Annotated in this window: 96 protein-coding genes, 2 tRNA genes and 1 pseudogene; 55 read left to right on the forward strand and 44 right to left on the reverse strand. The window is 62.6% G+C overall.

Annotated elements, in window-relative coordinates; all coding sequences use genetic code 11:
* The first annotated feature begins 437 nt into the window (after positions 1–437).
* From CKO35_RS10225 to CKO35_RS10250, 6 genes are all read left to right on the forward strand, one after another.
* A complete protein-coding gene (locus tag CKO35_RS10225) occupies positions 438–767 on the forward strand; it encodes a DUF3325 domain-containing protein (protein WP_200175573.1) in 330 nt (109 codons plus the stop codon).
* Positions 768–933: 166 nt separating this feature from the next.
* The gene (locus CKO35_RS10230; protein ID WP_200175575.1) at positions 934–1,200 is read left to right on the forward strand and encodes a hypothetical protein; all 267 of its coding nucleotides are present in this window, start codon (positions 934–936) and stop codon (positions 1,198–1,200) included.
* A 562-nt stretch (positions 1,201–1,762) separates the two neighbouring features.
* Positions 1,763–2,422, forward strand: a complete 660-nt coding sequence (locus CKO35_RS10235; protein ID WP_200175584.1) for an anthranilate synthase component II — start codon at positions 1,763–1,765, stop codon at positions 2,420–2,422.
* Positions 2,419–3,441, forward strand: a complete 1,023-nt coding sequence (gene trpD / locus CKO35_RS10240; RefSeq protein WP_200175586.1) for an anthranilate phosphoribosyltransferase — start codon at positions 2,419–2,421, stop codon at positions 3,439–3,441. Before CKO35_RS10235 ends, trpD begins: the two co-directional genes overlap by 4 nt.
* Before the next feature lie 5 nt (positions 3,442–3,446).
* Positions 3,447–4,247, forward strand: a complete 801-nt coding sequence (trpC, locus tag CKO35_RS10245) for an indole-3-glycerol phosphate synthase TrpC (RefSeq protein ID WP_200175588.1) — start codon at positions 3,447–3,449, stop codon at positions 4,245–4,247.
* 82 nt (positions 4,248–4,329) lie between these two features.
* The gene (locus CKO35_RS10250) at positions 4,330–4,917 is read left to right on the forward strand and encodes a CBS domain-containing protein (protein ID WP_200175596.1); all 588 of its coding nucleotides are present in this window, start codon (positions 4,330–4,332) and stop codon (positions 4,915–4,917) included.
* 154 nt (positions 4,918–5,071) lie between these two features.
* On the opposite strand, the gene CKO35_RS10255 is transcribed toward CKO35_RS10250, so the two are convergent.
* Complete coding sequence (locus tag CKO35_RS10255) at positions 5,072–5,275, reverse strand: cold shock domain-containing protein (protein WP_200175598.1); 204 nt, start codon at positions 5,273–5,275, stop codon at positions 5,072–5,074.
* A 267-nt stretch (positions 5,276–5,542) separates the two neighbouring features.
* On the opposite strand from CKO35_RS10255, the gene CKO35_RS10260 reads away from it, so the two are divergent.
* From CKO35_RS10260 to CKO35_RS10270, 3 genes are all read left to right on the forward strand, one after another.
* On the forward strand, positions 5,543–7,609 hold the full coding sequence (locus tag CKO35_RS10260) for a tRNA(Met) cytidine acetyltransferase TmcA (RefSeq protein WP_200175600.1): 2,067 nt from the start codon (positions 5,543–5,545) through the stop codon (positions 7,607–7,609).
* A gap of 269 nt (positions 7,610–7,878) precedes the next feature.
* The gene (gene ilvG, locus CKO35_RS10265; protein ID WP_200175602.1) at positions 7,879–9,606 is read left to right on the forward strand and encodes an acetolactate synthase 2 catalytic subunit; all 1,728 of its coding nucleotides are present in this window, start codon (positions 7,879–7,881) and stop codon (positions 9,604–9,606) included.
* Positions 9,603–9,872 carry an ACT domain-containing protein gene (locus tag CKO35_RS10270; protein WP_200175604.1) on the forward strand — a complete coding sequence of 90 codons (270 nt, stop codon included), beginning with the start codon at positions 9,603–9,605 and terminating at the stop codon, positions 9,870–9,872. Before ilvG ends, CKO35_RS10270 begins: the two co-directional genes overlap by 4 nt.
* Before the next feature lie 17 nt (positions 9,873–9,889).
* On the opposite strand, the gene metA is transcribed toward CKO35_RS10270, so the two are convergent.
* Positions 9,890–10,963: a homoserine O-succinyltransferase MetA gene (gene metA / locus CKO35_RS10275; RefSeq protein ID WP_200175606.1), complete on the reverse strand. Its 1,074-nt coding sequence runs from the start codon at positions 10,961–10,963 to the stop codon at positions 9,890–9,892.
* 50 nt (positions 10,964–11,013) lie between these two features.
* On the reverse strand, positions 11,014–11,868 hold the full coding sequence (locus tag CKO35_RS10280) for an ATPase (protein ID WP_200175608.1): 855 nt from the start codon (positions 11,866–11,868) through the stop codon (positions 11,014–11,016).
* Positions 11,869–12,001: 133 nt separating this feature from the next.
* Between CKO35_RS10280 and CKO35_RS10285 the strand changes: the two genes are divergently transcribed.
* Positions 12,002–13,906 carry an ATP-binding cassette domain-containing protein gene (locus tag CKO35_RS10285; RefSeq protein WP_200175614.1) on the forward strand — a complete coding sequence of 635 codons (1,905 nt, stop codon included), beginning with the start codon at positions 12,002–12,004 and terminating at the stop codon, positions 13,904–13,906.
* A gap of 7 nt (positions 13,907–13,913) precedes the next feature.
* Here CKO35_RS10285 and CKO35_RS10290 read toward each other — a convergent pair whose 3' ends face one another.
* On the reverse strand, positions 13,914–14,465 hold the full coding sequence (locus CKO35_RS10290) for a SprT family zinc-dependent metalloprotease (RefSeq protein WP_200175616.1): 552 nt from the start codon (positions 14,463–14,465) through the stop codon (positions 13,914–13,916).
* Positions 14,466–14,766: 301 nt separating this feature from the next.
* Here CKO35_RS10290 and CKO35_RS10295 point away from each other — a divergent pair, with 301 nt between their 5' ends.
* The 3 genes from CKO35_RS10295 (at position 14,767) to cspE (ending at position 15,981) form a co-directional block, all read left to right on the forward strand.
* Positions 14,767–15,027, forward strand: coding sequence for a hypothetical protein (locus tag CKO35_RS10295; RefSeq protein WP_200175618.1), 261 nt, complete (start codon positions 14,767–14,769; stop codon positions 15,025–15,027).
* Positions 14,984–15,424 carry a hypothetical protein gene (locus CKO35_RS10300; protein ID WP_200175620.1) on the forward strand — a complete coding sequence of 147 codons (441 nt, stop codon included), beginning with the start codon at positions 14,984–14,986 and terminating at the stop codon, positions 15,422–15,424. Before CKO35_RS10295 ends, CKO35_RS10300 begins: the two co-directional genes overlap by 44 nt.
* 350 nt (positions 15,425–15,774) lie before the next feature.
* Entirely contained in the window at positions 15,775–15,981 is a 207-nt protein-coding gene (cspE, locus tag CKO35_RS10305) for a transcription antiterminator/RNA stability regulator CspE (protein WP_008932428.1), read from the forward strand.
* A 187-nt stretch (positions 15,982–16,168) separates the two neighbouring features.
* Here cspE and CKO35_RS10310 read toward each other — a convergent pair whose 3' ends face one another.
* Together CKO35_RS10310 and rnd are read right to left on the reverse strand one after the other, a co-directional pair.
* Complete coding sequence (locus CKO35_RS10310) at positions 16,169–16,657, reverse strand: FKBP-type peptidyl-prolyl cis-trans isomerase (protein ID WP_200175622.1); 489 nt, start codon at positions 16,655–16,657, stop codon at positions 16,169–16,171.
* A gap of 84 nt (positions 16,658–16,741) precedes the next feature.
* A complete protein-coding gene (rnd, locus tag CKO35_RS10315; RefSeq protein ID WP_200175624.1) occupies positions 16,742–17,887 on the reverse strand; it encodes a ribonuclease D in 1,146 nt (381 codons plus the stop codon).
* Between the two features lie 130 nt (positions 17,888–18,017).
* Between rnd and CKO35_RS10320 the strand changes: the two genes are divergently transcribed.
* On the forward strand, positions 18,018–18,977 hold the full coding sequence (locus CKO35_RS10320) for a ChaN family lipoprotein (protein ID WP_200175626.1): 960 nt from the start codon (positions 18,018–18,020) through the stop codon (positions 18,975–18,977).
* A gap of 10 nt (positions 18,978–18,987) precedes the next feature.
* Here the strand turns inward: CKO35_RS10320 and mreD are convergent, their stop codons facing one another.
* Genes mreD through CKO35_RS10335 form a run of 3 tightly spaced genes read right to left on the reverse strand, consistent with a single transcriptional unit; the run spans position 18,988 to position 21,499 of the window.
* Positions 18,988–19,479 carry a rod shape-determining protein MreD gene (gene mreD, locus CKO35_RS10325; protein WP_200175628.1) on the reverse strand — a complete coding sequence of 164 codons (492 nt, stop codon included), beginning with the start codon at positions 19,477–19,479 and terminating at the stop codon, positions 18,988–18,990.
* On the reverse strand, positions 19,479–20,399 hold the full coding sequence (gene mreC / locus CKO35_RS10330) for a rod shape-determining protein MreC (protein ID WP_207143654.1): 921 nt from the start codon (positions 20,397–20,399) through the stop codon (positions 19,479–19,481). Before mreC ends, mreD begins: the two co-directional genes overlap by 1 nt.
* A gap of 53 nt (positions 20,400–20,452) precedes the next feature.
* Positions 20,453–21,499, reverse strand: coding sequence for a rod shape-determining protein (locus CKO35_RS10335; protein ID WP_200175630.1), 1,047 nt, complete (start codon positions 21,497–21,499; stop codon positions 20,453–20,455).
* A 126-nt stretch (positions 21,500–21,625) separates the two neighbouring features.
* Here CKO35_RS10335 and gatC point away from each other — a divergent pair, with 126 nt between their 5' ends.
* The 3 genes from gatC (at position 21,626) to gatB (ending at position 24,896) form a co-directional block, all read left to right on the forward strand.
* Positions 21,626–21,913 (forward strand): Asp-tRNA(Asn)/Glu-tRNA(Gln) amidotransferase subunit GatC, encoded by a 288-nt coding sequence (gene gatC / locus CKO35_RS10340; RefSeq protein WP_200175632.1) that lies wholly within the window; start codon positions 21,626–21,628, stop codon positions 21,911–21,913.
* 65 nt (positions 21,914–21,978) lie between these two features.
* On the forward strand, positions 21,979–23,433 hold the full coding sequence (gene gatA / locus CKO35_RS10345) for an Asp-tRNA(Asn)/Glu-tRNA(Gln) amidotransferase subunit GatA (protein ID WP_200175633.1): 1,455 nt from the start codon (positions 21,979–21,981) through the stop codon (positions 23,431–23,433).
* 29 nt (positions 23,434–23,462) lie between these two features.
* Positions 23,463–24,896, forward strand: a complete 1,434-nt coding sequence (gatB, locus tag CKO35_RS10350) for an Asp-tRNA(Asn)/Glu-tRNA(Gln) amidotransferase subunit GatB (RefSeq protein WP_200175635.1) — start codon at positions 23,463–23,465, stop codon at positions 24,894–24,896.
* 63 nt (positions 24,897–24,959) lie between these two features.
* Here the strand turns inward: gatB and CKO35_RS10355 are convergent, their stop codons facing one another.
* The 8 genes from CKO35_RS10355 to CKO35_RS10390 form a co-directional block, all read right to left on the reverse strand.
* Complete coding sequence (locus CKO35_RS10355) at positions 24,960–25,706, reverse strand: HesA/MoeB/ThiF family protein (RefSeq protein ID WP_200175637.1); 747 nt, start codon at positions 25,704–25,706, stop codon at positions 24,960–24,962.
* Positions 25,699–26,688: a lipoyl synthase gene (lipA, locus tag CKO35_RS10360; protein ID WP_200175644.1), complete on the reverse strand. Its 990-nt coding sequence runs from the start codon at positions 26,686–26,688 to the stop codon at positions 25,699–25,701. The genes CKO35_RS10355 and lipA overlap by 8 nt, the downstream gene beginning before the upstream one ends.
* Positions 26,689–26,735: 47 nt before the next feature.
* Complete coding sequence (locus CKO35_RS10365) at positions 26,736–27,971, reverse strand: HDOD domain-containing protein (RefSeq protein WP_200175647.1); 1,236 nt, start codon at positions 27,969–27,971, stop codon at positions 26,736–26,738.
* A complete protein-coding gene (locus CKO35_RS10370) occupies positions 27,964–29,190 on the reverse strand; it encodes an HDOD domain-containing protein (protein ID WP_200175649.1) in 1,227 nt (408 codons plus the stop codon). Before CKO35_RS10370 ends, CKO35_RS10365 begins: the two co-directional genes overlap by 8 nt.
* Positions 29,191–29,237: 47 nt before the next feature.
* Positions 29,238–30,512: a bifunctional O-acetylhomoserine aminocarboxypropyltransferase/cysteine synthase gene (locus tag CKO35_RS10375; protein WP_200175651.1), complete on the reverse strand. Its 1,275-nt coding sequence runs from the start codon at positions 30,510–30,512 to the stop codon at positions 29,238–29,240.
* A 36-nt stretch (positions 30,513–30,548) separates the two neighbouring features.
* On the reverse strand, positions 30,549–30,797 hold the full coding sequence (locus tag CKO35_RS10380) for a BolA family protein (RefSeq protein ID WP_200175659.1): 249 nt from the start codon (positions 30,795–30,797) through the stop codon (positions 30,549–30,551).
* A 103-nt stretch (positions 30,798–30,900) separates the two neighbouring features.
* Positions 30,901–31,743 (reverse strand): hypothetical protein, encoded by an 843-nt coding sequence (locus tag CKO35_RS10385; protein ID WP_200175661.1) that lies wholly within the window; start codon positions 31,741–31,743, stop codon positions 30,901–30,903.
* A 115-nt stretch (positions 31,744–31,858) separates the two neighbouring features.
* The gene (locus tag CKO35_RS10390; protein WP_200175663.1) at positions 31,859–32,809 is read right to left on the reverse strand and encodes a patatin-like phospholipase family protein; all 951 of its coding nucleotides are present in this window, start codon (positions 32,807–32,809) and stop codon (positions 31,859–31,861) included.
* A gap of 119 nt (positions 32,810–32,928) precedes the next feature.
* On the opposite strand from CKO35_RS10390, the gene CKO35_RS10395 reads away from it, so the two are divergent.
* On the forward strand, positions 32,929–33,675 hold the full coding sequence (locus tag CKO35_RS10395; protein WP_200175665.1) for a YdcF family protein: 747 nt from the start codon (positions 32,929–32,931) through the stop codon (positions 33,673–33,675).
* 9 nt (positions 33,676–33,684) lie between these two features.
* Here CKO35_RS10395 and CKO35_RS10400 read toward each other — a convergent pair whose 3' ends face one another.
* Together CKO35_RS10400 and trhP are read right to left on the reverse strand one after the other, a co-directional pair.
* Positions 33,685–35,760, reverse strand: coding sequence for a hypothetical protein (locus CKO35_RS10400; protein WP_200175666.1), 2,076 nt, complete (start codon positions 35,758–35,760; stop codon positions 33,685–33,687).
* On the reverse strand, positions 35,733–37,088 hold the full coding sequence (gene trhP, locus CKO35_RS10405; protein WP_200175668.1) for a prephenate-dependent tRNA uridine(34) hydroxylase TrhP: 1,356 nt from the start codon (positions 37,086–37,088) through the stop codon (positions 35,733–35,735). The genes CKO35_RS10400 and trhP overlap by 28 nt, the downstream gene beginning before the upstream one ends.
* 152 nt (positions 37,089–37,240) lie before the next feature.
* On the opposite strand from trhP, the gene apbC reads away from it, so the two are divergent.
* From apbC to CKO35_RS10440, 7 genes are all read left to right on the forward strand, one after another.
* Positions 37,241–38,326, forward strand: a complete 1,086-nt coding sequence (apbC, locus tag CKO35_RS10410; RefSeq protein WP_200175670.1) for an iron-sulfur cluster carrier protein ApbC — start codon at positions 37,241–37,243, stop codon at positions 38,324–38,326.
* A gap of 14 nt (positions 38,327–38,340) precedes the next feature.
* Entirely contained in the window at positions 38,341–38,904 is a 564-nt protein-coding gene (gene dcd, locus CKO35_RS10415; RefSeq protein WP_200175672.1) for a dCTP deaminase, read from the forward strand.
* A gap of 178 nt (positions 38,905–39,082) precedes the next feature.
* A complete protein-coding gene (locus CKO35_RS10420; protein WP_200175680.1) occupies positions 39,083–39,712 on the forward strand; it encodes a TatD family nuclease-associated radical SAM protein in 630 nt (209 codons plus the stop codon).
* A 2-nt stretch (positions 39,713–39,714) separates the two neighbouring features.
* Positions 39,715–40,674, forward strand: a complete 960-nt coding sequence (gene mnmL / locus CKO35_RS10425) for a tRNA modification radical SAM protein MnmL/YtqA (RefSeq protein ID WP_200175682.1) — start codon at positions 39,715–39,717, stop codon at positions 40,672–40,674.
* Positions 40,675–40,688: 14 nt separating this feature from the next.
* Complete coding sequence (gene ubiU / locus CKO35_RS10430) at positions 40,689–41,690, forward strand: ubiquinone anaerobic biosynthesis protein UbiU (protein ID WP_200175826.1); 1,002 nt, start codon at positions 40,689–40,691, stop codon at positions 41,688–41,690.
* Positions 41,687–42,580: a ubiquinone anaerobic biosynthesis protein UbiV gene (ubiV, locus tag CKO35_RS10435; protein WP_200175684.1), complete on the forward strand. Its 894-nt coding sequence runs from the start codon at positions 41,687–41,689 to the stop codon at positions 42,578–42,580. The genes ubiU and ubiV overlap by 4 nt, the downstream gene beginning before the upstream one ends.
* Positions 42,577–44,145, forward strand: a complete 1,569-nt coding sequence (locus CKO35_RS10440) for a lipoyl protein ligase domain-containing protein (RefSeq protein WP_200175686.1) — start codon at positions 42,577–42,579, stop codon at positions 44,143–44,145. The genes ubiV and CKO35_RS10440 overlap by 4 nt, the downstream gene beginning before the upstream one ends.
* A gap of 29 nt (positions 44,146–44,174) precedes the next feature.
* Here the strand turns inward: CKO35_RS10440 and hemW are convergent, their stop codons facing one another.
* Together hemW and CKO35_RS10450 are read right to left on the reverse strand one after the other, a co-directional pair.
* Complete coding sequence (gene hemW, locus CKO35_RS10445; RefSeq protein ID WP_200175687.1) at positions 44,175–45,353, reverse strand: radical SAM family heme chaperone HemW; 1,179 nt, start codon at positions 45,351–45,353, stop codon at positions 44,175–44,177.
* 103 nt (positions 45,354–45,456) lie between these two features.
* Positions 45,457–46,545, reverse strand: coding sequence for an RNA-guided endonuclease TnpB family protein (locus CKO35_RS10450; protein ID WP_200175690.1), 1,089 nt, complete (start codon positions 46,543–46,545; stop codon positions 45,457–45,459).
* A 225-nt stretch (positions 46,546–46,770) separates the two neighbouring features.
* Between CKO35_RS10450 and CKO35_RS10455 the strand changes: the two genes are divergently transcribed.
* Entirely contained in the window at positions 46,771–47,670 is a 900-nt protein-coding gene (locus CKO35_RS10455; protein ID WP_207143657.1) for a hypothetical protein, read from the forward strand.
* 73 nt (positions 47,671–47,743) lie between these two features.
* Here the strand turns inward: CKO35_RS10455 and rdgB are convergent, their stop codons facing one another.
* From rdgB to CKO35_RS10485, 6 genes are all read right to left on the reverse strand, one after another.
* Positions 47,744–48,337: an RdgB/HAM1 family non-canonical purine NTP pyrophosphatase gene (gene rdgB / locus CKO35_RS10460; RefSeq protein WP_200175696.1), complete on the reverse strand. Its 594-nt coding sequence runs from the start codon at positions 48,335–48,337 to the stop codon at positions 47,744–47,746.
* A gap of 112 nt (positions 48,338–48,449) precedes the next feature.
* The gene (gene rph / locus CKO35_RS10465; protein ID WP_200175698.1) at positions 48,450–49,166 is read right to left on the reverse strand and encodes a ribonuclease PH; all 717 of its coding nucleotides are present in this window, start codon (positions 49,164–49,166) and stop codon (positions 48,450–48,452) included.
* A gap of 33 nt (positions 49,167–49,199) precedes the next feature.
* Positions 49,200–50,834, reverse strand: a complete 1,635-nt coding sequence (locus CKO35_RS10470) for a PepSY domain-containing protein (protein ID WP_200175700.1) — start codon at positions 50,832–50,834, stop codon at positions 49,200–49,202.
* Positions 50,835–50,851: 17 nt separating this feature from the next.
* Positions 50,852–51,136: a hypothetical protein gene (locus CKO35_RS10475; protein ID WP_200175707.1), complete on the reverse strand. Its 285-nt coding sequence runs from the start codon at positions 51,134–51,136 to the stop codon at positions 50,852–50,854.
* Position 51,137: 1 nt separating this feature from the next.
* Positions 51,138–51,410 carry a hypothetical protein gene (locus CKO35_RS10480; protein ID WP_200175709.1) on the reverse strand — a complete coding sequence of 91 codons (273 nt, stop codon included), beginning with the start codon at positions 51,408–51,410 and terminating at the stop codon, positions 51,138–51,140.
* Between the two features lie 236 nt (positions 51,411–51,646).
* Complete coding sequence (locus tag CKO35_RS10485) at positions 51,647–51,856, reverse strand: hypothetical protein (protein WP_200175711.1); 210 nt, start codon at positions 51,854–51,856, stop codon at positions 51,647–51,649.
* Between the two features lie 280 nt (positions 51,857–52,136).
* Here CKO35_RS10485 and CKO35_RS10490 point away from each other — a divergent pair, with 280 nt between their 5' ends.
* The 7 genes from CKO35_RS10490 to CKO35_RS10520 all read left to right on the forward strand — a co-directional run bounded on the left by CKO35_RS10490 (position 52,137) and on the right by CKO35_RS10520 (position 59,649).
* Positions 52,137–53,966, forward strand: coding sequence for a TonB-dependent receptor plug domain-containing protein (locus CKO35_RS10490; RefSeq protein ID WP_200175712.1), 1,830 nt, complete (start codon positions 52,137–52,139; stop codon positions 53,964–53,966).
* Between the two features lie 27 nt (positions 53,967–53,993).
* Positions 53,994–55,241 (forward strand): protoporphyrinogen/coproporphyrinogen oxidase, encoded by a 1,248-nt coding sequence (locus CKO35_RS10495; RefSeq protein WP_200175719.1) that lies wholly within the window; start codon positions 53,994–53,996, stop codon positions 55,239–55,241.
* A 73-nt stretch (positions 55,242–55,314) separates the two neighbouring features.
* Positions 55,315–56,181, forward strand: a complete 867-nt coding sequence (locus CKO35_RS10500) for a YicC/YloC family endoribonuclease (RefSeq protein ID WP_200175721.1) — start codon at positions 55,315–55,317, stop codon at positions 56,179–56,181.
* 45 nt (positions 56,182–56,226) lie between these two features.
* A complete protein-coding gene (locus CKO35_RS10505; RefSeq protein WP_200175723.1) occupies positions 56,227–56,445 on the forward strand; it encodes a DUF2835 family protein in 219 nt (72 codons plus the stop codon).
* 97 nt (positions 56,446–56,542) lie between these two features.
* A complete protein-coding gene (locus CKO35_RS10510; RefSeq protein ID WP_200175828.1) occupies positions 56,543–56,977 on the forward strand; it encodes an Hsp20 family protein in 435 nt (144 codons plus the stop codon).
* 86 nt (positions 56,978–57,063) lie between these two features.
* Complete coding sequence (locus CKO35_RS10515) at positions 57,064–58,005, forward strand: DnaJ C-terminal domain-containing protein (RefSeq protein ID WP_200175731.1); 942 nt, start codon at positions 57,064–57,066, stop codon at positions 58,003–58,005.
* Between the two features lie 252 nt (positions 58,006–58,257).
* A complete protein-coding gene (locus tag CKO35_RS10520; protein ID WP_200175732.1) occupies positions 58,258–59,649 on the forward strand; it encodes a DegQ family serine endoprotease in 1,392 nt (463 codons plus the stop codon).
* Positions 59,650–59,658: 9 nt separating this feature from the next.
* Here CKO35_RS10520 and CKO35_RS10525 read toward each other — a convergent pair whose 3' ends face one another.
* Positions 59,659–60,096 (reverse strand): molybdenum cofactor biosynthesis protein MoaE, encoded by a 438-nt coding sequence (locus CKO35_RS10525; RefSeq protein WP_200175734.1) that lies wholly within the window; start codon positions 60,094–60,096, stop codon positions 59,659–59,661.
* A gap of 4 nt (positions 60,097–60,100) precedes the next feature.
* Positions 60,101–60,334 (reverse strand): MoaD/ThiS family protein, encoded by a 234-nt coding sequence (locus CKO35_RS10530; RefSeq protein WP_200175736.1) that lies wholly within the window; start codon positions 60,332–60,334, stop codon positions 60,101–60,103.
* A 96-nt stretch (positions 60,335–60,430) separates the two neighbouring features.
* Here CKO35_RS10530 and moaC point away from each other — a divergent pair, with 96 nt between their 5' ends.
* Positions 60,431–60,919: a cyclic pyranopterin monophosphate synthase MoaC gene (gene moaC, locus CKO35_RS10535; protein WP_200175738.1), complete on the forward strand. Its 489-nt coding sequence runs from the start codon at positions 60,431–60,433 to the stop codon at positions 60,917–60,919.
* 12 nt (positions 60,920–60,931) lie between these two features.
* Here moaC and CKO35_RS10540 read toward each other — a convergent pair whose 3' ends face one another.
* Positions 60,932–61,381, reverse strand: coding sequence for an arsenate-mycothiol transferase ArsC (locus CKO35_RS10540; RefSeq protein WP_200175740.1), 450 nt, complete (start codon positions 61,379–61,381; stop codon positions 60,932–60,934).
* A 212-nt stretch (positions 61,382–61,593) separates the two neighbouring features.
* Here CKO35_RS10540 and CKO35_RS10545 point away from each other — a divergent pair, with 212 nt between their 5' ends.
* The 6 genes from CKO35_RS10545 to pgeF all read left to right on the forward strand — a co-directional run bounded on the left by CKO35_RS10545 (position 61,594) and on the right by pgeF (position 67,519).
* Positions 61,594–63,786 (forward strand): AsmA family protein, encoded by a 2,193-nt coding sequence (locus CKO35_RS10545; protein WP_200175747.1) that lies wholly within the window; start codon positions 61,594–61,596, stop codon positions 63,784–63,786.
* Positions 63,783–64,880 carry an A/G-specific adenine glycosylase gene (gene mutY, locus CKO35_RS10550; protein WP_200175749.1) on the forward strand — a complete coding sequence of 366 codons (1,098 nt, stop codon included), beginning with the start codon at positions 63,783–63,785 and terminating at the stop codon, positions 64,878–64,880. The genes CKO35_RS10545 and mutY overlap by 4 nt, the downstream gene beginning before the upstream one ends.
* Positions 64,846–65,118: an oxidative damage protection protein gene (locus CKO35_RS10555; protein ID WP_200175751.1), complete on the forward strand. Its 273-nt coding sequence runs from the start codon at positions 64,846–64,848 to the stop codon at positions 65,116–65,118. Before mutY ends, CKO35_RS10555 begins: the two co-directional genes overlap by 35 nt.
* A gap of 106 nt (positions 65,119–65,224) precedes the next feature.
* Positions 65,225–65,300, forward strand: a tRNA-Phe gene (locus CKO35_RS10560).
* A gap of 131 nt (positions 65,301–65,431) precedes the next feature.
* Positions 65,432–66,727, forward strand: coding sequence for a sensor domain-containing diguanylate cyclase (locus CKO35_RS10565; protein ID WP_200175759.1), 1,296 nt, complete (start codon positions 65,432–65,434; stop codon positions 66,725–66,727).
* A 45-nt stretch (positions 66,728–66,772) separates the two neighbouring features.
* Positions 66,773–67,519: a peptidoglycan editing factor PgeF gene (pgeF, locus tag CKO35_RS10570; RefSeq protein WP_200175761.1), complete on the forward strand. Its 747-nt coding sequence runs from the start codon at positions 66,773–66,775 to the stop codon at positions 67,517–67,519.
* On the opposite strand, the gene CKO35_RS10575 is transcribed toward pgeF, so the two are convergent.
* The gene (locus tag CKO35_RS10575; protein WP_200175763.1) at positions 67,500–68,150 is read right to left on the reverse strand and encodes a lytic transglycosylase domain-containing protein; all 651 of its coding nucleotides are present in this window, start codon (positions 68,148–68,150) and stop codon (positions 67,500–67,502) included. The genes pgeF and CKO35_RS10575 overlap by 20 nt on opposite strands.
* A 56-nt stretch (positions 68,151–68,206) precedes the next feature.
* On the opposite strand from CKO35_RS10575, the gene CKO35_RS10580 reads away from it, so the two are divergent.
* The 6 genes from CKO35_RS10580 (at position 68,207) to CKO35_RS10605 (ending at position 71,951) form a co-directional block, all read left to right on the forward strand.
* Entirely contained in the window at positions 68,207–69,199 is a 993-nt protein-coding gene (locus CKO35_RS10580) for a biotin--[acetyl-CoA-carboxylase] ligase (protein ID WP_200175765.1), read from the forward strand.
* On the forward strand, positions 69,196–69,951 hold the full coding sequence (locus tag CKO35_RS10585; RefSeq protein WP_200175767.1) for a type III pantothenate kinase: 756 nt from the start codon (positions 69,196–69,198) through the stop codon (positions 69,949–69,951). The genes CKO35_RS10580 and CKO35_RS10585 overlap by 4 nt, the downstream gene beginning before the upstream one ends.
* On the forward strand, positions 69,951–70,646 hold the full coding sequence (locus CKO35_RS10590; protein WP_200175769.1) for a hypothetical protein: 696 nt from the start codon (positions 69,951–69,953) through the stop codon (positions 70,644–70,646). The genes CKO35_RS10585 and CKO35_RS10590 overlap by 1 nt, the downstream gene beginning before the upstream one ends.
* Before the next feature lie 60 nt (positions 70,647–70,706).
* Positions 70,707–70,782: transfer RNA gene (locus CKO35_RS10595), tRNA-Thr, on the forward strand.
* Between the two features lie 576 nt (positions 70,783–71,358).
* Positions 71,359–71,604, forward strand: coding sequence for an AbrB/MazE/SpoVT family DNA-binding domain-containing protein (locus CKO35_RS10600; RefSeq protein ID WP_200175775.1), 246 nt, complete (start codon positions 71,359–71,361; stop codon positions 71,602–71,604).
* Complete coding sequence (locus CKO35_RS10605) at positions 71,604–71,951, forward strand: type II toxin-antitoxin system PemK/MazF family toxin (protein ID WP_200175777.1); 348 nt, start codon at positions 71,604–71,606, stop codon at positions 71,949–71,951. The genes CKO35_RS10600 and CKO35_RS10605 overlap by 1 nt, the downstream gene beginning before the upstream one ends.
* Positions 71,952–71,985: 34 nt before the next feature.
* Here the strand turns inward: CKO35_RS10605 and CKO35_RS18225 are convergent, their stop codons facing one another.
* The 8 genes from CKO35_RS18225 to CKO35_RS10645 form a co-directional block, all read right to left on the reverse strand.
* Positions 71,986–72,141 (reverse strand): type II toxin-antitoxin system RelE family toxin, encoded by a 156-nt coding sequence (locus CKO35_RS18225; RefSeq protein ID WP_338031783.1) that lies wholly within the window; start codon positions 72,139–72,141, stop codon positions 71,986–71,988.
* A gap of 25 nt (positions 72,142–72,166) precedes the next feature.
* A complete protein-coding gene (gene vapC, locus CKO35_RS10615) occupies positions 72,167–72,568 on the reverse strand; it encodes a type II toxin-antitoxin system tRNA(fMet)-specific endonuclease VapC (RefSeq protein ID WP_200175779.1) in 402 nt (133 codons plus the stop codon).
* Positions 72,568–72,798, reverse strand: a complete 231-nt coding sequence (gene vapB / locus CKO35_RS10620) for a type II toxin-antitoxin system VapB family antitoxin (protein ID WP_200175781.1) — start codon at positions 72,796–72,798, stop codon at positions 72,568–72,570. The genes vapC and vapB overlap by 1 nt, the downstream gene beginning before the upstream one ends.
* Positions 72,799–72,890: 92 nt before the next feature.
* Complete coding sequence (locus tag CKO35_RS10625) at positions 72,891–74,174, reverse strand: AAA family ATPase (protein WP_200175787.1); 1,284 nt, start codon at positions 74,172–74,174, stop codon at positions 72,891–72,893.
* Positions 74,175–74,642: 468 nt separating this feature from the next.
* Positions 74,643–75,620, reverse strand: a complete 978-nt coding sequence (locus CKO35_RS10630) for a tyrosine-type recombinase/integrase (RefSeq protein WP_200175789.1) — start codon at positions 75,618–75,620, stop codon at positions 74,643–74,645.
* 90 nt (positions 75,621–75,710) lie between these two features.
* Positions 75,711–77,615, reverse strand: a complete 1,905-nt coding sequence (gene mobH, locus CKO35_RS10635; RefSeq protein WP_200175796.1) for a MobH family relaxase — start codon at positions 77,613–77,615, stop codon at positions 75,711–75,713.
* Between the two features lie 39 nt (positions 77,616–77,654).
* Positions 77,655–78,191 carry a hypothetical protein gene (locus tag CKO35_RS10640; protein WP_200175798.1) on the reverse strand — a complete coding sequence of 179 codons (537 nt, stop codon included), beginning with the start codon at positions 78,189–78,191 and terminating at the stop codon, positions 77,655–77,657.
* Positions 78,191–78,505, reverse strand: a complete 315-nt coding sequence (locus CKO35_RS10645) for a type II toxin-antitoxin system TacA family antitoxin (protein ID WP_200175799.1) — start codon at positions 78,503–78,505, stop codon at positions 78,191–78,193. The genes CKO35_RS10640 and CKO35_RS10645 overlap by 1 nt, the downstream gene beginning before the upstream one ends.
* Before the next feature lie 176 nt (positions 78,506–78,681).
* Between CKO35_RS10645 and relB the strand changes: the two genes are divergently transcribed.
* The 3 genes from relB (at position 78,682) to CKO35_RS10660 (ending at position 80,140) form a co-directional block, all read left to right on the forward strand.
* On the forward strand, positions 78,682–78,909 hold the full coding sequence (gene relB / locus CKO35_RS17975) for a type II toxin-antitoxin system RelB family antitoxin (protein WP_242467138.1): 228 nt from the start codon (positions 78,682–78,684) through the stop codon (positions 78,907–78,909).
* Complete coding sequence (locus CKO35_RS10655; protein ID WP_200175804.1) at positions 78,893–79,165, forward strand: type II toxin-antitoxin system mRNA interferase toxin, RelE/StbE family; 273 nt, start codon at positions 78,893–78,895, stop codon at positions 79,163–79,165. The genes relB and CKO35_RS10655 overlap by 17 nt, the downstream gene beginning before the upstream one ends.
* A 489-nt stretch (positions 79,166–79,654) precedes the next feature.
* Complete coding sequence (locus tag CKO35_RS10660) at positions 79,655–80,140, forward strand: hypothetical protein (RefSeq protein WP_200175805.1); 486 nt, start codon at positions 79,655–79,657, stop codon at positions 80,138–80,140.
* A gap of 208 nt (positions 80,141–80,348) precedes the next feature.
* Here the strand turns inward: CKO35_RS10660 and CKO35_RS10665 are convergent, their stop codons facing one another.
* Together CKO35_RS10665 and CKO35_RS10670 are read right to left on the reverse strand one after the other, a co-directional pair.
* Entirely contained in the window at positions 80,349–80,603 is a 255-nt protein-coding gene (locus CKO35_RS10665; RefSeq protein ID WP_207143682.1) for a type II toxin-antitoxin system RelE/ParE family toxin, read from the reverse strand.
* A gap of 26 nt (positions 80,604–80,629) precedes the next feature.
* A complete protein-coding gene (locus CKO35_RS10670; RefSeq protein WP_200175809.1) occupies positions 80,630–80,902 on the reverse strand; it encodes a CopG family ribbon-helix-helix protein in 273 nt (90 codons plus the stop codon).
* Positions 80,903–81,071: 169 nt separating this feature from the next.
* Between CKO35_RS10670 and CKO35_RS10675 the strand changes: the two genes are divergently transcribed.
* Positions 81,072–81,659 carry a recombinase family protein gene (locus tag CKO35_RS10675; protein WP_200175811.1) on the forward strand — a complete coding sequence of 196 codons (588 nt, stop codon included), beginning with the start codon at positions 81,072–81,074 and terminating at the stop codon, positions 81,657–81,659.
* A gap of 186 nt (positions 81,660–81,845) precedes the next feature.
* The gene (locus tag CKO35_RS10680) at positions 81,846–82,067 is read left to right on the forward strand and encodes a hypothetical protein (protein WP_200175813.1); all 222 of its coding nucleotides are present in this window, start codon (positions 81,846–81,848) and stop codon (positions 82,065–82,067) included.
* Between the two features lie 66 nt (positions 82,068–82,133).
* On the opposite strand, the gene CKO35_RS10685 is transcribed toward CKO35_RS10680, so the two are convergent.
* From CKO35_RS10685 to CKO35_RS10695, 3 genes are read right to left on the reverse strand one after another with little or no spacing between them, the layout of a single operon-like run.
* Positions 82,134–82,301, reverse strand: a complete 168-nt coding sequence (locus tag CKO35_RS10685; protein WP_242467139.1) for a DUF4158 domain-containing protein — start codon at positions 82,299–82,301, stop codon at positions 82,134–82,136.
* Positions 82,302–82,304: 3 nt separating this feature from the next.
* On the reverse strand, positions 82,305–82,715 hold the full coding sequence (locus tag CKO35_RS10690) for a putative toxin-antitoxin system toxin component, PIN family (RefSeq protein ID WP_200175815.1): 411 nt from the start codon (positions 82,713–82,715) through the stop codon (positions 82,305–82,307).
* Positions 82,715–82,954: a ribbon-helix-helix domain-containing protein gene (locus CKO35_RS10695; RefSeq protein ID WP_200175817.1), complete on the reverse strand. Its 240-nt coding sequence runs from the start codon at positions 82,952–82,954 to the stop codon at positions 82,715–82,717. Before CKO35_RS10695 ends, CKO35_RS10690 begins: the two co-directional genes overlap by 1 nt.
* A 597-nt stretch (positions 82,955–83,551) precedes the next feature.
* Here CKO35_RS10695 and CKO35_RS10700 point away from each other — a divergent pair.
* The 4 genes and pseudogenes from CKO35_RS10700 (at position 83,552) to brnA (ending at position 85,222) form a co-directional block, all read left to right on the forward strand.
* Positions 83,552–84,469: an Rpn family recombination-promoting nuclease/putative transposase gene (locus CKO35_RS10700; protein WP_200175819.1), complete on the forward strand. Its 918-nt coding sequence runs from the start codon at positions 83,552–83,554 to the stop codon at positions 84,467–84,469.
* A gap of 17 nt (positions 84,470–84,486) precedes the next feature.
* Positions 84,487–84,654, forward strand: a pseudogene (locus CKO35_RS10705) (HepT-like ribonuclease domain-containing protein); the annotation flags it as partial.
* A gap of 57 nt (positions 84,655–84,711) precedes the next feature.
* Positions 84,712–84,975 (forward strand): BrnT family toxin, encoded by a 264-nt coding sequence (locus tag CKO35_RS10710; protein ID WP_200175821.1) that lies wholly within the window; start codon positions 84,712–84,714, stop codon positions 84,973–84,975.
* Entirely contained in the window at positions 84,965–85,222 is a 258-nt protein-coding gene (brnA, locus tag CKO35_RS10715; RefSeq protein WP_200175823.1) for a type II toxin-antitoxin system BrnA family antitoxin, read from the forward strand. Before CKO35_RS10710 ends, brnA begins: the two co-directional genes overlap by 11 nt.
* Positions 85,223–85,442 lie beyond the last annotated feature (220 nt).

The following is an 85,442-nucleotide window of genomic DNA, read 5'->3' on the forward strand; positions in this document are numbered from 1 at the left end:
GTCCGCTACAATTGGACCACTTCATTCCGCCGTGTATCGACGTCGTGCCTTCTTGCTCATGAACACCTCCAATGCATAGCCTACGAGGGCTTAACGGGGTGTCCGCTACAATTGGACCACTTCATAGCGATGCTTGCGCATGCAACAGTGCGACCGAGGGCGCGGGCTTGGGTTGAGCAGTGCTGGCTCGCAGCGGCGGCATTCGCGCTATTGCCTGTGCTGAATGCGCTGACGACCGATCGTCATCTCGGCCAGTCCCTGCCAGAGGGCGACTGGGTGATGGCGGGCTTCGATCTTGCGATGCTGGGGTTGGGGGGAACCTTCGCGGCCATAGCCTGGATGTTGGGGCGCAGGATGCGTTCCGGGCTGTCACACAAGCGCGACGCGAGGTCTTCCCTGATGGTCACGAACACTACGGTTCCCGCGAGGTTAAGTGAATGATGCCGGCCTTTGCATTGTTTTTTTCCTACTCCGGCCTCGTCGCACTTGCGCTGGCCATGGACCGCCATCATCGCCAGATCTGGCAACGCCCCCCATCGCCCCGCGCGCGCCGATTGCTGAATATGGTTGGCATGACCGGCCTCGGCGTGTCGTTCGCACTCAGTGTCGCCCATGCTGGCTGGTCAGTCGGCCCGGCGCTGTGGTTGGGTCTGTTAAGCCTGACTGCACTGGTGATCGTGCTTTTGCTGTCTTACCGACCGCGCTATTTAGTGCCGTCTTCCCTGCTGGCGTGCATCAGGGAAGCGACTGGTGAGTCAGAAGGGTAGGGCCAGCCATGTCCCCTCCTCGGGCTGAGGGCGTGATATCGACTTGCGCGGCTCCTGCGTTATCACGTTGCCGTCGCCAAGGAACTGTACTTCGCCCGTGCGGATGAACGTATGGGTATTGAGCAGTCCCCGCGTCGCGCGCGCTGTGCATGCCCAGGAAGATCTGTTGGAAGTGCAACTGCTTGATCGTAGCGTCCAGAAAAACCGCTTGGCCTGGCCAAGGCATGCGTTGCTCGACGAGTTCAGGCGTGTCCTCGCTATCGCCTCGCAGGTGCAGACGTTGCAATGTTCCGACATCGCCATCCGCCCTCTGGCGGGTACATCACCGACGCTGACGACCTATCTGCTGCGTCGCCAGGGCGATTCTTCCTCGGGGGAGCAAGTTATCAATGCCGCAGGTGGCTGTAGACGGCAAACAGGTGGTGCGTGTTAGAATGGCGCGAACATTGAGTTGCTGTGGAAAACCTTGCTTCCACAAGCACCTTCCCGGTTAATTGAACTGCGGTCTGCCATGACCCGTACCACTTCGATCAACGTTGCTCAGTGGTGGCGCTTCCAGTAGGAAGCGGCACGTTGTTGCGGCCTCGAACCGCACCTTGCCGCCGTATCGGTGGACAAGGTCCAGCAGATGGCCCTCCGGCACGGCGGCTCCAAGACCAAAGGAGATTGCTTGATGCCCTTAACACACGTTGATTCGCTACGCATGCCCCAACCTGGTGGCTGTGTACCCCCGCGCCCTTTGCCGCCACACAGTCTTGTTTCACGATACCCGCTCCCGAGTTCCCGATGGCGCCAATATGTCGTGCGCGTTTGTGACGTGGTTCGACTATCGCCGATTTTTCGCCAGTGATGATCTGTTTTACCTGCGGAACGCCGAGGATGCGCGCCATATGCCCAGCCGGGAGCTGATGGGGGTATTCCACTGCAATCGCTGACCAATTTGCATATCAATTTTGCTATAACTATTTGAATTTAATTAAGATTGAGGGAGTGGAATGAATGAAATCCTGATGATCGACAACTACGACTCCTTCACCTACAACCTGGTCCAGTATCTGGGTGAGCTGGGGGCCGATGTGGAGGTGCGGCGCAACGACGCCATCACCCTGGACGAGATCGAGGCCATGGCGCCGGAGCGGATCTTCATCTCCCCCGGTCCCTGCGCCCCGGATCAGGCGGGCATTTCCCTGGCCGCCATCCGTCATTTTGCCGGCAGGATCCCGATCCTTGGGGTCTGTCTGGGGCATCAGTCCATCGGCCAGGCCTTCGGCGGCCGCATTGTCCATGCCCGCGAGATCATGCACGGCAAGACCTCCCTGATTCACCACAAGGACATGGGGGTGTTCCGGGGCCTGACCGATCCCTTCGAGGCCACCCGTTACCACTCCCTGGTGATCGAGAAGACCTCTTTGCCGGACTGTCTGGAGGTTACTGCCTGGACCGAGACCCCGGACGGGGCCCTGGACGAGATCATGGGGGTGCGTCATCGCACCCTGGACGTGGAAGGCGTCCAGTTCCACCCGGAATCCATCCTCACCCAACATGGCCACGACCTGCTGAGGAATTTCCTGGAGTCCCCGCTGAGGGTTGACCCCTCCCCGGGTGGCCGCAACAATCCGATCACACACGACGACAGGGGGCGGGCCATATCATGAACATGCAGGAAGCCATTCGCGCAGTCACCGAACAGCGTGATCTCAGCGGACCCGAGATGGTCCACGTGATGCGCCAGATCATGACCGGCGAGGCCACCCCGGCCCAGATCGGTGGTTTCCTGGTGGGTCTGCGCATGAAGGGGGAGACGGTGGATGAAGTGGCCGCCGCCGCCTCGGTGATGCGGGAACTGGCCACCCGGGTGGAGGTGGAGGCCGGGCATCTGGTGGATACCTGCGGCACCGGGGGGGATGCCTCCGGCAGCTTCAACATCTCCACCGCCTCCGCCTTCGTGGTGGCGGCCGCTGGCGGGCGGGTGGCCAAGCACGGCAACCGCTCCGTGTCCAGCAAGTCCGGCAGTGCCGACGTGCTGGAGGCCGCCGGGGTCAATCTGGATCTGGGGCCGGAGCAGGTGGCCCAGTGCATCAACCAGGTGGGCGTGGGTTTCCTGTTTGCCCCCAGGCACCATGGTGCCATGAAGCATGCGGTGGGTCCCCGCCGGGAGATGGGGGTGCGCACCCTGTTCAATGTGCTGGGGCCGCTGACCAACCCCGCCGGTGCCCCCAATCAGGTGCTGGGGGTGTTCAGCACCCACTGGCTGGAGCCCCTGGCCCAGGTGCTCAAGCTGCTGGGCAGTCGGCATGTGATGGTGGTGCACGCGGAGGACGGCCTGGACGAGATCAGCATCGGCGCACCCACCCGGGTGGCGGAGCTGCGTGACGGCGAGGTGACCAGCCGTATCATCGCCCCCGAGCAGTTCGGCATGCAGCGTACCCCCCTGGACGCCATCCGGGTGGATGGTGCCGAGGAGAGCCTGGCCCTGATCCGTCGGGTCTTTGCCGGCGAGCCGGGGCCGGCCCGTGACATCGTCATGCTCAATGCCGGGGCCGCCATCCACGTGGCGGGCCTGTCGGACTCCATGGAGGCGGGAATCCGCCATGCCGGCGAGGTAATCGACAGCGGGGCCGCCGCGGCCCGCATGGATGAGCTGGCCCGTGTCTCCCAATCCCTGAAGGCGTGAACCCCATGACCGATACCCCCGATATTCTCAGGAAGATCCTGGCCCGCAAGCGTGAGGAGGTGGCAGAGCGCAGCGCCCGGACCTCCCTGGAGGATCTGGTCCGTTTCGTGGACGCCGCGCCGGCGGTGCGTCCCTTCCTGCAGGCCCTGGAGGACCGCGTGAACGCCGGGCGTCCCGCGGTGATCGCCGAGATCAAGAAGGCCAGTCCCAGCAAGGGCTTGCTGCGGGAGGACTTCGACCCGGTGGCTATCGCCCGTACTTATGAGCAGCACGGTGCCGCCTGTCTGTCGGTGCTGACGGACCATGACTTTTTCCAGGGCCATGAGGCCTATCTGGAAGCCGCCCGCGCCGCCTGTGCCCTGCCGGTGCTGCGCAAGGACTTCATCATCGACCCCTATCAGGTCTACGAAGCCCGGGCGATGGGGGCTGACTGCGTGCTCCTGATCGTGTCCGCCCTGGACGATACCCAATTGTCTGAATTGCTCAAGCTCTCCCATGACCTGGGCATGAACGTCCTGGTGGAGGTCCATGATGCTCCCGAGCTGGAACGTGCCCTGGCCCTGGATGCCTGCATCATCGGCATCAACAATCGCAGCCTGCGGACCTTCGAAACCCGCCTGGACACCACGCTGGATCTGCTGGCAATGATGCCGAAGAACCGACTGGTAGTGACGGAGAGCGGCATTCACACCCCGGAGGATGTGGCCCGCATGCGCCGGGCCGGAGTGCACGCCTTCCTGGTGGGAGAAGCCCTGATGAAGGCGCCGGACCCAGGCCTGCAGTTGCGCGCCCTGTTCGATGCCTGATCCCTGAGCCGTGCTAGACTCGCTGTTAACGAAGGCGACATAACAACAAGGCCGGGTTTCCCGCCATGATCAGGAGGTTTTGATGGCTCGATACACTCTCGTTCCTTCCCACGCCCTCACTGACGATGCGGTGGTACATCGCTTCCGTCAGGGGTTGCCGCAGCGGGTCACCATGGAAGACCCGGCCGTGGATGTGATGACGGACTTTCGTCGGGTGGAGGCCGTCACCGTCTCTCCCGAAGCCGCCATGGACGCTGCGCTGCAGAAGATGATCCACTCCGGTGTGCGTCTGCTGATCGTGGTTTCCGACGACGACCAGATCCAGGGCGTGGTCACTGCCCGAGACATCCTGGGCGAGCGCCCGGTGAAGGTGGTGTCCGACGAGCGCATCGCCCACAATGAACTGGCGGTCAAGCATGTGATGACTCACCGCAACGACATCAGCGCCATTGATCATTATGACGTGGTGCTGGCACGGGTCGGGGATATCGTTGCCACCCTGCGGGAGGCCGGGCGTCAGCATGGTCTGGTGGTGGAGTTTGAAAATGGCCGCGAAGTGGTGCGTGGCGTGTTCTCGCTGACCCAGATCGGGCGTCAGCTGGGGGTGGAGATCTCCGCCGAGGGGCCAGTGCAGAGCTTTGCCCAGATCGAGAAGCTGCTGAACCGATAAGGTGCATTGCAACTGTAGGTATAAAGCCGGTACATGTAAATCATGTAAATAAAGAACCCCGCCACTGGCGGGGTTCCTGTCTGCGGATTCGGTGCATGCCAACCCGACGGATCAAATGGGATCCGTGCGGATCAGGATCCAGCCATCCCTGACGTCAGGCAGGCTTGACGTTGGAAGCCGCCAGGCCTTTCGGGGTCTTCTGGGTTTCAAAGGTCACCTTCTGGCCTTCGGCCAGGGTCTTGAAACCGCTCCCCTCGATTGCGGAGAAGTGGACAAAGATATCCTTGCCACCGTCGTCGGGCGTGATGAAACCAAAGCCCTTGCCTTCGTTGAACCACTTCACGGTACCGGTCAGCACTGCGTATTACCTCATGGAAAAAAATACACTCGCAGCGTTCCTGCCGGACCCGTCGTCGGTAGATTGCCTTGAAAATACAGGCTGACTTCCGTGCATGGTAATTAACAGGGCAACTGCGCTTCTCATCATACGCCCGACCTTGACGGGGCGCCATCACTAATTTGCCCTGATTGTTTTTCAATTTCGTGATGTATGTGCGGAAATTGCAAACTTCGTCACAAACAGGACGGTTGCCCCGTTGCTTCCTGCTTCACCGGAAATGTACCCATGCCGCCAGCTTTCATTCTTCATCGCCGCTTGATCTGTCTGGAGGCCCTTGAGGCTTCACTGGATGTCAAAGTGGCGCAGTGGTGCGCTGCCCTGCCTGCCGACAGCCGGGTGGCCTGGGTCGGGGGGGCGCCTCCGGTGGCTGTCGAGCATGTGCCGTTGCCCCAGGCCGACAGCCTGCTGGGCAGGGATCTGGATGCCCTGGTCTTCGATGCCTCTGCCGGGCTGTCCGCCGATGCCCTGGGCGCCGCCTCCGGGGCGTTGCGGGGAGGGGGTGTCCTGCTGCTGATCCTGCCTGCCGCCAAGAACCCTCCAGCCTCCCTGTTCCTGCAGCGTTTCCGGCAACAACTGCATCGTGCCGCCGTGCCGTTCCCTGGACCGGGCGCGGCCGTGTCATCATGGCCCGTACCCCAGGAGCGGCCACCTCAAGATCCGGCTGGGGACCCCTGCCGGACCGAAGATCAGCGCGATGCCGTGCAGGCCGTCAGGGATCTTGCCGAAGGACGGGCCGCGTCGGTACTGGTGATCACGGCCGATCGCGGCCGCGGCAAGACCGCGGCCCTGGGCATTGCCTCGGCACGACTCATGATGGCCTCCCGGCCCGATGGTGATGGCATTCATATCGGTGTGACGGCACCCCGGCTCTCGGCCTTGGGACCACTGTTTGAGCAGGCGAAGGGGCTGCTCCCCGCCACCGCAGTACACGAGCCGGGGCGGCTGCGCCTGGGAGGCTCGACATTGCAATATGTCCCGCCCGATGGTGTCCCCGACCCGGTCCCGGATCTGATGCTGGTGGACGAGGCCGCGGGCATCCCCGTGCAGTGGCTGGATCAGTGGCTCACCGTCTGTCTGGCGGCTCGCCGTCCCATCGCCTTCACGGGAACCATTCACGGCTACGAGGGGGGAGGGCGGGGATTTGCCGTGCGCTTTCGCCGCACCCTGGCGCGGCGCGTGCCCGATACCCGTTACCTGCATCTGGAAACCCCTGTGCGCTGGGCCGTGGATGATCCGCTGGAGGCCCTCATGGCCCGCTGTCTGCTGCTGGACGCGGAGGCGGCGGAGGATGGGGCCATGACCGATGCCCGGCCCGGGACCTGTGAGCACAAAGCCTTTTCCCGCGAGCAACTGGCTGCGGACGAGGCCCTGCTTGGAGATATTTTCGGTCTGTTGACCCTGGCCCATTACCGCACCCGTCCGTCGGATCTGCAGCGGATGCTGGATGACCCGGCCCTGAAGGTGGTTGGCCTGGTGCATCGGGGGCGGGTGGCCGCCGTGGCCCTGCTGGCGGATGAAGGTGAACTGGGGGCGGGGCTGTGCCGGTCCGTCTGGGCGGGAGAGCGACGTCCCCAGGGGCATTTTCTGCCCGTGAGTCTGATGCTTTACGGCGACATGCCGCCCTCGGGGGGGCTGCTGCGCTATCGCCGCGTGGTGCGCATTGCCGTCCATCCCGCCGCCCAGGGGCGGGGATTGGGCACTGCCCTGTTGCAGGGCCTGGTCGAGGAGGCACGGGAGGCGGGCATCGACCTGATCGGGGCGGGTTTCGGCGGGACGGCCCCGTTGCTGCGTTTCTGGATCGGGCAGGGTTTTTGTCCGGTGCGGGTGGGGGTGAAGCCGGAAGTGAGCAGCGGGGGCTGGGCGGTGACCGTGCTGCAGGCCCTGACCGCGGAAGGGCAGGGGGTGCTGGACCCGGTGCATGCCGGATTTGGCCGCACCCTGCCGATGCTGCTGTCCGATCCCCTGCGGGGGATGGCGCCGGATCTGGCGGCCGGCCTGTTCCACGGCCTGAAGCTTCCGCCCCTGTCCGCTGAAGATCGCCGGGTAATTGCCGCCTTTGCCCGGGGACGACGGGTCTATGAGGCCTGCCTGCCCGCTCTCCATGCCGGCGTGATTCGCGGCCTGGCGGCGTCCTCCGCACCCCTGGCGGAGGACCACGGGGATGTCCTGGTGATGCGGGTGATCCAGCAGCGTCCCTGGGAAGTGGTGGCCGGGCATCTGGGGGTGTCCGGGCGCAAGCCGGTGATCGCTGCGCTGCGCCGTGCCGTTGCCGGCCTGCCGGATGATGGCTGAGCGACGGATTTTTTCTTGCGCTCATCGTCGTGTCTGCCTAATATCGAACTCAAGCTCTCACCAAACCCCGAGCACTCCAGACACATGATTCACAGTGTAGTCAGCTTCCTGGTACTGGTAGTCGTGGACACACCACGGCCCGGGGGCTTATTGCGCTGACGATCCAGCAACACTGATCAGAATCCAAAAAACCCCGGGCCTTGAAACCCGGGGTTTTTTATTGCCCATGACTTTTTCGTCAACCGACATCACCGCAGGAGATATCGCCCATGCCCGCCGACGCCGACACCGCTTCACCCCACCCAATGTCGGACAGCCCCACCCGAAATGGTGCCTGGGTGGTTCTGGAGGTGCTCAAGCGCCATCGGGTGGAGACGGTGTTCGGCTATCCCGGCGGCGCCATCATGCCCCTCTACGATGCCATGGCCCAGGATGCCGCCCCCATCCGCCATATTCTCACCCGCCATGAGCAGGGGGCGGCATTTGCCGCCAATGGCCATGCCCGCGCCAGCGGTCGTCTGGGTGTCTGCATCGCCACCTCCGGACCCGGCGCCACCAACCTCATCACCGCCGTGGCCGACGCCCACATGGACTCCATTCCCCTGCTGGTGATTACCGGCCAGGTACCCACCGGCCTGCTGGGCACCGATGCCTTCCAGGAGACCGATGTCCTGGGGCTGACCTTGCCCATCACCAAGCACAGCTATCTGGTGCGTCATGTGGACGATCTGGAAGCCGTCCTGGAAGAGGCCATTCATCTGGCTCAGGAAGGGCGCCCCGGTCCGGTATGGGTGGATATCCCCAAGGACGTGCAGCTGGCCCCCGCCCAACTGTCCTCCGGTTCGGCTCTCGGGCACCGGACATCCGGCGAGGCCGAGACACCGGACGAGGCGGCACTGGCCCGCGCCCTCGACCTGCTGGGGGCCGCCCGGCGACCGGTGATCTATGCCGGTGGCGGTGTCGCCCTGGGCCATGGGGTGGCGGCGTTTCGTGATTTCGTCGCCCGTACCGGCGCGCCGGTGGTGACCACCTTGAAGGGGGTCGGTCTGCTGCCGCCCGATGATCCCCTCAATCTGGGCATGCTGGGCATGCATGGCGCCCCCTGTGCCAACCGGGCGGTGCAGGCCTCGGACCTGTTGCTGGTGGTGGGTGCCCGTTTCGATGACCGTGCCACCGGCCGCCTGGCGGCCTTCGCCCCCGACGCCCGGGTGATCCACCTGGATGTGGATGCGGCGGAAATGGCCAAGCTGCGGGCACCTGAAGTGGCCCTGGTGGGGGATCTCAATCAGTGGCTGCCGCGCCTGGCCCTGCCGCTGTCCATTGATGACTGGCGCGAGCGGTGTGCCCGTTCCCGCCGGACGGAGGGGTTCAGGTTGCCGCCGGAGCGGCCCGAGGGCGGTTTCCCGGCCCTGCGGTTCCTGGATGCCCTGTCCCGCCGGGCCGGGGATCAGACCTATGTGGCCTGTGACGTGGGGCAGCACCAGATGTGGGTGGCCCAGTATTACGGTTTCCATCATCCCCGTCGGCACCTGACCAGTGGTGGCCTGGGTGCCATGGGCTTCGGCCTGCCGGCGGCCATCGGTGCCCAGCTGGCCCACCCCGACGCCCGGGTGATCAACGTCAGCGGTGACGGCTCCTTCATGATGAACGTGCAGGAGTTGGCCACCCTGGGTCGCTACGGACTGCCGGTGAAGATCGTGCTGTTCGACAACCAGTACCTGGGCATGGTGCGTCAGCAGCAGGAACTGTTCTACGAGGGCCGCCTGTCCTCGGTGGATCTGTCCGACAACCCGGATTTCGTCCAGGTGGCCCGGGCCTTCGGCATTCCGGCCCGCCGCTTCGAGGGCGCGGATGCCATGGAGGCGGCCATCCGGGCCTGTCTGGAAACCCCCGGGCCGTTGCTGCTGCACCTGCCCATTGAACGTGAACAGAACGTCTGGCCCATCGTCGGGCCGGGCATGTCCAATGACCAGATGATTCAGGAGGATGTGGCATGAGCCATCAGTTCCAGTTGTTCGCCCGCCCGGCCGAGGGCAGCCTTGAGCGGATCCTGCGCACCGTGCGTGCCCGCGGGTTCGAGGTGCAGGACATGAACGTGCGCCTGGAGGGCGGGCGTTACCACGTGCGCCTGCGGGTGGCCGGTCGGCGGGACCCGGGGATGTTGGCCCGGCAGCTGGAAAAGCTGTGGGATGTGGAACACCTGGCGGCCCTGCAGGCGGCGCCGGAGGCCCGCGAGTCCCTGGGCCGGGTGAGCGCGGCGTAGCCGGGAGCGGCTACGGCTCAGGCCTTCACACGCCCCAGCGGATCATCCGGGTCCACCTCGTCGCGAAACGGTTTCTTGCGGTCGATGTGGGTGTACTGGTAGACGTTGCCCATCCAGTTGTTGATGACGGCCTCGGCGGTGTCGTGCCAGGTGTTGTCCAGGTGCTCGCAGATGAGCTGTTCCGGAAAGTCGGGGGGTGTGGTGCCCCGTTTCAGGGCCAGGTCCAGGCGGTCCCGGTATTCTTCCAGGATCGCCTGACTGCGGGGACAGAAATAATTGTCCACGAAGGGCGGGTAGTCCTTGCGCTCGCCCCGGGCATAGCGGGCCACCTCCCGCTTGTATTCCTTGAGCAGGCTGATGATGTCGTACTCCGGATGCCCCTGGAAGAAGACGATGCGGAACTCGTCCTCGCTCACCGCCAGATGCACCCCGGCCTCCTCGCTTTCCACCAGCACCTTGAGTCCGGCGGCCTCGAACTGCTGCCGTGAGATGTGGTTGAAACGGGAGTGGGGCACGTCGAAGCGGGTATTGACCCCGGCCACCAGGGGGTGGGTGCGATCCACCACCCGGTGGGGGTAGACCCCCCAGCGCTTGAAACCCAGCGGACTGCGGGTCTGGCCGTAGCGGAACTGCATCACCGCGTGGGTGGCCAGGCAGGAGCACAGGGTGGAGGTGACATTGGCATGGGCCCAGTCGATGACCTGGGCCAGCGGTTCCCAGAAGGGCTCCAGGGACAGGTCCGGCTGGGTGACGTTGGCGCCGGTGATGATGAGGGCGTCCAGCCCCTGTTCCTGGATCTTTTCCAGCGGTTCATAGTACCGGGCCACATGCGCCCGCCCCTGGGGACCCCGTTCCAGGGCGTCCAGGGTGAAGGGATGGATGTAGAACTGGGCAATCTGGTTACTTTCCCCCACCAGACGGCAGAACTGGCGCTCCGTGGCCGCCAGGGCGGCATCGGGCATCATGTTCAGCAGCCCGATGTGCATGGCGCGGATGTCCTGCTTGAGGGCATAGTCCGAAGGCAGCACCGTCTGACCTTCCTGCTTCAGGCGCGAGAAGGTGGGCAGTTCCGAATGGGCAACGAGCGGCATGGCGGGTGTCCTGACTGCGGGTTTGACGGGAGGGGTCGAAGGCCGTGGCGTCAGCGCTCCGGGCGCTGGCTGTCCAGGGCCTGTTCGATCAGACTGTTGAAATCCGCTTCGGTGCGGACCTGGGCGATGGCATCGGAATTGATGGTGTAGCCATAGCGCCTGGCCAGGGTCTCGTAGCGGGGCAGACGATCCCGGAACAGGCGCGGGAAGGTCCAGCGCACAAAATCGTCCGGATCCATTTGGGCCACGTATTCCAGCTGCTTCTCTTCCAGATAGCGGGCCAGCTCCCGATCCAGGAAGTCTTCCCGGTAATACAGGGGCTTGGGGCTTTCCTCGGCGCGGCGGATCAGTTCCTGCTCGTTGGCCTCGGTGGCCTTGATGTAGATGATCAGGGTGTGTTCCGCCAGCAGTTCCATGACGCCGGGGTCATCCAGTTCGCAGACGCTGCCGCCGGCGTCGTTGATGACGTGATCGAAACCATAGATATCCTGGGCCTTGAGGATGAACTCGGGCACATCGCGCATGGCGGCCACTTCGGCGTCATGGTGCAGGCGTTGGCGGCGCTTGAACTCCCCCAGGGAGAGGCCGCCCCGTTCGGGATTGCCCAGCTTGCCGAGAAAGCTGGAGACCGGCTGCAGGTTGTCCACCGACAGGTTATTGACGATGCTGATGGAGTCGGAGCGCAGCAGTTCCTTGAGAAAGGGAATGTGCATCACCTGGCGCTTGATGTTGTCCAGGATCGGCTCATCCAGATAGCGGCTGCCGATACGGTAGTCCCCGGAGAAGTGAAACCAGTGGGCGCGGCGGAGCTGGTGGGCGAGGCGGGTCTTGCCCACGCCGGACATGCCCAGCAGGGTGATGGACTTGTTCTTCCAGTGCCGGTATTCGGAGGCCGTGAGTCTCAAGGGGGGATTCCGTCATTGATGAATGGATCAGGCCGCATTTTACGGGATACGCCTGAAAAGTGGCGATCCTCGCCGCCCCGATCCCCGTATCTGCCCTGCGTTACAATGGGGTTTTACTTTCCGGATACTCTCCATGCCTCTGCTCGTCTTTCGCAATATCAAGCTCGGTTTCGGTCAGCATCACTTGCTGGACGGCGTGGATCTGTCCATCGAGCCGGGGGAGCGCCTGTGCCTGGTGGGGCGCAACGGGGTGGGCAAATCCACCTTCATGCGCCTGATCACCGGCGACATGCAGGCCGATGACGGCGAGATCGTGCGTCGGGACGGTCTCAGGGTGGCCATGCTGGAGCAGGCGGTGCCGGAGGGGCTCGGCGGTAGTGTCTTCGATGTGGTGGCCGACGGGCTGGGCAATGTGGGCGAACTGGTGCGTCGCTATCACCGGCTGGTGCATGACCTGGGCGAGCGGCCCGACGACACCCAGGCGCTGCAGGCCCTGGAGCGCTGCCAGCATGAACTGGAGGCGGTGAGCGGCTGGACCCTGGAGCAGCGGGTGGAGACGGTGCTGTCACGCCTGGAACTCCAGGGGGAGGTGCCCTTCGACAGTCTTTCCGGTGGGCTCAAGCGCCGCGTGTTGCTGGCCCGCGCCCTGGTGACGGCGCCGGACCTTCTGCTGTTGGACGAACCCACCAACCATCTCGACGTGGATGCGATCCAGTGGCTGGAAGGTTTTTTGCTGGGATTCGAGGGCAGCCTGCTGTTCATCACCCATGACCGGGCTTTTCTGCGCCGTCTGGCGACCCGCATCATCGAGCTGGATCGGGGCCGGCTCACCAGTTGGCCCGGTGACTATGACACTTACCTGCAGCGCAAGGCCGAGGCCCTGGAGGCGGAGGAACGCCAGAACGCCCTGTTCGACAAGAAACTGGCCCAGGAAGAGGTCTGGATTCGCCAAGGGATCAAGGCCCGGCGGACCCGCAACGAGGGCCGGGTGCGCGCCCTCAAGGCCCTGCGGGCCGAACGATCCGAGCGTCGGGAGCGTCTGGGCACCGCCCGCCTGCAGACCCAGTCGGCGGCCCCTTCCGGACGCATCGTGGTGGAAGCCGAGAACCTGTGCTTCAGCTACGCCGGGAAACCGGTGATCCGTGACTTCTCCAGCCTGATTCTGCGGGGTGACAAGGTGGGCATCATCGGTCCCAACGGGGTGGGGAAGACCACATTGCTGCGGTTGTTGCTGGGCCAGTTGCAGCCCGAAGGGGGGCGGGTCCGCCAGGGGACGCACCTGGAAGTGGCCTATTTCGATCAGCACCGGGCCGCCCTGGACGAGGAGGTCAGCGTGGTGGACAACGTGGGCGAGGGTCGTGACCGGGTCACCGTGGGCGGCGAGAGTCGCCATGTGCTGTCCTGGTTGCAGGACTTCCTGTTCGAGCCGGCCCGTGCCCGCCAGCCGGTGAAGGCCCTTTCCGGAGGTGAGCGCAACCGCCTGCTGCTGGCCAAGCTGTTCACCCGGCCCGCCAACGTGCTGGTGCTGGACGAACCCACCAATGATCTGGATGCGGATACCCTGGAGATGCTGGAGTCCCGTCTGGTGGAGTTTGACGGCACGGTGCTGGTGGTGAGCCATGACCGGGACTTTCTGGATAATGTGGCCACCAGCGTCATCGCCTGGGAAGGGGATGGGCGTTTCCAGGAATATGTGGGCGGTTACAGTGACTGGCTGCGTCAGTGCCCGGCTCCCAGGGCGGTGCCCGCCGAGCCGGCGCGGCCGGCGGCTGCGCCCGTGCCGGCACCGAAACCGGCGGCACCAAGGGCGGTGAAACTCAGTTACAAGGAGCAGCGGGAACTGGAGGCGTTGCCCCAGCGGATCGAGACCCTGGAAGAGGCGCTGGCGGGGATTCAGGCCACCCTGGGCGATCCCACTTTCTATCAGCGCGGCGGTGACGAGATTGCCGCCATGCAGTCGGCCCTGGCGGACAAGGAAGCGGAACTCAATGCCGCCTATGCCCGTTGGGAAGACCTGGAAGGGCGTTCCAGGGGATAGTTTTGCATCAGGCCGACTTTTTCTTCGGTGCGCCCCCATCCGCGTCGGGATCGAACCGGAGCTTGTCTCCACAACTGCGGCAGTAGTAGATCCGTTCTCCCCGCTGGGCGTTGCCATGTCGTCGCACCCCCAGGGCATAAACCCGGCAGGTACAACGGTAGGGGTAGGTCCTGACCTGCCGGGTGGGGATCAGGCTGAGATCGGTGTCATGGGTGACGCGAGGCTCGAATCCCAGTCTCGTCATCACTTCCCGCCATTCCGGGCCATGGGGGCGGCGGCGTCCGGAACCCAGGCCGAAACGGCGGTAGATCACGCTGTGGGCCACTTCATGGGCGATGGTGTCCGGAAAATGATTGTGCCAGTCCAGGGCAAAGATGTGCGGATTGAAACGCAGGGATTCCCGGCCCGCCGTGACCCGCCATTGCCCCGCCGCCCGTCCACGTAGATCCAGGCGTACCTCGGGAGGTGTTTCCTGAAGCCGGTAGAGTCGTGCCGCCCGTGCGTACAGTTCCAGGGCCTTGTCCTGAATATGTTGTTGTTGTTCGGGATTGAGGGGCATGGGCGGTCAGCATTCGGATGATTCGAAGGCCGATTGTGAAGCGGGGTTGGCAGGATCGCAACGGCTGGTTTCGACATCGGCTTGTTGTCCGTGCTCGGGAATGCTTGCTGTAGCTGTTATGGAGTCATCAATGTCAGTGAACACCGGGGAAGTCTCCCGCTGTCAGTCTGTGATCGGGTTCCCGCCTTCGCGGGAATGACGGGAATGACTTGTTCAGGTTCGGGAATGATCCGTTCAGATTGTGGCATGACTTGTTCGGGCACTTATCCTGAACAATCCTTAGTTTTGAAGGTGTGCCGTCATGCTGGCGGTTGCCGGATTTTCTGAACTGGTGAATGGGGCTGTCGGTGGTTTTGACATTTGTAATGGGGTCGCGGAAAATGCTGGCCACTCAAGGAAGAGTCTATTCCGGCTGTATCAATCAAACATGCAAAAGCGCATCGGGGGTTTGGAGTCCGGTGCTTTTTTTGTTTTCGAATTCTCGAAGCAGAAGATCTCTGTTGCAGGAGTTGTAAGAAATGAACAAGACTTTGGACAGCATGTCTGCCGAAGAACTCTTTGAGCTGGCCCGCCAGCGGGAAGAGCAGGAAAAAGAGCTTGCGGCACAGGAGCGCCGTGAACAGTTGGAAGCCCTTCAGACACGGCGCAAGGAGGTGCTGGCACGTCAGGCGGCCGAACTGGCTGCTATCGACAAGGAGATCAAGTCTCTGGGCGGGCGTACGACGTCACGTCGCAAGCGTGCGGTGAAGGCAGGGGCGAGCCGCAGTATCGGTGCCTCCAATCTGAGTCGCATGGTGGTGGAGCTTATCAATGAGCAGGGCGAGATGACCACCAAGGAACTGAAGAGCAAGCTTGAGTCCCAGGGCGTGGAGCCTCGCAATATCAGCCAGACCCTGGCTTACCTCAAGCGTAATGGTCGTGTACGCAACACGGGGCGGGGAGTCTACGCCGCCGCTTGAGGCCGGCACAATGGATGGCTTCGGGAGAGGGAGCAAGGTCTCCCGGGGCCACCCCTGGATCGGTTTCAGGGCATGTGGCAGGGTGGCGAGGGATTTTTTTAGCATTTATGCGAGCTGCTTCCGTTTGGGTTCTGTCTCGGCAACGACTTGATGCTAGAGAAAAAATCCTGATTTTAACTGGGGATTTTGCCTGGGCGGGGTGGTTTGGAGCGCATAACGCTATGGCATGTGGGCCACTAAGCGGATAGACTGGCTCCTGTGTGGTGGTGCAGGTTGTCCGTTTTACGTCGGCACGGGGACCGCTGCATGGAGCTGTAGTTAACTTGAAAGATCAGATTGAGGTTTAGTCAATGTCTACCGGTACTGTTAAGTGGTTCAATGAAACGAAGGGTTTTGGCTTTATCGCCCCTGCGGACGGCGGTGCCGACGTGTTCGTGCATTATTCGGCCATCAACTCCGATGGCTTCAAGACCCTGGCCGAAGGCCAGAAGGTCAACTACCAGGTTCAGCAGGGTCCCAAGGGCCTGCAGGCCGTCAATGTGACCATCGACGCCTGAGTTCTGTCCTTGCCTGAGCTGGGGCCTGCGTCTTGCGGGTCCCAGCTTTTTTTATGCCCTTTTCATGCCGGGGCAGTGACAGTCCACACCGAGCCTCTCTGATCCCGGCTGGACAGAGGCGTGTTCATTCCCTCCCTCCCCGGCCGCAAGGGCGCTTCCCTGCACCCTCCGCTTCCGTATCGCCTTATTAATGGTCGTTGGCTGCGCCGGCTCCGTGGGCATGGCCATGGTCCAGTTCTTCCGGAGTGGCGTCCCGTACCTCATGGATTTTCACCTGGAAGTTCAGGGTGACACCCGCCAGAGGATGATTGGCGTCGATCACCACATCGTCCCCGTCGATGGCGGTGATGGTGACCACCTGCATGCCGCCGTTGTCACCGCCGGCATGAAACTGCATCCCCACCTCCAGTTCATCCACCCCCTGGAACTGACTGCGATTGAGGGTGTGAACAAGGCTGTCGTCCCGCTCTCCATAGGCCTGTTCGGGAGTTACTTTCACTTCCAGTTCATCGCCGGCCTGCTTCCCCTCCAGGGCCTTTTCCAGCCCCGGAATGATGTTGCTGGCGCCGTGGAGATAGGCGAAGGGGGCCTGTTCGGATGACTGGTCGATCACGCGGCCTTCTTCGTCGGTAAGCGTGTACGCAATGCTGACTACCTTGTTGCTGCCGATCTGCATGAGGCCGATCCTCTGATTTTGAATGAACCGCCAGTCTAACGCGCCTGGCATGTATAGATCACCTGCGGGACCATAATAACCCTGTCAGTCCAGGTGCAATTGTCCCGACTTCACCCGCATGGCGCGTTCTCCCTGCAACCATTGCTGCAGGGTCTTGCCCGCCAGGCGGGCGCGCCAGCCCTTGAGCAGGGGGCAGTCTGCATTGCCGGCGACCAGGCTTTCCACATCTTTGCGGGTGGCAATGGCCGCCGGGCTGATATCGTTCTGCTGGGCCTGATGACGCAGCAGTCCCATGGCCACGTCCGCCAGGGCCTCCTGGGCCGGTGAGAGCTGGATTCTGGGCGGCAGTACGGGCCATGCCTCTTGCGGGCAGGACAGACCCGTGCGCACCAGATCCAGCAGGGTCTGGCCGTGTCGGCGCAGGGTCTGTTCCTGCAGTCCCCGGATACGCTCCAGGTTTGCCGGGGTGGACGGCTTGCGGCGAGCCAGATCCAGGATCACCTCGTCCTGCAGTAACCAGCGGCGGGGACGATCTGCCCGCATGGCCTCCTGCTCGCGCCAGCGTGCCAGTTCCCGTGCGATCGCCAGCTGGATGCCGCGCAGGGTGTTGATGCCCTTCAGGCGGCGCCACATGGTGTCCGGGGCCGGCTCGTAGCTGGCCGGGTCGGCGAGGCGCGCGAAGTCTTCTTCCAGCCAGGGCAGGCGGCCGCTGCGTTCCAGTCCGTCGTGGATCAGGGGGTAGGCCTGGGCCAGATAGCGGACATCATCCGCCGCATAGGCCAGTTGCTCGGGGTCCAGTGGACGACGGGCCCAGTCGGTGCGGGAATGGCCCTTTTCCAGTTCCACCTGCAGTACGGCCTGGATCAGCTTGCCGTAACCGATCTGATCGCCGTGACCCAGCAGGGAGGCGGCCACCTGAGTATCGAATATCGGCGCGGGCACGGTACCGTCCCGGTGGTAGAAGATCTCCAGGTCCTGTCCCGCGGCGTGCAGGACCTTGAGCAGATCGGGACGCCGGAGCAGCCGGTCGAGCGGGGCCAGGTCTTCCAGGGCCAGCGGGTCGATGCAGGCCACCAGGTCAGGGGTGGCAACCTGGATCAGGCAGAGCTGGGGATAGTAGGTCTTTTCGCGGATGAACTCCGTGTCCAGGGCAAGCCAAGAGCAGGCTTCCAGCTCGCGGCAAAGGGCTTCGAGGGCCTCGGGGGTGTCGATGAAACGTGCATGGTCCATGGATGGGTCACGGTCTCCTGCCGGAGGCAAGTGTTGGCTCCGGTCTGTGGGCTTGGCCTGGCGGGCCTTCGGGGCAATAGTATACCGTTGACATCACCACCTTCCCTTCGGTTGCACAAGGATCCTGCCCATGTCTTTGCATCGATGGTCGTTCCATTGCCTGCTGTTGATCGCCCTGTTTCTGCCGGTGCCGGTCTGGTCCGGAGAGTCGTGGCTGGCGCCTCATCTTCAGGACCACCCGCTGGTGGGGCAGCGCTGGTCCCACCATGATCCGCTCGGGGATGTCGGCACGGACCTGATCGCCGACCTGCGACGGGCGGATTTTCTGCTGCTGGGGGAGGTCCACGGCAATCCGGATCATCATCGTCTGCAGCTGGCCCTGGTGGAGGCGATGACGGATCTCAAGCCGGCCCTGGTGTTCGAGATCTTCGATCTGGAGGATCAGCCGGCCATTGATGCCTATCGGGCCGAGGAGGGGCATGATGCGGATGAGTTGGCGGAGCGGGCCGGGGTGATGGGGCGGCAGTGGCCTTGGGACGAGTACCGGGCGCTGGTGCAGCATGCCCTGGACCATGGGTTGCCGATCATCGCCGGGAATCTCTCCAGCAGTGACGCCCTGGCGGTGGCCCGCGAAGGCTTCCAGGCGCTGGATCAGGCCCCGGCGGAACTGGGGCTGGACGCGCCGTTGCCCGAGACGGCCCTGTCGACCCTGACCCGGCGCATCCTGGATGCGCACTGCGGTTATCTGCCCGAGGCCCGGGCGTCAGGCATGGTCGACGCCCAGCGCGCCCGGGATGCCTACATGGCCCGGCGCATGGCGGCGGTGACAGGGCGGCCGGTCATCCTCATTGCAGGCAGTGGTCATGTCCGGCTGGATCATGGGGTACCCCTCTATCTGCATCGGCAGGTCCCGGAGCGGACGGTGCTGAGTCTTGCCTTTGTGGAGGTGAGGGAAGAGGCGGCGTCGATGGCCGACTATGCCTCCGCCACACCCCAGGCCCATCACTGGGTCTGGTTCACGCCGAGGTTGCGCATCACCGATCCCTGTGATGACTTTCGTGAACAGCTGGAACGGATGCGGTCGGGTTGATCCGGGGCACTCAGGCCAGGCTCAGGCACCAGCGGCGGCGTATCCGCCGCAGGAGTACGAAGATCAGCGGCCAGAGCAGGGTGCTGGCGGCCAGCGGGGCCCAGTACAGCCAGGTACCCGGCGCATGCCCGGTGATGCCGTAGACCCACAGTACCATCAGCTTGAACAGGGCGAGCAGGGCGCCGACGGTGATGGCCTGTTGCCACAGGGGGTAGACCCGGATTCGCTGATGCAGGCGGATGCTGATCCAGGCGATCAGCGCCATGGCCAGGGCGTGCTGGCCCAGCAGGGCGCCCTTGGTCACATCCAGCAGCAGGCCGAGGATCCAGGCGGTACCCACGCCCACCCGCCGGGGCAGGGCCATGTTCCAGTAGATGATCGTCATGGCGACCCATTCCGGGCGCCAGGGGGTGGCCCAGTCAGGCAGAGGGATGATTGTCAGTACGAAGGCCACAAGAATGGTCAGAGGGATGACCAGCAGCAGGCCCCGGATCTTGTCCATCAGTCGTCCTCCGCGGGCGCTGTGGTGTCTGGATCCGTTGCATGGGTTTCCCCCTCTGCCGGCCACAGCAGCAATACTTCCCTGGAGCGATCCAGCCGGGCCAGCGGTCTTGCCTCCACGAGTGCAAAGGCCTCTCCGGAGGGGCGGTCGACCCGGGTGATTTTTGCCACCGGATAATCGGCAGGGAATCGTCCGCCCAGGCCTGATGTGCTGATGATGTCACCGGGTTCTATGTCCTCGCTGGGTGGGATGAACCTGAGTGACAGGCGTTCAGGATGACCGGTGCCCACAGCCAGCGTACGCAGACCGGTACGGTTGACCTGTACCGGCAGTGCGTGACTGGGATCGGAGATCAGCAGGGCGACACTGTGCATGGCGTTGACTTCCAGGATCTGCCCCACCACCCCGGCGGCATTGATCAGGGGTTGTCCGGCGTAGACACCGTGAAAATGTCCCTTGTTGACCAGAATCTGTTGCCGGAAAGGGTCCAGATCCACGGATAGCAGTTCCGCGATCACCACTTGTTCCCGCAATCGAGAGGATGTGTCCAGAAGTTCCCGCAGACGGGCGTTCTCTGTTTCCAGAGCCTCAAAGCGCAGCAGCAGGCTGCGCATCCTGAACTGCTCTTCACGCAGCGCCCGATTTTCCGCGATCAAGGTCTGATGGGTGGAAAACTGTTCCATCATCCAGTCACCGGCCCTCACCGGCAGGTCCGCCAGATATTGCACGGGATATACCAGCAGGGCGAGGGTGGTTCTGGCCTGCTGCAGGTGATGATGGCGGTGATCAAGGGTCATGATCACCAGGGACAGAATCACGCACAGCGCCAGCCGGAAAGCGGGAGAAGGTCCCAGATTGAAGAGCGGCTGTTTGATGGCAGGCCCTCCTGCGGGAACGTATCTCTGGTGGCTTGGGGACAACAGTCATGCCCCGCCGGCTGTAATGGGCTGGAGGATGTCAGGTTGTCGGGTGTTTATTCGATGGAAAGGAAGTCCGCGCCGTGTTCGTCCAGCATCTCCAGCACCTTGCCGCCGCCGCGGGCGACACAGGTGAGGGGATCATCTGCCACCACCACGGGGATGCCGGTTTCCTCCATCAGCAGGCGGTCCAGATCCCGCAGCAGGGCGCCGCCGCCGGTGAGCACGATACCTCTTTCCGCCACATCGGAGCCCAGCTCGGGGGGCGTCTGTTCCAGTGCGGTGCGTACGGCACTGACGATACCGTGCAGGGGTTCCTGCAGGGATTCCAGGATTTCGTTGCTGTTGAGGGTGAATGCGCGGGGCACGCCCTCGGCCAGGTTGCGGCCCTTGACCTCGATCTCCAGCAGTTCCTTGCCCGGGTAGGCGGAGCCGATTTCGTGCTTGATGCGTTCGGCCGTGGCCTCGCCGATGAGGATGCCGTAATTCCGGCGTACATAGGAGATGATGGAGTCATCAAAGGTGTCCCCACCGATGCGCACGGAGGCGGAATAGACGATGCCGTTGAGGGAAAGCACCGCCACTTCGGAGGTGCCGCCGCCGATGTCCAGCACCATGGCACCACGGGCCTCGTCCACCGGGATGCCCGCGCCCACGGCGGCGGCCATGGGTTCTTCCATCAGGTAGACCTTGCGGGCGCCGGCGCCGGCGGCGGATTCACGGATGGCACGTCGCTCCACCTGGGTGGCGCCGCAGGGCACACAGACCAGCACGCGGGGGCTGGGCCGGAACAGATGGTTGCTGTGGACCTTGCGGATGAAGTGCTGCAGCATCTTCTCGGTGGTGGTGAAGTCGGCGATGACGCCGTCCTTCATCGGGCGGATGGCCTGGATGTTCTCCGGCGTCCGGCCGATCATCTTCTTGGCGGACGAGCCCACCGCCTCGATGGAGCGGGGGCCGCCGGGACCACGGTCCTGGCGGATGGCCACGACGGAGGGTTCGTTGAGCACGATACCCTTGCCACGCATGTAGATCAGCGTGTTGGCGGTGCCAAGATCAATGGAGATGTCGTTGGAGAGGAGACCGAGTATGCGGCTGAGCATGATGGTTTTGGGGCGTCGCCTGCGAAAGGCGCTACTCTAGCAACCGGGGGATACTTTGGGCAAGGCATGGACTGTGCTACTTTAATCGGCTTAACAACGAATATCGGACACATTCCGGAGCGCGCCATGTCCCTGTCACAAGAACAGGTCAAGAAGATCGCCCACCTGGCACGATTAAACGTGCGGGAAGAGGACCTGGATACCTACGCCCGCACCCTGTCGGACATCCTTGACTTCGTGGAGCAGATGGAGGGCGTGGATACCGAAGGCGTGGAGCCGATGGCCCATCCCCTGGCACTGTCCCAGCGCCTGCGCGCCGATGCCCCCACCGAGCCGGACCGACGGGCGCATTTCCAGCGCATCGCCCCGGCGGTGGAGGACGGCCTCTACCTGGTACCCAGGGTCATAGAATGATCAGGGATGGTGGCCTGCTGCAGCCGGCCTGACCTGCCCAACGGCCTTCAAACACGGAATTTCCCATGCACGACAAGACCATCGCTGAACTTGCCGCCGACCTCAGGGACGGCAAAGTGTCCAGTGTTGAACTCACCGGGCACTATCTGCGGCGCATTGAATCCCTGGACAATCGCCTCAACAGCCTGATCACCGTCACCGCGGAGCAGGCCCTGGAGACGGCCCGGGCCGCCGACGCCGCCCGGGCCAGGGGCGAGGCCGGGCCGCTGACCGGCGTGCCCATCGTCCACAAGGACATCTTCTGTACCGATGGCGTGCGGACCTCCTGTGGTTCCCGCATGCTGGACAACTTCATTTCCCCCTACGATGCCGGTGTGGTGGAGCGCTTCAAGGCCGCCGGCTGCCCGGTGCTGGGCAAGACCAACATGGACGAGTTCGCCATGGGGTCTTCCAACGAAACCAGTTACTACGGTCCGGTGAACAATCCCTGGGACACCCAGAGGGTACCCGGTGGCTCCTCCGGGGGTTCCGCCGCCGCGGTGGCGGCCCGCCTCGCCCCGGGAGCGACGGGGACCGATACCGGCGGCTCCATCCGCCAGCCGGCGGCCCTGACCGGCATCACCGGCCTCAAGCCCACCTACGGACGGGTCTCCCGCTGGGGCATGATCGCCTTTGCCTCCAGTCTGGACCAGGGCGGCCCCATGGCCCGTACCGCCGAGGACTGCGGCCTGATGCTCAACGTCATGGCCGGTTTCGACGAGCGGGATTCCACCAGCCTGGAGCGCCCGGCTGAAGACTTCAATGCCCGCCTTAATACCACCCTCAAGGGCCTGAGGATCGGCCTGCCGCGGGAGTTCTTCGGCGAGGGCATGGATCCGGGCGTGGCCCGGGTGATCGATGAGGCCATTGATTTCTACAAGAAGCTGGGGGCTGAGTTCGTCGAGGTGGCGTTGCCCCATTCCGGTCTGTCGGTGCCGGTCTACTATGTGGTGGCGCCGGCGGAGTGTTCCTCCAACCTGGCGCGTTTTGACGGCGTTCGCTACGGTTACCGCTGCGAGGACCCCAAGGACCTGATGGACCTCTACATGCGCTCCCGGGGGGAAGGCTTCGGACCCGAGGTGCAGCGCCGCATCATGGTGGGCACCTATGCCCTCTCGGCCGGGTATTTCGATGCCTATTACCTCAAGGCTCAGAAGATCCGTCGCCTGATCGCCGACGATTTTCGCCAGGCCTTCGAGCAGGTGGATGTGATCCTGGCGCCCACCACCCCGACCACCGCCTTCCGCCTGGGTGAGAAGACCGCCGACCCGGTGACCATGTACCTGTCGGACGTCTACACCATCGCGGTCAATCTGGCCGGACTGCCGGCCATGTCCCTGCCCGCCGGTTTTTCACAGGGACTGCCCGTGGGCATGCAGCTGATCGGCAACTATTTCGACGAGGCTCGCCTGCTGGGAGTGGCCCACCAGTACCAGCTGGGCACCGAGTGGCATCAGATGGCCCCCGCGGGCTTTGAATAACTGTTTAGCAGACCTGGGGTCTCATAATTATGGAATGGGAAACGGTCATCGGGCTGGAAATCCACGCCCAGCTGTCCACGAAATCCAAGATCTTTTCCGGCGCTTCCACCGCCTACGGTGCCGAGCCCAACACCCAGGCCTGCGCGGTGGATCTGGGGTTGCCTGGAGTGCTGCCGGTGCTGAACCGGGAGGCGGTGGGCATGGCCGTCAGGTTCGGTCTGGCCATCGGTGCGCCCATTGCGCCCCGTTCGATCTTCGCCCGCAAGAACTACTTCTATCCGGACCTGCCCAAGGGGTATCAGATCTCCCAGTATGAGTTGCCCGTGGTGGGGCGCGGTCAGGTGGAAATCGAGCTGGAAGACGGCGAGAGCCGCACCATCGGTGTCACCCGGGCTCACCTGGAAGAAGATGCGGGCAAGAGTCTGCACGAGGATTACCACGGCATGACCGGGGTGGATCTGAACCGTGCCGGCACCCCCTTGCTGGAGATCGTCTCCGAGCCAGACATGCGTTCCGCCCGCGAGGCGGTGGCCTACATGAAGAAGATCCATGCCCTGGTGCGCTATCTGGAGATCTGCGACGGCAACATGCAGGAAGGCTCCTTCCGTTGTGATGCCAATGTGTCCGTGCGCCGCAAGGGCACCGAGAAGTTCGGCACCCGGGCCGAGATCAAGAACCTCAATTCCTTCCGGTTTCTGGAGCGGGCCATCAACTTCGAGGTGGAGCGTCAGATCGACATCCTGGAAGGCGGCGGCGCGGTGGTGCAGGAGACCCGCCTGTTCGATCCGGACAAGGGCGAGACCCGCTCCATGCGTTCCAAGGAGGAGGCCAACGACTATCGCTATTTCCCCGATCCCGATCTGTTGCCCCTGGACATCGAGCCCGCCTTCATCGAGCAGGTCCGAGGCTCCCTGCCGGAGCTGCCGGACGAGAAGAAGCACCGCTTCATGAGCGATCACGGCCTGTCCGCCTATGATGCCGGCGTACTCACCGCCAGTCGGGAAATGGCCGAATACTTCGAGCAGGTGGCGGCCGCCGTGGAAGGGCAGGCCAAGCTGGCGGCCAACTGGGTGATGGGGGAGCTGGCCGGCGCCCTCAACCGGGAAGGTCGGGAGATCACCGACAGCCCCGTCTCCGCCGAGGCCCTGGGGGGACTGCTGCGACGCATCCAGGACAACACCATCTCCGGCAAGATCGCCAAGGAGGTCTTCGAGGCCATGTGGGCCGGCGAGGGTGACGCGGATCAGGTGATCGAGCACAAGGGGCTCAAGCAGATCACCGATACCGGTGCCATTGAGCAGGTGATCGATCAGGTGATCGCTGACAATCCTTCCCAGCTGGAGCAGTATCGCAGCGGCAAGGACAAGCTGTTCGGCTTCTTCGTCGGTCAGGTGATGAAGCGTACCGGCGGCAAGGCCAACCCCGCGCAGGTGAACGACTTGCTCAAGCAGAAGTTGTCCTGACACTGTTCAGGCCCCTCTCCCCAAGGGGGGAGGGGCCGGGCGAGGGCAAGCCAGGGCTGTCCCTCACCCACCCCCGCCGCAGACGGTGCAGTCGGGGTCTTTTTTCACCCGGATGCTGCGCCATTCCATCGCCAGGGCATCCAGCAGCAGCAGGCGTCCCCGCACCGTGGGCAGGCCCAGCAGCAGTTTCAGGGCCTCGGTGGCCTGCAGTGTCCCCATCACCCCCGGCAGGCTGGCCAGGACCCCGTTGCGGCTGCAGGTTTCGGCGGTTTCCTCGCCTTCCCCGTAGAGACAGTGATAGCAGGGGCTGTCCGCCACCTGGGGCTCGAACACCGACAACTGCCCCTCCAGCCGGATCACCGCCGCCGATACCAGCGGGGTGCCCGTGGCCACACAGGCCCGGTTGACCGCAAAACGGGTGGCGAAGTTGTCGGAACAGTCCAGCACCACGTCCACATCACCCATGGCCCGGGCCAGGGCATCCCCCGCCAGGGCCTGGTCGATGCAGGTCACCTGCACCAGGGGATTGATCCCGGCAATGGATTCCGCGGCCGAGGTTACCTTGGGCCGGCCGATGCGGTCGGTGCGATGGATGACCTGGCGTTGCAGGTTGGACAGATCCACCCGGTCGAAGTCCACCAGGGTGAGACGGCCCACGCCGGCGGCGGCCAGATACAGGGCCACGGGACTGCCCAGCCCCCCCAGGCCGATGATCAGGGCATGGGATTGCCCCAGCCGCTCCTGACCCTCGTAGCCCACCTGGGGCAGCAGGATCTGGCGGCTGTAGCGCAGCAGGATCGGGTCATCCATGACCGGCGGGATCCCGTGTGCCGGCACCCAGGCCATAGGCGGCCGCCTGCTGGTCCGCATGATAGGAGGAACGCACCATGGGGCCGCTGGCCACCTGGGAGAACCCCAGCCCGTAGGCCACCTGGGCCAGACGCTCGAATTCCTCCGGGGTGACGAACCGGCTCACCGGCAGGTGGTGCCGGGAGGGTTGCAGGTACTGACCCAGGGTCAGCATCTCGCAGTCATGGTCCCGCAGATCCCTGAGCGTGGCCTCCACTTCCTCCGACGTCTCCCCCAGGCCCAGCATGAGTCCCGACTTGGTGGGGATGTCCGGGTGCCGGGCCTTGAAGGCCTTGAGCAGGGTCAGGGACCAGGCGTAGTCGGCGCCGGGACGGGCCTGTCGATACAGCCGCGGGACGGTCTCCATGTTGTGGTTGAAGACGTCCGGCGGGGCCTGGTCCAGGATCTCCAGAGCGATCTCCATGCGGCCGCGAAAGTCCGGTACCAGGATCTCGATGCGGATATCCGGGCACAAGGCACGGGTCTCGCGGATGCAGTCGACGAAATGGGCGGCGCCGCCGTCCCGCAGGTCGTCCCGGTCCACCGAGGTGATGACCACATAGCGCAGACCCATGGCCTGCACCGTGCGGGCCAGGTTCACGGGTTCTTCCGGATCCAGGGGGTTGGGGCGGCCGTGGGCCACGTCGCAAAAAGGGCAGCGCCGGGTGCAGATGTCACCCATGATGATGAAGGTGGCGGTGCCGTGGCCGAAACACTCCCCCAGGTTGGGGCAGGCCGCTTCCTCGCAGACGGTATGCAGGTGGCTGTCCCGCAGTACCCGCTTGAGGCGTTGAACCTCCGGGCTGCCCTGGGCCCGGGCGCGAATCCACGGTGGCTTGCGCTGGACCTGGGTGGTGGGGGCTACCTTGACCGGGATGCGGGCCACCTTGTCGGCGGCACGCAGCTTCTCACCCCGGGAGGGGCGATGGGGGGTGTGGCTCATGGTATGTGCTGTGTGGCTGAAAAGGATAGGGCTGGCATGGGGCCGTTTCAGTGTACGACCACACCCTTGAGGAAATCCATGACCAGACGGATTTCTTCTTCCGCCTCATGGAAGAGCTCGATCTTCATGTCCGTATCCGGTTCGGGCAGCCCCAGCTTTTCGTAGGCGGGTACCTGGTCATAGCGGGGTAGGTCGTCTTCAGTGTGGTCATGTGTCCTGCGATAGAGATCGGCCACCAGGACGACATCGCAGTAATCCGGTGCGTTGTGGCCATTGCGATCCAGTTTTCCGCACTCCCGGACCACTTGGCAGATGTCCGATCCCAGGCCCCAGTAATTGATCACCAGTTCTCCCACCAGAGGGTGTAGCCGCGTCACGATACTGTCCATCTCAGGTTCGGAGAGTTCGGGGTGATTGCGACCGATGTGATCCAGCAGTGGAACCATGCCCACCTGATACAGCAGTCCGGCCAGCATGGCATGTTCCGGGTCAAAGCGTTCACTTTGGCGGGCCAGCACATAACTCAGGGCCGAGACATGCACGCTTCGATCCCAAAGTGCCTGCATGCGTTTTTTCAGGATGGGCAAGTCAGTCTTGAAAACCTGCCGCATGGCAATGCTGATCACCAGTTGGCGGGTGACGTCAAAGCCCAGTCTCACGATGGCATCCCGTACGCTCTGTACCGGGCTGGTGCCACCGTACAGTGCACTGTTTGCGGCCTTTACCATGCCTCCAGTGACGGCGACATCCATCTGGATGATGCGGGAAAGGCGATAGGCATCCGTATCCGGAGAATGGATGGCCTTCTGGATCTTGAAGGCGACTTCGGGCAGGGCCGGCAGATCCAGCCGCCCCGTCACGATGTTCTGATAGATCTTCGTGAAAAGGGCGCTTTCCGTGGGGGTCAGGATGGTTTCTTCCACCTCAAAATTGTCTTCCCGTTGCTGCCGGTTGAGGGATTCATACATGTTGCGATCAATGCGCAGGATCTGCGCCGGGGAGGCACAGACCGCGAATTCACGCAGGTTCTCGCCACTGAAAAGGGGGTGCTTGGCCCTGGGGCTTCCTGACTCGATCAGGGTGGGCTTGTCGTGGGCCACAAACGTGACCCGCCCTTGCAGCACGAAGAGCATCCATCGGTTCTCTGTCGCCGCCGTCAGGCGAGTGCCCGCCTTGAGCGACATGACCGTGGCCTTGCGCGCCAGGTTATGCCTGGCCGTTTCGCCAAGTTCCTGCAAGGGATGCAGGTCGGACAGCGTGTCTGCCGATATCCCGTCAGCCATGGAGCATGTTCCGGAGCGCCATGATTTCCGACTCCTTTTCCTTGAGAAGTCTCAGTTTCATGTTCTCGTCAAAGGGTCCCAGATCCAGCTTCCGGAAAGCGGGCGCCTGATCCAGAGGTGGGAGTGGCTGGCCGGCCTTCGAGGTGATTTGCTGGCTGAGCAGCCGTGAAACGATTACCAGGTCGCAGTAGTCCCCGGTCCCCTCATGATCCCGCTTCCAGTTACAGGCGTGTTCCGCAACGGTGACGATTTCATCGTCCATGCCCCAGAAATTCAACACCATCACCCCGGCCAGACCACGCAACTTGTTGATGGTGTCCTCCATATGCCTGTCACTGAGACTGATCTGGTGCCGATCCAGATAGTTCAGGATTGGAATGGTGCCGATGTCATGCATCAGACCCGCCAATTGGGCACGGTCAGGGTCGAATCCCCGCAGATACCCGCCCAGGACATATGCAATGGCGGATATGTCGACGCTATGCGCCCATAGTTGATGCATGCGGTGCTGGGTTTTTGGAGAACGGGCCTTAAAGGCCTGGCGCATGGCAATATTGAAGGCCAGCTTTTGCGTGGTTTTGAGTCCCAGTCGGATGACCGCGTCGCGAATGTTGCTGATCGGAACTCCTGCCCTGAACAGGGGAGTGTTTGTCGCATGGATCAGGGCGCCTGCCACGACCGGATCCGTCTGGATCACCTGGGTGATTTCCGTGACCCCGATATCGGGATTCTGGGCCATGCGCTGGATACGCATGGCCACCTCCGGCATCGGTGGCAGTTCCAGTGTTCCATTGATCGTGGCCTGGTAGAGTTCCTGAAAGATGGAACTCTGGGTCTCGTCCACGTCCACATCCACCACTTCGATGCCTGCCGTGCGCTCACGGTTCAGCAGGTCCGTGAAGGTCTGCTGGTCGATACGCAGAAGAGTGCAGTCGGTTTCCGCAACGGCAAACGCGCCATGCTGACAATTGGAAAACAGGGATTGATTGGCCCGCTGCGTCTGGCTGCTGATCTCTTCGGCAATGCCTCGGGAAACCAGGCTCAAGCGTCCGGACAGCAGATAGACCAGGTCCGGGGTCTCGTTGCCGATACTGAGTTTGTTGCCGGCATGCAGGATTTCCTGGCGAAGATGGCCCTTGAGCTGCTTGCGCCCGGCTTCGGATAGCTCACCGATGGGCTCGAGATGTTCGAGGTAGGGAGCATCAATATTGGCGGCCATGATGATGTGATTCCTGATGGCGGTTGAATACGGTCCGGGTATGGCCCTTAGCCCGCCGCTGCCAGAGCCTGATCCAGATCTGCAAGGATATCATCCACATGCTCGATGCCAATGGACAGTCTGACCATGTCCTCGGAAACGCCGGCTTTTTGCAGTTCTTCCGGTGACAGCTGGCGATGGGTGGTGGTGGCCGGGTGGCAGGCCAGGGTCTTGGTATCGCCGATGTTCACCAGGCGCACTGCCAGGTTCAGGGCGTCGATGAAGCGGGCACCGGCCTCGCGGCCGCCCTTGATGCCGAAGGACAGGATGCTGGCGGCGCGGCCGTTCATGTACTTTTGCGCCAGGGCGTGGTCGGGATGGCCTTCCAGGCCGGCAAAGCGTACCCAGCTCACGCTCGGATGGTTTTTGAGGAAGCGGGCCACGGTCATGGCGTTGTCGCAATGTCTGTCCATGCGCACTGCCAGGGTCTCGATGCCCTGCAGGATCAGGAAACTGTTGAACGGCGACAGGGCGGCGCCCATGTTGCGCAGGGGGACCACCCGGGCGCGGCCGATGAAGGCGGCGGCACCGAAGGCCTCGGTGTAGACCACGCCATGGTAGGAGGGGTCCGGTTCGCACAGGCGGGTGAAGCGGTCCTTGTGTTCCGCCCAGGGGAAATTGCCCGAATCCACGATGGCCCCGGCCACGGTGGTGCCGTGGCCGCCCATGTACTTGGTGAGGGCATGCACCACGATGTCGGCACCGTGCTCGAAGGGGCGGCACAGGTAGGGGGTGGGCACGGTGTTGTCCACGATCAGCGGCACGCCGTGGGCGTGGGCCATGTCAGCCAGGGCCTGCAGGTCCGCCACGTTGCCGGCCGGGTTGCCGACGGATTCGCAGAACACCGCTCGGGTGTTGTCGTCCATCAGGGCGCGCATGCCATCAATGTCGCCGGGGGCGGCGAAGCGGACCTCAATGCCGTAGCGGGGCAAGGTGTGGGCGAACAGGTTGTAGGTGCCGCCGTAGAGGGTGCTGGTGGTGACGATGTTATGTCCCGCCTCGGCGATGGTCATGATGGCGTAGGTGGTCGCGGCCATACCCGAGGCCAGGGCCAGGGCACCCACCCCGCCTTCCAGGGTGGCCAGGCGTTTTTCCAGCACGTCCGTGGTGGGGTTCATGATACGGGTGTAGATGTTCCCTGCCACCTTCAGGTCGAACAGGTCCGCTCCGTGCTGGGTGTCGTCGAAGGCATAGGACGTGGTCTGGTAAATGGGCACGGCCACGGCCTTGGTGGTCGGGTCCGGGCTGAAGCCGGCGTGAATAGCCTGGGTCTCGAATTTCATCGGTGGTTCCGTCGGTTTCGCAGTGTCTTTATGGTTTCAGGTGTTCTGCTTTTTCTGCGCCCATTCTTCCGGGGTCAGGGGGCGAATGGTCAGGGCATGCAGGGCACCGCTGGTGATTTCGTCCCTTACCGTGGCGTTGACCATTTGTTCCCGTTTGAGGCGACTGAGCCCGTTGAAGGATTCGGAAACGATCTCCGCTTCGAAATGGCCTTCCTGGCCGCTGACGGTGACGCGGGCTTCCGGTAGCCCGGCGGCAATGAGTGCTTGTACCTGTTCTGGTGTCATGGCTTGATCAATGGCTGTCAGTGGGGCACGGCTCCGATCATAACGGATCGGTGTCAGGATCGTCAGTGAATGAGTGGATGGGGCGGCCCGATCGCACGGGCATTCAGACGGAAAACGTTTCTTTTGGGTCAATATAGTTCCGGATGATGGAAAACTGGGTTTCCAGTGTCCGGGACATGTCCCTTGACATCAGATGTTCCCGGTTGATGCCTTCCACCCAGCCGTAGAGGGAATGGCAAAGATCTTCCCGGGTATTGACGTTGACATGGATGTCATGAATCACCCGTGCATATTCGTTCAGGTTGGGCTGAATATCCAGGGCATCGAAGATTGCCTTGAGCGCCTGCAGAAGGGGATAGGCCTCGGGTGGCAGGCCCAGGGTTTCAGGCTTGAGCTCCGGTGTGGGTTGTTCGGGGTCCACCCATACCTTGAAACTCATCTGCTGAAGGCTGTGGAACAGCGGTTCGTCGGAGATCAGAAAAATCATCAGATGAGAGGCATTGGCCTTGAGGACGGTATCTCCTGAATACCAGTATCCGGTGCGGATGAACTCTGCCAGTCGCAGATGCTCGGCAAAGGCCGCCTTGTGGATCTGGTCCAGGATCAGCAGTGCCGGCTCACCCTCGCTCAGGGCGCAGGCTTCCCCAAGAGGCCGGTCCACCGGGTCGACGGGACGCTCACCGGGGCCGTTTTCATCCTGTTCGACCGGAATGCGGACGGGCGGGTCCGGCCGGGGAGGGTTGAGTTCGTGATACAGGATGTGCTCGAAAGACAGTGCCTGTCCCAGGGCATGGGCAAAAGCCGCCCGCCGGCGACCACCACGGCCTTCAATGTTGAGGCAGCGCAGATGTTCCAGGCGGGCCGACAGCAGGCACTGCACCGGATAGCTGTAGTCCTCGTTGGCAATAAAGCCGTGTTCAGCCAGTCTTGTTTTCAGGGATTTCATGGGTTTGTGACGGTGTTGGCTCAGGTTGTCTCAAGGGATGGGCTGAACGGGGCCCCTGCCTTCGCTACGGCGAGGGAGTGAGTCCGGGGTTGCCGCTTTCGCGGGAATGGCTGGTTCAGATCATCCCAAGCTGCGTCTTGAGTTCCCGATGCAGCTGTTCCACCGCCGGACGGGATTGTTTGAAGATGGTTTCAAAGCGATAAAAGTCCAGCACCCGTACATTGCTGATCTCGGGGCGGACAAGGATGTCAGGCGGGAGCCGCCTGAGTTTTTCCTCCAGGATCGAGAACTGCATGATCTGAAAGGTGTTGAAACTGTTATCGAAATAGGACGGGCTGGCATTGCCGTCCCCGTTGCCGTTGTCCGGTTTGCGCGTGCCCAGCACGTCCACGGCGATGGTGATGTCGCAATCATCCATCAGCAGATCATAGGGGACGGGATTGGTGAGGCCACCGTCCACCAGTACCTTGTCGTTCAGGATCACGGGGCTGAACAGCCCCGGCATGGCCATGCTGCCCTGGACGGCGGTCCAGATGTCTCCGCTGTCAAAGACCACCGCGCGTCGCTCCCAGAAGTTGGTGGCCACCACCTGCAAGGGGATCTTGAGTTCCTCGAAATGGCTCACGCCGGCGGTATCCTTGAGGAACTTGATGAAGGCGTCCGACTTCATCAGTCCGCCCTTGGCGCCGAAGGGTTCCAGGAACTTGATCCAGCGGGTCCATTCCCGGTTCAGCAGGGACTCGAACCAGGATTCGTCGTGGGCCACGGTGAGGGCGTCGATGGCATCGTGGATATCCCGGGACGACAGGCCCGCCGCGTAAAGTGCCCCCATGACAGCACCTATGCTGGAGCCTGCGATGCGATGGGGGGTCACTCCCAGTTCCTCCAGCACCTCGAACACCAGGACATGGGCCAGACCCCGGGCACCTCCGCTGCCCAGTGCCAGCCCGACGCGGGGTGTCCGGTCAGCCCTGGCCGGATCGGGGAAACCGGCCAGGGCGGGGACGAGGGCAGCAGTAACCAGGGCCTTGAGGGTGCGACGACGACCGGGGTCGATCACGGTCATGGGCAAGGTCTCCGTTTGCAAAACACTTGTTCTGATCATACCGTGTCAGGTCACCAATGCCGAAGCGGGTACGTCGCCGGTCGTCGGCCCGATGGCCTGTCAAGTCCGTGGAGAGATGCATGGCCCTGGAACTGTTGCTGATGCCGCCGGCAAGTCCCCTGATATTGATGCTGGCGGGGGTGTTGTTACGGCGGTCATGGATGGGACGGCTCCTGTTCGTGCTTGGCCTGCTGCTCCTTTACCTGGCTTCGTTGCCGATGGTGTCCCATGCGCTGACCGGCACCCTGGAAGCCCGCGCCCGGGCCGTGCAGGCTGCGCCGGATCAGGCCGGTGCCGTCGTCATCCTTGCCGGTGGAAGGCGTGCGGATGCCCCGGAATACGGCGCCGACACGGTGAACCACTTTTCCCTGGAGCGGGCCAGGTATGGCGCCTGGGTGCATCGGCAGACCGGTCTGCCGATCCTGGTCAGCGGCGGACGGGTGGGGGGCGAAGAACCCTTGAGCGAGGCGGAACTGATGCAGCAGGTGCTTACCGGGGAATGGGGCGTGCCCGTGCGCTGGGTGGAGGATCGAAGCCGCAATACCTGTGAAAACGCCCTGTTCAGTGCCGAACTGTTGCTGACCGAGGGCATCGGGCATGCCGTCCTTGTCACCCATGCGGTGCATGTACCCCGGGCGCGCTGGTGCTTCGAGCAGACCGGATTGACCGTATCCGCCATGCCGACCTATTCCCGCCGCCCGGATCCAGGGGCATCGGAGGGGTTTGATGGACGTGGCCTGATTCCCCAGGCAGTGGCCCTGGAACGCACCCGCTTTGCCCTGCATGAGTATCTGGGTATGGTCTGGTACCGGTTCAGGTACCACTGAGTCTCGGTTTCAATCATCCGCGTGCGTCGAGAATTCCCCGGACTGCACCGCACTGACCAGCCGGTGTACCAGATCCCGCCAGGCCACCTGGCGGGTGAAGCCCACCACCTGAATCCGGGGTAGTCCCGACCCCTGGACGATGAAATAACCTCCCGTGGGCGCCGGTGCCACCCCGCTCATCTCGCACACGTCCCCGCGCAGGTGGCAGGACAGGCCCAGCTGGCGGTAGGAGAAGGACTCGAAGAAGCGCAGGAAGCCGGTGCCCAGGACTCCGCCCACACCGCCGCCCAGGCTCACCAGATTATCCACCGCCCGCTGGCTGATGCGGCGCCGGAAGTTGCCTTCCAGGGGGGTGTAAAGGGCGGCGTCGAAGCGGACCGGTTCCCAGTTCACCAGCACCAGGTCGTGCACGTGGCCCTGCAGTCGTCCCTCGATCCTGCCGAAGGCAAAGGTGCCGGTGATGGCCGCCAGATCCAGGTGGTTGATGTCCATGTCGCCGGAGAGCACCGGCGCCACCCCGAACGGGTCCCGCAGGTGCAGGTTGCGCATCATGATGAGGCCGTCGAAGGCATGGATCAGCAGCCGTCCGCCGACGCTCAGCTCACCCCCCTGGTAGCGCACCCGGGGGATGACCCCGGCCAGGGTGCCGGTGAACAGGGGACGCTCCATGGCGGCGGCCAGCAGCTCCATGGCAATGGGAGTGATGCGGCCATCGAATTCCATTACCGGGTCATCCGTGGAAAGGGCCTGCGCCTTGAGTGTCTCCACTTCCAGTGCTCCGTCCAGGATCGGAATCCGGGCCGGCTCCAGCAGTCGCAGGCCGTCCTGTTCCAGTTGCAGGCGCAGGCGGGTGTTGCCCAGGGGAATGCGATAGACGTGCCCGCCGACAAAGCCCAGGCTGCTGGGTGGCGGGCTTTGTGTCGCACTCCACAGGAAGCGTCCGTCCAGGCCGTAGAGGCCCAGGCGTCCCAGCCGGTCGTCCAGGTAGACGTCCACGGCGGTCAGTGCCGCCTGGGACAGCGCGCCCTCCCTGATCTGCAGCCGGGCCGAGACCAGTCCCTGGGTTTCCAGGTCTTCCAGTACCGTGCCGTAGAGAAAGGGTTGGAGAACGGTCTCGTACAGCACCGGTAGCCGCCCCCGGCTCAGGATCAGGTCGGCCTCCCGCAGGGGCGGATCCTGCCGGCTATCCAGATGCAGCCTGCCCACCACCTGCAGGGCCTCCCCCCAGGTCAGATCCAGCTGATCCACCCGCAGTTCGCCGTGTTCCGGCGAACCGGTAAAGGCCAGCTCCAGTCGGCCGGGGGCATCAGGTGAGGACTCGGCATAGACCGGATGGATGTAACTTCCCCCTTCGGACCAGGTCAGATCCAGTCGGCCCCGCCAGCGGTCGGCCTGTTGCCGGGCTTCCAGTGCCAGATCCATGGCCAGGTCTTCCCCCGCCAGGGTGCCGTCGGCGGCGCTGAAGGCGCCGGAGCGCAAGGACAGTCGGGATGAAAGATGCTCCAGGCCGTCATCACCACCGGTGGCCTGCAGGTGGCCGGACAGGACACCCTGCAGCAGAAGGTCGTTCAGGGGGGCATCCGGCGCGGCCAGGACCCTGAGCAGGGGAGGGACCCCTTCCAGAGGCAGTGCCTGCAGGGTCGCCGTGGCCCGCCAGTGTCCCGGACCCAGCAAAAGGCGTACCTGAAGTCCGTCCATCTGTTCCAGGACAAGCGTCAGATCCAGGTCAAGGCGTCCATCCAGGCGCAGGGTCATGCGGCCCGTGCCGCTGCCATATCCCAATGCCGGGTGTCGCCACGTCACCTGCAGCCGCGGACAGTCCAGGGTGATGTTGTCCAGTCCACCTCCCCGGCATTGCAGCCGGATCTGCCGCAGTGCCCCAAGGGGTTCCGGGAGCCGGAGTCGTTCCACCTGGAGATCCAGGGTATCCCGCTGTCCCAGGTTCAGGTCCAGGCTGACGCCTTCCATGGACCAGCCGTCGCCCTGAATGTCTCCGATGCCCAGACGCAGGCCATCCAGGGCCGGGGCCGGTCCGGGCAGGCCCGCGATCAGCAGGATCAGGCTTGGGAGGATGAGGCGTCGCAAGGTGCTTGAGGCGTCTGCGGTTCCATGTACCGTACCACCAGTCCCAGGCTGTAATCCCCGTCGGGCAGGGGTATCCGGACCCGGTAGCCCGCACCCGGTGCTTCCGGCATTGTTTCTCCCGCGAGGCTGAACAAGGTCTCCAGGACCAGCTCGCGGCTGCCCGCCGGGGTCATCACCTCCAGGCGATCTCCCACCGCGAACTTGTTCTTTACCTCGATCTCCGCCAGTCCGGTGTCGGGATCAAAGCCCAGGATCTCTCCCACGAACAGCTGGCGGGAGGATTCTGAATGTCCCCGCGTATAATTCTGTGCCGTGCGGTCCCTGGCCCGGGTCAGGAAGCCGTCGGTATAGCCCCGATTGGCCAATCCGTCCAGGTGATCCAGCAGTCGCGGATCGAAGTCCCGGCCCGCCGCCGCATCGTCGATGGCGCGGCGATACACCTGGGTGGCGCGGGCGGCGTAATAGTGGGATTTGGTCCGGCCCTCGATCTTCAGTGCGTCCACCCCGATCTCCGTCAGTCGCCGCACATGCTGCACCGCCCGCAGGTCCATGGAGTTGAGGATGTAGGTGCCGTGCTCATCCTCTTCCACCGGCATGAGCTGTCCGGGCCGTTCCCCTTCCTCCAGCAGGAATGCCTCGTTTGCCTGTGGGTGACGTCCCCCGGCGGCTTCCTCCATCGGCAGCAGGTCGCCGGCATCATCGGTCCGGGTGGGGTGCAGACGGTAGCGCCAGCGGCAGGAATTGGTGCAGGCCCCCTGGTTGGCGTCCCGGTGATTGAAGTAGCCCGACAGCAGGCAGCGCCCGGAATAGGCGATGCACATGGCGCCGTGCACCATCACTTCCAGTTCCGTGTCCGGGCAGTCCTCGCGGATGCGGCTGATCTCCTCCAGGGACAGCTCCCGGGACAGGATCACCCGGGACAGACCCAGCCCCTGCCAGAAGCGAACCGATGCCTGGTTCACCGTGTTGGCCTGTACCGATAGATGCACCGGGACTTGCGGCCAGGTCTCCCGCACCATCAGGATCAGGCCCGGATCCGACATGATCAGGGCATCCGGTGCCAGTTCCACCACCGGGGTCATGTCCCTGAGGAAGGTCTGCACCTTGGCGGGATGGGCGGCAATGTTGGCGGCCAGGAAGAATCGGCGGCCCGCGGCGTGGGTGGCCTCGATCCCGGCCTGCAGTTGTTCCAGGCTGGAAAAGTCGTTGTTGCGCACCCGCAGGGAGTAGCGGGGCAGGCCGGCATACACCGCATCGGCGCCGTAGGCCAGGGCATAGCGCAGGTTCTTCAGGGTGCCGGCGGGGGCGAGGAGTTCGGGGGTCTTCATGGGGAGAGATGATACTTCAGTTGCAGCCTTGACGTGGGAGCGACCCCGGCAAACCCTTCATCGGCAGGGGGATGCAGCCTCCCCTGATCCCATGGTGTAGAATCCCGGCATTGCATGATGAATCCCCCGACGAATTCCCCGAGGAAGGTTTGATGTCCCAGGTGTCCCGCTTGCAGGTTGAAACGGCTCTCAAGGAGATCCAGGATCCCTACATGGACAATGACTTGATGTCCACCAAGGCCGTCAAGGATATCCAGGTGGATGGCGACAGGGTCGGCATCCGGCTGACCCTGGGCTATGCCGCCGCCGGCTGGCACGATGCGCTGCGCCGGGCCGTGACCGAGCAGGTGGGGCGCATCCAGGGTGTCGCCACGGTGGATGTACAGGTGGAGACCCGCATCGTCTCCCACGCAGTACAGAAGAATCTCAAACCCCTTCAGGGGATCAAGAACATCATCGCCGTGGCCTCCGGCAAGGGCGGAGTGGGCAAGTCCACCACCGCCGTCAACCTGGCCCTGGCCCTGGCGGGGGAGGGGGCCAGCGTGGGCATCCTGGATGCCGACATCTACGGCCCCAGCCAGCCCCGCATGCTGGGCATCTCCGGCAAGCCGGAGACCCGTGACGGCAAGACCATGGAGCCGATGGAAAACCACGGCATCCAGGCCATGTCCATCGGATTTCTCATCGATGAGGACACCCCCATGATCTGGCGTGGCCCCATGGTCACCCAGGCCCTGGAACAGCTGCTGCGGGACACCAACTGGAAGGCGCTGGATTATCTGGTCATCGACCTGCCGCCGGGCACCGGCGACACCCAGCTTACCCTGGCCCAGAAGATTCCGGTGAGCGGTGCCGTCATCGTCACCACCCCCCAGGACATCGCCCTGCTGGATGCCCGCAAGGGTCTGAAGATGTTCGAGAAGGTGGACGTGCCGGTGCTGGGGGTGGTGGAGAACATGAGCATCCACATCTGCTCCAACTGCGGTCACGAGGAATACATCTTCGGCCAGGGCGGCGGCGAGCGCATGGCCCGGGACTACGGCGTGGAGTTCCTCGGCGCCCTGCCGCTGGATATCCATATCCGTGAACAGGCCGACGGTGGCCGCCCCACCGTGATCGCCCAGCCCGATAGCCGCATCGCAGAGATCTACCGGGAAATCGCCCGCCGCACCGCCGCGCGCCTGGCCGCCCAGGCCCGGGACTACAGCGCCAAGTTCCCCAACATCGTCATCCAGTAAAGGCAGGTCGTTTCATGTCGATCAAATCGGACAAGTGGATCCGCCGCATGGCGGCGCAGGGCATGATCGAACCCTTCGAGCCGGGGCAGGTGCGGTACGCCGGGGAGGAGCGCATCATCTCCTACGGCACCTCCAGCTATGGCTATGACGTGCGCTGCGCCGACGAATTCAAGGTGTTCACCAACATCAACTCCACCATCGTGGACCCCAAGTCCTTCGACGAACGCAGTTTCGTGGACGTCAAATCGGACGTCTGCATCATCCCCCCCAACTCCTTCGCCCTGGCGCGGACGGTGGAGTATTTCCGGATTCCCCGCAATGTGCTGACCATCTGTCTGGGCAAGAGCACCTATGCCCGCTGCGGCATCATCGTGAACGTAACCCCCCTGGAGCCGGAGTGGGAGGGGCATGTGACCCTGGAATTTTCCAATACCACCCCCCTGCCAGCGCGGATCTATGCCAATGAAGGGGTGGCGCAGATGTTGTTCCTGGAGTCCGACGAGGTCTGCGAGACTTCCTATAAGGATCGGGGCGGCAAGTATCAGGGGCAACGGGGCGTGACATTGCCCAAGACCTGAGCGGCCCCGGTCGCGCATGACGGGGTTGGTCCGCGGCACCGGCCAAGACTGATTCCAGAACATGACAGCGACCGCCAATTCATGTTTAATGGCGATTTTCCCGGCGAGCCCCCGCCGCGGTTTCGGGCGTCGGGTCGCGGCCCCGACCCCGGGCCGCAAGCCAAGAGGTAGCTTGAAGATGCAGCAACAGACGGCCGACCACCACGCAGACCCCGTGGTGGGTTACAGCCTACACAACCGCCGTTATCTGAACGTCACCAACCGTTGCACCCTGCGCTGCGCCTTCTGCCCCAAGTTCAACAAGACCTGGGAGGTGCAGGGATACCCCCTGCGGCTGTATCAGGAGCCCACGGTGGAACAGATGCTCGACGCAGTGGGCGATCCGAAGGATTACGAAGCCGTGGTGTTTTGCGGCCTGGGCGAACCCACCCTGCGCCTGGACGCCGTCCTGAGCGTGGCCCGGCAACTCAAGGCCCGGGGCGCCCCCGCCATCCGCATCAATACCGACGGCCTGGCCAGTCTGGTCCACGGCCGGGATGTGACCCCGGAGATGGCCGGTTGCATCGATGCCCTGTCCGTCTCCCTCAATGCCCAGGATGCCTTCACCTACGAACGGCACTGCCGGCCCAAACTGCCCGGTGCCTATCCTGCCCTGCTGGACTTCGTGCGTGCCGCCCGTGTCCATGTGCCCGAGGTCACCGTCACCGCCGTCGACGGCCTTCCGGGGGTGGATATCACCGCCTGCGAAGCCATTGCCCGGGAACTGGGGGTGGGGTTTCGTCGTCGGGTCCTGGACCTGGTGGGCTGACGATGTCCACCTTCACCGACCGCGTCAACACCCTGGGCAGCCACCTGCGGGCACGGTACGGCCAGCGGGTGCACAAGCTCACCGTGAGCGCCGGATTCATCTGCCCCAACATGGACGGCACCAAGGGCCGCGGCGGTTGCAGCTTCTGCAACAACGCCAGTTTTGCCCCCCAGGGGCAGGACGGCGGCGCCGTGCGCCGGCAGCTGGACGAGGGCAGGGCAGTGGTGGCCCGGCGCACCGGCGCCCGCCTGCACCTGGCCTATTTTCAGGCCTACACCAATACCTACGCCGAGGTCACCCGCCTCAAGGCCCTCTATGATGCCGCCCTGGAACAGCCGGGGGTGGTGGGGCTGTCCATCGGTACCCGCCCCGACTGCGTGCCCGACGAGGTGCTGGACCTGCTGGTTTCCTACCAGGAACAGGGCCATACCCTGTGGCTGGAGCTGGGCCTGCAGTCCGCCTTCGACGAGACCCTGGTCCGGGTCAACCGGGGGCACGGCTTTGCCGAATACCAGGACGCCGTCCGGCGTGCCCGTGACCGGGGGCTATCCGTTTGCACCCACCTGATCATCGGTCTGCCCGGCGAGACCCCCTGGCACCAGCGGGAAACCCTGGCCCGGGTCTTGAATGAAGGCACCGATGGCCTCAAGCTTCACCCCCTGCATGTGGTCCGGGGCACCCGCCTGTCCCGCCAGTGGCGCGCCGGCGAATACCGGCCCTGGACCCTGAACGAATATGTGAACACGGCGGTGGACATGATCGAGATGACCCCGCCCGAGGTGGTGTTCCATCGCCTGACCGCCACGGCGCGCAAGCCCCTGCTGCTGGCACCGGACTGGTGCGGCAGCAAGTGGACGGTGATCAACGCCATCGAACAGGAGCTGACACGGCGGGGGACCCGACAGGGTGCGCGTCCCCTGCATTCAGACAGTCACCTTCCAGGAACCCAGGAGAGTTGTTGATGAACCCAGATCGTATGGAGCTGGTCTGTCCGGCGGGCGGCTTCCCGGCGCTCCGGGCAGCCGTGGACAACGGCGCCGATGCCGTTTATCTGAGCCTGCGCGGCGAGACCAATGCCCGTAACTTCCCGGGCCTGAACTTTGACCGCAAGGCCCTGCAGAAGGGCATTGCCTACGCCCGGGGCAAGGGCGTGAAGGTCTACATGGCCCTCAATACCTATCCCCAGCCGGACATCTGGACCGCCGCCACCCAGGCGGTGGATGTGGCCGCCGAGGAGGGCGTGAACGCCGTCATCCTCGCCGACATGGGGCTTTTGCGCTATGCCGCCGATACCCACAAGGATCTCACCCTGCATCTGTCGGTCCAGGGTTCCGCCACCACCGCCGATGCCCTGAACTTCTACCACGAGCGCTACGGCGTGGTGCGCGCCGTGCTGCCCCGGGTGCTGTCCATGTCCCAGGTGGCGCAGGTGATCGAGCGGGCCAGGCTGGACATCGAGGTGTTCGGTTTCGGTAGCCTGTGCGTGATGGTGGAGGGCCGCTGCATGCTGTCCTCCTATGCCACCGGCGACTCACCCAACACCAAGGGGGCCTGCTCCCCCGCCCATGCCGTGCGCTGGATCGAGACCGGTCGCGGTCGCGAGGCGCGGCTGAACGGCGTACTCATCGATACCTTCAAGCCCGGCGAAAGCGCCGGCTACCCGGTCATCTGCAAGGGCCGCTATCAGGTGGGCAGTTGCGATGACACCATCTACGCCATCGAGGAACCCACCAGCCTGAGCACCCTGGACATCCTGGCCGATCTGCTCAAGATCGGCGTCAAGGCCATCAAGCTGGAAGGCCGTCAGCGCAGCCCCGCCTATGTGGGACAGGCCACGCGCGTCATGCGCCAGGCCCTGGATGCCTGCCACGCCAACCCCGATGCCTACACCCCGCGGCCGGAATGGGCCTCCCAGCTCGCCGGCATGTCCGAAGGACGCACCCAGACCCTGGGTGCCTTGCACAGAGCCTGGCAATGAAACTTTCCCTGGGACCCATTCAGTATTACTGGCCCCGCGAGCGGGTCATGGAATTCTACGCCGCCGTCGAACAGTGGCCGGTGGACATCGTCTATCTGGGCGAGACGGTCTGCTCCAAGCGTCGCGAGCTGCGTGCCGCCGACTGGCTGGAGGTGGCCGATCGTCTGGCCGCCGCCGGCAAGACCGTGGTCATGTCCACCCTGGCCCTGATGGAAGCGGAATCCGAGCGCCTGGCCCTGGAACGCCTGGTGCAAAACGGTCGCTTCATGATCGAGGCCAACGATGCCACGTCCCTGGGCCTGTCCCTGGGCAAGCCCTTTGTCGCGGGCCCCAACATCAACACCTACAACGCCGGTACCCTGCGCGAACTGCGGGACATCGGCGCGGTGCGTTGGGTGATGCCGGTGGAGCTGTCCCGGCATATCCTGGAAGGCATGCACAAGGCTCGGCCCGACGGACTGGAAACCGAGGTGCTGGTGTTCGGTCGTCTGCCCCTGGCCTTCTCCGCCCGCTGCTTCACCGCCCGTGCCCGCAACCTGCCCAAGGACAGCTGTGAGTTGGCTTGCCTGGACTATCCGGCGGGCCTGCCCCTGGCCACCCAGGACGGCAGCGGCTTCCTCACCATCAACGGCATCCAGCTCCAGTCCGCCGACCCCAACAACCTCATCGAGGCCATGCCCGAACTGCAGGCCATGGGGATCGATGTGGTGCGCATTTCTCCGGAACCGGAAGGCACCGAGGCAGTGGTCAGGGCCTTCCGCGGCTGCATCGACGGCAACCTGACCCCGCGTCAGGCCCTGGATGCCATGAAGCCCCTGTTCCCCCGCTTCTGCGACGGCTACTGGGAGGGTGACGCCGGCATGAACTGGCGGGAGAGCGTATCGGCATGACGGTCCGGCCCTGCCGGGTCTGGACCGACGGCATCGCGCCGGGGGCCGAGCAGGTGGCCCGGGACCTTCGCCATCTGGCGGGTTCCGTGGCCGCCGACGAGGCCAGGCTGCGATTCCATCGCTATGAGCCCACCGCCAGCCTGGGCCGTCACGAAGCCGTCTGTCACGGGGTGCGCGGCACCTACTGCCAAGAGGCGGGCATTCCCGTGGTGCGTCGGCTCACCGGCGGTGGGGCCCTCTATCTGGCGCCGGGGCAGTGCTGCCTGAGTCTGACCCTGCCCCGTCACTGGCTGGGGGGGGGCGATACCCTCACGGCGCTGATGGCCCGGCTCAACCGCGCCCTGGTGCGGGCCCTGGCCGGCCTGGGCATTTCCGCCCATACCGCCTTTCCCAACGACCTGGAAGTGTCCGGGCGCAAGCTGGGGGCGGGCTTTCTGGCCATCGAGGCCGAGGCCGTGCTCTACCAGGCGGTGATCCTGGAAACGCTGGATACGGAAGTTTTGCTCAAGGTGCTTCGGGCGCCACGGGAAAAACTCAGCGCCCAGGGCATCCTCAGTGCCCGCAATCGTTTCATCACTCTGGATGAGATGCCGATCAGGGATCTGGACATGGTGGCTCTGAAGGAGGCCGTTACCCACTCTCTGCTTCGGGAGTTGGCGCTGGAGGGCATGATGACCGCGCCGGATCCGGTGCACGACAGGGCACGGCCACCACCGGACATGCCCGTGGACCCTGCCCTGGACGAAGACTGGTCGGCAAGCGCGGACTGTAGCTGGCAGGCGTTCCTGCCCACCCCCGGCGGCATCCTGCAGTTGCGTCTGTTGCCGGACGATACCGGCCGGGTGATCCGGGCGGCCCATTTCTCCGGCGCGGTGCATGTGGCGCCACCGGATCTGTTCCTGTCCCTGGCCGAAACCCTGGCCGGTGCCCCCATGGATGCGGCCGAAGTGCGCATGATCCGCCGTCTGCGGGCGGAGGACGTTCAGCTTCCGGGATTCGGTCCCGACGAATTGTGTCGGTTGCTGCGCCTGGCCCTGGGGCGCCGGGCGGAGCAGGGGCTGGGCCTGGATGTCCGGCAGGCTAACCGGCTCATGGTCCACCGGCCCGACGGTGTGGAAGGGGTCAAGGATATCCTGAACCGGGCCTCGGTCATGCTGGTGCCCTACTGCGCCAAGCCCGCCTGGTGCGACTGGCGCCACGAGGATGCCTGCCCTGAATGCGGTGGTTGTGACGTGGGGGAGGCCTATCGCCTGGCACGGGAGCGGGGGATGAAGGTGGTGACCATCACCCGTTACGAGCACCTGTGCCGGGTGTTGGAGCAGATGCAGGCAGACGGCGAGCCTGCTTATGTGGGCATGTGCTGTCGGGATTTTTATCAGAAGCGCATCCATGCCTTCCGTGCCGCCGGCATTCCGGCGGTGCTCATGGACATCACCGGCGCGAACTGTTACGACCTGAATCAGGAGGAGGCCGCCTACGCCGGCGAGTTCACCGCCGAGGCCGAGCTGGACATGGGGCTGGTGGAGAAGGTGATGGTGTGGGTGCCGAGGAAGCCGACGGACTGATGCCGTTGTTTTCCCCGCGCCCCTCCACCTCAATCCCCCCCGTCCGGCCCGTCCGCCGGCAGGAACAGGCCCACCAGATCATTCAGGAACTGTCGCCCCGTCGCAGTCGCCACCAGTCGCGCCGGATCATCTTCCAGCAGTCCCCGGGCCATCGCCTCCGACCTTGCCGGTTCCAGGGCCTTCAGTCCCAGCCCCGTATGGCGGGTGAACAGGGTTGACGGCACGCCCTCCACCAACCGCAGGGCGTTGAGCATGAACTCGAATGCCGTTTCTTCCGGGCCAAGCACCCGTTCGCCGTTCAGTGCCCGGCCGGAGCGGACGCCCTCCATGAAGGCCCTGGGTTGACGATGACGCCAGCGGCGCAGGATGCGTCCCTCCGCCGGTAACGTGAGCTTGCCATGAGCTCCGGCGCCGATGCCCAGATAATCCCCGAACTGCCAGTAGTTGAGATTGTGTCGGCACTGTCGCCCGTTCCCGGCATAGGCTGAGACCTCGTAGTGCGCAAACCCCCGGGATGCCAGTCGCGCCTGCCCCTCGGTCATCATCGCCCACTGGGTGTCCTCGTCGGGCAGGGCGGGAGGGGCGGCGGCAAAGGCCGTGTTGGGCTCCAGGGTCAGTTCATACCAGCTCAGGTGCTCAGGCCCCAGATCCATGGCCGTGTCCAGGTCAGCCATGGCCTGGGCCACCGTCTGTCCGGGCAGGCCGAACATCAGGTCCAGGTTCAGGTTCTCGAATCCCGCCGCACGGGCCGTGGCCACCGCCTCCCGGGCCTCCCGTCCCGTATGGATGCGGCCCAGTGCCCCGAGCAGGGTATCGTCAAAGCTCTGGATCCCCATGGACAGGCGGTTCACCCCCGCCGCCCGGTAGCCCTCGAAACGGGCCTGTTCCACGGTGCCGGGGTTGGCTTCCAGGGTGATTTCCGCATAGGGGCGGCAGATAAGGCGGGCGCGGATCGCCGACAGCAGATGTTCGATGGCCTCGGGGCTCAGCAGGCTGGGGGTGCCGCCGCCGATGAAGACACTGTCGATGCATCGCCCCCAGACCATGGGCAGCTCCGTCTCCAGGTCCGCGATCAGGGCCTCCACATAGGCCTGTTCGGGAATCTCGTCGGCGGCATGGGAATTGAAGTCGCAGTAGGGGCACTTGCGCACACACCAGGGGATGTGCACATACAGGGTCAGAGGCGGTGGCGGTTGGGAAGAGGGCATGGGATTTCAGTTTGCGGTGGCAAAGGTCCGGTCTTCAGTGTGCCGCAGCCGGTTATCTTTTTTGAGCCTCCCCACAGCTAAAGCCGGGGGATTCCCGTTCTTGCTACGTCACCGCTTTCGCGGTGATTTCGCGTACCGGGTTCAGGGCTGGCTCATGCAGCCCGCCCGCCAAATCCTCAAGATTCAGCGAGCAGCACAGCCCATGCCAGTCGCGGACATTCATGGCCGCGTTGGCATCGGCGTGCGCCTTGTGTCCACAACGGGTGCAGACGTAGGCATGTTTTTTACGATCATTGATCGCACCACAGCGGTGGCAGGTCTTGCTGGTGTAGTGGGGACGGATCTTGTCGATGGCCACACCGGCCTGAACCGCCTTGTAGGCCACGAAGGTTTCCAACTGGAAGAACGGCCAATAGTCCCGGTTCTGACCGGCGTCCGATCTGGTTTTCTTGCGCTGTTTCGTTGAGCGGCGGATACCGCTCAAATCTTCCAGCCGGATGCCCGCCCCCAGGCGCGATGCCATGGCCACCAGATCCTTGCTGATGCAATGGTTGATGTGGGTGACAATGCGCCGTTCCTTCGATTCCAGCTTTTTGACGGCCCGGTGTTTACCTGCCTTTTGCAGCTTCCGGCGACGATGGGCGTAGATTCTTCGCACATGACGAATCTGCTTGGCTTTCCAGAAGATGACGGGGCCATCGGGTGTTGCGGCCACAGCCGGAACATTCTGCCCTCGATCCACTCCGATCCAGTGTTCTGTCTCTTTGGCGTCGGGAACCTCCATCGACACCGAAAGGCAGGCATACCAGATACCTTTTTTGGACTGAACCAGCTTGAGACTGCCCGCTTTGGCCTTTCCTTCCAGCAGCGCCTCCAGCCAATCCCGATGAGAAGCCCCATGAACTTCTATCGGGACTCGCTTCTTGATGCCCCGCACCAATCCAAAACCAAGGCTGAAGGTGTCACCGACACGATGCAATCTCCAGTTCTGGTTGTTGGTTTCAAGGGGAAGGCGCTTAAAGCATTTCACCTGGGTGCGGGCGTTGGCGTTGCGAATGGTCTGATTGATCCATGCCGAGCCGATTTCGATATCCGCAAATGCCTTGCTGGTGAGTTGGCGACGCTCGGATTTGGGCAGGGCAAGGATCGAGTTGGCAACTTCTGTGTTGATCTTTTCAAGACGAGCAAACATGTCCGCCTTCGACTGATTTAACCGAAGAAAGGGAAGTTTGATTGTCTTGGTGAATATCGCCACAATTCAAAACGTATACCGTCTTGCGCTATCGCGCAAGACGCGGCTTATATCCCCACGGATAAATCCGGGGGCTTTGCGCCGCAGTTCGGTAATCCTCCCTAAAGTCTCATCCCGGCCCGCCGATAACCCCATCAGGCTCATAGTATCCGGCAGGTGGTCCCCATGATCCCACCCCTCTCCAGTCCCGTCCTTCCACCCACCGCCAGACCCGCCAATCCGGTGCCATCAGCGCCGCCGGACGGGGAGGCCGCCGCTGTCCTGGCCGACAAGGAAACCCGACTCAATGAACATCAGGACTATCGCATCATCCGGCAGGTTCTGCTGCAGGAGAAGCCAAAAGTCGACACCGAACCCCCGTCACCCCGGTCATCTGCCGCCCCTGTCGACCCGCCGGCGCCGGAAGCGGCATCTGGCCGTGGCATGGATATCCAGCGGCAGCAATGGGGTGTCTCCCGTCTGGAGGTGACGATCCGTGGCGCCGAGATCGGGGAGGCCGCCCGTATCCGCTTCGAGTCCGTGCGCATGGAGCGTCTGCAGGTCAGTCTGGGTGGGGAGCCACAGCAGGCCGACCCCTTGGTGCTGGATCTGGGGGGCGAGGGTATTGCCACCACCGGGGTGGATCGCGGCGTGCGCTTCGACATCACCGGCGACGGTCGGGAGGAGCAGGTCAGCTTCGTCACCGGCAACAGCTGGTTCCTGGCTCTGGACCGCAACGGCAACGGTATCATTGATGATGGTCGGGAACTGTTCGGAGATCAGCACGGTGCCGCTCACGGCTTTGAGGAGCTGGCCAGGTTTGATGACAACGGTGACGGCGTGATCAACGCCCAGGACAGTGTGTTCGAGCGTCTGCGGCTGTTCCAGATGGGGGCGGACGGGAGCCAGCGGCTCAAGACCCTGGACGAGGCCGGTGTTGCCGCCATTCATCTGGGTTACGCCCAGACCGCCCGGGCCCTGAATGCCTATGACGTGGTGGCCCAGCAGGGGGAGTTCGAGCGGACCGATGGCAGCAAGGGGGAGGCTTCCGACGTGCTCTTGGGCTATCGTGATCTGACCGCCTGAGGGAAACACTGATCAAGCCATCGCCGCCGCTCCCCGTAAGGATGCAGGTCCGACAGGTTCTCCGCGGATGCCCCTACCGCGACCCGCCCAGACGCGTCAGCAGCGAGGTGAGCGCCTGACCCCGATGACTGCGCCGGTTCTTTTCCTCGGCGCTGATCTGTGCCGCCGTCAGTCCCAGCTCCGGCACCAGGAACACCGGGTCGTAGCCGTGTCCGCCATCTCCCGCCGGTCGCAGGGCCACGGCCCCCTCCCAGGTCCCCTCACAGATGATCGGAGAGGGATCCCGGGCATGGCGCAGAAAGGCGATGACGCAGCGAAAGCGAGCGGTGCGCCGATCCTCCGGAACTCCTTTCAGGGCTTCCAGTAGCTTGCCATTGTTCTGCTCTGCATCGGCACCGGGGCCGGCATAACGGGCCGAGTAGATCCCGGGCACCCCGTCCAGGGCATCCACTTCGATTCCCGAGTCATCGGCCATGGCCGGCAAACCGGTCTGTTCGGCGGCATTGCGGGCCTTGAGGATGGCATTTTCCACAAAGCTCAGTCCGGTTTCCTCGGCTTCCCTGACCTGGAAATCGGACTGGGGCAGGACCTCATGGCCGCTGCCGGCCAGCAGATCCGAAAATTCCCTGACCTTGCCGGTATTGCCGGTGGCGAGCACGATTTTCATTCTTGGCTCCGAAACGCGATACGGTGGGGGTTGTCAGTGGTCCTTCGCGGCCGAGGGCCGCTCCCGCGGGTGCTCATACCCGCGGGAGGCTTGATGAGTCCTTTGGGTGGAATCAGTTGCCCAGCGCGGCCTGCTGGGCCTGGATGATCTCGGCGATCCCCTTGCGGGCCAGGGCCAGCATGCTGTCCAGTTCCTCGCCCCGGAAGGCATGGCCCTCCGCCGTGCCCTGGATCTCGATGAACCCGCCGGCCTCGTTCATGACCACGTTCATGTCCGTTTCGGCATCGGAATCCTCCAGATAGTCCAGGTCCAGCACCGGCACGCCCTTGTAAATCCCCACGGAGACCGCCGCCACACTGCCGAACATGGGGTCCCGCTTGATCTGTCCCCGGGCCTTGAGGCTGGAGATGGCATCGCACAGGGCCACGTAGCCGCCGCTGATGGAGGCCGTGCGGGTACCGCCGTCGGCCTGGATGACATCGCAGTCCACGGTGATCTGGCGCTCGCCCATCCCCTCCAGATTCACCGCCGCCCGCAGGCTGCGACCGATCAGGCGCTGGATCTCCAGGGTGCGCCCACCCTGTTTGCCTCGGGCCGCCTCCCGGCCCATGCGCTCATGGGTGGCGCGAGGCAGCATGCCGTATTCGGCCGTCACCCAGCCCCGGCCCTTGCCCTTCAGGAACGGCGGCACCCGCTCATCCACGGTGGCGGTACAGATCACCCGGGTATCGCCGTATTCCACCAGCACGGACCCTTCCGCATGCCGGGTGAACCCGCGGGTGAAACGGATGGGGCGAAGCTGGTCCGGGGCACGGCCGCTGGGTCGCATGGGGAACTCCTGAAATGGGCAAATGGCCGGGAATTATACCCGTCCGGCCGCTCCCGATGTAGGCGCCGACCAAACGCCGTCTTCCATGCCGTTGTGTATCCGCTGAGTGGTGATCCGGGCCAGCCAGGCAAAGCACAGTCCACCCACGGCGGCAGTCAGGTCTACGCCCAGGCTGGCCACGCTGGTATGTCCCCAAAGCCCCAGGGATGGCAGTATCCAGGCTAGCAGCGTGGTCAGTGGGATGGTCCAGGTCAAGATAGCCGCCAGCCAGAGCAGATGGATGGCGGCCCGGGCTGCACCCTGTCTGAAGGCCCAGGCGATACTGCCAAAAAATACGGCGTAGTAGACGTACTGATGCCAGGCGGCCAGATTGTCCACGTGCCCATGCAGCCACTTGGCAGCTGCTATGGTGAGGGAGATGCCGCAGACGCAACCCAGGCATACACCCACCGTGCCGGAGGCCATCCATCGCGTATCACGACGCTGAGCGGGAGGGTGATCGCCCTTCGGCCCGTTTCTGCGGCGAGTTTCGATCCACAGCAGGTTGCCGCTGTAAAACAGCCAGGCCCCCGCCAGGGCCAGCAGGAAGTAGGCCCACTGCACCGGTGTGCCGCCGAAGGTGCCGAAGTGCAGAGCAAAGAAGCTGCTGACGGTAGTGTGGGCTCCGTCCTGCTTGCCCGGCAGATAGTCCGTATTCAGCACTTCGCCGGTGTAGGGGTCGAGCGTCGCGAAACCGCCCAGGGCCCGGGGGGAGATGGCGGTGGGGTCATGCCCCCACACCCGCACCATCGCCCGGGGTGTGGTAACTCCAATGTACTGCAACATGGTGGGTTCGAGGCTGGGGGAGACTGCCAGGGCCTGTGCCACCAGTTCGGCGGGCGGCAGCAGTTCGGATGGAGTGCGGGGGCTGGGTTGTTCCGGCGTCTCCCGGCGCATCTCCCAGGCAGTGGAGAGCCGGCCGTCGTGGAAGAGCCTGTCCTGCAAATGGTAAATGCCATCGTGAAAGGCGAACACGGCGGCAGTTAGGACCATGATGAGGTGGAACGGGAGGCTGATGATGCCTACCACATTGTGGCTGTCCAGCCACATGCGCTTGAGGTTCTGGCCGATGCGCAGGGCGAAAAAGTCTTTCACCAGCGATGGCAGCAGGATGACCACCCCGGAGATCAATGCCAGGGCGTAGAGGGACACCACCACTCCCATGATCCAGCGATGCGGGTCGGTGTCCAGAGGCAGCCCCACCACACGGTGAAGGACGTCGATGAATTCGGCCAGTTGGGAGGGATGGACTTCCTCTATGTGTGCTGTGCCATCGGCATGGAAAGTAGCAGCGTAGTGACGGGCCGAGAGTTCGTCGTGGTCACCGGCGTCGGTGGGCCGTTCCCTCCAGGTCATCCGCTCCGGCCGGAGATCATCCTGTTCAAGATGAAGCTGGAAATTCCGGGCCGCCTTGGGGTGGTCCTCCAGGGTGCGGGCGATGAGGGTGGCGGCCTCGGACAGGGGGACGGCGACCATGTGCGCTGCGGGAGGTGAAGCCCAGCGGGCAAGTGGTTCTTTGAAGATGGTCAGTGCCCCGGCATAGAAGGTGATGAACAGGGCCATTCCTGTCAGGATGCCGGTCCAGGTATGCACCGTCTTATAGAGGCGGATGACATCGGAGCGTATCACTGTGTGTCCTTGATGAATCATGGATGCCCGGCTACGGCGAGACCGCCGAAGACCAGCAGATTGGCCACGCCCAGCCACAGCCAGGCCCTTGCGCCGCTCTGGAAGAGAAAGCAGAGGCTCAGGGTGCCCAGCCACACCGGCGGTACCATCCACATGGCGAGTTGGGCCTGGATGCTCAGTGCCAGACCGGGGGTGAAGTGGATCATCAGGCCGCTGCAGCCCAGAGCCAGCCCCAAGCCCAGCAGGGTGCCGGCCAGTATTTTGGTGAGCCAGTCCCGTTGCAGGTGGGAGGTTGTCTTCATGTCAGGCCTTTCTATGCAGGGAGAAAAGGACACCCAGACCCGGACAGAGCAGGAACACCAGCATCACCCATATGCCCCAGGTAAAGACGGCCGCCAAGGGTTGCATTGCCTGCCATGGCAGGATCAGGCCGGCTATCATCAGAAAGCCCCCCGTCAGACGGGCCGGCATGGGGTGCCATGGAACGTCCAGCCAGCGCTGGTTGGGCGAGGTCAGATAGAGGCTGATACTTCCGGCTGTTGCCAGCAGTAGCCCTAGGGCAAGGTATGTGTTCATGGGAAGGGGGTCTTTAACGTGTCAGCACCCTGGACCGGACTGGAGCCGTTTATTCCGCGCACGGGGGGCGCTCATTTCCACCGCATTCGGGACTTTGCCGCTTAAAGTGTCCACTCGGCAGCTGTCACGACAATTCTCCGGGATTACGGTCAGCACGGCGCTTTTGATGTGGATAATAAAAATATTTCTCATTCTATTTGCGTTGAGGGGGGGCGACAAGAGGGGGGCGCAAAGTTTCATCGGAGGACCTTGAGCTGATCCTGTCCATCTTCCGGGAGAATGCCTCTGTCGGAGCAACCTACGCCCCGTAGCCCTTTCGCTGATCCCTTCTGGAAATTATCCTCTGGTTTGGTCAACAATTGTTCGGAGGCGCAGTCCTGTTGATATGTCGGGTGAACCGGCAGGGTGTTACCGACGAGCAGAGCCACCAGGATGGGATGTTTCATGGGTCGATCATTGACGGGGTCTGTAGATATTCACGCTGGGGCAACAGAGGGGGGGGGCATCCTCCATTCCGTCGAGTTTCATGGACCTTTTGAGGGGCGATTTCGGCCGGTCTGGAGCCGCCATCGCAAAGGTCGATCCCTTGTTTGGCAGGTTTCATCCCGCAAACCTTACGGCCATTGTTGGTACCGGTGGTTTTGCGTTGGCTTCGGAGCACTGTTGGTCGGGGCAAGTCTGCCTGCGATCGGGAATGATCTCCTCTCCCTGGAACAGGACTATTTCATGGACTTGCCGGTGGCCCTCACGGCCACACGTTTGCAGCAGCCTCTGATCGAAGCGCCTGCGTCGGTCACCGTGATTGACCGACAGTGGCTGGAAAGGAGTCAGGCGCGCAGTCTGGCGGATGTGCTCAGAATGGTGCCGGGTTTCCTGGTGGGGGGTGAGAACGGAAACCGTCCGGTCATCACTTACCACGGACTGGGGGAACAGTTTGCGCGCCAAATGCAGGTGCTGGTGGATGGCCGGTCGATCTATGCGCCTACCAACGGCGGTGCCCAATGGGGCAGCCTGGGGTTGAGCCCGGATGATATTGAGCGCATTGAGGTGATCCGGGGGCCCAATTCAGCCAGCTATGGCTCCAATGCCTTTTTTGCCATCGTCAATATCCTGACCCGTCATCCGGCCGAAACCCAGGGACAGCAGATGGTCTTCCGTTTGGGTTCCCAGGGTGTCCGGGATCTGAGGATGCGTCATGGGGGGGGCACGCCCAACGCCGCCTACAGGTTGACCTATAACCGCCAGGAGGATGATGGGTTCCGCCACAAGAATGACCAGCGGCAGTTGGACAACCTGGGTGCGCGAATTGACTGGATGCCCGCATCGGGCATCACACTGGTGACGCATCTGGGCATTGACCAGACACGCAAGGGGGTTGATGGCGCCGTGGGCCTCGCCAATCCCCCGCGGACTTTCGAGCGCCAGGCAGGGCATGTGCATCTGGAATTGCAAAACAGCCGCGACCCCGACGCCACTTACCGGTTGCAATACTACTATCAGCACAACGCGATAACTGACCAATACACGGTCCAGGATTTACAGGGGAATCCTTTTTTCATCAATCGCGACTCCGGTTCCAGACGACATGACCTGGAACTGGAATCGCATCTTAGGACTTCCAGGGATACCCGCCTGGTCTGGGGTATGGGGGCGCGGCAGGACAGCGCTGAATCCCCCTTTTTCTTTTCCGGTCTGGGCTGGACTCATAATCGACTTTATCGCGCATTTGCAAATCTGGAGTGGTCGCCCGACCCGCGTTGGTTAATGAATCTGGGCGGCATGTACGAGTATAACGACATCACCGGAGATGACTTGATGCCTCGGGCGGCGCTGATTTACATGCCCGATGCATTCCACAGTTTCCGGCTGGTGGCCTCCAGGGCGATCCGCACCCCGAGCCTGGTGGAAGAAAGGATCCGGACCGTCGATGGCGCCATCGTTTCCGTCAGCGGCCTGGCGCCCGAGGTGATCCAGTCCCTGGAACTGGGATATCACGGCCATTGGGCCGATGGACGCCTGGAGGCAGACATCAAGCTGTTCCGGAACAGGTTGCAGGATTTGATCAGGGTCCCTTACGAGGTGCTGTATGGTATAGAACCGACTGGAGAATTCGCCAATGTCGGCGATCTGACCCTGAAGGGCATCGAGACCCAGGTAACATACCGGCCCGGTTCGCGCGTATGGTTGCATGGCGGCCTGTCGCTGTTGTCCGCCCGCAGCGACAACCGGGAATCCCGTCTGCAGGCTGAGTCGGTACCGTCTCATATCCTCAACCTTGCCCTGTCGTACTCACCGGTGGAGCCCTGGCTCCTGACCGCCGAGTATTACCATTATGACTCGGTCCGGTGGGTCGATGACCCGACCGGCCCCGCCACCGATGCCGGTGACGGCTTTCTGGACCTGCATCTACGTCGTGATCTGGGCCCCCGGGTACAGGCAGCCCTGTCTCTGACCGATGTGCTGGCGCGAGGTTACGATACCCGCCCGCAAGGTTCGCTGATCAAGCCGAACCGTCGCAGCACCGAGGCCTATGTCAGCCTCCGGGTGGATTTCTGATATCTCCATGATCAGGAGCTGGACGACATGACTGCAGATGTGGTGATCATCGGCGCCGGACTCTCCGGCCTGGCCTGCGCGCTGACCCTGTGTGAACAGGGGCGTGAGCCGCTGATCCTGGAGGCCGCCGATGGGGTCGGCGGCCGCATCCGCACCGACTACCAGGGGGGCTATCTGCTGGATCGGGGCTTCCAGGTGTTGCAGACCTGGTATCCGGAAGCGCGGCGCTTTCTGGACTACGGGGCCCTGGAGCTCAAGCCCTTCCATACCGGGGCTTTGGTGAGGATCCATGGGCGCACCCACCGGGTGAGCGATGTCTGGCGGCAGCCTTCCAGACTGCCGGAGATGCTCTGGTCGCCGGTGGGGCATCTGCCGGACAAGCTGCATCTTTTGCACCTGCGCCGTCGCTGTCTGCGGGGCGACCTGCGTGAGCTGTATCATCGTCATGAGCGCCATGCCCTGACCCATCTGCGGGAAATGGGGTTTTCCGAACGCATCATCGAACGGTTTTTCAAGCCCTTTTTCAGCGGCGTGTTCTTCGAGCCGGAGCTGGAGGTGTCTTCCCGGGCCTTCGAGTTCGTGTTCCGGGCCTTTGCCCTGGGAGATACCGCCTTGCCCGCCCGGGGTATGGAGCAGATTCCACGGCAACTGGCCCAGCGCCTGCCCGTGGGCACGATCCGGCTCGACACCCGGGTGGATCGGATCGAGGGTAACCGGGTCTTTCCGGTCGCCGGCGAACCATTGCAGGCCCGTCACATCGTCGTGGCCACCGACGGCCCCGAGGCCGCCCGTCTGCTGGGTCTGGAGGCATCGGAGCCGGTGCCTACCCGAGGGACCACCTGCGTTCATTTTGCCACCGGACAGGCGCCTTTCGAGGGCGCCTACCTGATGCTCAATGGGGAGGGGCATGGCATCGTCAACAGCGTGCTGTGTCCCTCCGAGCTGTCCTCCCATTACGCCCCGGTCGGACGTGCCCTGGTGACCGTGAATGTGCATGGCGCCGAACACGATCCGGAAGTCCTGGAGAGTGATATCCGTCGCCAGCTGACGGACTGGTTCGGCGCCGATGTCAGTCAATGGGAGCGCCTCGCCTGCTATCGACTGCCCCACGCCCTGCCGGTCCAGGCACCGCAGGTTCCCTGGCCGGGCGAGGTCCCGCTGCGCCACGGCGAGCACCTGTGGTCCTGCAGCGAACTTGGGGCGGCCCCGTCGATCCAGTGGGCGCTGCACCTGGGGCGTCGCGCCGGCGAGGAAATCGCGGCTGCCGGAGACTGACACGGGACGCGGTCCGGGGGTGGGCATGAATGCGCTACAATCAACCCCACATTCGAGACCGCAAGGACACCCCATGATCCGCAGCATGACCGGATTCGCCCGTTGTGAATCCTCCGGCGATGTCGGCACCCTGGCCTGGGAACTGCGCAGCGTTAATCACCGTTATCTGGACGTGAGCACCCGCCTGCCCGAGGAGCTGCGCTCCCTGGAGGGGCCGGTGCGCGAGCGGGTCACCGCCCGTCTGGGGCGGGGCAAGGTGGAGTGCACCCTTCGTTTTCGCAAGGCGGACAGTGCCGACAACACCCTGGAGATCAACGACGATCTGGCCAAGGAACTCATCACCACCGCGGTCAAGGTGGAGCACTGGATGATGAATGCCGCCCGCATGAGTGCCATGGAGATCCTGCGCTGGCCCGGGGTGGTGCGTCAGTCCGAACCCGACCTGCAGCCGGTGCATGCCGCCGCCCTGAGCCTTCTGGATCAGGCGCTGGAGGCACTGATCGACCATCGCGCCCGGGAAGGCGCCCATATCCATGGCCTGCTGGAAAGCCGCTGCCGGGCCATCGGCGAACAGGTGGCCCAGGTGCGCGCCCGTCGCCCGGAGGTGGTGACGGCCCTGAGAGAGCGCCTGCGCACCCGTATCGGTGAGCTGGGTGTGGATCTGGAACCCGGACGTCTGGAGCAGGAGCTGGCCCTCCAGGCCCAAAAGCTGGACGTGGCCGAGGAGCTGGATCGTCTGGACGGCCATGTGAAGGAGGTCCTGGCCTGCCTGCGGCGGGACGAACCGGTCGGGCGGCGCCTGGACTTCCTCATGCAGGAGTTCAACCGGGAGGCCAATACCCTGGGCTCCAAGGCCAATGACATGGAAACCACTCAGGCCTCGGTGGAACTGAAGGTGCTGATCGAACAGATGCGGGAGCAGATCCAGAACATCGAATGAGGTCCTGTCCCCATCCACGCCGCCCGATGCCGACCCGCCACCCCCGTGCAGCATTTTCACTTCAACCTCAGCATCTCCCGCGACGACTACCTGCGCTACTACAGCGGCGCGGCCTCGGCGGTGGTGGCCATGTCCCGAGAGGGGCAGACGGTGCGTTTTCCGGCCTCCGCGCTGCGCCCGTTCGTGCTGCACGACGGAGTCCATGGGCGCTTTCGGCTCACTGTTGACGACCAGTTCAAACTTCTGTCACTGGAGCGTCTCTGACCTGCCTCGTCCCCTTGAAATCCTCCATGGCGGACCTATATCTGCTCACGACAGGGGCTTGCAGCCCAACCCGACGAGCAGTGAACAGGAGGACGTTATCATGTTGACCCGCTATGAACCCTGGAGTCTTCTGAATCAGTTGTCCCGTGAACTCGATCGCCTGCACGGCAGCGGCTACGGCAACGAGGAAACCGCCGCCACCGCCGACTGGGTGCCGGCGGTGGATATCCGGGAAGAGACGGACGCCTATGTCCTGCATGCGGATGTCCCCGGCGTGGATCCCAAGGATATTGAAGTCCACATGGAAAACGGTGTGCTCACCATCAGCGGCGAGCGCAAGGCCGAGACCAAGGAAGAACGGGAGAACTACAAGCGGGTGGAGCGCATCCGCGGCAGCTTCTTCCGTCGATTCAGCCTGCCGGATACCGCGGACGCCGAGCGCATCTCCGCCCGCAGTGTGAACGGTGTACTGGAGGTCCGCATTCCCAAGCAGGAGAAGGTTCAGCCCCGGCGCATCTCCGTGGAAGGCTGATGTCCGGCGACGGCCTTTTCCCGTGACACCCACCGTGCGCCGCGTTCCCACGCGGCGCACTTGCTTTCGGAGTATCCTGACGGGCCATGGAATACAAAGATTATTACAAGGTGCTGGGGGTGGAGCGCACGGCCACCCAGGACGAGCTCAAGAAGGTCTATCGCCGTCTTGCCCGCAAGTATCATCCGGACGTGAGCAAGGAATCCAATGCCGAGGAGCGGTTCAAGGAGGTGAACGAGGCCTACGAGGTCCTGGGCGACCCGGAAAAGCGCAAGACCTACGATCAACTGGGCAGCCACTGGCGCCCGGGGCAGGATTTTCGTCCGCCGCCGGACTTTGACGCCTGGTTCGGAGGGGCGCCCGGCGGACGCGCCGGGGGTTTTTCCGGCGGCTTCCAGGACGGTTTCACCCAGAGCGATTTTTCTGAATTCTTCGAGGCCCTGTTCGGTCGGCAGGGTGCCCAGCGCACTCGCGGCCACCGTACCCAGCGGGGCTTTGCCGGCCAGGGCGAGGACAGGACCGCCCGCATCCGCCTGGATCTGGAACGCGCGGTGAAGGGCGGCTCCGTCTCCGTGCGCGCCGGTGACCGGACCCTGCAGGTGAAGGTCCCTCCCGGTGTGACCGAGGGTCAGCGCATTCGCCTGGTGGGGCAGGGCACCCCGGGCATCGGTGGCGGCCCCGCGGGGGACCTGTATCTGGAGGTCCATATCAAGCCTCATCCCTATTTCCGCCTGGAAGGTCGGGATGTCCATCTGGACCTGCCGATCACGCCCTGGGAGGCGGCCCTGGGGGCGACGGTGAACGTGCCCACCCTGGACGGACGGGTGGACATGAAGATCCCCGCCGGTTCCCAGTCCGGCCGCCGTTTGCGGCTCAAGGGGCGTGGTCTGCCGGGAACCCCGCCGGGGGACCAGTATCTGGTGCTGCAGATTCATACCCCGCCCGCGGACGAGAAATCCGCCCGCTCCCTCTACGAGCGCATGAGCAAGGAGATGCCTTTCGATCCCAGGGCGCATCTGCAGTCCTGACGGCCCCGTGGCCGAAACTGCCGCGGAGGGCGGTGGGGTGGCGATAGTCGGTATTGAACCCGAAGGCTTCCCGACAGTCTCAATGGAGGCCCTGGCAGACCCTTTGTCGTCACTTCCGCGCAGGCGGGAGTCCAGGGTTTTCGGCCCGTGACTGGATTCCCGCGTTCGCGGGAATGACGGGACGGGATGGAAACGTCCCAGGGAAGCGCGGGGCGTTCCTTTCAAGCAACTCAATGTCTTGACGAATTCGCCATGAGAACGAAACGCCTTCATCCGTTGTGCAAACCTCTCCTGTGGCCCCTCCTGCTGGTACTCCTGCTGGGCTTGAGCCTGCCGGCAACCGCCCGTCTGCCGGTGAAAGTGGACGGCGAACCCCTGCCGTCCCTGGCCCCCATGCTGGAGCAGACCATCCCCGGTGTGGTGAACCTGGCCACCCGGGGGCGGGTGCAGGAACGGGGTAGCCCGTTGTTTGATGACCCCTTCTTCCGCCGCTTTTTCGACCTGCCCCAAACCCCCCGGGAACGTCAGACCCAGGGGTTGGGTTCCGGCGTGATCCTGGACGCGGAGAAGGGCTTCATCCTCACCAATGACCACGTGATCCGCAACGCCGATGAAATCGTGGTCACCCTCCACGACGGCCGGCGCCTGGATGCGAAGGTGATCGGTACCGACCAGGCTACCGACCTGGCGGTATTGCAGGTGGAGGCGGAAGGACTCAAGGCGCTCCCGGTTGCCGATTCCGATGCCCTGAAGGTGGGAGATTTCGTGGTGGCCATCGGTAATCCTTTTGGCCTGGGGCAGACCGTGACCTCGGGCATCGTCAGCGCCCTGGGGCGGAGCGGGCTGAGCGTAGAGGCCTACGAGGACTTCATCCAGACCGATGCCTCCATCAATCCCGGCAATTCCGGTGGGGCGCTGGTGAATCTGCGGGGCGAGCTGGTGGGCATCAACTCCGCCATCCTCACCCGCGGCGGCGGCAACATCGGCATCGGCTTTGCCATCCCGGTGAACATGGCCCTGCAGGTGATGGATCATCTGGTTGAATACGGCGAGGTGCGGCGCGGACGCCTGGGTGTGTCGGTGCAGAACCTGACCCCGGACCTGGCCCGGGCCTTCGGCATCGAGCAGACCCAAGGGGCGGTCATCGCACGGGTGGAACGGGGATCGCCCGGGGCTCGGGCGGGACTCAAGGAAGGCGATGTGGTGACCCGGGTGAACGGTCGTGTCATTCGCAACGCCGCCGAACTGCGCAACGCCATCGGGCTGTTGCGGGTGGGATCCACCGTGGAACTGGAGATCCTGCGGGACAAACGGACCCGGGTGATCCGGACCCAGGTGGGCGAGATCCAGTCCTCCACGCTGGAGGGGGGGCGCATCAGTCCCCGTCTGGAAGGGGCGGCCCTGGGCGAGATCCAGGAAGATTCCCCCCTCCACGGCGAGGTGGAAGGGGTGGTGGTGGTCCGGGTCGCGCCGGGTTCACCGGCTGCCCGGGCCGGTCTCAGACCCGGTGATCTGATCTTGTCGGCGAATCGTCGCCCGGTCACCAGCCTGGATGAATTCAGGCAGGCCGTGGGCGCCGGCGGGCAACGCCTGCTGCTGAACCTGCGCCGTGACAACAGCGCCTTCTTCCTGTTGTTGCAGTAGGTTTCGCCCCTACATGCCGGACGTGTTGCCGCTTACCCAGCGTTGCTGTCCGCTTTGCAGCCGTTCCTGCTTCCAGAAGGGCGCCCTGGACTTGAGGGCCTCCATGATGAACCGGCAGGCCTCGAAGGCCGCCTGACGATGGGCCGACCAGACAGCGACCAGGACGATGGGGTCGCCGGGGTGTATCCGGCCCACCCGATGGGCGATCAGCGCGTCTTCCGGTGTCCACTGTTCCCGGGCTTCCTGCTCGATGGCCTCCAGTTGTCGCTCGGTCATGCCGGGGTAGTGTTCCAGGGTCATGGCCTGGATATCGTCGCCTTCGTTGAAATCACGCATGGTCCCGACGAAGATGGCGGTGGCGCCGAAGCACCCGGCAGTCAGGCCCTGCTGATGACGAATCAGTGTTTCCCAGGGATCCAGCGCTTCGGCAAAAAGATGGACGGCCACGGCGTCACCCCCCCGTCACCGGCGGGAAGAAGGCCACTTCATCGCCTTCCCGCACCGGATGATCGGCGGCGGCATATTCCTGGTTTACGGCGATCAGCGTCCGGGGGGGCAGGGGGCGGCCTTCCTGGGCGTTGCGCCAGACATCCAGGACGCAGTGGATGCCCGTGGCGTCCATCTCCTCCCGGGGGCATCCCGAAAACTCCCGCAGGGAGGCGAAGTAAAGCACGGTGATGGTCACGGGGGCGTACGCTCCAATTTGCGGCAAGTCGGATATTGTCCTGCAGGGATGGGCCTGAGACCATGGGCGTCATCCCAGCCATAAGGATAGTCCATCATGTCCAGACTGACCCATTTCAACCCGGCCGGCCATGCCCATATGGTGGATGTGGGCGGCAAGGACAGCACGCACCGCGTGGCCGTGGCCGAGGGGTGCATCGTCATGGCCCCCGATACTCTGGCGCTGGTGCGTGCCGGCGGCCATCACAAGGGGGATGTCCTGGGCATCGCCCGGGTGGCGGGGATCATGGCCGGCAAGAAGACCGCCGAGCTGATTCCCCTGTGTCATCCCCTGGCCCTGACCCGGCTGGAGGTGGAACTGGACACCAGGGATCAGCCGCCCTCGGTGCATTGTCGGGTGACGGCGGAAACACGAGGGCCCACCGGGGTGGAAATGGAGGCCCTGACGGCAGTCCAGGTGGCCCTGCTGACCGTGTATGACATGTGCAAGGCAGTGGATCGGGGGATGGTGATGGAGGGCATCCGTCTGCTGCACAAGTCCGGAGGGCGATCCGGGGGCTGGAATTGTGAAGCTGCCCGTCCGTAGGGCGTGCAGGCTTCAGCGTTGCATCAGGCGGATGGAGTTGGCCAATTGCCGGATTCTTCGCTTGATTTCCTCGCGGCAGCGTCGATGGGTCTCAAGATCCTGTTCCATGCCTGATGGCTCTTTCGGAATCTCCATGGGCCAGTTCTTGCTGATGAAGCTGTCTCCCCTGGGGGCTGGAAGCGTTGACGGATTTTGAGTGAGGGTTACGATGAGGTCCGCCCATTCCAGCACTTCCGCGTCCAGATCCTTGGGTTTGAGGGACGATGTGTCTATGCCATCTTCCCGCAGCACTGCCAGGGTCCTTTCATCCTGGTTTCCTGCCCGCATGCCGACGGAACGCACCTTCGCCAGGTCGGCAAGATATTCCCGGCCATAGGCTTCCGCCATCAGTGTTCGAGCGGTATTGGTGGGACCCAGGAACAGGATTTGGGGTTTTCGCCGCAGATTCGGTTTGTATGTCATCGGATATGTTCCAGGGATGGATGACCGCTGGTGCTTGATGGATTTTAGCGCTTGGCCGCGCACATGATGTGGATTATCCATGCGGCCGTATAGGGTGCCCGGATGGTTGGCATTTTGCTGAAAGGGCAGCCCTGCGCCTGACATGCGATCACGTTACACTGGGAAGCGATCAGGCCCAACATGTACTCCGACCCAAGCGAGGTAAGCAGCCGATGAAATGGATTAAACGCGCCCTGGTCGCGGTGACGGTCGTACTGGTGCTGTTCGTGGCCCTGCTGATCTTCCTGCTGGCCACCTTCGACCCCAACGCCTACAAGGACCGCATCAGTGCCGCCGTCCAGGAACAGACCGGCCGGGAACTCACCATCAGCGGTGATATCGGACTGTCCGTCTTTCCGCGCCTGGCCCTGACACTGGGGGAAACCACCCTGGCCAATGGAGAAGGCTTCCCCGATGCGCATTTCGCCCGCATCCGTGAGGTGGACGTGGCCGTGGCCATGCTGCCGCTGCTGCGTCGTGAACTCCAGGTGGAGCGGGTGCGTCTGGAAGGGCTGGACCTGAATCTGGCAAGGGATGCCCAGGGACGCAGCAACTGGGATGACCTGCTGGGAGACGGGGATGCCCGGGATCTGCCCGCGGAGACACCGCCGGTGTCCCGCCCGCCGTCGGATCCCGACGCCGTTCCGCCGATGTTGCGTGACCTGGACATTGCTGGCGTCGAAATCCGCGATGCCCGGGTGCGCTGGCGTGACGCCCAGGCGGGTACCGACCTGGTGGTGGACCCCTTCAATCTGACCCTGGGGCGTCTGCGTCTGGGCCAGGAGACCCCTCTGGAACTCGCCTTCCAGACCCGGTTGGGGGAGCCTGCCCTGACGGCAGCCACCCATCTGTCGGCCCTGTTGTACCTGGATATGGCCAATCAGCGCTATGGGCTGCTGCGCCTGACGGCAGCACTGGATGCCCGGGGCGAGACCCTGCCGGCCCCCATCCGGGCACGCCTCGAAGGGGATCTGTGGGCGGATCTGCGCAGCGACATGGCCAAGCTGGAACGCCTGACCCTGACCGCCTTCGACACCCAGATCACTGGCCTTATGGAAGTGGAATCGCTCACCGGCGAGTCTCGTGTGCATGGCGAGCTGCGCAGCGGCCGCGTCAATCCACGCCAGTTGATGCAGTCCCTGGGCATGGAAGCGCCCGAGACCGCCAATCCCGATGTACTCAAGAACGCCGCCCTGGACCTGGCCTTTGCGATGCAGGGGGAGCACCTGGATCTGAGCCGGCTCGTGGTCACTCTGGATGAAAGCAGCATGACCGGGAACGTCTCCATCCGCGATTTCACCACGCCGGTCATCAGCCTGTCCCTGCAGGTGGATCGCATCAATCTGGACCATTACCTGCCTCCCGCCGGGGATAGGCCCTTGCCCGATACCGGTCAAGCCCCGGCTCCCCGGGACGGGTGGCCGGAGGAGACCATTGAGTTGCCGCTGGAGCTGCTGCGGTCGCTGAACCTCAGCGGCGATCTGAGCATCGGTCGGCTGGTGGTCGGCAACCTGGACCTGTCCGACGTGATGCTGGAGCTGCGGGCCCGGGACGGCCAGATGGATCTGCGTCCCTTCCGTGCCGCGCTGTACGGCGGTCGGGTGGAAGGTGCGCTGGGGCTGGACGCCCGTCGGGATACCCCCCGTTTCCAGGCCCGCAGCGACCTGCAGGGGGTGCGCATGGGGAACCTGCTTCAGGACCTTACCGGAGAGACACCCGTGGTTACCGGCACCGCCAACCTGCGTTTTGACCTGAACAGCCGCGGCGAATCGATCAAGGCCCTGATCGCAGGACTCAATGGCAACGGGGATCTGCGCTTCGCCGACGGTGCGGTGAAGGGGATCAATGTGGCCCAGATCATCCGCGATGGGGAGGCCCGGCTACGGGGACGTGCTGTCGAGCCATCCGACGCGCCGGTACAGACCGATTTCACCGAGCTGACCGGCAGCTTCCGGATCGACAATGGTGTGGTGGGCAACCAGGACCTGCAGGCGGCTTCGCCGCTGTTGCGGGTACAGGGACGAGGCACCGTGGACCTGAACCGGGAGCGTCTGGACTATCGCCTTGATACCAGTCTGGTGGCTACCCTGGAAGGGCAGGGGGGGCGTCCCCTGGATGACCTGCGCAACGTGAATCTGCCCATCACCATCCGTGGGACCTTCAGTGAGCCCCGCTTCGGCCTGGACCTGGCCTCCGTGCTTGGTGGCCGTCTGGATCAGGAACGGGAGCGCCTGGAGCAGCAGGTGCAGGAGCGGGTGGAGGAAAAGGTGCAGCCACTGATTGATCAGCAGCGTGACCGGGTGCAGCAGGAAGCGGACCGCATCCGCGATCAGCTGGGCGACCGTCTGCTGGATCGGCTCCGTTGAGCGGCGCGGGGGACTTCGGCGCCCGGCTGCTGGCGTGGTTTGACCGGCACGGGCGCCATGATCTGCCCTGGCAGCAGGAGATCAACCCCTACCGGGTCTGGATCTCCGAGATCATGCTGCAGCAGACCCAGGTGGCTACCGTGATTCCCTACTACCAGCGCTTCATGGCCCGGTTTCCGGATGTGACATCCCTGGCGCGGGCGCCCATCGACGAGGTACTGCATCACTGGTCCGGTCTGGGGTATTACGCCCGTGCCCGCAACCTGCACCGGGCGGCGCGGCAGGTGGTGGAGCGGCATCAGGGCCGCTTTCCCGAGACTCCCGATGGCCTGGAGGCCCTGCCCGGTATCGGCCGCTCAACGGCGGCGGCCATCCTCTCCATCGCCTGTGGTCAGCGCCATGCCATCCTCGACGGCAACGTCAAGCGCGTGCTGGCCCGTCATCAAGGTGTGGAGGGGTGGCCCGGCACGACGGCGGTTTCCCGCCGACTCTGGGCACTGGCGGAGACGATGACGCCGGCAGCGCGGGTGGCCGACTACACTCAGGCCATCATGGATCTGGGGGCCACCGTCTGCACCCGTGGCCGACCCGCCTGCGGGGCCTGCCCCGTCGCGTCGGACTGCGTGGCCCATGCCGGCGGATGTCAGTCCCTCCTCCCCTCGCCCCGTCCCCGGCGTGAGCAGCCCTTGCGCACCACGGTGATGCTGATCATCCGCAGCCCCGAGGGGGTGTTGCTGGAGCAACGCCCGCCGACGGGTCTATGGGGCGGGCTGTGGGGGTTTCCGGAGGTGTCATCCAGTCACGAGGCGGAATCCTGGTGCCTGCATCATCTGGGCACGGGGGTGTGCAAGGGGCGCTCACTGGAACCCTTCGTGCATGTCTTCACCCATTTCCGGTTGCACATCACCCCGCTGAGGCTGTGGGTGAAAGACCCTACGGCCTCCGTGATGGAAGCCCCCGGCCGGGTCTGGTATAAACCTGAAGCTCGTTCGGAGCTGGGGCTTGCCGCGCCGGTGGCCCGGCTCCTGGATCATATTGCGCACGAGGACGGAGAGATCAATGGCTCGCATGGTGAATTGCGTCTACCTGGGTAACGAGGCCGAGGGGCTGGATTTTGCGCCTTATCCCGGCGACCTGGGCAAGAAAATCTACGACAACGTCTCCAAGGAGGCGTGGCAGAAGTGGATCCGTCATCAGACCATGCTCATCAACGAGTATCGCTTGGCCACGGTTGATCCCAAGGCCCGCAAGTTCCTGGAGGAGGAAATGGAAAAGTTCTTCTTCGGCGGTGGCGCCAGCATGCCTGAAGGCTACGTGGATCCCACAAAGTAGAAAAAAATACGCGGGCTGAGTGTTGGGGGCTTGACGAGGGCGCCTGATATCGCTTTAATACGCAACTTCGCTGCAACGCAGTCCGAAGCAGCAGACAAGACAACAAGGCCAGGTAGCTCAGTTGGTAGAGCAGGGGATTGAAAATCCCCGTGTCGGCGGTTCGATTCCGTCCCTGGCCACCACATTGAAGGCCCCGGCTGTTAATTCAGTCGGGGTTTTTTTTGTCCGCAAGCATGTGGAAAAGCGCTATGCTTGGTGGCTCCGAGAGATTCTCCAAAGGCTTGGCTGGAGGGGTGTTGTGGATTGGCCGCTTATGGAAAAAGCCGCAACCGGAGCGCAAGTCGTTTTCAATAACCTGCCTCTGCCTCTGCTCAGTCTGGGCATTGACGGTGCCATTCTTGACGCAAACCCCCTGGCGCGTCACCTGCTCGCCCTGCCGGAAGACCTTTTGCAGTGGCCTGATCTGAGTCATTTTCTGCTGTCATTGGATGCCGCCGAACTGGCAGGCCTGATGGATGACTGTTCAGTCAAGTCTTGTCCCCGCAGCCTGGAAGCAAGGTGCCGGGACGCCAGGGGTCGGAAATTTGATGTCTGGATCCATCTTAATCGCCTGGATGAAGCGTCGGATCATCACTTTCTTTGTGTGCTGATCGAAATCGGCGAGCCTCAGAATGAACCGCCCTTCCGGGCCAATCCCTGGCCCGATGGCCTTACGGAAAGTTCGCTGCGCTGGCGATTTGCCCTGTTCGGTGCTGGTGATGGTGTGTGGGACTGGGATCTGGAATCCAACGACGTGGTGTACTGCTCACGTTTTCGCCAGATCATCTGCTTTTCCGACGCTGAGCTGGACAACAGCTTCGAGCAGTGGGTTAGTCTGGTACATCCGGATGATCTGAGGGATTTTTCCGCTGCGATGCAAAATCACCTGCAGGGAGAATCATTGCGTTACGCGTGCGAATTCCGAATGCGGTGCAAGTACGAAGGGTGGCAGTGGGTTCTGGCACGAGGGCGTGTCGTCCGCCGCAACGACGACGGATATCCCATCCGGGTCGTGGGAACGCTGTCGGACATCGGGGCTCGCAAGAAACTTGAGTATGAATTGCGACGCATGGCCACCACGGATTTCCTCACCGGGCTTTACAACCGTCGCCATTTCATCTCCCGTATGGCCGATGAGTTGGCCCGTATCCGGCGTCGGCCAAATCAGCACGCAGCCTTGCTGATGCTGGATCTGGATTACTTCAAGAACATCAATGATACTTATGGTCATTCCGCCGGCGATCTGGTGTTGCAACACTTTGCGGACACCATGAGAAGTTGTCTGCGCAGGATTGATTTGCCTGCCCGTACCGGTGGAGAAGAATTTGCGGTGTTGCTGCCGGGTACTTCGGAACGGGATGCGGTGGTCCTTGCCGAACGGCTTCGCCGAAAGGTGAAATCCACTCCCGCAGTGACCCCGGAGGCCATTATTGCCATGACCGTCAGTATTGGCATTACGGTACTGGTCCCTGACGATACCTGTCCGGATTCGGCCTTGAACCGGGCAGATCTCGCCCTTTATAAAGCCAAGAATAATGGCCGAAATCAGGTGGCGGTAGCTGCGGTTTAGGTGCCCCATGGTGGTCGGATCTTCAACTTTCCCCAAGCAGAAGCCATGCAACGTAAACAGCCCGGATTGCTTCAACCCGACTGGGAGGTTCCTGCGCGTGTGCGCGCCGTGTCAACAACCCGGGAAGGTGGCGTCAGTCAGCCCCCCTTTGATGGTTTCAATCTCGGATTGGCCGGCGGTGATGATCCACGGGCAGTGATGCACAATCGCCGTCTATTGAGGGGGATGCTCGCATTGCCCCATGAGCCCCGCTGGCTCAGGCAAGTACATGGCATCCGGGTGGTGGAGGCCGCCCGTTGCCATGGCGAGACTGAAGCGGATGCGGCGGTGGCTTTTGATCCGGGGGTGGTCTGTGTGGTGATGACTGCTGATTGCCTGCCGGTGCTGTTCTGTGACCGGAACGGAACCCGCGTCGGTGCGGCCCACGCCGGTTGGCGGGGACTGGTTGCCGGTGTCCTGGAGGCCACGGTTGACGCGCTAGGCTGTGATCCTGGAGAGGTGATGGCCTGGATGGGGCCCTGCATCGGTCCGGCGGCCTTCGAGGTGGGCGATGAGGTGCGGGCCGCTTTTCTGGAGCAAGACCCCGGGGCCCATGACGCCTTTACCCCTTCACCTGCCGGTCGTTGGCTGGCGGATTTGCGGGGGCTGGCTCGGCGTCGACTGTCAGCCTGTGGACTCGGTGTGATTCGGGCAACGGATGATTGCACCTTCAGTGATGACCGCCGCTTCTACTCCTATCGTCGGGACGGGAATACCGGTCGAATGGCCAGTCTTATCTGGTTGAGGGACTGAGTGATATCCCGGAGTCGGCCCGTAAATGCTGGTACAGTTCCAGAACGCGAGTGACGTACTGGCGGGTTTCGGCGAAGGGGGGGATGCCCCCATGGCGTTCCACCGCTCCTGGGCCGGCATTATAGGCGGCAAGGGCCAGGGTTACATCATGGTCGAAACGCTCCAGCATTCGGGCAAAATAGGTGACTCCACCGCGGATATTTTCCTCGGCGTCGAAGGCGTTGGTGACTCCCAGTTCCCGGGCTGTGCCTGGCATCAGTTGCATCAGCCCCTGCGCGCCCACACGGGACACGGCGTTGCGGTCGAAACAGGATTCCACCATGATGATGGCCCTTATCATCTCCTCATCCACGCCATGGTGGCGGGCCTGATGACGAATGGTCACCATGTGGTCCATGGCCCTGCGGTCCATGATGGCGCGATTCACGCCATGGCAGGCATGGCGGGCGGTGGGGCGACCATAACGCCGGACAAACGTATAGTTTGGCCCCATGTCGCGTCGGTCGGTAAACCAGGTGGTGCCGTCACGGTCTTTATGTATATAGATCTCCGCACCAAGACCTGCGGGCAGACTCAGCAGGAGTGCCGACAGCGTAAATGACGCCAGTTTGCCCCATGGAGCAGGATGCATTGTTTTTGAACCTCCCAGCAAAGACCCTATGCATAACCCAAAACCCGGTTTAAAACATGTCTGGTACTGCATTTACCGATAATCGACCGGGTTTTCCGGATGGTCTGTTCAGGGCCCTGGCGCAAAGGGCGGTCTGGTCTCAGGCGGAGTTGGCAGCCTGTCTGGCCATTCCTGAACATGAGGTCATGGCCGGTCTGGACCGCCTGGAGTCACTGGGTGTTGCCTTGTTCAGAGCGGAGGGGCAGGCGGGGCTTCGGGAGCCGATTGAATTACTGGATGGGGCACGCATCAAGTCTGCCTGTGCCGGCAGTATTGACGGTATTGATCTCCATGTCCTTGAGCAAGTGGATTCCACCAGTAGCTGGCTGGAGCAGAAGCGTCGTCAGGGTGTGAGGCCTCCCCTGGCGTGTGTAGCCGAGGTCCAGTGGGCAGGGCGTGGACGCCGGGGGCGCCAATGGCTGATGCCGCCAGGCGCCGGTCTGGCGCTGTCCGTCCTTTGGGATATTCGTCACTGGCCGGCTCCTGACCCCACCATCACCCTTGCGACCGGGGTTGTGGTCCTGGGGGTGCTTGAGTCCCTGGGGGCCCGGGGGCTGAGTCTGAAATGGCCCAATGACATATTGGTCCACGGCCGCAAGTTGGGCGGCATACTGGTCGAGGGATATACCCACGGCGGAGTGGGGAGCGGTCTGATCCTGGGGTTGGGTCTTAATCTGCGTCTGCCCAAGGACTTGCCCATAGATCAGCCCTATGGTGATCTGCAGGATGCCGGTTTTGACACCACCGTGTCCCGCAACATTTTGGTCGCCAGGCTTCTTGAGGCCCTGAACCACATGCTGGTTACCTACCCTGAGCCCGGGTTTTCTTCCTATCATGACCATTGGCAGACCCATGACGCATGTGCCGGTCGGTCTGTGATGGTCCGTGGCGGCCGGACCCTGGAAGGCGTCGGATGCGGGGTGGATGCGGGAGGGCGTCTGCAGGTCCTGACCGCTGAAGGCATGGAGCTTGTGGAGGCAGGGGAGGTTACCTTGCGGGTCAGCCCATGAAACTGTTGCTGGATGGTGGCAACACCCGGGTCAAGTGGGTCTGCTGGGAAGGTGATGCCCCGGGTGCGTCCGGTGTTCTGATTCATGGTGGTAAAGACTGGTCTGATCTTCCCCGGCATCTCGCGCCATCTCTGGCGGTGTTCACGCCGGATACGATTTGGGTGGTGGAGGTACTTGGATCCGGTTTCCGTCAGGCTTGCCATCGGCTGTGTGAGTCTTTAGGTTGGCCCGCCCCCCGTTTTTTGTCGCCGGATCCTGAACGGCTCGGGATCCGCAGTGACTATCGCGAGCCTGCCCGTCTCGGGCTGGACCGCTACGCCGCCATGGCGGGAGCCAGGGCGCTGGGGCATGAAACCGCCATCATCGTGGACTGTGGCACGGCGGTGACTCTGGATCTGATGGTGCCGGCAGGATGTCATCGGGGCGGCTTGATCCTGCCGGGACTTGGACTCATGCGCCGCAGCCTGGGGTTGGCGCAGGGCGTGGCGGGAATGACCGAGGGAAGGGATGACCGCACTGTTGCGGTCTGTACCGAGGATGCGGTGTCTTCCGGAACTCTGCAGGGTCTGGCGGGAGCCATCGTTCATCTGAGTCGTCGTCTGCTGGAAGGCCTGGATGCTCAAAGCCCTTCGCCTGCCAGATTGCTCACCGGCGGAGATGCCCAGCGCATCCACCCTTTGCTGGATGAAGGCTGGCAAATTGAACCTTTCCTGGTGTTTCGGGGGTTGGCAGTTGTGGCGGACAAGTACTGATGCGCGGGCTGTTTTTCTTGTTGCTGGTGCTGAATCTGGTCTATCTGCTGTATGGGCTGGTATTGCACCGGCAGGATACGGGACACGAGATCGTCGTCATGCCGCGTCAGCTCGACGGTGTTCCTTTGCTGAAATTGCTGAATGACGAGCCATCGCCCGTGAATGTGGGCATGGACGGGGAATCGGGTGAAGGCAGGCTTTCTTGCGTCAGCCTGGGGCCGTTCAATTCCTCCCAGGAAACGGCTGCATTGCAGGCAGGGTTATCACGGGAGGGCGTGGCCTTCAGCTTGTTGCCCCTGACCGAATCAAGGCCCATTTCCTACTGGGTGGTCCTTGAGCCTTCGGGTGGCCGCGCAGGGGCCCGGGCTGCTGTCGGCACGCTGACGGCCCGAGGCATGAATGATCATTACATTATCTCCGATGGCCCATACCGGGATGGTCTTTCCCTTGGGCTGTTCTCGGAGCATGCCAGGGCCCTGACGAGGTTGGAGCAGGTTCGCGGGGTAGGGCTGGAGCCTGTCATCAAGACCCGCTACCGGGAGGTGCCCGTCTATTGGCTGGAGGTCGAGATGAATGCCGGGAGTCTTGCCGGTTTGTCCCTGCCGCTCCCGGCGGAAGTGGTCCTGGTGGAACGGCCCTGTACGGTAATGCCGGATGTCGGAGAAGAGGATGTTGGGGCCGACATGGGACGTTAGGTATATCCAAGCAGGGATGGTAGTGGTAAAGTATCGGGCCGATCCTGTCAATCGGTTAAAGCCGGCGTAGCTCAGTTGGTAGAGCAACTGACTTGTAATCAGTAGGTCGCGGGTTCGACTCCTGTCGCCGGCTCCATTTTCCCAGTTTTTCGACGGCCTCTCCGTCGATAGCAGCGCCAGGGACAGATCCGGGGGCTTTCCCGGTTCTCGGGAGGGGGGTGTGGATAGCGCCCCCCTCGCCTTTATCCAAGGCGATCAAATCCAAGCTGCCACAGAAAACGTTCGAGACTTGCGGATCAAGCTTCCCCTCTATCTACTCCATTTCCCGCCTGCGCGCAAATTTTTCCGGCCCAGCTGGCCCTAAATCGGCCGCAGTCTGCCCATCAGGTGTCGCAACTGAGACACATCAGTCTCAATGTAACCCAAAGTGACCCGGATGTCTGTGTGGTCAAAAGGGCTCCGTCGGCCGCTTGGCCCATTACGCCCTGACCTGCGCCGCTCAGGATCAGGTCTGCCGGGTCAGTGCCGAGCACCTGCAGACCGCCCTGGAGGAACTGCGACCATGAACCACCGGCACCTCATTCTCCCCCTGCCGGGCCACTGGATGCCGGAACAGGCGCTGGCCGTGTGGGAACCGCTGGAAATCATATGTCCTATTTTAATATAATATCAAGTTATCCTGGAATAGAACTGTGATTGAGAGGAGGCCTATATGCTTCAAACCCTGCGCAAAGCCGGTGGCTCGCTCGTGATGACGGTGCCCAAGGCTTTTATCGACCAGAACGGTCTGACCGAAGGCTCCCAGGTGGAGCTTAATCTCTTGGGCAAGAAGATGACTGTGGAAGCACCGACCCGCCCGCGTTACAAGCTGGCCGACCTGATGGCTGAGATGCCGCAAGGACTGCCGCGTGTCGAAGGCTGGGATGAAATGCCCTCGGCTGGACTGGAGAAGGGCTGATGGCGTACCTGCCAAACCGTGGTGACATCGTGCATCTCGATTTTGCCCCGTCTTCTGGTCGAGAGATGAAAGGCCCGCACTTCGGGCTTGTCCTGAGCGGTAAGGTCTTCAACCAGCAAGGGCTGGCAATGATTTGCCCGATTTCGCAGGGAACTGCCGCCGCTGCTCGTACCTATGGGACGGTGGTCACGCTGATGGGAGCTGGCACCGACACCCAAGGCGCAGTGCACTGCCACCAATTGAAGTCGCTGGACTGGCGGGCGCGGAATGCGCGCCTCAAGGAGGTGGTACCGCAATACATCGTTGATGAAGCCCTGGCCAGAATAGAGGCCATTTTATTTGAGTAGGACAAACCTTGAGTCACCGCAGGCCATCCATGCCCTACCGATAAACAGTGCTCCGGTGACCGACCCTCAACACTAGGATGCGGATCTCGTGATCCTCAATGCTCGGGGTAACCAGGTAATTGCCTACTCGATAGCACCACAACTCATCAAATGCCGCAGGTTCGGGAATAGGGTTCGGAACGGGAATCACGAACGCTTCCTTACTCGGTTTCCAATCAATTTACCCAGTTTGCCAAGCGTATGCCGGGCACGTTTTCAAACTGCTTTGTGTTGTTCGTAACAACAACCAAACCCTTTGAGCGGGCGTGGCCAGCGATCATTTCATCGTATGGCCCAATAGGTCGGCCTATTTTCCTAAGCTCTGCCCGAAGCTGCCCGGTATGCGTAGCCGCGCCATTGTCATAGGGCAGGACTTCAAGGCGAGCGGCAAACCCTTCTATGTCGCGTAAGTTTCGATCAACAGCCGCAGAAGCCTCCGCGCCGTATATCAGCTCCATCAGGGAGACGGCCGAAATACACATCTGGCCGTCATGCGCCTTAAAGGCCTCTCGAACCTCCTGTGGGCGATTCTTGATGGTATAAATGGCGATATTCGTGTCGAGCATGTACTTCAGCATCAAAGGGCCTCACGCTCTTGGTGGTCCGGCTGCTCACGATTTTCCATGAAATCGTCGGAAACGCCGGCGCCGTCGAACCAGGTATCCCATGACTCGCCAGCCGGAGTAATGATCCTGGCGCGGCCCTGGATAACAATGTCCACTTGCTTAACCGTCTCAGGGTAAGCTACGGACTTTGGGAGTCGTAATGCCTGACTTTTGTTGCTTTTGAAGATACTTGCTCGTTCCACCGCTTGCGCCTCTTAATGTATATCCAATGCGTATATCCTACTCTGATCCCGGTCAAGGGATATGTCAATGGTATAAGGGTTGGGAACGGGAATCACGAACGCTTCCTTCCTTGGAGAGCATGATTCTCCACCCATACGATCCAGCGCGGCCAGAAATGGTCACCTCCAGGCAGTGTACGTTCCAGCATCTTGTGTATGGCTGTTTTGCTGGCAAGGTGAGGAGGTAAATTATCCCGCTCATTTCGCATCCAGGCCTCCGCTGCTTCTATGGCTTCCTCCGCCTCCACAGAGCGGGCTTGTTGAAGGCCGAAAGCGTGGGATACCAACCAGTTGACCACATCTCCCTGTTTGGTCCAACTCTCCTGTTCAATCACTGCCTGGCCCTGGCTCAAGCCGATGGTGAAAATTGCGTCGGTTTCTGCATCGAATGTCGGTTCAGCCGAGGCAAGCACCAGGGGGGAGTGGGTTGCAACGATCAGTTGCACCGGCACTTTTTTTCCCGTCAGCGCCTGCATGACGCGCAGGAGGGCCGGTACGATGCGACGCTGCCATTGTGGATGAAGGTGGCATTCGATCTCGTCGATCAGAAAGATGATTTCTTTGGCGGCTCGACGCCCAGTCTGCTTGCAGGCCAGCTGGTGTTCGCGCCATGTCCACACCAGCAGATAGGCCAATGCGGCAATACGGCGCATTCCCGCCGAGGCATGAATCAGCGGCACATCCTGGCCGTATGGCATGCGCAATGAAGGGTAATCCGTCACATCAAGGCCGACACGCATGGGCTCGCCAGGTGTCAGTTTTTCGGTTCCCGAGGGCGACAAGGTGTCCAACACCTTCGTCAGGTCAGTGAAGGCGGGGTCCTGGGCCTTTTGCCAGAGCACCCAGTCATGAATCAGGCCGTTACAGTGGCGGATTCCTCCCCGCTCCATTCCCCTCCATACCTGCTCCGGCGTAAAGTTGAAGGCACTCAGACGCTCAAAGCCTTGCGCTTCCTTGGTATTCCAGTAGTTTCGTGCGGGGTCCCAGGCTGAGAAACTGCCATCCACTCCGGCGTAAATCACCACTCCCGGAATGGGGGGGCGCCCTTGTTTGACGGGCCAGATCTGTCCTGCCCGCTTGAAATAGCTTTTCTCCGAAAAATCACCGGGCGTTGATTTGCTGTAGGCATAGCCTACGCTCGGTCTTTTTGAATCCGGCCGGGGCATGGCGGACATATCTCTCGCCCAGGTGCGGGTGAGAACCCACCAGGCAATGTCCAGCAGGAAACTCTTGCCCAGTCCATTGTCCCCGGTGATGAAGTTGAGCCGCGAAGCAAACTCGACAGGGCCGAATACCTTGGCCGGCCCAACCCCCTTGAGGTGTAGTGATTTCAGCATGTTATGCCCCCGGGATTGTCAAGGGTGTTATTGCCTGAGACACCGTGTTCATGCTGTCTTATGGGTGCTTGTCTTGAGCTTCGCGCCCGAGGTTCAAGTCCACATGAAGTCATGGAGACAACCATGTTTTGGTGGAGGCTCCGCCGTTCCTGCCGGTGTGCCCTTGAGTGCTCATGGCAAGGTATTTCAGACGCGGGAGGAATGCCGGGAACGGGATTTCAGGGTATTCCGGTACCCGGCCTCTGAGGCCAGGATGTGATATCACTGATGAGACTCTGATGCCAGGGTCGGTAGGGTGGCACAAGTTCACGCGCCAATTCCTCTAACCTGTTTTGATAGGGTACCGCCGCTATCTACCCCATTTTCCCTTGGAGCGCAAATCCTTCTGCCCCGATTTGAAGGGCTATCGCAACTGGTCTTGGCATGGTATGAAGCGGGAGCATCTGCGATAGCCCGCACCGAGAGTCCCTAAATCGGCCGCAGTCTGCCCATCAGGTGTCGCAACTGAGACACATCAGTCTCAATGTACCCCAAAGTGACCCGGATGTCTGTGTGGCCAAGAAGGCTCTGGACACCTTTGATGTCGGGGTTTTCGCCGCGCATCAGCTCGGTGGCCAGGGTGTGCCGCATGCGGTGACTGGAGATGCGCACCCCGGAATGTTCCGAAAGCCGCCTGAAGAAGCCGGACAGCTGGGCCTCGGTCATCAGGCCGTGTTTGTAGCGGGGGTGGAACAGGCTGATCTGGAACACCTGGCGCCCCAAGATATCTTCCTGGGATTGATTGCCGGAGTGCGCGAGGGTGTGGCGCAGAACCTCTTCGAGGTCGGCCACCAGTTCATCGGCCATGGGAATCTGCCATTCCCTGTGAGTTTTGCTGCCGCTGGCACGAAGATGGATGACGCGCGTTGTCAGGTCGATATCCTGCCAGTTCAGATTCACCAGTTGGCGGCGCCGGATGCCGGTGTAATAGAGTGTCTTGATGGCGGCGCGCCAGAACCAGTGAGGGAACAGCAATCCGGGGTTGCTGTGGCTTTCCTCCGTGTGCTGGTCCAGGAGTTTGATGAGGTTGGTGAGTTCCTGGGGGGCGATGGTGCGTTTTTTCTTCCTGGTGGAGGGCGCCGAACGTACCCGTTTGAGAGGATTCTGGGGCAGCACTCCCAGCATCACCGCGTAGTTGAACAGGGCGCTCAGGTGTCTGCGGTAATTATTCCAGGTGGCGGGGCTGGCCCGCTCCAGAACCGTGGTGCGCCATGCCGCCAACTTTTCGGGTGTGACCTCGGTCAGGCTGATATCCAAGCCATCGAAGCACTCCCGGGTCATCATGGCGACCACGCTCCGGTAGTTGTGGACGCTGGCCGGTCTGAGCAGGTTTTCGCTGAGATATTGGTTCAGCAGTTCGTGAATGCTGGAGATTGGGACGATGTCTGTCCGTTGTGACTTCTCCACAGGGCTTCTCCTTGTTGTTCCCATAGCCTTGGACGAACGATCAAGTCTACGGGTGCTGGAAATGCCCTGGTCCTCCGAGTATAGGCCGGTTTACGGCGTTTGGCGGCCAGTCGGTTTCAGATGGGGGTTGGGTTGTGGTAGAGAAGCCTGTTCGCCGAACACCCGTCGGATATCCGGTAGCAGGATGCCCTTGATCGTCGAGCTGCGCCGCTCTCCGGTAACCATATACCGGTGGATGTTGGTGCCGTCATCCTGCCTGGCGTGGAGCTTGAGCTTCATGAAACGCTTCTGTACATGCTCCCATCCGCCCTCCACGTTTACCTGGGCGGCGTAGTCCCTGAAAATGCCGGGACTGACCAGCAGCAGGCCCTCTTCGACCACGTGCAACCGGGCTGCGGTGTTGTTGACCTCCAGCCGGCGCTGGGCCACTTCGGCCTTCAGCCAGGTCAGGAATCGTCGGCCTTCGTCTGACGGTGTGCCGTCGCTGGGGAGCGCAAGCGGCTCAGACACGGAATCAGTGGGTTCTAGCATGGTTTGTGGAGTCGCCGCCGACGGTGAAGGCGATGCAGTTGCAGGGACTGGTAAGGCGGTTTCGGGTTCAGTCTGGCAGGGTGGCATCGGCAGGTCTTCAAAGAGCGGGTCATCCAGGAGGGGGATTTTTTCCCGGGGTACCTGGTTGCCCGTCGAATCCATGTGGCGATGTGATGCCACCTTGTCGAGGAGCGTTTCTGCCGGGGCTTCATGGTGGGTGATGTCCCTGAAAGGCGCGTCCCCATGAGAGTTGTCCGAGCCACTTCCGTCATCGGCGTCGGGGGTGACGGAGCCTTCAAATGGCGTGGGTCTGGTGTCGACACTCGGCCAGACCCGCTGAGCGGGGATGCGGATCAGCGTCAATCCATGAGACCAGCCATCACCGGCCACGGTGGCCCGCCAGATGGCCCGGTCTCCGCAAGGTTCCAGGACACCATGCTCCTGGAGCGTGTCATAGATGCGGTCATTGGAGGAGGGGATGCCGGCATGCCCCTCTGCCCCCAGATGGGCGCGCAGGGCATCCACGGCGCGCTTGGACACCAGCCAGAGGTCATCACCCACCAGCCAACCGGCGGCGCCGTTGCGGTTGAGTGGTAGTTCCCCCTGATCCAACAGGTATCGCAATCCGATCAGCAGCCGCTCCCACAGAGGCTTGGTCCGGCTGGCGACGGGGCGCGCCGTATCGCCAGCCCCCAGGTTTCGGGCCACGGACAGGCCATCGGCCTGCTGGATGATCTCTCCCAGAGCACCGGCGTCGTCCATGTCACCCGAGAGGGTGGCGAGCCAGGCGGCGAACAGCACCTGGTCCGAGGCCAGCCAGGCAATGCCTCGGGCGGGGATAATCTGGTGTGCCAGAAGTGGTGCTGCCCGCTCATGGAATCGGTGTCTGCGGCCGCGGCGAAACTCGATGCTGTAATGCCGGCAGCCATCGACTGCGGTCATGGGGCCGATCCATGGCTCCCAGTGGCCCAGGCTACGGCCCTGGCCGTCGTACAACGACACCTGCTGATCGACGGCGGGTTTGCCGATATCGTGCAATAAAGCCGCAGTGGCCACGGCATAGGTCCAGGCATCCTGGCATTGGGCGATGCGTTCCGCCGTGGCACCCACGGGCAACAGTCGTCCCCGACGGATCAAGAGCGCCTGTAGCAGTACATCCAGACCGTGGTCAAGCATACCCCCTAGTCCGGCATGGTGATGGGCCTCTGAGGCCGGGAGACATTGCACATGGGCTGCATAGCGGTGGATGGCCGCCATCACCAGGGCCTGGTAATGCCTGGCCGGCAGGGCGGTCAGGGCGGAGATCTGGGTCAGCAGAGCCTGTCGGTGGGATGGCTGGAGCAGGGCAGTGCTGTCCTGGACGGGAATGAGCTGGCTCCCCGTCACTTCAGGGGTATTGGAGGTGCTGCCGCCGGGTTGTGGGCGGCCCAGGGATCGGCTGAACCAGGATCTCAGGGTGTTCATGGAGGGAATGGTAAAGCCCGGCCCAAGGGGCCACCATGGTTATTGGTCTATCCATGTCGTGCCGGTTTTCGGGGGGTGTTTATTCCTGTTCGGTGAGGCGCTGTCAGCGGTGGTGAAGGCAGCGACCGAAAGCCAAAGCCTACGTACAACTGCTGTCGCCGTGCCACGGCTTCGGGGTTGCCGCAGTCGAGGATATCCAGCAGCACCATCGCAGTGCCGATCCGTTGTGAGGCCTGGTAGGCCCCGCCCAAGGCGTCGGCTGCCGATGCCTTGCCCCTGAGAGTGCTCTGCGACACCGATCATGCCGATGAATGCCGCCGGCAGAGTGCCGTCGGCTAGGGCGACACGCCGATAACATTTGGGCAGGTCACCGCCCCGCACGCTATGCGCATTAATCGAGTAGAAGCCAAGGATCTCCTCGGGACGCTGAGGGTCCACCATGACGAAGACCCGCGCGGTGCCGGCCTTCATCAGGCGACTTGCCGTCTCCTTCAGGTAGCGATCTACCTGGGGGACACCCGACGTAAACGCCGCACGATCCTGTTTGGATTTGTCGAGCGGCTCGATGATGACCATCAGTGCTTCTCAACCGTCTCCCGGTGGTGAGCGAAGGCCGCGCGCAGCCGGTCGGTCGGTGCTGGCGGGTTTTTCAGGGCATTAAAGAAGGCTTGGTGATCAGCGGTCGTCAGCTGGGTCACTTCATGGGCCTGGATGGTCGCTAGGGCGCGTTCGTAGGCTGCGGCCAGTACAAAGGACGACATGTCCTGTCCGGACAGTGCGGCCGCGCGCTCGATCGCCTGCTTGATGCGTGGTGCGGTACGGAAGGCGAAGCGCTCGGTATTGCGCTCATGGCTGTGGTTCGCATCATCGTGGGGGAAGGTCGTCGGCATGTGGGCCTCCTGGGTGCGTGAGTGACCAAGTCATGCCTGTACATTTCTACGGCCGCAAGGTGGCAGGGCGAGCGCGATGCCGTCAGGACAGCCCATCCCAAATCGAGATCATATCTCCAGCTTTGGCTGGTATACTACCATCTGGTATACACGCATCCCATTTGGAGGCGCCTGAATTGAGCAAGCAAACGGCGGTAAGAATCCCGGATGAGACCTATGAGCGGCTGAAGGTGCTTGCGGCCAGAACGGGTCGCACGACCACCTACTACATCCGTGAGGCCATCGAGGAGCACCTGGACGATTTGGAAGATGTATATCTTGCCGAACAGACTCTGGAGCGGATTCGTCGCGGTGAGGAAACCGTGATCAGTGCCGAGGACTTCTGGCGTGACCTGGAGGATTGAATATGCCAGTTCGGTCCAGAAAGAGGTACGAAAAATGGATCCCCAGATTCGCAAGAGAATACGTTCCTACCTCGAACATCGAGTTGCGAGTCTTGAAGATCCACGCCAGTTGGGAAAGCCCCTGACGGGGCATTTGTCAGAACTATGGAGATATCGGGTCGGCAATTACCGTGTGATCTGCGAGGTGCGCGACTCCACACTGGTGGTTTTGGTTGTGCGGATCGCCCATCGCAAGGAAGTTTACGTAGGGTCATAAGAACATGGCCAGTGTAGTGGCACTATTCTTCCCCGCCTTGAACGGCGGGGATTGCCGCGTACTGGGTCAGGTCAAATGTTCAAGGATCTGTTTGCTCAGGACTGAAAGGGCGGGTGGCATTCAGGCGCCATTTCCTTGCTATGAGGGGGGGATTCCTCAAGCAGGCTCAAACTTTATATAACAGTCATGCCCCCGAAAAAACGTCGGAATGGCCGCCCTTGACGATGACGCTTGGGATAGGTTGAATTAGCGCTTTGGTGGACGCTCATATGGAGTTGATATTTGTCGGTAAACTCTTGGCTGTACATCGACGCGGATAATCAGCCTTCCTCGCTTGCACCCTCCGCCGTCCGCTTTCTTGAAAGCATTGGGCGACCGGCAGAGCGCGCCGTGATCGCAGGGAATGGTGCCGGACGGCGCGTGACGGACTGGGTAACGTCTCTGCGCGATACCTGCCCCGGGGTGGAAATCCTTCCTCGGATTGCGCCCATGCGAAAGCAATCCGCAGATGCCATCCTTCTGTTTGAGATGGCCCAGTTCTATCGGATACCGACGGATGACAGGCCACTGATCTTGATCCTGTCCCGTGATGATTTGCTGATGGCGGCCGCTGAACTGCTGGCGGCAAGGGGGCATTCCGTACTGGTTGCCCTCAGTGCCGCCATGCCGTCTCCGGTCACAACGGTTCCCGTGGTGATTCTGTTTGTTGAGACCCAGAAGACACCACCGATGACTTCTGATGCTAACGTCATCGATTCCACCGTGCTGCAAAAAGCCACCTGCGCCATTCGCCATCATCTTGGTTCCCACGGCCAAAAAACAGGTTATCTGGCGGCGGCGGTGGGGCAAGTTCTGGCCGATCTCGGCCATGACAAAGCCATGCGGACGCGGATTCTAGGTGCCATTGCGGAAGTGAGAACCGATGACGCGGGTGTACGGCGGGTATGGTTGATGGGCGGGGACAATTCGGGTTAAAGACGCAGGGCCTTTTCCCCTTTCGCAGGCACCCGGTGCCTGCGCGGCCCTTTGGGGTAGGCCCCTTCCCATTCAACAACCCTTCCATTCCAGCCCTTTGTCCCTTTGGGCCATTTTTTTGATATGCACAAAGCGCCACGAGAGGTCGGAATTACTCAGAAGTCGAGTGCACAAAGCAACGAAGCCAGAACCGCCGAAAATCCGGTGATCAGTAGCCCGCCTCTTTCTGGTGTCGGAAGGCCAGAACATATACCGCATCGTCGGTCGGTTCGTGGCGGTACAAAGCCGCATAGCCGGAATCCCCGAAGGCAATCAATAGCTCGCGCAGCTCGGGCATTTCAGGGAACGGCCGGCCAATGTCGGGGGCCGTTTCCAACAGCAGGAATTGCCGCTCGATGGCCTGGCCGGCACGCCTGGTGGCGTCCGGTGCCTTGACGGCCAGGAACCGCCGGCATCGTTCCAAGCCTTCCGCCGCGCCTTCGGTGACGATTACTTGTGGCACTCAGGCGCCGCACTTTCGTCATTGGTGCCCCAAGTGTTCAACCAAGAGCGAACTTCCTGGCCGGTCAGGTGGCGGCCGGTCTCCTTGTAGGCCGCCCAGGACGCCAAGGCTTCCTGCTTGAAGCTCTCGCGGGCTTCCTCGCGCTCGACGTACTGCCGGATCGCTTCGAGCATGATCCAGTGAGGCGAGCGGCGGCGCTGGCTGGCGAGGTGTTGGACGCGGCCTTTGAGCGCATCGTCGATCTTGATCGATGTTGCCATTGCCGTTCTCCTATCACTTAGTAATACCTAGTGATAACTTAGTCCTTCTGGTTCTGTCCGTCAAACGACCATTAGCCGGTCATACCGGACATTGGCCGTTAATTACCTTGAGAGACGGGTTTCCGGACATTAAGATAGGCGGACGGATTAACGGACAAAGACGAGTCCTATGGCGCTCATTGGTTATGCGCGGGTATCAACATCGGAGCAGGATACTGCCTTGCAGACGGATGCGCTGCTCAAGGCCGGCTGTGACCGGATTTTCGACGACACTGTTTCGGGTGCCAAGATTGAACGTCCCGGTTTGGCCGCGGCCCTGGCGTACCTGCGCGAAGGGGACGTGCTGGTCGTATGGCGGCTGGATCGGCTGGGGCGTTCCCTTCCGCATCTGATCGAGGTGATTGGCGCACTGGAAGCAAGGAGCGTCGGGTTTCGCTCGCTCACCGAAAGCATCGACACCACCACGCCTGGCGGGCGGCTCATCTTTCATGTGTTCGGCGCCTTGGGTCAATTCGAGCGTGACCTGATCCGCGACCGAACAAGGGCGGGACTGGCTGCCGCCGCCGCTCGTGGCCGCAAAGGCGGGCGCAAACCCGTTGTCAGCGACGAGAAGTTGCAGCGGGCACGGCAGTACATCGCGGCGGGATTAAACGTCCGTGAGGCGGCCGCCCGCCTCAAGATTGGGAAAACGGCTTTGTATGCCGCCTTGAAAGCTGACAAGCCGGTGATTCAAGGCAGCGATGCAAGCGACTCCTGACAGTTAGTGCAATCGTCATCTTGAAAAATGACACGAAGGGTCACTGCGCTTCTGGCGTCGCTGGTATCCACAGATCGGGTGGATAAGCCTGTGGAAAAGATCTGAGTCAGACCGGCTTTGGCGGATGAACTCTAGGTTTTGAAACAGACTGGACGTTTTTTGATCAGGCTCTTGGAGGGCGAGGTGATGATCAGACGCTGGTACAACCCGGGCAATGCGCGGTACTACCTGGTTCACCTGCAGCAGGACCTGCTGGGTGACTGGGTGCTTTCCACGTGCTGGGGCGGCAGCACGTCAAAGCAGGGTGCGGTCAAATCGATCCCTGTGTCCAGTCAGGAGGCAGGGCTGGCGGAAATTGAGCGGATTGCCAGGCGTCGGCGGCAGCATGGGTACCTTGAGTCACCCTGACCAAATGAACCTCAACTGGCATGGCGGTGGGCTTGTCCGGGAAAACGCCCACGAAACGAACCGAGGTCAGCGAACGGCATAGCCCAGACGGTTATGGTTGCCCCGGAGCGTTTGTATGACCTCACGGTCTTCATCGCTCAGGTGGAAAAAGCGCTCCAGCTCTTCACGTCTGGGTGCCTCAACATCAAGACCAAAGCCATCGCGCTGCTCCTGCGTCAGGAACCCGACCGGCATCGATCACAGCACCTCGGCGCAGAATTGGGCAGGCGTGACAATCCGCGTACGCCCGATGTGGCTCCGTTGCAACAGGCCGGCGCAGCGATCCCCGGTCACCAGATAGTCTGCCTCGCCTTCGACGGCCATGGCCAGCAAAAAGGCATCGTCGGGATCGTCGGCTTCGTCATCGATGCTCAGCCGATCCAGAACTATGGTCCTTTGCAGGTTGTTGATCATGGTGCCAACTTTGGCGGGCTGAAGAATGGCTTGGAGTTTGGGGTAGCGGCTGGCCCGGCGGATTTCATCGAGTTGCATGCGCGAGGTGATCACCTCGAAGCGTGCTGCCCGCCAGGCACGATAGATCGCATCGGGCGCGCCGTGGGGCGAAATCAGGGCACTGAACAGGATGTTGCTATCCAACACGACCCGCATCAGCGCTTACGCGCCCAAGCTAGCGCCTCGTCAATCGCGTCCGCCACCTCTGTCTCACTCAGTTGGGCGTTGACGGTCTTGGCCTGTTCGGCACTCAGTTCCAGGATGTGGGCGCGCACCGCTTCCTCAATAAAGCGTGACAGGTCGCCTTTCCGGCCACCGCCCTGGCTGGCCAGAAAAATGCGCAGCGACTGGTCGGTGTCGGCCGAAACGGCGACGTTCCAGCGAACGGTTTCCATGATGATCTCCGGAAATGGGTGTTTATGTGTTTATACGCCGACCTTTTCGGTGTGGCAATGGTTCGATAAAACGAGGGTTTTACCGAAATCTAACAAGAAAGCCGCGACCTTCACCGCCCATCGCTCCCCAAACCCCAGGATCAGGATACGTGTTTTCCTTGAAGGGCTTCGAGGGGCATGGGTAAGCTGACGATACGGACATGACCAGAGAGTACAGGAGACATCTGGATGCTGGGTCTCAAGGAGTTCAGGAAGAAGGTCAGGGTGTTTGCGGACACTGTGTGTGGGCCCCACATGCGCTCCCATCGTGTTGAATGGGATCTGGAGGCGGGTCGGCTGCGGGCGGTGGTTCGATGTGAGGACTGCCAGGGCATCCGGTGGGACATACCTCTGGAAGCTGCGCCAAACCCTTCCGATGGTTTACGGATCGCCTTATCGAAAGACCACTGCTTGGTGGAGGCCTCGGAAGTGGGGTTTTATCGGTTTGTCTGGTACAACAGCCGGGATTCTGAGGCGGAGTACAGGCGGGCAGGTGCCTGTCTGCGCACTGGAAGTGAAGGATGAATCCTGCGTCACATAACCGACTCGGACTGCGACATGACTTCGTTGCTGGACCCCAAAAATGACTATGTCTTCAAGCGCCTCTTTGCCGAGGCGCCAGATCTGCTGCTGGCGTTGATCAATGATCTGCGTCCGGATCTGCCCGACATCACCGCCGTCGAGGTGCTCAATCCCAATATCGAGCCTGCCGAACTGGCCGGCAAGTACATCATTCTGGACGTGTTGGCTCGGGATGCCGCGGGCAATCTGTATAACATCGAGATCCAGGTACGTCGCTATGGGGCCTGGAATCAGCGCGGTTTGTATTACCTGGCCCGGAGCCTGAGTTTGCAACTGGAGGCCGGGCAGGATTACCGCAACCTGAAGGCGGCGGTAGGGATTCATCTGCTGGATTTTGATCTGTTCACCGATACGCCGGCACACAGGAACCAGGCGGTGTGGCGGTTTGAGATGCGGGATGAGCGTCAGCCGGAAGTCAGTCTCGGGAACATCCTGCAGATGAATCTGATCGAACTGAGAAAGGCCGATCAGTTGCAGTTGTCGCCGGGTCCGATGGCGGCCTGGGTAACGTTTTTCGAGCATTGGCAGGAGGACTTGAAGATGGCCGATATTTCCCATGCCCCTGTGCAGCAGGCAATGAGCCGCATCCGTCAGTTGAGTGCGGACGAAGAGGCTCGCCGGTTGGCCTTTGTGCGGGAACGTGCCTTGCGGGATGAGGTGTCGTTTCTGAATGAGGCCAGGGACGAAGGGCGGCAGGAAGGGCGGCAGGAGGGGCGGCAGGAGGGGCGGCAGGAAGGGGAGGTACTGCTGTTGAGCCGCCTGATCCGGCAGAAATTCGGTGAAATGCCCGACTGGGCAACCACCAGGTTGCGGTCTGCCACCCCGGAGCAACTGGAGATCTGGACCGATCGTCTCCTGGAGGCCGAGAGCCTGGAGGGGCTGCTACAGGACTGATCCCGGTGCCGGTGGCCCTGGCCGACAAACGCACCCAGCAGTCCGTCATCATGAGCCTCATCATCATCGGCGAGGCAGCCACGAAGGTGATGGACGGCTATGCCGAGTTCACGCAAGCGCATGCCGAAGTGCCGTGGCGCAGCATGCGAAATCGCATGGCCCACGGCTACTTCGACATCAACCTCCAGCCCTACCTCAGTACATGATTGCAAGGCCTGCCGAAAAGGTATAATTTATATACCATGAGCCGATTTGAATACGACCCTTCTAAAAGCCAGGCGAACCTAGAGAAGCACGGCATTAACTTTGATGATGCTCAGGAGCTTTGGCAGGACCCAAACGTGGTGGAAATTGACGCCAAACCAATGGACGAACCTAGAACGCTGGTCATTGGGGCAATAAACGCCAAGGTTTGGTCCGCAGTGATCACTTACCGAAAGGGTGCTATTCGTATCATTTCGGTCAGGAGGGCACGAAAATCAGAGGTAGCACTGTATGAAAGCTGAAGAGTTCGATAAAACTTTCGATGACGATAAAGAAGATCTTTTAGAATGTCTTGATCTAAGCACCGCAAAGCGCCCGAATCAGGTGCAGAAACGGGTCAATGTAGACTTTCCTACTTGGATGATTGAGTCGCTTGACCGGGAAGCGAGTCGTTTGGGTGTCACTAGGCAGTCAATTATAAAAGTGTGGTTGGCTGAGCGCCTGGAGGAAACGGCTGCCAACAAAGCATTTCAGCGAACGAGCCGCTGAATGCGGCCGTTTGCACTACAGGAGATAGCAGCTGGTTGGGACGTAGACAAGGATGAAGGCTATACGAGCAATCCAGACAAAGCAGCAAAAGCATTTTTAGGGTAACCGGAATATCTGGTTGATCTCTACCTTGGCGTTCATTCACAAATTTCACTTTCTCAACGGAAAAGCTGGTTGTTTTGTTGCCTCCTAACCATATATCACATAATATCCACCTGTG

The organism is Ectothiorhodospira shaposhnikovii (assembly GCF_016584105.1).
Lineage (GTDB): Bacteria > Pseudomonadota > Gammaproteobacteria > Ectothiorhodospirales > Ectothiorhodospiraceae > Ectothiorhodospira > Ectothiorhodospira shaposhnikovii.

Excerpts from the sequence above, each read along its gene's own strand:
- CKO35_RS10500 (WP_200175721.1), top strand. The coding sequence starts at position 55,315 with ATGATCCGCAGCATGACCGGATTCGCCCGTTGTGAATCCTCCGGCGAT.
- CKO35_RS10475 (WP_200175707.1), bottom strand. The coding sequence starts at position 51,136 with ATGAAGACAACCTCCCACCTGCAACGGGACTGGCTCACCAAAATACTG.
- CKO35_RS10605 (WP_200175777.1), top strand. The coding sequence starts at position 71,604 with ATGGCGTACCTGCCAAACCGTGGTGACATCGTGCATCTCGATTTTGCC.
- dcd (WP_200175672.1), top strand. The coding sequence starts at position 38,341 with ATGTCGATCAAATCGGACAAGTGGATCCGCCGCATGGCGGCGCAGGGC.
- CKO35_RS10575 (WP_200175763.1), bottom strand. The coding sequence starts at position 68,150 with ATGCATCCTGCTCCATGGGGCAAACTGGCGTCATTTACGCTGTCGGCA.
- CKO35_RS10710 (WP_200175821.1), top strand. The coding sequence starts at position 84,712 with ATGAGCCGATTTGAATACGACCCTTCTAAAAGCCAGGCGAACCTAGAG.
- cspE (WP_008932428.1), top strand. The coding sequence starts at position 15,775 with ATGTCTACCGGTACTGTTAAGTGGTTCAATGAAACGAAGGGTTTTGGC.
- lipA (WP_200175644.1), bottom strand. The coding sequence starts at position 26,688 with ATGAGCCACACCCCCCATCGCCCCTCCCGGGGTGAGAAGCTGCGTGCC.
- CKO35_RS10320 (WP_200175626.1), top strand. The coding sequence starts at position 18,018 with ATGTCTTTGCATCGATGGTCGTTCCATTGCCTGCTGTTGATCGCCCTG.
- CKO35_RS10235 (WP_200175584.1), top strand. The coding sequence starts at position 1,763 with ATGAATGAAATCCTGATGATCGACAACTACGACTCCTTCACCTACAAC.
- CKO35_RS10515 (WP_200175731.1), top strand. The coding sequence starts at position 57,064 with ATGGAATACAAAGATTATTACAAGGTGCTGGGGGTGGAGCGCACGGCC.
- rph (WP_200175698.1), bottom strand. The coding sequence starts at position 49,166 with ATGCGACCCAGCGGCCGTGCCCCGGACCAGCTTCGCCCCATCCGTTTC.
- trhP (WP_200175668.1), bottom strand. The coding sequence starts at position 37,088 with ATGAAGACCCCCGAACTCCTCGCCCCCGCCGGCACCCTGAAGAACCTG.
- CKO35_RS10540 (WP_200175740.1), bottom strand. The coding sequence starts at position 61,381 with ATGACATACAAACCGAATCTGCGGCGAAAACCCCAAATCCTGTTCCTG.
- CKO35_RS10455 (WP_207143657.1), top strand. The coding sequence starts at position 46,771 with ATGATCCCACCCCTCTCCAGTCCCGTCCTTCCACCCACCGCCAGACCC.
- CKO35_RS10600 (WP_200175775.1), top strand. The coding sequence starts at position 71,359 with ATGCTTCAAACCCTGCGCAAAGCCGGTGGCTCGCTCGTGATGACGGTG.
- CKO35_RS10290 (WP_200175616.1), bottom strand. The coding sequence starts at position 14,465 with ATGCCCCTCAATCCCGAACAACAACAACATATTCAGGACAAGGCCCTG.
- CKO35_RS10365 (WP_200175647.1), bottom strand. The coding sequence starts at position 27,971 with ATGGCTGACGGGATATCGGCAGACACGCTGTCCGACCTGCATCCCTTG.
- CKO35_RS10375 (WP_200175651.1), bottom strand. The coding sequence starts at position 30,512 with ATGAAATTCGAGACCCAGGCTATTCACGCCGGCTTCAGCCCGGACCCG.
- mobH (WP_200175796.1), bottom strand. The coding sequence starts at position 77,615 with ATGAACACCCTGAGATCCTGGTTCAGCCGATCCCTGGGCCGCCCACAA.
- CKO35_RS10270 (WP_200175604.1), top strand. The coding sequence starts at position 9,603 with ATGAGCCATCAGTTCCAGTTGTTCGCCCGCCCGGCCGAGGGCAGCCTT.
- CKO35_RS10670 (WP_200175809.1), bottom strand. The coding sequence starts at position 80,902 with ATGGCAACATCGATCAAGATCGACGATGCGCTCAAAGGCCGCGTCCAA.
- gatA (WP_200175633.1), top strand. The coding sequence starts at position 21,979 with ATGCACGACAAGACCATCGCTGAACTTGCCGCCGACCTCAGGGACGGC.
- CKO35_RS10545 (WP_200175747.1), top strand. The coding sequence starts at position 61,594 with ATGAAATGGATTAAACGCGCCCTGGTCGCGGTGACGGTCGTACTGGTG.
- CKO35_RS10450 (WP_200175690.1), bottom strand. The coding sequence starts at position 46,545 with ATGTTTGCTCGTCTTGAAAAGATCAACACAGAAGTTGCCAACTCGATC.
- CKO35_RS10285 (WP_200175614.1), top strand. The coding sequence starts at position 12,002 with ATGCCTCTGCTCGTCTTTCGCAATATCAAGCTCGGTTTCGGTCAGCAT.
- CKO35_RS10565 (WP_200175759.1), top strand. The coding sequence starts at position 65,432 with ATGGAAAAAGCCGCAACCGGAGCGCAAGTCGTTTTCAATAACCTGCCT.
- CKO35_RS10625 (WP_200175787.1), bottom strand. The coding sequence starts at position 74,174 with ATGCTGAAATCACTACACCTCAAGGGGGTTGGGCCGGCCAAGGTATTC.
- CKO35_RS10385 (WP_200175661.1), bottom strand. The coding sequence starts at position 31,743 with ATGAAATCCCTGAAAACAAGACTGGCTGAACACGGCTTTATTGCCAAC.
- CKO35_RS10640 (WP_200175798.1), bottom strand. The coding sequence starts at position 78,191 with ATGGTCATCATCGAGCCGCTCGACAAATCCAAACAGGATCGTGCGGCG.
- CKO35_RS10225 (WP_200175573.1), top strand. The coding sequence starts at position 438 with ATGATGCCGGCCTTTGCATTGTTTTTTTCCTACTCCGGCCTCGTCGCA.
- trpC (WP_200175588.1), top strand. The coding sequence starts at position 3,447 with ATGACCGATACCCCCGATATTCTCAGGAAGATCCTGGCCCGCAAGCGT.
- CKO35_RS10355 (WP_200175637.1), bottom strand. The coding sequence starts at position 25,706 with ATGGATGACCCGATCCTGCTGCGCTACAGCCGCCAGATCCTGCTGCCC.
- CKO35_RS10580 (WP_200175765.1), top strand. The coding sequence starts at position 68,207 with ATGTCTGGTACTGCATTTACCGATAATCGACCGGGTTTTCCGGATGGT.
- ubiU (WP_200175826.1), top strand. The coding sequence starts at position 40,689 with ATGGAGCTGGTCTGTCCGGCGGGCGGCTTCCCGGCGCTCCGGGCAGCC.
- CKO35_RS10440 (WP_200175686.1), top strand. The coding sequence starts at position 42,577 with ATGACGGTCCGGCCCTGCCGGGTCTGGACCGACGGCATCGCGCCGGGG.
- CKO35_RS10295 (WP_200175618.1), top strand. The coding sequence starts at position 14,767 with ATGCTGGCGGTTGCCGGATTTTCTGAACTGGTGAATGGGGCTGTCGGT.
- CKO35_RS10590 (WP_200175769.1), top strand. The coding sequence starts at position 69,951 with ATGCGCGGGCTGTTTTTCTTGTTGCTGGTGCTGAATCTGGTCTATCTG.
- ilvG (WP_200175602.1), top strand. The coding sequence starts at position 7,879 with ATGCCCGCCGACGCCGACACCGCTTCACCCCACCCAATGTCGGACAGC.
- CKO35_RS10380 (WP_200175659.1), bottom strand. The coding sequence starts at position 30,797 with ATGACACCAGAACAGGTACAAGCACTCATTGCCGCCGGGCTACCGGAA.
- gatC (WP_200175632.1), top strand. The coding sequence starts at position 21,626 with ATGTCCCTGTCACAAGAACAGGTCAAGAAGATCGCCCACCTGGCACGA.
- mnmL (WP_200175682.1), top strand. The coding sequence starts at position 39,715 with ATGTCCACCTTCACCGACCGCGTCAACACCCTGGGCAGCCACCTGCGG.
- CKO35_RS10690 (WP_200175815.1), bottom strand. The coding sequence starts at position 82,715 with ATGCGGGTCGTGTTGGATAGCAACATCCTGTTCAGTGCCCTGATTTCG.
- CKO35_RS10250 (WP_200175596.1), top strand. The coding sequence starts at position 4,330 with ATGGCTCGATACACTCTCGTTCCTTCCCACGCCCTCACTGACGATGCG.
- CKO35_RS10645 (WP_200175799.1), bottom strand. The coding sequence starts at position 78,505 with ATGCCGACGACCTTCCCCCACGATGATGCGAACCACAGCCATGAGCGC.
- CKO35_RS10675 (WP_200175811.1), top strand. The coding sequence starts at position 81,072 with ATGGCGCTCATTGGTTATGCGCGGGTATCAACATCGGAGCAGGATACT.
- CKO35_RS10700 (WP_200175819.1), top strand. The coding sequence starts at position 83,552 with ATGACTTCGTTGCTGGACCCCAAAAATGACTATGTCTTCAAGCGCCTC.
- ubiV (WP_200175684.1), top strand. The coding sequence starts at position 41,687 with ATGAAACTTTCCCTGGGACCCATTCAGTATTACTGGCCCCGCGAGCGG.
- CKO35_RS10310 (WP_200175622.1), bottom strand. The coding sequence starts at position 16,657 with ATGCAGATCGGCAGCAACAAGGTAGTCAGCATTGCGTACACGCTTACC.
- mreD (WP_200175628.1), bottom strand. The coding sequence starts at position 19,479 with ATGGACAAGATCCGGGGCCTGCTGCTGGTCATCCCTCTGACCATTCTT.
- CKO35_RS10585 (WP_200175767.1), top strand. The coding sequence starts at position 69,196 with ATGAAACTGTTGCTGGATGGTGGCAACACCCGGGTCAAGTGGGTCTGC.
- CKO35_RS10555 (WP_200175751.1), top strand. The coding sequence starts at position 64,846 with ATGGCTCGCATGGTGAATTGCGTCTACCTGGGTAACGAGGCCGAGGGG.
- CKO35_RS10395 (WP_200175665.1), top strand. The coding sequence starts at position 32,929 with ATGGCCCTGGAACTGTTGCTGATGCCGCCGGCAAGTCCCCTGATATTG.
- hemW (WP_200175687.1), bottom strand. The coding sequence starts at position 45,353 with ATGCCCTCTTCCCAACCGCCACCGCCTCTGACCCTGTATGTGCACATC.
- CKO35_RS10660 (WP_200175805.1), top strand. The coding sequence starts at position 79,655 with ATGCGAAAGCAATCCGCAGATGCCATCCTTCTGTTTGAGATGGCCCAG.
- CKO35_RS10420 (WP_200175680.1), top strand. The coding sequence starts at position 39,083 with ATGCAGCAACAGACGGCCGACCACCACGCAGACCCCGTGGTGGGTTAC.
- CKO35_RS10485 (WP_200175711.1), bottom strand. The coding sequence starts at position 51,856 with ATGAAACATCCCATCCTGGTGGCTCTGCTCGTCGGTAACACCCTGCCG.
- CKO35_RS10300 (WP_200175620.1), top strand. The coding sequence starts at position 14,984 with ATGAACAAGACTTTGGACAGCATGTCTGCCGAAGAACTCTTTGAGCTG.
- metA (WP_200175606.1), bottom strand. The coding sequence starts at position 10,963 with ATGCCGCTCGTTGCCCATTCGGAACTGCCCACCTTCTCGCGCCTGAAG.
- rnd (WP_200175624.1), bottom strand. The coding sequence starts at position 17,887 with ATGGACCATGCACGTTTCATCGACACCCCCGAGGCCCTCGAAGCCCTT.
- CKO35_RS10490 (WP_200175712.1), top strand. The coding sequence starts at position 52,137 with ATGGACTTGCCGGTGGCCCTCACGGCCACACGTTTGCAGCAGCCTCTG.
- vapC (WP_200175779.1), bottom strand. The coding sequence starts at position 72,568 with ATGCTGAAGTACATGCTCGACACGAATATCGCCATTTATACCATCAAG.
- CKO35_RS10390 (WP_200175663.1), bottom strand. The coding sequence starts at position 32,809 with ATGACCGTGATCGACCCCGGTCGTCGTCGCACCCTCAAGGCCCTGGTT.
- trpD (WP_200175586.1), top strand. The coding sequence starts at position 2,419 with ATGAACATGCAGGAAGCCATTCGCGCAGTCACCGAACAGCGTGATCTC.
- brnA (WP_200175823.1), top strand. The coding sequence starts at position 84,965 with ATGAAAGCTGAAGAGTTCGATAAAACTTTCGATGACGATAAAGAAGAT.
- gatB (WP_200175635.1), top strand. The coding sequence starts at position 23,463 with ATGGAATGGGAAACGGTCATCGGGCTGGAAATCCACGCCCAGCTGTCC.
- CKO35_RS10260 (WP_200175600.1), top strand. The coding sequence starts at position 5,543 with ATGCCGCCAGCTTTCATTCTTCATCGCCGCTTGATCTGTCTGGAGGCC.
- CKO35_RS10335 (WP_200175630.1), bottom strand. The coding sequence starts at position 21,499 with ATGCTCAGCCGCATACTCGGTCTCCTCTCCAACGACATCTCCATTGAT.
- CKO35_RS10370 (WP_200175649.1), bottom strand. The coding sequence starts at position 29,190 with ATGGCCGCCAATATTGATGCTCCCTACCTCGAACATCTCGAGCCCATC.
- moaC (WP_200175738.1), top strand. The coding sequence starts at position 60,431 with ATGTCCAGACTGACCCATTTCAACCCGGCCGGCCATGCCCATATGGTG.
- CKO35_RS10495 (WP_200175719.1), top strand. The coding sequence starts at position 53,994 with ATGACTGCAGATGTGGTGATCATCGGCGCCGGACTCTCCGGCCTGGCC.
- pgeF (WP_200175761.1), top strand. The coding sequence starts at position 66,773 with ATGCAACGTAAACAGCCCGGATTGCTTCAACCCGACTGGGAGGTTCCT.
- rdgB (WP_200175696.1), bottom strand. The coding sequence starts at position 48,337 with ATGAAAATCGTGCTCGCCACCGGCAATACCGGCAAGGTCAGGGAATTT.
- CKO35_RS10480 (WP_200175709.1), bottom strand. The coding sequence starts at position 51,410 with ATGAACACATACCTTGCCCTAGGGCTACTGCTGGCAACAGCCGGAAGT.
- apbC (WP_200175670.1), top strand. The coding sequence starts at position 37,241 with ATGTCCCAGGTGTCCCGCTTGCAGGTTGAAACGGCTCTCAAGGAGATC.
- CKO35_RS10680 (WP_200175813.1), top strand. The coding sequence starts at position 81,846 with ATGATCAGACGCTGGTACAACCCGGGCAATGCGCGGTACTACCTGGTT.
- CKO35_RS10695 (WP_200175817.1), bottom strand. The coding sequence starts at position 82,954 with ATGGAAACCGTTCGCTGGAACGTCGCCGTTTCGGCCGACACCGACCAG.
- CKO35_RS10520 (WP_200175732.1), top strand. The coding sequence starts at position 58,258 with ATGAGAACGAAACGCCTTCATCCGTTGTGCAAACCTCTCCTGTGGCCC.
- CKO35_RS10685 (WP_242467139.1), bottom strand. The coding sequence starts at position 82,301 with ATGCCGGTCGGGTTCCTGACGCAGGAGCAGCGCGATGGCTTTGGTCTT.